Origin of the sequence: Candidatus Nitrosocosmicus oleophilus, assembly GCF_000802205.1 — an archaeon.
Lineage (GTDB): Archaea > Thermoproteota > Nitrososphaeria > Nitrososphaerales > Nitrososphaeraceae > Nitrosocosmicus > Nitrosocosmicus oleophilus.
Genome location: NZ_CP012850.1, coordinates 2,422,203 through 2,537,545 on the forward strand (window position 1 = coordinate 2,422,203; position 115,343 = coordinate 2,537,545).

The 115,343-nt window shown below is 33.8% G+C and carries 100 protein-coding genes and 1 tRNA gene (2 of these 101 cut by a window edge); 43 read left to right on the forward strand and 58 right to left on the reverse strand.

Annotation, left to right across the window (positions count from 1 at the left end; all coding sequences use genetic code 11):
* Window positions 1-906, forward strand: partial view of a hypothetical protein gene (locus tag NMY3_RS11720; RefSeq protein WP_196816031.1) — the 3' end only. Its footprint begins 3,690 nt before the window's first position; only the last 906 of its 4,596 coding nucleotides appear in the window; the start codon falls outside the window, past its left edge; its stop codon occupies window positions 904-906.
* Between the two features lie 137 nt (window positions 907-1,043).
* Here the strand turns inward: NMY3_RS11720 and NMY3_RS11725 are convergent, their stop codons facing one another.
* Both NMY3_RS11725 and NMY3_RS11730 read right to left on the reverse strand, forming a co-directional pair.
* Window positions 1,044-1,808 carry a hypothetical protein gene (locus NMY3_RS11725; RefSeq protein ID WP_196816032.1) on the reverse strand — a complete coding sequence of 255 codons (765 nt, stop codon included), beginning with the start codon at window positions 1,806-1,808 and terminating at the stop codon, window positions 1,044-1,046.
* Entirely contained in the window at window positions 1,801-2,535 is a 735-nt protein-coding gene (locus NMY3_RS11730) for a methyltransferase domain-containing protein (RefSeq protein WP_196816033.1), read from the reverse strand. The genes NMY3_RS11725 and NMY3_RS11730 overlap by 8 nt, the downstream gene beginning before the upstream one ends.
* Window positions 2,536-2,757: 222 nt before the next feature.
* Between NMY3_RS11730 and NMY3_RS11735 the strand changes: the two genes are divergently transcribed.
* The 3 genes from NMY3_RS11735 to NMY3_RS11745 are packed head-to-tail and all read left to right on the forward strand — an operon-like array spanning window position 2,758 to window position 5,018.
* The gene (locus NMY3_RS11735; protein WP_231100042.1) at window positions 2,758-3,390 is read left to right on the forward strand and encodes an HD domain-containing protein; all 633 of its coding nucleotides are present in this window, start codon (window positions 2,758-2,760) and stop codon (window positions 3,388-3,390) included.
* A gap of 3 nt (window positions 3,391-3,393) precedes the next feature.
* The gene (locus tag NMY3_RS11740) at window positions 3,394-3,726 is read left to right on the forward strand and encodes a hypothetical protein (protein ID WP_196816035.1); all 333 of its coding nucleotides are present in this window, start codon (window positions 3,394-3,396) and stop codon (window positions 3,724-3,726) included.
* Between the two features lie 53 nt (window positions 3,727-3,779).
* On the forward strand, window positions 3,780-5,018 hold the full coding sequence (locus tag NMY3_RS11745; protein WP_196816036.1) for a TIGR00300 family protein: 1,239 nt from the start codon (window positions 3,780-3,782) through the stop codon (window positions 5,016-5,018).
* A gap of 987 nt (window positions 5,019-6,005) precedes the next feature.
* On the opposite strand, the gene gatB is transcribed toward NMY3_RS11745, so the two are convergent.
* From gatB to aspS, 4 genes are read right to left on the reverse strand one after another with little or no spacing between them, the layout of a single operon-like run.
* On the reverse strand, window positions 6,006-7,544 hold the full coding sequence (gene gatB / locus NMY3_RS11750) for an Asp-tRNA(Asn)/Glu-tRNA(Gln) amidotransferase subunit GatB (protein WP_231100043.1): 1,539 nt from the start codon (window positions 7,542-7,544) through the stop codon (window positions 6,006-6,008).
* A complete protein-coding gene (gatA, locus tag NMY3_RS11755) occupies window positions 7,526-8,989 on the reverse strand; it encodes an Asp-tRNA(Asn)/Glu-tRNA(Gln) amidotransferase subunit GatA (protein ID WP_196816037.1) in 1,464 nt (487 codons plus the stop codon). The genes gatB and gatA overlap by 19 nt, the downstream gene beginning before the upstream one ends.
* Before the next feature lie 2 nt (window positions 8,990-8,991).
* Complete coding sequence (locus tag NMY3_RS11760) at window positions 8,992-9,291, reverse strand: Asp-tRNA(Asn)/Glu-tRNA(Gln) amidotransferase subunit GatC (protein WP_196816038.1); 300 nt, start codon at window positions 9,289-9,291, stop codon at window positions 8,992-8,994.
* A 38-nt stretch (window positions 9,292-9,329) separates the two neighbouring features.
* Window positions 9,330-10,661, reverse strand: a complete 1,332-nt coding sequence (aspS, locus tag NMY3_RS11765) for an aspartate--tRNA(Asn) ligase (RefSeq protein ID WP_231100044.1) — start codon at window positions 10,659-10,661, stop codon at window positions 9,330-9,332.
* Between the two features lie 674 nt (window positions 10,662-11,335).
* On the opposite strand from aspS, the gene trxA reads away from it, so the two are divergent.
* On the forward strand, window positions 11,336-11,671 hold the full coding sequence (trxA, locus tag NMY3_RS11770) for a thioredoxin (RefSeq protein WP_196816039.1): 336 nt from the start codon (window positions 11,336-11,338) through the stop codon (window positions 11,669-11,671).
* A gap of 73 nt (window positions 11,672-11,744) precedes the next feature.
* Window positions 11,745-14,546 (forward strand): alanine--tRNA ligase, encoded by a 2,802-nt coding sequence (gene alaS / locus NMY3_RS11775; RefSeq protein ID WP_196816040.1) that lies wholly within the window; start codon window positions 11,745-11,747, stop codon window positions 14,544-14,546.
* 179 nt (window positions 14,547-14,725) lie between these two features.
* Here the strand turns inward: alaS and NMY3_RS11780 are convergent, their stop codons facing one another.
* Both NMY3_RS11780 and NMY3_RS11785 read right to left on the reverse strand, forming a co-directional pair.
* Window positions 14,726-15,820 carry a formate--phosphoribosylaminoimidazolecarboxamide ligase family protein gene (locus NMY3_RS11780; RefSeq protein WP_196816041.1) on the reverse strand — a complete coding sequence of 365 codons (1,095 nt, stop codon included), beginning with the start codon at window positions 15,818-15,820 and terminating at the stop codon, window positions 14,726-14,728.
* A 65-nt stretch (window positions 15,821-15,885) separates the two neighbouring features.
* Entirely contained in the window at window positions 15,886-16,200 is a 315-nt protein-coding gene (locus NMY3_RS11785) for a Sec-independent protein translocase subunit TatA/TatB (protein ID WP_196816042.1), read from the reverse strand.
* Between the two features lie 108 nt (window positions 16,201-16,308).
* Between NMY3_RS11785 and NMY3_RS11790 the strand changes: the two genes are divergently transcribed.
* Window positions 16,309-16,656 (forward strand): hypothetical protein, encoded by a 348-nt coding sequence (locus NMY3_RS11790; RefSeq protein ID WP_196816043.1) that lies wholly within the window; start codon window positions 16,309-16,311, stop codon window positions 16,654-16,656.
* Here the strand turns inward: NMY3_RS11790 and pyrH are convergent.
* Genes pyrH through tmk form a run of 3 tightly spaced genes read right to left on the reverse strand, consistent with a single transcriptional unit; the run spans window position 16,649 to window position 19,304 of the window.
* Complete coding sequence (gene pyrH / locus NMY3_RS11795; protein WP_196816044.1) at window positions 16,649-17,332, reverse strand: UMP kinase; 684 nt, start codon at window positions 17,330-17,332, stop codon at window positions 16,649-16,651. The two genes, NMY3_RS11790 and pyrH, sit on opposite strands and share 8 nt — an antisense overlap.
* Window positions 17,333-17,365: 33 nt before the next feature.
* Complete coding sequence (locus NMY3_RS11800; protein WP_196816045.1) at window positions 17,366-18,667, reverse strand: HD domain-containing protein; 1,302 nt, start codon at window positions 18,665-18,667, stop codon at window positions 17,366-17,368.
* Between the two features lie 37 nt (window positions 18,668-18,704).
* Window positions 18,705-19,304 carry a dTMP kinase gene (gene tmk, locus NMY3_RS11805; RefSeq protein ID WP_196816046.1) on the reverse strand — a complete coding sequence of 200 codons (600 nt, stop codon included), beginning with the start codon at window positions 19,302-19,304 and terminating at the stop codon, window positions 18,705-18,707.
* A gap of 83 nt (window positions 19,305-19,387) precedes the next feature.
* Here tmk and NMY3_RS11810 point away from each other — a divergent pair, with 83 nt between their 5' ends.
* Entirely contained in the window at window positions 19,388-19,717 is a 330-nt protein-coding gene (locus tag NMY3_RS11810) for a hypothetical protein (protein ID WP_196816047.1), read from the forward strand.
* 20 nt (window positions 19,718-19,737) lie between these two features.
* Here NMY3_RS11810 and NMY3_RS11815 read toward each other — a convergent pair whose 3' ends face one another.
* Window positions 19,738-20,427 carry a hypothetical protein gene (locus NMY3_RS11815; RefSeq protein ID WP_196816048.1) on the reverse strand — a complete coding sequence of 230 codons (690 nt, stop codon included), beginning with the start codon at window positions 20,425-20,427 and terminating at the stop codon, window positions 19,738-19,740.
* An 88-nt stretch (window positions 20,428-20,515) separates the two neighbouring features.
* On the opposite strand from NMY3_RS11815, the gene NMY3_RS11820 reads away from it, so the two are divergent.
* Window positions 20,516-21,790: an aminotransferase class V-fold PLP-dependent enzyme gene (locus NMY3_RS11820; protein WP_196816049.1), complete on the forward strand. Its 1,275-nt coding sequence runs from the start codon at window positions 20,516-20,518 to the stop codon at window positions 21,788-21,790.
* 693 nt (window positions 21,791-22,483) lie between these two features.
* Here NMY3_RS11820 and NMY3_RS11825 read toward each other — a convergent pair.
* Complete coding sequence (locus NMY3_RS11825) at window positions 22,484-22,726, reverse strand: Lrp/AsnC family transcriptional regulator (RefSeq protein ID WP_196816050.1); 243 nt, start codon at window positions 22,724-22,726, stop codon at window positions 22,484-22,486.
* 155 nt (window positions 22,727-22,881) lie between these two features.
* Between NMY3_RS11825 and NMY3_RS11830 the strand changes: the two genes are divergently transcribed.
* Window positions 22,882-22,965 (forward strand) — tRNA-Ser (locus NMY3_RS11830).
* Window positions 22,941-24,461 (forward strand): site-specific integrase, encoded by a 1,521-nt coding sequence (locus tag NMY3_RS11835; RefSeq protein WP_196816051.1) that lies wholly within the window; start codon window positions 22,941-22,943, stop codon window positions 24,459-24,461. The genes NMY3_RS11830 and NMY3_RS11835 overlap by 25 nt, the downstream gene beginning before the upstream one ends.
* Window positions 24,462-24,490: 29 nt before the next feature.
* Here the strand turns inward: NMY3_RS11835 and NMY3_RS11840 are convergent, their stop codons facing one another.
* Entirely contained in the window at window positions 24,491-25,432 is a 942-nt protein-coding gene (locus NMY3_RS11840; protein ID WP_196816052.1) for a hypothetical protein, read from the reverse strand.
* Window positions 25,433-25,503: 71 nt separating this feature from the next.
* Between NMY3_RS11840 and NMY3_RS11845 the strand changes: the two genes are divergently transcribed.
* From NMY3_RS11845 to NMY3_RS11860, 4 genes are all read left to right on the forward strand, one after another.
* Window positions 25,504-25,659, forward strand: a complete 156-nt coding sequence (locus NMY3_RS11845; protein ID WP_196816053.1) for a DUF7557 family protein — start codon at window positions 25,504-25,506, stop codon at window positions 25,657-25,659.
* A gap of 3 nt (window positions 25,660-25,662) precedes the next feature.
* On the forward strand, window positions 25,663-25,866 hold the full coding sequence (locus NMY3_RS11850; protein WP_196816054.1) for a hypothetical protein: 204 nt from the start codon (window positions 25,663-25,665) through the stop codon (window positions 25,864-25,866).
* Entirely contained in the window at window positions 25,867-28,110 is a 2,244-nt protein-coding gene (locus NMY3_RS11855; RefSeq protein ID WP_196816055.1) for a phage/plasmid primase, P4 family, read from the forward strand.
* Window positions 28,111-28,619: 509 nt separating this feature from the next.
* A complete protein-coding gene (locus NMY3_RS11860) occupies window positions 28,620-31,541 on the forward strand; it encodes an ATP-dependent nuclease (RefSeq protein WP_196816056.1) in 2,922 nt (973 codons plus the stop codon).
* A gap of 177 nt (window positions 31,542-31,718) precedes the next feature.
* Here the strand turns inward: NMY3_RS11860 and NMY3_RS11865 are convergent, their stop codons facing one another.
* Window positions 31,719-32,036, reverse strand: coding sequence for a hypothetical protein (locus NMY3_RS11865; RefSeq protein ID WP_196816057.1), 318 nt, complete (start codon window positions 32,034-32,036; stop codon window positions 31,719-31,721).
* Window positions 32,037-32,084: 48 nt separating this feature from the next.
* Window positions 32,085-32,228, reverse strand: a complete 144-nt coding sequence (locus tag NMY3_RS11870; RefSeq protein WP_196816058.1) for a helix-turn-helix domain-containing protein — start codon at window positions 32,226-32,228, stop codon at window positions 32,085-32,087.
* A gap of 1,165 nt (window positions 32,229-33,393) precedes the next feature.
* Here NMY3_RS11870 and NMY3_RS11875 point away from each other — a divergent pair.
* Window positions 33,394-33,954, forward strand: a complete 561-nt coding sequence (locus NMY3_RS11875) for a hypothetical protein (RefSeq protein ID WP_196816059.1) — start codon at window positions 33,394-33,396, stop codon at window positions 33,952-33,954.
* Between the two features lie 844 nt (window positions 33,955-34,798).
* Here NMY3_RS11875 and NMY3_RS11880 read toward each other — a convergent pair.
* Both NMY3_RS11880 and NMY3_RS11885 read right to left on the reverse strand, forming a co-directional pair.
* A complete protein-coding gene (locus NMY3_RS11880) occupies window positions 34,799-35,968 on the reverse strand; it encodes an FxsB family cyclophane-forming radical SAM/SPASM peptide maturase (RefSeq protein ID WP_196816060.1) in 1,170 nt (389 codons plus the stop codon).
* Window positions 35,969-35,974: 6 nt separating this feature from the next.
* Entirely contained in the window at window positions 35,975-36,154 is a 180-nt protein-coding gene (locus NMY3_RS11885) for a hypothetical protein (RefSeq protein ID WP_196816061.1), read from the reverse strand.
* Between the two features lie 175 nt (window positions 36,155-36,329).
* Here NMY3_RS11885 and NMY3_RS11890 point away from each other — a divergent pair, with 175 nt between their 5' ends.
* Window positions 36,330-38,135, forward strand: coding sequence for a RiPP maturation radical SAM C-methyltransferase (locus NMY3_RS11890; RefSeq protein ID WP_196816062.1), 1,806 nt, complete (start codon window positions 36,330-36,332; stop codon window positions 38,133-38,135).
* Between the two features lie 22 nt (window positions 38,136-38,157).
* Here the strand turns inward: NMY3_RS11890 and NMY3_RS11895 are convergent, their stop codons facing one another.
* On the reverse strand, window positions 38,158-38,910 hold the full coding sequence (locus NMY3_RS11895; RefSeq protein WP_196816063.1) for a trypsin-like serine peptidase: 753 nt from the start codon (window positions 38,908-38,910) through the stop codon (window positions 38,158-38,160).
* 541 nt (window positions 38,911-39,451) lie between these two features.
* Window positions 39,452-39,835 carry a hypothetical protein gene (locus NMY3_RS11900; protein WP_196816064.1) on the reverse strand — a complete coding sequence of 128 codons (384 nt, stop codon included), beginning with the start codon at window positions 39,833-39,835 and terminating at the stop codon, window positions 39,452-39,454.
* Window positions 39,836-40,293: 458 nt separating this feature from the next.
* Here NMY3_RS11900 and NMY3_RS11905 point away from each other — a divergent pair, with 458 nt between their 5' ends.
* The gene (locus tag NMY3_RS11905) at window positions 40,294-40,869 is read left to right on the forward strand and encodes a CHRD domain-containing protein (protein ID WP_196816065.1); all 576 of its coding nucleotides are present in this window, start codon (window positions 40,294-40,296) and stop codon (window positions 40,867-40,869) included.
* Window positions 40,870-40,909: 40 nt separating this feature from the next.
* Here the strand turns inward: NMY3_RS11905 and NMY3_RS11910 are convergent, their stop codons facing one another.
* A complete protein-coding gene (locus NMY3_RS11910) occupies window positions 40,910-42,490 on the reverse strand; it encodes a hypothetical protein (RefSeq protein WP_196816066.1) in 1,581 nt (526 codons plus the stop codon).
* Between the two features lie 252 nt (window positions 42,491-42,742).
* Here NMY3_RS11910 and NMY3_RS11915 point away from each other — a divergent pair, with 252 nt between their 5' ends.
* The 5 genes from NMY3_RS11915 to NMY3_RS11935 all read left to right on the forward strand — a co-directional run bounded on the left by NMY3_RS11915 (window position 42,743) and on the right by NMY3_RS11935 (window position 49,450).
* Window positions 42,743-42,976, forward strand: a complete 234-nt coding sequence (locus NMY3_RS11915; protein ID WP_196816067.1) for a hypothetical protein — start codon at window positions 42,743-42,745, stop codon at window positions 42,974-42,976.
* Window positions 42,977-43,194: 218 nt separating this feature from the next.
* Window positions 43,195-43,746, forward strand: coding sequence for a hypothetical protein (locus NMY3_RS11920; RefSeq protein ID WP_196816068.1), 552 nt, complete (start codon window positions 43,195-43,197; stop codon window positions 43,744-43,746).
* A gap of 358 nt (window positions 43,747-44,104) precedes the next feature.
* A complete protein-coding gene (locus NMY3_RS11925) occupies window positions 44,105-44,263 on the forward strand; it encodes a hypothetical protein (protein ID WP_196816069.1) in 159 nt (52 codons plus the stop codon).
* A 405-nt stretch (window positions 44,264-44,668) separates the two neighbouring features.
* On the forward strand, window positions 44,669-45,247 hold the full coding sequence (locus tag NMY3_RS11930; protein ID WP_196816070.1) for a hypothetical protein: 579 nt from the start codon (window positions 44,669-44,671) through the stop codon (window positions 45,245-45,247).
* A 2,379-nt stretch (window positions 45,248-47,626) separates the two neighbouring features.
* Window positions 47,627-49,450, forward strand: a complete 1,824-nt coding sequence (locus tag NMY3_RS11935) for a YncE family protein (protein WP_231100045.1) — start codon at window positions 47,627-47,629, stop codon at window positions 49,448-49,450.
* Window positions 49,451-49,979: 529 nt separating this feature from the next.
* On the opposite strand, the gene NMY3_RS11940 is transcribed toward NMY3_RS11935, so the two are convergent.
* Entirely contained in the window at window positions 49,980-52,451 is a 2,472-nt protein-coding gene (locus NMY3_RS11940) for a sialidase family protein (protein ID WP_196816072.1), read from the reverse strand.
* A 911-nt stretch (window positions 52,452-53,362) separates the two neighbouring features.
* Between NMY3_RS11940 and NMY3_RS11945 the strand changes: the two genes are divergently transcribed.
* Window positions 53,363-53,986, forward strand: a complete 624-nt coding sequence (locus NMY3_RS11945; RefSeq protein ID WP_196816073.1) for a hypothetical protein — start codon at window positions 53,363-53,365, stop codon at window positions 53,984-53,986.
* A gap of 762 nt (window positions 53,987-54,748) precedes the next feature.
* Window positions 54,749-55,807 carry a class I SAM-dependent methyltransferase gene (locus NMY3_RS11950; RefSeq protein WP_196816074.1) on the forward strand — a complete coding sequence of 353 codons (1,059 nt, stop codon included), beginning with the start codon at window positions 54,749-54,751 and terminating at the stop codon, window positions 55,805-55,807.
* Between the two features lie 385 nt (window positions 55,808-56,192).
* Here NMY3_RS11950 and NMY3_RS11955 read toward each other — a convergent pair whose 3' ends face one another.
* The 5 genes from NMY3_RS11955 to NMY3_RS11975 form a co-directional block, all read right to left on the reverse strand.
* A complete protein-coding gene (locus NMY3_RS11955) occupies window positions 56,193-56,861 on the reverse strand; it encodes a hypothetical protein (RefSeq protein ID WP_231100046.1) in 669 nt (222 codons plus the stop codon).
* A gap of 271 nt (window positions 56,862-57,132) precedes the next feature.
* Window positions 57,133-57,819, reverse strand: coding sequence for a serine hydrolase domain-containing protein (locus NMY3_RS16805; RefSeq protein ID WP_196816076.1), 687 nt, complete (start codon window positions 57,817-57,819; stop codon window positions 57,133-57,135).
* Window positions 57,800-58,315, reverse strand: coding sequence for a serine hydrolase domain-containing protein (locus tag NMY3_RS16810; RefSeq protein ID WP_196816077.1), 516 nt, complete (start codon window positions 58,313-58,315; stop codon window positions 57,800-57,802). Before NMY3_RS16810 ends, NMY3_RS16805 begins: the two co-directional genes overlap by 20 nt.
* 1,167 nt (window positions 58,316-59,482) lie before the next feature.
* Window positions 59,483-59,866, reverse strand: a complete 384-nt coding sequence (locus NMY3_RS11970) for a hypothetical protein (RefSeq protein WP_196816078.1) — start codon at window positions 59,864-59,866, stop codon at window positions 59,483-59,485.
* Window positions 59,867-60,634: 768 nt separating this feature from the next.
* Window positions 60,635-61,306, reverse strand: a complete 672-nt coding sequence (locus NMY3_RS11975; protein ID WP_196816079.1) for a hypothetical protein — start codon at window positions 61,304-61,306, stop codon at window positions 60,635-60,637.
* Between the two features lie 604 nt (window positions 61,307-61,910).
* Between NMY3_RS11975 and NMY3_RS11980 the strand changes: the two genes are divergently transcribed.
* Together NMY3_RS11980 and NMY3_RS11985 are read left to right on the forward strand one after the other, a co-directional pair.
* Entirely contained in the window at window positions 61,911-62,144 is a 234-nt protein-coding gene (locus NMY3_RS11980) for a hypothetical protein (protein ID WP_196816080.1), read from the forward strand.
* Between the two features lie 44 nt (window positions 62,145-62,188).
* Entirely contained in the window at window positions 62,189-62,743 is a 555-nt protein-coding gene (locus NMY3_RS11985; protein ID WP_425319409.1) for a DUF4256 domain-containing protein, read from the forward strand.
* A 582-nt stretch (window positions 62,744-63,325) separates the two neighbouring features.
* Here NMY3_RS11985 and NMY3_RS11990 read toward each other — a convergent pair.
* Window positions 63,326-63,685, reverse strand: coding sequence for a hypothetical protein (locus tag NMY3_RS11990; protein ID WP_196816082.1), 360 nt, complete (start codon window positions 63,683-63,685; stop codon window positions 63,326-63,328).
* A 474-nt stretch (window positions 63,686-64,159) separates the two neighbouring features.
* Here NMY3_RS11990 and NMY3_RS11995 point away from each other — a divergent pair, with 474 nt between their 5' ends.
* On the forward strand, window positions 64,160-64,639 hold the full coding sequence (locus NMY3_RS11995) for an MEDS domain-containing protein (protein WP_196816083.1): 480 nt from the start codon (window positions 64,160-64,162) through the stop codon (window positions 64,637-64,639).
* A 224-nt stretch (window positions 64,640-64,863) separates the two neighbouring features.
* On the forward strand, window positions 64,864-65,187 hold the full coding sequence (locus tag NMY3_RS12000; protein WP_196816084.1) for a hypothetical protein: 324 nt from the start codon (window positions 64,864-64,866) through the stop codon (window positions 65,185-65,187).
* 28 nt (window positions 65,188-65,215) lie between these two features.
* Here NMY3_RS12000 and NMY3_RS12005 read toward each other — a convergent pair whose 3' ends face one another.
* From NMY3_RS12005 to NMY3_RS12030, 6 genes are all read right to left on the reverse strand, one after another.
* Entirely contained in the window at window positions 65,216-66,040 is an 825-nt protein-coding gene (locus NMY3_RS12005) for a hypothetical protein (RefSeq protein ID WP_196816085.1), read from the reverse strand.
* 1,196 nt (window positions 66,041-67,236) lie between these two features.
* Window positions 67,237-67,554 carry a putative quinol monooxygenase gene (locus NMY3_RS12010; protein WP_231100047.1) on the reverse strand — a complete coding sequence of 106 codons (318 nt, stop codon included), beginning with the start codon at window positions 67,552-67,554 and terminating at the stop codon, window positions 67,237-67,239.
* A 1,869-nt stretch (window positions 67,555-69,423) separates the two neighbouring features.
* Entirely contained in the window at window positions 69,424-69,948 is a 525-nt protein-coding gene (locus tag NMY3_RS12015) for a hypothetical protein (protein WP_196816087.1), read from the reverse strand.
* A 1,069-nt stretch (window positions 69,949-71,017) separates the two neighbouring features.
* Complete coding sequence (locus NMY3_RS12020) at window positions 71,018-71,383, reverse strand: YybH family protein (RefSeq protein WP_196816088.1); 366 nt, start codon at window positions 71,381-71,383, stop codon at window positions 71,018-71,020.
* 216 nt (window positions 71,384-71,599) lie between these two features.
* On the reverse strand, window positions 71,600-72,883 hold the full coding sequence (locus tag NMY3_RS12025) for a PQQ-dependent sugar dehydrogenase (RefSeq protein ID WP_196816089.1): 1,284 nt from the start codon (window positions 72,881-72,883) through the stop codon (window positions 71,600-71,602).
* A gap of 1,191 nt (window positions 72,884-74,074) precedes the next feature.
* On the reverse strand, window positions 74,075-74,596 hold the full coding sequence (locus NMY3_RS12030) for a hypothetical protein (protein ID WP_196816090.1): 522 nt from the start codon (window positions 74,594-74,596) through the stop codon (window positions 74,075-74,077).
* A 195-nt stretch (window positions 74,597-74,791) separates the two neighbouring features.
* On the opposite strand from NMY3_RS12030, the gene NMY3_RS12035 reads away from it, so the two are divergent.
* Complete coding sequence (locus tag NMY3_RS12035) at window positions 74,792-76,033, forward strand: PQQ-dependent sugar dehydrogenase (protein ID WP_196816091.1); 1,242 nt, start codon at window positions 74,792-74,794, stop codon at window positions 76,031-76,033.
* A gap of 1,182 nt (window positions 76,034-77,215) precedes the next feature.
* Complete coding sequence (locus tag NMY3_RS12040) at window positions 77,216-77,569, forward strand: hypothetical protein (protein ID WP_196816092.1); 354 nt, start codon at window positions 77,216-77,218, stop codon at window positions 77,567-77,569.
* A gap of 845 nt (window positions 77,570-78,414) precedes the next feature.
* Here the strand turns inward: NMY3_RS12040 and NMY3_RS12045 are convergent.
* The 3 genes from NMY3_RS12045 to NMY3_RS12055 all read right to left on the reverse strand — a co-directional run bounded on the left by NMY3_RS12045 (window position 78,415) and on the right by NMY3_RS12055 (window position 81,495).
* Window positions 78,415-78,894 (reverse strand): DUF2299 family protein, encoded by a 480-nt coding sequence (locus tag NMY3_RS12045; protein WP_231100048.1) that lies wholly within the window; start codon window positions 78,892-78,894, stop codon window positions 78,415-78,417.
* An 843-nt stretch (window positions 78,895-79,737) separates the two neighbouring features.
* Window positions 79,738-80,226 carry a hypothetical protein gene (locus NMY3_RS12050; protein ID WP_196816094.1) on the reverse strand — a complete coding sequence of 163 codons (489 nt, stop codon included), beginning with the start codon at window positions 80,224-80,226 and terminating at the stop codon, window positions 79,738-79,740.
* 1,023 nt (window positions 80,227-81,249) lie between these two features.
* Window positions 81,250-81,495 (reverse strand): Lrp/AsnC family transcriptional regulator, encoded by a 246-nt coding sequence (locus NMY3_RS12055; RefSeq protein ID WP_196816095.1) that lies wholly within the window; start codon window positions 81,493-81,495, stop codon window positions 81,250-81,252.
* Window positions 81,496-82,474: 979 nt separating this feature from the next.
* On the opposite strand from NMY3_RS12055, the gene NMY3_RS12060 reads away from it, so the two are divergent.
* From NMY3_RS12060 to NMY3_RS12070, 3 genes are all read left to right on the forward strand, one after another.
* Window positions 82,475-83,062, forward strand: coding sequence for a DUF7482 domain-containing protein (locus NMY3_RS12060; protein WP_196816096.1), 588 nt, complete (start codon window positions 82,475-82,477; stop codon window positions 83,060-83,062).
* A gap of 333 nt (window positions 83,063-83,395) precedes the next feature.
* Window positions 83,396-85,540: an ABC transporter substrate-binding protein gene (locus NMY3_RS12065; protein ID WP_231100049.1), complete on the forward strand. Its 2,145-nt coding sequence runs from the start codon at window positions 83,396-83,398 to the stop codon at window positions 85,538-85,540.
* A 129-nt stretch (window positions 85,541-85,669) separates the two neighbouring features.
* Window positions 85,670-85,828: a hypothetical protein gene (locus NMY3_RS12070; RefSeq protein WP_196816098.1), complete on the forward strand. Its 159-nt coding sequence runs from the start codon at window positions 85,670-85,672 to the stop codon at window positions 85,826-85,828.
* A 592-nt stretch (window positions 85,829-86,420) separates the two neighbouring features.
* Here NMY3_RS12070 and NMY3_RS12080 read toward each other — a convergent pair.
* From NMY3_RS12080 to mce, 3 genes are all read right to left on the reverse strand, one after another.
* Entirely contained in the window at window positions 86,421-86,561 is a 141-nt protein-coding gene (locus tag NMY3_RS12080; RefSeq protein ID WP_196816100.1) for a hypothetical protein, read from the reverse strand.
* 104 nt (window positions 86,562-86,665) lie between these two features.
* Window positions 86,666-86,992 carry a hypothetical protein gene (locus tag NMY3_RS12085; RefSeq protein WP_196816101.1) on the reverse strand — a complete coding sequence of 109 codons (327 nt, stop codon included), beginning with the start codon at window positions 86,990-86,992 and terminating at the stop codon, window positions 86,666-86,668.
* A 99-nt stretch (window positions 86,993-87,091) separates the two neighbouring features.
* On the reverse strand, window positions 87,092-87,490 hold the full coding sequence (gene mce, locus NMY3_RS12090; protein WP_196816102.1) for a methylmalonyl-CoA epimerase: 399 nt from the start codon (window positions 87,488-87,490) through the stop codon (window positions 87,092-87,094).
* A 587-nt stretch (window positions 87,491-88,077) separates the two neighbouring features.
* Between mce and NMY3_RS12095 the strand changes: the two genes are divergently transcribed.
* A complete protein-coding gene (locus NMY3_RS12095) occupies window positions 88,078-88,803 on the forward strand; it encodes a hypothetical protein (protein WP_196816103.1) in 726 nt (241 codons plus the stop codon).
* Window positions 88,804-88,814: 11 nt separating this feature from the next.
* Here the strand turns inward: NMY3_RS12095 and NMY3_RS12100 are convergent, their stop codons facing one another.
* Window positions 88,815-89,228: a pyridoxamine 5'-phosphate oxidase family protein gene (locus tag NMY3_RS12100; RefSeq protein WP_257719981.1), complete on the reverse strand. Its 414-nt coding sequence runs from the start codon at window positions 89,226-89,228 to the stop codon at window positions 88,815-88,817.
* Window positions 89,229-89,400: 172 nt separating this feature from the next.
* Between NMY3_RS12100 and NMY3_RS12105 the strand changes: the two genes are divergently transcribed.
* Window positions 89,401-89,613, forward strand: a complete 213-nt coding sequence (locus NMY3_RS12105; RefSeq protein WP_196816105.1) for a hypothetical protein — start codon at window positions 89,401-89,403, stop codon at window positions 89,611-89,613.
* A gap of 97 nt (window positions 89,614-89,710) precedes the next feature.
* Here NMY3_RS12105 and NMY3_RS16915 read toward each other — a convergent pair whose 3' ends face one another.
* From NMY3_RS16915 to NMY3_RS12150, 10 genes are all read right to left on the reverse strand, one after another.
* On the reverse strand, window positions 89,711-89,845 hold the full coding sequence (locus NMY3_RS16915; protein ID WP_257719982.1) for a hypothetical protein: 135 nt from the start codon (window positions 89,843-89,845) through the stop codon (window positions 89,711-89,713).
* Between the two features lie 85 nt (window positions 89,846-89,930).
* Entirely contained in the window at window positions 89,931-91,952 is a 2,022-nt protein-coding gene (locus tag NMY3_RS12110) for a V-type ATP synthase subunit I (protein WP_196816106.1), read from the reverse strand.
* A 15-nt stretch (window positions 91,953-91,967) separates the two neighbouring features.
* Window positions 91,968-92,303, reverse strand: coding sequence for a hypothetical protein (locus tag NMY3_RS12115; RefSeq protein WP_196816107.1), 336 nt, complete (start codon window positions 92,301-92,303; stop codon window positions 91,968-91,970).
* Window positions 92,304-92,454: 151 nt separating this feature from the next.
* Window positions 92,455-93,120 carry a V-type ATP synthase subunit D gene (locus NMY3_RS12120; RefSeq protein WP_196816108.1) on the reverse strand — a complete coding sequence of 222 codons (666 nt, stop codon included), beginning with the start codon at window positions 93,118-93,120 and terminating at the stop codon, window positions 92,455-92,457.
* A 6-nt stretch (window positions 93,121-93,126) separates the two neighbouring features.
* The gene (locus NMY3_RS12125; protein ID WP_196816109.1) at window positions 93,127-94,536 is read right to left on the reverse strand and encodes a V-type ATP synthase subunit B; all 1,410 of its coding nucleotides are present in this window, start codon (window positions 94,534-94,536) and stop codon (window positions 93,127-93,129) included.
* A 1-nt stretch (window position 94,537) separates the two neighbouring features.
* Window positions 94,538-96,304 carry a V-type ATP synthase subunit A gene (locus NMY3_RS12130; protein ID WP_196816110.1) on the reverse strand — a complete coding sequence of 589 codons (1,767 nt, stop codon included), beginning with the start codon at window positions 96,302-96,304 and terminating at the stop codon, window positions 94,538-94,540.
* A gap of 18 nt (window positions 96,305-96,322) precedes the next feature.
* Entirely contained in the window at window positions 96,323-96,667 is a 345-nt protein-coding gene (locus tag NMY3_RS12135) for a V-type ATP synthase subunit F (RefSeq protein WP_196816111.1), read from the reverse strand.
* Window positions 96,668-96,675: 8 nt separating this feature from the next.
* A complete protein-coding gene (locus tag NMY3_RS12140; protein ID WP_196816112.1) occupies window positions 96,676-97,743 on the reverse strand; it encodes a V-type ATPase subunit in 1,068 nt (355 codons plus the stop codon).
* A gap of 4 nt (window positions 97,744-97,747) precedes the next feature.
* Window positions 97,748-98,308 (reverse strand): V-type ATP synthase subunit E, encoded by a 561-nt coding sequence (locus tag NMY3_RS12145; RefSeq protein ID WP_196816113.1) that lies wholly within the window; start codon window positions 98,306-98,308, stop codon window positions 97,748-97,750.
* Between the two features lie 15 nt (window positions 98,309-98,323).
* On the reverse strand, window positions 98,324-98,665 hold the full coding sequence (locus tag NMY3_RS12150) for a hypothetical protein (protein WP_196816114.1): 342 nt from the start codon (window positions 98,663-98,665) through the stop codon (window positions 98,324-98,326).
* 622 nt (window positions 98,666-99,287) lie between these two features.
* Here NMY3_RS12150 and NMY3_RS12155 point away from each other — a divergent pair.
* Complete coding sequence (locus tag NMY3_RS12155) at window positions 99,288-100,112, forward strand: class I SAM-dependent methyltransferase (RefSeq protein WP_196816115.1); 825 nt, start codon at window positions 99,288-99,290, stop codon at window positions 100,110-100,112.
* A gap of 296 nt (window positions 100,113-100,408) precedes the next feature.
* Window positions 100,409-101,353, forward strand: a complete 945-nt coding sequence (locus tag NMY3_RS12160) for an ABC transporter ATP-binding protein (RefSeq protein WP_196816116.1) — start codon at window positions 100,409-100,411, stop codon at window positions 101,351-101,353.
* Between the two features lie 15 nt (window positions 101,354-101,368).
* Here NMY3_RS12160 and NMY3_RS12165 read toward each other — a convergent pair whose 3' ends face one another.
* Complete coding sequence (locus NMY3_RS12165; RefSeq protein WP_231100050.1) at window positions 101,369-102,139, reverse strand: ABC transporter permease; 771 nt, start codon at window positions 102,137-102,139, stop codon at window positions 101,369-101,371.
* A 341-nt stretch (window positions 102,140-102,480) separates the two neighbouring features.
* Between NMY3_RS12165 and NMY3_RS12170 the strand changes: the two genes are divergently transcribed.
* Both NMY3_RS12170 and NMY3_RS12175 read left to right on the forward strand, forming a co-directional pair.
* Window positions 102,481-103,137, forward strand: coding sequence for a hypothetical protein (locus NMY3_RS12170; RefSeq protein ID WP_196816117.1), 657 nt, complete (start codon window positions 102,481-102,483; stop codon window positions 103,135-103,137).
* Window positions 103,138-103,424: 287 nt separating this feature from the next.
* Window positions 103,425-103,829, forward strand: a complete 405-nt coding sequence (locus tag NMY3_RS12175; RefSeq protein WP_196816118.1) for a DnaJ domain-containing protein — start codon at window positions 103,425-103,427, stop codon at window positions 103,827-103,829.
* Window positions 103,830-104,239: 410 nt separating this feature from the next.
* Here the strand turns inward: NMY3_RS12175 and asnB are convergent, their stop codons facing one another.
* Together asnB and NMY3_RS12185 are read right to left on the reverse strand one after the other, a co-directional pair.
* A complete protein-coding gene (gene asnB / locus NMY3_RS12180) occupies window positions 104,240-105,943 on the reverse strand; it encodes an asparagine synthase (glutamine-hydrolyzing) (RefSeq protein WP_196816119.1) in 1,704 nt (567 codons plus the stop codon).
* Between the two features lie 86 nt (window positions 105,944-106,029).
* The gene (locus NMY3_RS12185; RefSeq protein WP_196816120.1) at window positions 106,030-106,683 is read right to left on the reverse strand and encodes an HAD-IB family phosphatase; all 654 of its coding nucleotides are present in this window, start codon (window positions 106,681-106,683) and stop codon (window positions 106,030-106,032) included.
* A gap of 97 nt (window positions 106,684-106,780) precedes the next feature.
* On the opposite strand from NMY3_RS12185, the gene mpgS reads away from it, so the two are divergent.
* Window positions 106,781-107,983, forward strand: coding sequence for a mannosyl-3-phosphoglycerate synthase (mpgS, locus tag NMY3_RS12190; protein ID WP_196816121.1), 1,203 nt, complete (start codon window positions 106,781-106,783; stop codon window positions 107,981-107,983).
* 549 nt (window positions 107,984-108,532) lie between these two features.
* Window positions 108,533-109,180 carry a hypothetical protein gene (locus NMY3_RS12195; RefSeq protein WP_196816122.1) on the forward strand — a complete coding sequence of 216 codons (648 nt, stop codon included), beginning with the start codon at window positions 108,533-108,535 and terminating at the stop codon, window positions 109,178-109,180.
* Between the two features lie 276 nt (window positions 109,181-109,456).
* Here the strand turns inward: NMY3_RS12195 and NMY3_RS12200 are convergent, their stop codons facing one another.
* Entirely contained in the window at window positions 109,457-110,377 is a 921-nt protein-coding gene (locus NMY3_RS12200; RefSeq protein WP_196816123.1) for a cache domain-containing protein, read from the reverse strand.
* A 367-nt stretch (window positions 110,378-110,744) separates the two neighbouring features.
* Window positions 110,745-111,830, reverse strand: coding sequence for a hypothetical protein (locus NMY3_RS12205; protein WP_196816124.1), 1,086 nt, complete (start codon window positions 111,828-111,830; stop codon window positions 110,745-110,747).
* 401 nt (window positions 111,831-112,231) lie between these two features.
* Here NMY3_RS12205 and NMY3_RS12210 point away from each other — a divergent pair, with 401 nt between their 5' ends.
* Window positions 112,232-113,452 carry a patatin-like phospholipase family protein gene (locus NMY3_RS12210; protein WP_196816125.1) on the forward strand — a complete coding sequence of 407 codons (1,221 nt, stop codon included), beginning with the start codon at window positions 112,232-112,234 and terminating at the stop codon, window positions 113,450-113,452.
* Window positions 113,453-113,854: 402 nt separating this feature from the next.
* Here NMY3_RS12210 and NMY3_RS17095 read toward each other — a convergent pair whose 3' ends face one another.
* Together NMY3_RS17095 and NMY3_RS12220 are read right to left on the reverse strand one after the other, a co-directional pair.
* On the reverse strand, window positions 113,855-114,136 hold the full coding sequence (locus NMY3_RS17095) for a tetratricopeptide repeat protein (RefSeq protein ID WP_196816126.1): 282 nt from the start codon (window positions 114,134-114,136) through the stop codon (window positions 113,855-113,857).
* A gap of 435 nt (window positions 114,137-114,571) precedes the next feature.
* Window positions 114,572-115,343 carry the 3' portion of a hypothetical protein gene (locus tag NMY3_RS12220; RefSeq protein ID WP_196816127.1) on the reverse strand. The gene runs 758 nt beyond the window's last position, so only the last 772 of its 1,530 coding nucleotides appear in the window; its start codon lies off the right edge, out of view; the stop codon is at window positions 114,572-114,574.

Here is a 115,343-nt window from a genome sequence, read left to right on the forward strand (position 1 = left end):
AGATTCAATATTACTAATAATAACAACAATCCGATTCAAAATGCTGTGGTAACCCTCTCTGCTAATAATGGCGCTTTAGAAATACTTGGAAATTCAAAATGGAATCTAGATATGATAAACCCTAAAACTACTCTACAATTTCCAACCAAAGTATTTGCTTCTAAAACCTTGATCAATAGTCCGATATCTTTTGAGGTAAATGTAGAGTACGTCAGTAATGGTCAGCTGAAATCAGATTCATTTTTTATAGGTGCAAATGTGGTCGGAGAGATAGAAGTAAGCATAAACGACCTTTCAATAGATAATATAGGCGGAACTTTGAATGTAGTAGGTAACCTCTTAAATAAGGGTAATACAGGTGGTTTGTTTACGACTATCGAGTTAGTCACTGACAAGGAAATGATTGAAAGAGAAATCGAAAATTTGTCTGCAACCGGACAGAATGTTAGTAACCTAAGAATAGCTACCCCAGCTTCTACAACTCCAGAATACTTGGGCGATCTAGAGGAAGATTCTCCACTACCATTCAATATCCCTATTTCTAATAGTAACGAGTCGGCTTCTGGGAACTACTTGGTACCCCTCAAAGTTGAATACTATGATGACTTGAGAAATCAATACATCATTTATGAAAATGATATCGTTACCGTCGATTTACCCCAACAACCTAATAGTGAAAACCAAGGAGTTGGGTCGCTATTTTCAACGTCAAATCCGCTTGGATTGATCATCTTAATTGTAATCATCATAGTAATCATAATTATTTTGAGATATCTGCGAACAAGATCAAAAAAGAAAAAAATAGCCAAATCCAATCCAAATAAGAATAATTCAAATTTTATAGATTTACTGGATAATGTAAAAAAAGATGATGAGTTGCAAAAGAAAAAAGATGAGCAAAAGTAAACTTAATTCTTTGACTTAAAAGCATTACGAATTAGATCTCCTTTCCTTCTGTAAAAATTATCAAAGCCTCGGCTATTTAGCCGTGCATCCTTTTTGACCAAAAACAGCACCTAATCTATTAGTCTTTTTTTACTTGTCTAATTCTTGAAAAATCCCAATCCTAAAGGAAGCAAGAATAAATCATTGAAAGTGGCTTTTTGCGCGAGAATTGAAGAAACAAGTAGGAAAATAAATGTCAAAGATATCGTACCTATACTTAATAATTTGAGGAGCAACTCATATTGGTAAGTGGTCATAGTCTTGCTGTTATTTCTCTTATTATTTTTATAGAGTCTAGAAATTCTAATCTCCATGTAGCTAAGCATAAATGGTATTAGTGATAGAAACAGAGAAATGGATGTTATGGTATTTGTTTGCAATACAAATCCTGCAAGAAATGGCAACATCCCCCATGATAATGCGAACCAATAATTCTTATGAAACTTTCCCTTAAAAAGCTCAAAGTTGTATGCGAATAGAAAAAAACCTTCTATGATTCCAATAAATGCTAAAAGTGGAGCATATAAAAGTGCATAGTACAATCCCAGTCCGTATGAAAAACCCAAACAAGCCAGGATAATAATCCATGACTGCCTCTTACTGAATAAATCCCCCCACGGCTTTATTTTTTTGGAGCCTATATTATCTGCAACATGGGCCCCTATTCCTAAGGCAACGAAATAAATCAAAGCTAAAATGGCGATTCTCTCTAAAAAAATTGTATCGGCTATCAAACTACCCCAGACGACAAATGAAATACACATGCCTGTATATGGAAGAAAAAGCATTCCACAAAACATTCGAAATCTTTGAGGACCGAACTTGGGTACGAACCACTCATTCAGTCTAGAGTCGTCATTCATCTTTGAACGCTGATATTATGGCAGATGTTTCAAAGGTTTGATATTGCCTGTGTATGTTGACAAAGCCGTGTGACTCAAGGATCGAATTTATCTTTAGGTCCCAATGGTTGTTAATAATAAGCTTATCTAGTCCGTTGAACACATTGGCCCATCTCACATCTAACCTCCAAAGGGTCTTGATAATTCTAAAATAAATCTTCCAAACCAATTGATAAACAAGTCTCTTTGGGTAGGTGAAATCATGAAGTATCAAAAGACCCTTTTTCTTCAAAACTCGTTGACATTCACTAACTAGGATCTTTAGATCAACATATTTGGGCAGATAAGATGCCACAATACAATCAAAATATCCATTTTGAAATGGCAAGAATTCAGCTGAACCGTTTATGGAATCGATATCAATCTTTTTCTCACCCAGTTCATAAAGATATTCAAACGTCAGGTCAATGCCATATACCTTGTTATAATTTTGTTTTAATAAGGAGGTTAAGATTCCAGTACCACAAGCCATCTCTAGGACCAGTGATCTCTTGGGTACACGTTCAACCAATTTCTTTTTCCAAATCAAGTCCTGTCCCAATGTTGCGAGTTTTACCAATCTATCATAGCTTCTAGAGTTATTCTTATTGAAAAAGCTCTGCGCTAATTTAACTCCCATAGTCATATCCATGTCATGAATATCGTCCAAAACTAATATTATTGGTGGTTGATTATCATTTAAATACAATAATTCAAAGGATTAAATTATTTTGGCATTATTAGTTATAACATGACTCAAATTACCAATGTATTGTATATTGTAATGATTACCATTGCTATGTGTGTAAGTGCCACTTTGCTAACAATTTTGGTGGACCATACTTTTGATGTGCCAGAATTAGTGGATCAGATTCCTCATCTCATGATTTATCAAATTCTTCAAATGCATTGACTAGCTAGAAATCTCATGATGAAAGTGAACAAATCAGAGCAAGGAAGCATAACAGATATTACAGAGTACTTTTACAAATTGAAAGAAACACCCAGAACTGGATGGAAACAGAAGCTGGAAATTAGAAATACAGAGTCTGTTGCATCCCATACATTATTAATGATAGTTTTGGTTTTTCTTTATTCGGAGAAATATGGATTTTCTTGTAAGAAAAAAGTTAAGCTTATTGAAATGGCATTAATTCATGATCTAGCTGAATCGATTACAGGCGACATTACTCCAGAAACTATGAATAATAAGAGGAAAAATAAACTAGAAAACGAAGCATTTGGTAAGATAACAGATAAGATATACACAAAAGGTTTGAAAAAAAGATATTTAGAATTGTGGCATGAGTATCAAACGAAAAAGTCCTTTGAATCAAAGTGTGTTCACCTTCTTGACAAGCTTGAGATGGTGCTACAAGCAAACTATTATTTAAGGAACAGAGAGGAGCTCACAAGAGAAAACGTTGAACCATTTTTCCAATCAGGTCGGTCTTATTCCTCTCACAGGCCAAACTCTCGATTACCCAAAACCTCCAAAAAAAATATTCAAGACACAGAGGATTTAGAGGATATAAAAGAGATATTAGAGTACTTTAGTAATTAAGTTATGCAATATTTCGTTGCCTTAAAAATTGGAGAAAAGAGGGTGAAAAACGCACAGGAATTATTATCAACCTTTTTATCCGATGGCACTCCTGCATTACCTGCACTTGCGCTCAAAGATAATAACAGTAACAATTGGGAACCCGTCGGAGAGGAGAACTATTTTGCCGTAGTTCAGGAGGAACAAGGATATTTGATCGCAATATGTGATAAGAATGGCATTGCAAAGGCGATAGCTAACTGGTTTTCACCTCAAACTAAAGACATTATAAAAAATAAATTAATAGAAGTAGGAAACATTGAAGAATATTTTGGTAAAGTTTCGTTACCAGTTTAATATATATCCTTCTTGAGGAAAGGAATTTTAAAAAGCATAAATAATGAGTACAGATGGGTATATTCGAAAAGGAAATTGAAGTAAAGGGTCATTTGGTTGACTCATCAATACTTACCCGGATTTTTGACAGGATTATGGATTTAAAAGGCGATTTCACAGTATTGGAATTTCAAATAGGAAAAAGGAAGGAAGATTACAGCTATGCACGCTTGGTGATTAGGGGTGAGAGCGAAAGTCATTTGACAAAAATATTAGAATACTTGTTCCGAGAAGGTGCTACTAGTGTTTCAGTAGACGAGGTAAAATGTATTCCTTCACCCAGAGATATGGTTCTACCTGATGACTTTTATAGTACCACGAATAACCCGACCCAACTGTTTTACCATACAGAATGGATAAATGTTGGAAACATGATGATGGATAAATGTATCGTCTTAAATCCCGACACCAATAAAGCAGAATGCAAAACCAATCGTGATGTAAGAAAGGGTGACTTGGTGGTTACCGGTGAAAGGGGAATTAGAATTATACCACAAGAGAGACCTAGGGAAGGAGTCGATATATTTCAGTTTATGAGTAGTTCAAGTTCCAGCGAGCGACCTACTCAACAAATTGCAAAAAAGGTGGCTGTTGATCTTTATCGCACTAAGAAAAACCATGGGAAGATAATTGTCGTGGCGGGTCCTGTAGTAGTCCATTCCGGGGCATCAGACTTATTAGCAAGACTCATAAGATTAGGTTTTGTAGATGGAATTTTAGCTGGTAACGCCTTGGCAGTACACGATATTGAGAACGCACTTCTTGGAACATCATTAGGAATGCATGTAGATGATGGGACACTTGCTGTGCGTGGGCATCGCAATCATATGTCCATCGTAAATGAAGTATTCAAAGCAGGATCTATAAAATCAATGGTACAAAACAAAATCTTAAAAAGCGGAATTATGTATGAATGTATTAGTAACAAAGTTCCGTTTGTTTTGTGCGGATCAATACGGGATGATGGCCCCATTCCGGATGTCATTACTGACGTAGTTGAAGCTCAAAAAGAGTATAAATTATTGTTGAAAAAAGCTAATTTGGTTATCATGCTCTCGACGATGCTCCATTCAATCGCGGTTGGGAACATGTTGCCTGCCTCTGTAAAAGTTATAGCAGTAGATATTAACCAATCTGTGGTAACAAAATTACTAGATAGAGGAACGACTCAAGCTATAGGCGTAGTTACTGATATAGGCTCTTTTTTGCCTATTGTAATGAGGAATTTAGAGGAGCTAGGAACCATCAAATAATCCACATATATGAATGAATATGATCCGACTACATTTAAGTGCATTCTAGGGATCGTGCTTATTCAGGCTAGACAATATGATCTTTTAGAAATTATTGTAAGGGTCATATGCTTATTCAAAATTATGTCCGCCAAATCAAATCCAAGTTTGTTATGCGTCACTTCAATAGAATTGCGATACCATTAGGAATATACGCTATTGAATCAAAGCTTCACCTCTAGTACAATTAAATAGAGGATAAGACATTCTAGATTGGCCAGGAATTCCCAAAATGGAAAGTTCATTCATAATCCCCAGCAAATCTGCTCTTGCCAAATAGTTTTAACTAATGGATAGTGTATGCCCTACACCTTTATCTCCTTTACAAACTTAAAGAAAGTCAATACTAGGTTTAGCGTTTCAATCCACAATTTACTCAGAATTGTCTAGTCCAATTATACTAGTAATCGTCATTTTTCATGACTTCGTTATCTATGAATTTTATTAATTTCTTATCAAATATTTTTGTAGTCTGGTTACAAATTACGCATCTAAAGTAGACCTGAGATCTTCTTACGCGAGGTCTTGTTTTAGATTCCAAATGTTTCACTATCCAATCCTTTGGGGACCTAGTCTTGCAACCAGGACAAACAATAAATGTAGACACCTCATCTAAATCGTTTGAAATGGACATGTATTACCTATCCTAATGTAATCCCAGGTATTTATTTATGGTCTAGTCTACAAAGAAAAAACTTTGAATTAGATACATAAGCAACTTTGATTGGGTCAACAGGAATGACAGTTTGATCTATTATTTACACCATTATCAAAGCCTCTGGTGCAATAACATCCAAGCAGTTCGCATCAATCTCAGTACTTGAATATGCTAATCAGATTATACCTAACCTCCATATGACGTTAAAGAAAGTTTGGCTTGAATTTAGTCTATTTTAACCTCATTCATAACCTAATATTCTATTACAAGATTATAACACTGAATTAGAATCATATATCCTCTAGAGATTCCTTTATCAATCTCAATGCAATCTGAGGATTAACTCTACCTTTTGTCTCTTTCATAATCAGCCCCAAAATGTAATTAATGGTGTTTGGGTTATTTTTTGACTGCTCAATTAGTTGTGGCTGAGAAGATAATATTTCCTGAATTACCTTTACAATGGATTTCTCATCAGAAATATTTTCAATTTCTAATGTCTCTATTAATTTCAACGGACTAGTACCTGTTTCGATGCTTTTATCAAATATCTCTCTAGCTGTAGTCCTGTTTAACGATTTTATCTCAACTAATTTTGCCATTTCAGCTACCTGTTTGGGGGATATAGTCAGAATATCAAGACCCTTTGTGTTATGGTCGGTTAAACCTTGTCTATCCTTCTCATTAATTTTTGTAAGCAGCTCATTCACTATCCAATTTGATATTTCAATCGGAGATTTGTGGTATACTAATGATTCTTCAAAAAAATCACTTATTCTTTTATCATTAACCAAAATCTTGGCGGTATGTTCGGTTATCTTGTAAACTTCAATATATCTTTTCAACCTCTCAATAGGTAATTCAGGCATACTGGTTCTTACTCTGGAAACGAACTTGCTGCCCAAAATAATTCTAGGGATATCAGGCTCTGGAAAATATCGGTATTCCTCCTCCTCCTCTTTTGATCTTGCAGCTACAGTTACCTTTCTTTTCTCATCCCAATGTCTAGTTTCCGGTTTGACATCAATGCTATGCATAATCAAAGTTTTCTGTCTAGTGATTTCATAATAGATGGATTTCTCAACCTCTTTAAATGAACTTATATTTTTGATTTCAACTTTCTTTCCGCCTCCGACAGAAACATTAACATCACATCTGACTGAGCCTTCCAAACTCGGATCGGTAACTCCAAGATATTCAAACAAGTTAACTATTTCATTTAAGAAGATCCTAACAGCAATTGGGCTAGAAAAGTCTGGTTCGGTTACTATTTCAACCAAAGAAACACCAGCCCGATTATAGTCGATAAGTGAGTAATTATTTGCAGCGGATTTGTCTTCTTCGTAAGTTATTTTTCCTGGATCTTCCTCTAATTGAACTCTGGTAATCCTTATTTTAGTTCTCTCTTCGCTATTCTTTAAATCATCAGTCTTAGATTTTGAGTCTCCCACAAATTCAATGGAACCCTCATAACCAATACTACTTAATTCATATGAGTTGTATTGTGTTGTCTGATAATTTTTTGGCAAGTCAGGATAGAAATAATTTTTTCTATAAAACGAAATTTTTTCTGGAATGCTACAATTAAATGCCAAACAAATCATTGACGCAAATTCGACAGCCCTCTTGTTGAGCAAAGGCAGCGTACCCGGTAATCCCAAACAAATAGGACAAGTATTATCATTCGGAGCGGAGTTTCGGTAATTTGAGAGACATCCGCAAAAAAGCTTTGTATGAAGAAAAGTTAGCTGACAGTGTATCTCTAACCCAATTTTCAACTCTGGCCCAGCTTTATTCCTGTCGTTTAAAATCATATCTTCGGAATCCACGTCTTAAAACCTACGACATTTTCAAGCAAAACAGCCACATCTATCAATTTTTGCTCGTTAAAACCATTTGCTAAAAGTTGTACCCCAATCGGAAATCCCTTTTCAGATAGGCCACCTGGTATTGATATTGCTGGTATACCTGCAAGGTTAGCCAAGATTGTATAAACGTCTAAATTATAGTGCTCAATCGGTTGTGAACTCTTTTCCCCGATTTTAAATGGCAAGACAGGCATCGTCGGTAAGAGCAAAATATCGCATTTATTAAATAAATTATCGAACTCCTTCCTTATCTTTGATCTTAATTTTTGTGCCTTTGCATAATATTTTCCAAAATAGCCTGCTGACAAAACATATGAGCCTAGAAGAATTCGAAGCTTTACCTCATCACCAAACCTAGATCTGGATTCAGCAAAATAACTATTCCACTCGTAGCCTTCCGGACTACCTTCATAACCATATCGTAAGTTATCATATCTTGATAAATTACTGCTTGCTTCAGCTGTAGCAATAACATAATAAGAGGCCAAGGCGTAATGGGATAGAGATATCCGGGCATCCTCTATTTCACAACCATAATTTTCTAACTCTTTAACCTTCTTTCTAGTATTTTTTGCTACCTCGGATTCGGATTCATCAATTAATTCATTAAGTACCCCAATTTTATATCTTTTTTTCAGAATATTATCAACATTATTTGTTTGATACTCACTTTTTCTATTGATTGTTGTATTGTCTTTTGGATCAAATCCAGAAATAGAGTTTAGAAGAGGAACTAGATCATAAATAGTTCTTGCAATTGGACCAATTTGTTCCAATGAATTAGAATAAGAGATCAATCCATTTCTACTTACACTTCCATATGTAGGTTTGATGCCAACAACGGAACAAAAACTAGATGGGCATCTGATAGATCCACCAGTATCTGAACCAAGGGATAATGGTATTTGCAATGAGGCAACAGCGGCTGCGCTTCCTCCTGAGGAGCCCCCAGCTACGTATTCAAGATTCCAAGGATTTCGAACGGGACCAAAAGCAGAGTACTCCGATGTAGTTCCCATGCCGAACTCATCCATATTCAATTTACCGATAACGATGCCATCTTGTTCTTCAATTCTACTGACAACCGTAGCGTTATACGGAGAGACGTATTCCGCCAGCATGCGAGAAGCGCATGTATTCTTTAGGCCCTGTACACTAATATTGTCCTTAATTCCGACTGGTATGCCGGCTAACAAACCGGTATTAGTGCCCTCTTTAATTTTTTTGTCAATCGCCCTTGATTTTGTGATGGCATTTTCAAAATTGTGGCTAATAAAGGAGTTTATTCTAAGATCTATGTGTTTTATCCTTTCAATAATAATAGATATATATTCTTCAGCAGTTACCTCTTGTTCCTTAATCTTTCGAGAAACTACGAAAGCAGGCAGTTCATAAAGTCGCTTCAAGATCAAATCCTTGGCCCAAGAATAAAGCCATCTTTGGTGTTCTTTAATTTGAATATAGTTTGAGGCCCATCTGATGAACTTAAATCGAGCTTCGACTTATCATCTCGCAAGTTTTCAAAAGCTATTTCCAATTTTAGATCATCGATACTCGAAGCTTCAGAATCCCCAGTAGTGAAATCATCTAACTTGTCAAACATTAGGAGTACTTCTTCCACCTTTCTAGAGATTTCTGTCATATTTTGCTCAGGTATCTCTAATTTAGCTAGTTCACATAATTTTTTAATATCAATACCCTTTGCCATGGTCAGCTATGGGGATCTAACCGTACATTATATTTATCTTATGGGGTCAACCTATCGATGTCTCTTGGATAAAAGGTTGCGTCTCTAATGTTATCTAGTTTTAATATGGCCATCAATAGTCTTTCTAACCCTAGTCCAAAACCAGCGTGTGGAGGAACCCCATAGTCAAAAACCCTAAGATGATAATCAAATGCCTTATGACTTAGGCCTTTTTTTTTCATATTATCCATTAAATCGCCCTTATTATTGATACGCGTACTACCCGATGACAGCTCAAGGCTTCCATACATTAAATCAAAGGATTCGCTTAGCATACGAGGATCATCTCCATTATTTGGCTCAGCAATTGGATCCATTTTCTTTGATTTCACGTAAAATGGCTTTGTAGAAGAAGGCCAGTCAGTAATAAAGTAAAATTCATCTCCAAATAGATCTTTTAGCAGTTTTGGTGAAATATCATCTCCCCACCGAATATACTTGTGACTTTTTTGTAAATTTTCTACCAAAGTAGAATAGGTAATACGACTGAATGGCTTACTCACATTAGGAAGTTCAGTTCCCAAACTATCGAGTTCAATTTGATTCTTATCATTAACACTTTGAATAATATATCGGATTAAATTATCAAGATAATCCATCATATCTGTATAGTCTACATACGCTTTTTCTACATCAACTGACATTGCTTCAGATAAATGTCTGTTTGTCCTAGAAGGTTCCGCTCTAAATATAGGAGCTATTTCAAACACGTTTTCAAAAGCCATGGTCAACTGCTCTTTATATAACTGTGGGCTTTGCGCCAAGAACGCTTCCCTATCATAATAAAAGATTGGAAATAATGCAGCACCCCCTTCTGTGGCGGTAGCTATCATTTTAGGTGTATTAACTTCAACAAAATAGTTGTCATTTAAATATTCCCTAATAGAATTTAGGATAGTATTCCTTATTTTGAAAACATTTTGTAAATGATTTCTTCTTAAATCTATAGCTCTAAGGTCCAATCTAGTATCAATTCCGATTGAAGAAATGGACTGGGTAAGGAATGGAGCGGGTTTGTTAGAAACAGACAGTATCCTAATGTCTTCAGGAATTACTTCGAATTCATTACTCGAATTTTTTTGTTCAACAACTTTTCCCTTAATGGCGATTGAAGAATGCTCTTTGAGACTTTTTAGTGAATCAAATATATTTTCACTCAATTCCTTCCTCTTCACAAGAATTTGAATATCTCCAAATCTATCTCTTAGTTGGACGAAAAGTACATTCCCATGGTCTCGTTTTGAAGATATCCATCCAATAACTGTAACAACATTATTAATTACGGAATCTGAAATTTGAAAAGAGTAATGAGTCCTTCGCCAGTCCCCCAATTCATTTTCAACAATGATTTTGTCTTCCAATATGGTACAATATTTGCAAATTTTTATAAGAATATATCTTTTTCATCTGAAAAGGAGTGTAACTGTTTAATAGTGCTTCGTTTAAACATTTGGATTAAACAATCTTAAAAATGTCTGGCCTGCTGAGAAGGGAGAATGCTCAAGGAGCAAATTTGGTCAGACAAGATTCTGGCAATTCGTGGAAAATAGGGGAAGTCCGTTGGACTTCAACAAACACCCTATATTTCTTGTATGATAGAGGGATTTCAAAATATATGATCTGCCCAATTCTAAATTGAAGTGGTTAATATTTAATGCGGAATAAGGCCTAATGCTAAATCGGATTTCAATATGAACAGATTTTTATTGAAAGGATTTTATGATTAGATTTATTCATTAAGTATCCATTTTGGACGATACTCAATAGGACTGATTTTGATGTTTTATTGATCATTTAAACAAAATTTTGTCATTTCTGCTGCATTTTTTATACTTTTTAGCAGTTTATTATGAAAAATGAGTTATTATTATGTAAAGTATTAAATTTCTAATCATTTCAAATTCATTACTGATAGATTTTTTATGTCAATAATATATCAATTTCATCATTTCCTCTAATTATTTTTAAACAAATATTCAAATACGGTCAGAGCTCATAAGTATTAATGGGAAACGACAATGTCACTCATGTAACAACCGGAAATTGGGATTCAGAGGTCTTAAAAGCTGATAAACCAGTTTTTGTAGATTTTTGGGCAGAATGGTGTGGTCCGTGCCGTATGGTTGGCCCAGTTGTTGAACAAATTGCACAATCCTATTCGGACAAAATAAAAGTGGTAAAACTCAACGTGGATGAAAACCAAGAAATCGCGATGAAATACGGTATCCAGTCTATTCCATCATTGTTGATTTTCAAAAACGGAAAAGAGATAAAAAGAACAATAGGTGCCGCCCCAAAAGATACATATGTTAAATTCATTAACGAGGCAATTTCTTCATAAGGGAAATCTTTACTTAACTAGTTCGGATTGATTTAAAAGCATTAATATTCTCAAGACTTAAATTATTTTTAATTTGGATAAATCCGAGCTTCTTTCACTTTTCTCTTCAGATTATGAAAAATATTATAAAGTATCACTTTTTGAAAAATTAGGCTTTATTCGACAGAGCTGTTCTATTTGTAGTAGGTTCTTTTGGGCCATTCCTCAAAGATCGATATGTCCGGATCATGAAAACTATACTTTTATTGGAAATCCACCTACATCTAAAAGATTAAGTTATACTCAATCGTGGGAGAAGATCAGGGATTACTTTAAGGAAAATGGTCATACTATAGTTAACAGGTATCCGGTTGTATGCAGATGGAGAGATGACCTTTACTACACTATTGCGTCAATCGTAGACTTTCAAAGAGTAGCTGATAATAAAGTAATGTTTGAATTGCCCGGAAATCCATTGGTAGTCCCTCAGATGTGTTTGAGGTTTAACGACATCGAGAATGTAGGGGTAACTGGTAGGCACTATACCTCTTTTTGCATGGTGGGGCAAACGTGCGACGCAGATTCTGAGGGAGGTTATTGGAAGGACAGGTGCATAGAGCTGGATTTTGGATTGTTGGTAGACATTTTTGGGATTTCTCCAGCTGAAATAACCTTCGTAGAGGATGTATGGATAGGAGCTGGAGCATTTGGCAGCTCACTTGAATACTTTGTGAGAGGGTTGGAATTAGGAAATGCAGTTTTCACGGAATTTGAAGGTAATGAAAAGAATCATAGAGTTCTTAAAAACAAAATAATTGATATGGGTGCAGGACTAGAGAGACTTTCGTGGATAACAAACGGAACCCCAACGAGCTACGATTGTACTTTTGAGCCGATACTAAAGAGGATTTACGATACCTCCGGAATAGACAATCCTTTTTCCTCGAATGGAAACTATAATCTTCAGTCCAAAATCCTTTCAGATTACTTTAGCAGAATTTCAGCAAAGTTGGAATCTACCTCAGACATTTTGCAAGTAAAGAAACAGCTAGCTCAAGAATTAAGTATAGATTTTGAAAAATTGCAGAAGATTGTAGTTCCATACGAATCGTTGTATACTATTATCGATCACACAAGAACCCTGGTTTTTGCTATAAGCGACGGGTCGCTGCCCTCAAACGTTGGCGGCGGATACAACCTAAGGGTCATTTTGAGAAGGACACTCTCGCTTTTGAAACAACTCGGCTTAGGTCTAAAAGTTGGAGATATTGTTGATATGCATTTGGACCAACTCCAACCTCTATACTCGGAATTAATGGACTATAGAAATGATATTCACGAAGTCTTGGAAATTGAGAGCAAGAGATTTCTTGAAACACAAGAAAGGATTGTTGCAATTTCAACTAAAATAAGAAAAGGCAAAACCATATTGAGTTTGGATGATTTGATCCGGTTATATGAATCTGATGGGGTCACACCTGATTATCTGGTTGAAAATGCACTTCTTGAATCGGTCCCGGCAAACTTTTACACTAGACTCTCAGAGTTACATTCAACTAGCCGGTCGGAAAAAAGGGATAAAAATGAATTCAAATTGGATGATAATGTTGATCTTGATAAGATCACAGGAACTAAGTTATTGTATTACGACGACCCGAGTATCCTTTCTTTTGATGCAAAGATATTAAGAATAATTAATAAAAATCTAATCATTTTAGATAGGACAGCCTTTTATCCAAGGGGTGGAGGGCAGGAGCCTGATTTTGGTTATATTGGTGCTCACAAAGTAGATAACGTGGTTAAAATTAAAGACAAGGTTCTCCACCATGTGATCGGGACATTTGAACAAAAGGAAGGAGATATCATTAATTGTGTGGTTGAGAAGGATAGGAGGCTATCCATAACCAAAAACCATACCGCTACTCACATAATCAACCATGCATCGAAAAGTGTATTAGGTTCATGGGTATGGCAAAACTCGGCATACAAGGACGAAACTTATGCAAGATTGGACATCACACATCATTCCGCTTTATCCAGGGACGAAATGCAAGAAATAGAAAGGAAAGCAAATGATATAATTAGAAGGAATTTGCCAGTTCTGATCAATTTTTACGCCAGAGGGGTAGCAGAACAAAATTACAGCTTTAGAATATATCAAGGAGGGGTTGTGCCATCAAACGATGTAAGGATCGTTAACATTGGGGGACTAGATATTGAAGCGTGTGGAGGAACTCATGTTTTCAACACAGGCGAATTAGGTCTTATAAAAATAATAAAGACAGAGAGAATACAGGATGGGGTTGTTAGAATAGAATTTGTTGCCGGCGCGAATGCACTAAATCGTGTTCAAGCCCAAGACGATCAGATACAATATATTGCTAATAAACTTGGAACAAACCGCGAAAAAGTTTTAGATACATTTTCAAAGAATATGGATGATTTAGATAAATCTAAGAAGAAAATTAAAAGCCTTATAAGAAGCATTTCAAATTCAACTGTAGAGCAAACCATAAAGGACTCCGTTGTTCTCAAATCAGAATCAGATGCAAACAGATTTCTGAATTATTATTTTAAGATAGACGAAGAATTAGATGACCAATTCCATCTTTTGGTTGGTCAAAATTCAGTAGAGAGAAATCCAGATCTTGTATACGTATCAATAGTAATCGTGGAAAGCAAATCCGCAAAGGTTATTGTCTTTTGTGGAAAAAACGCGCTAAAAATTATGAAGGCTAATGTGCTAGCAAATCACATATCAAAGATGCTTGGTGGTTCAGGTGGAGGAACACCAAATTTTGGACAAGGCGGAGGAACCATCCTTGAAAATCGGCAAGATCTCGAGAATATGTTAAAAAAAAGTCTATTAGAGAAACTTAATGACTTAAATGAATAAGAATCATCTTTCACAGATGAATTCATTTGTCCCAGCTCCGATGTGGTTCTTGTTGACATTTTTTTTTTGAACGTAGATCAATCATGTTTAATCAATTTATAGTGAATACACTTGTGCAAATTCTTTATCAGCCTAATACTATATAACCTTGGAATAAAAATTGTTACTGTAAAAATAAACTAGGTAATTAATTTCTTTAGATCGGCTGGGTTACCAAGTCCATGTCTGATTTCTTTTGCTATTCTCCTGCCGACACCGAAAGTTTCTCCATATTTATATTTAGTATATGGTGAGGTAGTTGCAAGTATCGGATTTCCTGGGACTCTAAGGGATACATCATAAACGATAATGTCTAACTCTACAGTAACAACACTCTGTAGGGAGAAGGGGCCAACTATACCAGGTGGATACTCCCTCAATGCACATTGCACAAATTTTTCCCCCATTTTGAATACTTTATCCAAAAGAGATTCTCTAATACTTGCAGGTGTATGGCCCACTTCTATATTCTGCAAGTCAATTGACATTTCAAGTTGATTTACAGCAGGTATGGAGGTAGTAAAGTCATGTATATTAGTCTGTAATCTCCGTTCAATACCTAAAAACTCAACGTCTTTATCAAGTGGTGAATAAAAGTAATTAAAATTGAAATAAGTCCCTATAAGGTATTGTTCTATTGTAGAGTTATTCTTCAAGTCTGACTCACTTATTAAGCCTGCTTTGATTCTTTTTGCAGACTTTATTTTATAGTCATCGTAAGACGTTACAATAAAAAAGGCTCTCTCAAGTTTTCTTTTAGCTTCTTGAATCTTCACAATAGAGGGGCCTTCAATTTCTTCTGGAATTGAATATATTTTTGGCATAGAAATATGGGCTTTTTTTAGCAGATCATACTGATTATTCGGCAAATGTCTTTCCTCAGCTTTAAGAATATACCGGTTTCCAAAAACAGGTATTTTGAGTGATTTTTCGATATTATCAATTCCTAAATATACTACGAAGGATCTGTGTGGAATTAAAATAGTGTTCAATTCAAGTAATTTTTTTTGATTTTCTGTATACATAATATCTGAAAAATTATCTAAAATTAATATTTCATCAGCTAGACGACTAAACTTTTGATATGGCAATTCCCTACCTTTTTGACATATACATATAGTCTTAAACCCCTCATCTTTGGCACCATCCATTATCTCCAAAGCAGAGTGGCTCCCAATGACCCCTATAGTAATATTGTCTAAATCATATGTATCAATCAGATTCTCTACACCCATTTTCTATATTCTCATTCCGGATGAAATTGTGAACTTTTTTCATATTTTAGTTATATGTTCTTAATTTATTTTGGCGTACCCTGTTTTTTTAACTCTTCATCAATGGCGTTTTTCAAGTCTTGATCATTTTTATTTGAGTAATCGACACCCAATGTCTCTGCTATTGATTCCAGTTTTTCTCTGTCGATAGTTTGTTGGGCTTTTTCTTGATTGGATGATTCGTTTGCAAGGGACTTTTTTGCCTCTATTCTAGCCTTCTGAAACTCACTGGTTGCTCTCCCCATTGATCTAGCTAATTCTGGGATTTTTTTGGCACCAAAAAATATGACAACGATAACTAAAATTATTATTATCCATTCCATTCCGTTTATGAATGCCATAAAAATTAATTTGCAATCCCCACTAATAAACACATATTTAAAAAGTTGCCTAGGACATTTTGCATTCAGAATTCACAGGCATAAATACTTCCCAAAATGTAAATATTGTTGGGGATTAGTAAAACAAATTATACTATGAGGTACAATGAAGCGGCATTTATTGGACAGCAACGTTCACGAGCGGCCCAAATGAAATTATTTGATTACGCGGGATTTGCAATGTTAACTTATACAATAAAAAAAAGCCCTAAAGATGACGGTTTTCTACCTGTTGGGGAAGGTCTATTTGTTAGCAAGGCAATATATGAAAACAACATAATCATATATCTTACAGACGAAGAAGGATATGCCAAGGCACAAACCAAACCCATGAGTATCATTGAAGGTGAAAAAATTTTTGAAAAGATTTTGTCAGACGACATGAAAGTATTTGATGGAGAATTAAAGACTATATAGTAATTTCTGTTCCCATTTTGACATTATCAAGTACCAATTTTTCAATGTTGTCTACGGTTGACTTGAATACTACAGTCGGTAGGTTTGATCTTTCTATAACTTTCAAGCTTATCAAATCCATCAAGTCGTATGTGCCAGCCATGGACTTTTCTGATTTTAAGATACTTACACAGTCCTGGACGTTTATCTTGTCGTACTTATTGGCGGCTGGGTTTGCCCTAGGATCAGAATCATATATTCCATCTACGTCTGTAGCGTTGTAAAACTTTGTTGCGCCGATACGTTCGGCTATCAGAGCAGAAGTTGCGTTGGTGCTCTGACCAGGATAAATCCCCCCTGTTATTATCACCAAACCCGATAAGAGAGCTACCGAGATTTCTTCTAAATTTCTGGGTGGAAGAGGATAACAATTTTCTCTTAGACCTGAAATTAAAAGTCTTGCATTCAAATGCGAAACCTGAATTCCAATCAGATCCAGTCCGGATTCATCCATTCCCAAGCTTCGCGATAGATTGATATAAAATCTGGCTATTTTTCCTCCACCAGTAATTATTACTGGTTGATAAACATTGCTTATTTTTTTTATCAACTGGATATAGTCATTTAGTTGAACAGAGTTAGTGTCAAAATTAAACAAACTCCCGCTCAATTTTATCACTATCCTTGGTTTAATCATAGAATTCCATTTGGCATGTGATTATAAAAATCGTTAGAAATTTTGGTTTTCAGCATCTTTTAGCATAGATTCAAAGAATTTCCTTTTTTCTGTTGTGGTATATACTCTCATCATATCAAGGTATCCAGTAATGACATTAATCAATGGTAACTGATCAAAAGACTTTTCGTATTCTGCTTGCTCGCTAATTATCATAATGGATGTAACCTCTTCTTTTTTTGGGGCCAAGGGTATCGATGGAGCACGTGAAATATCTAAAAAAACTGGTTCCCCAAACTCTTGGTTGCGGCCAATAATGTTTTTCATTATGGCTATTTGTTTTTCAAAATCAACAGTCCTACTATTAAGGCGTCTGGATTGTTTATTTTCGCGATCGTTTTCATATCTCTGGTTAGACAATGAAAAGTATTCATAAATGCACTTGAGTAAATTTCGGTTTTTATAATCTCTTGCAAGTTTCACGGCAAAAGAATCCATAGGTCTTGACTTTGACGATCGAAAATTGCACAACAATTCAAGGACCTTTTCGTCATGCAAATTAAAGAAATCCTCAAGGGAATCAAAATCAGTCAGGTGAAGTGACTGATTGAGATGTTTCATCGAATGCAATATCATAACTTCGCCTGACCTAACTGTTTTGTGAAAATATACTGACTTAAACATCTGATATCGTGAGATTAGCATCGACTCGTACGAATATAATGCGGATTTATTTATCCCCAATACTTTTGAAGAAGAAACTTCCAGAGAATTAATAATTCTAAAATAATCTACTTTTCCATATTCAGTTCCTGAAAAATAACTGTCACGCGGCAGGTAATCCATCAAATCTACAGATAATCCGCCAGAAATTACTTCATTTAAGAAACCCAACTTATGTTTCCCAAAACTCAAAGAAGATATAGTAACAGGATTGTATCCATTTTGTTTAACAATATCAGAAATTTTGGTTTCTAAGATTATTCTCTCGCCGAGGTTTTCGTGAGAACTATTTTTAGAATCTTTTAAAATTTCCTCAAATAGATGAGAATATGGACCGTGTCCAACATCATGTAAAAGGGCTGCTAACCTAAGCTGCTGGATTAAATCGATATCTGTAAAGTAACCCTTATCAAATAATGTTTGGCCTGCCATCCCGGCCAAGAACATTGAGCCCAAAGAATGCTCAAATCTGGAATGAAGTGCCCCTGGATAAACAAGATGTGCACCAGCCAACTGACGAATTCTCCGGAGTCTTTGAAAAATGTCGGTATCAATGATCTCCTTCTCAACATGTGTAAATTTTATGTTTTTATGTATTGGATCAGTAATTTCTCCAACGTATTTCAAAACCATTATTCTTCACCACTTTCTTGATCCATGTTCTAAATAGTTAGTGTTCTCCTATAATTTCAAGGATTGAATTAAAAACAATCTCTTTAGAATTATCCGAATGTAAAACATGCCAATTAAATTTTTTAGCCAGTTCAAGATAATTATTTCTTACTTTATCCAAGAACTCTAGATTTTTCTCAAAATCATCAAGGACAAAATTATTTGCAATACCTCGTAAATACGAAACACGAGGATTTACATCGAGTATTATAGTAACGTCTTCTTTTGGCATGCCCTTATCCAGGACAGACAACCAATCAATGTTTAATCCATTGGCAAGGCCATAAACTAGATTGGATTGACAATATCTATTTAAGATAATTGTTTTTCCAGACTTCAAGGCCTCTAAAATACGTTCTTTTTTCTCCCATCTATTTGCTGAAAGAAGCATGTGTTTTGTTTGGGCGTTGTATTGGACCTTGCCATCTAAAAAGGACCGTATTAATGCTCCTATTTTGGTAGTGTAATCTGGAAAGCTAAATAATTCTATTTGACCGGTATGTTTATCATTGAGGTACTCCTGCAACAAATGAGCTTGGGTTGTTTTGCCTGATTTGTCAAGGCCTTCTAGTACAATGATTTTACCCTTGTGTTCCATGATTACACTTTATCCCTTGACCTAAACATAAGTAATATGTGAAAAAGTTTTAATTTATAAATCCTTTAGATTAAACTACAGCATTGAAACTTGGATTTATCAAACCTGTGATCATTTTAGCTAGTATTTATGTCTTGATATACTTTGCATTTTCTGCTGGAGTAATAAATGCAATTATAGAAGGCCATGATTATAATCAGGCTGTTTTTTTACCATCTCGAGCAGTGCAAAACAATTATGAGACAATGATAGGGATTGTTTTGTTGGTATTTGGGTTTGTTGGTGCCCTTATTGCTGTCAAGGCATTTAATGTAGAAAAACTGCATGAAAAATATGCCTTGTTGGGTTCCGGCTTTTTGATAATGATGGTATCTTTAATCTTTATGTACAAAATAATGGAACTAAAGGCCTAAAGAATCAACTTATGAATCTGTTATAGGTTCTTTTTTATTTTCCGCGTATGCGGAAATTTAGGAAAACCAGTTAAAGTTTTGTAAGCAAGACCATGAGTTTTTTTTAAGATTGTTATGAACAAATCATCTTTATCGTGAAAATATTCCAGTAAAGAAACCAAGTTCGATATCCTCCTAAAATGATTATTTTCTTGGTAAGGAAACGCATCAGTAGTAATCGTTTCAAACATCAATCGATCGATGCTGCTTTGTGACTGATATGATGTGATTACTACGGGTATATCCTTTTTAGAGTGACATTCAAATATTATTTTTATTAGATTAAGACTTTTGTATCCAGAGTGTTTTGTCGTATTACGATTCAACCTGGCCATACTTTTGGTGCTGTCCGCATTTTTTTTGTCATTGTTGGAAACTACATTCTCATTAAAATTAAAGTAATCTAACAATCCATTTAACGAATCTATTACAATGAGTGAATTGCATTTATCGTATTCAATAAGCTTGGTGATCATTGCATCATGGGTTATTTGGTATGGAAGAAATATCTCAAGACTAGGATGAGGATCACAATTTGGACATAATAGCTGATTATTTTCTAGGCAAGATAATTGGGTGTCGAAATCCATAAGCAATATATTCCAACTTCTAAATTCGGTGACTAATTTCTCTATTAAGGTTATTTTAGCATTTATATCATAATAATACATTAAATTTATCCCACTTGAGATTATAGGATATAGGAATGAGGATAGTATTTTAGCTCACCTTAAATAATAATGGCTAATCTGATATATATTGAGTAACCAAGAGAATATGACTTTTTTTGATAAAGAAATGTTAGAAAGCATCAGTACAGATTTTTATATAACCAAGAAGAAAATCTATTTGAATAATGGTTCGATTACCCCTCTTCCCATTTCCACTATCAAATCAATAACAGATTTTAACATACGATATTCTGAAGTTGGACCAGATTCTAAAGAGTTTACAGGTTATTTGGACGAACTTAAATTGGAGACACGAAAACGGGTAGCGGATCTCTTAAATGGGCACGAAGATGAGATTATTTTTACCCAAAGTACTACAGAAGGAATCAACATGATTTCTAATGGGCTGCCTTGGAAGGGGAATGATAAGTTATTGATTAGGAATTCCTTAAACGAACACTTTTCAAATTATTTGCCATGGATAAAACTCTCGGCAGAAAAAAACCTGCAAGTCAGAACATTTCCAGAAGAAAAGGTCGGGATTTATGGAGAATCATTAATAGAGAATTTTACAAGTATATATGAGAAAAACACTTTTAAATTAGTCTCTACGAGTCATGTAATTTATAATGATGGATCTATAACTCCAATTGAGAAAATGGGAAACATTATTAAAAAAAGTAACAAAGATACACTGTTTTCCATTGATGGAGCTCAAAGTGTAGGTTCCTTGATTACCGACGTAAGGAAGATGAAATGCGACTTTTTGACTTTTCCTAGCTTTAAGTGGCTCTGCGGGCCCTTAGGGGTTGGAATACTCTATGTTAAAAAACAGGTAATGGAAGATTTGAGTCCCATGTTCATTGGATCAGGAACAGCAGAACTAGTATCATTGAAAAATAAAAACGCAAAGGTAGACAAAATCAAGAAATCAAGGGAATCTACCAAATATCACAAGTATCCAGAAAAGTATCAAGCTACTTTTAGGAACTTCCCCGGTTTGGCAGGACTTGAAGCATCATTGCGATATTTGCTAAGAATAGGAATAGACAATATTTTTCAACGAAATAAATTCCTTGCTTCAATATTGAGACAGGAATTAATGAAGATGAATGAACTGGTATTGCATGAGGCAGCCTCAGAAGACTTTAGATCATCGCTTGTCTCATTTTCCTTCAGAAAACAAAATAATGCTAGAATTCAAAAATTAAATGCAAGACTACAAAAAGAAGGTGTGATTTTGGCAGGGAGAGAGATAGGTACAAAAAAAATCTTGAGAGCATCCCCACATTTTTACAATTCAGAAGATGAAATGGTAAGGACAGGTAACACAATAAAATCATTGATAAAAGTTCTAGATTAGGGTAAGGATTAGAGTTAGATTAGTATTGATATAGCAAAAGCATCAGGTCAGATCTCTTTTTTTCTTAAATCCAAACAAATTAATTATTTGGAATGCCCTGTTAAAGGAACAGAAACCGTTTAGTATAGGATGTTGTTAAGCCAAATTAGTAAGAAATGTGCTGTAGAAAGACTTGGAATGTCTTCGGAATGACTGTGGGAGATTTTTTATTAATTCATGAAATTAATTTGAAATAATATTGAAATCACCATATTGAAGGGATCGTAATATCTTTATTGCCATGATATCCATGGCGATCGATGTGCACAGATTAAATTTGTCTTTTAAATGGTTGAATTAGTCAGGGGTATAGAAATTAGAAATTAAGTTATACTGCTGAGTTTCCTCCAGGAAGTTCAGTTCTATTGTATGATTATAGAATGGTAACAATAATATTTTGGAATTTCGTCCCTCTTAATCCTTTTTAGATCAGACATGTTCTATTTTTAGATAAGTAATATGGATATTTTCTCTTACTGGATTAATAAATCAGATTTACTAAATTATAAGATATACGAAAAAAACCAAAGGTAAAAAAATAAATAATTGCTATTTTAATATTGATACGAATTTTGTGTGTTCGGCACTACCTTGATATGACTTTCGTATCAAATTATTTATACGAACAAGAATTCATAAAAAAAGATTAGTTATTCAACGTGATTGTCCTTCAATAACTATCATCGTCAAGGTGGATCGAACTTTATCTATTTTCCGAATTTGCCAGGTAATAATTTCTCTTAATTTGTCCATGTTGTCAGATGATATTCGAACTATAATATCATAAACTCCAAACACTCCATTCACTTCAATTACTTCTGGAACCTGTTTAATTTTCTTAATAATCTCGCTCTCAGATCCTAGATCACAATTTAACAATACATAAGCAGTTGGCATACTTATCAGAAGGTGTATAAAGTATTAAATCTTTATTAGCAAATCATAATGGAGCCTAGGAGATATTTATGAAACATTCCTCGGGCTACTTTGTGTCGAAAGAAAAATTTTGATTGCAAATAATTAATATAACCATGCCAAAAAATAATGGTAAAGCGGGGGTCGCCTAGCCTGGTAGGGCGTGGGATTGCTAATCCCATGTTCGCAAGAACTCGTGGGTTCGAATCCCACTCCCCGCGCTTATCTTGGGTATTTGTACGACAATTTTAAAAGTAATGACAATACAAATGACTTTAGAACGACACATTTGGCGCACGAAACTATTCTCGGTTTTGAGGAAGAGGATAAAAATAGAACAATATCTGAAAAAATATACTCCATAACAAAGTCCTGTTCAAAACCGTACTTTAACAAGATTTTGATTGAATTATATAATCATAACACCGAGAATGCAAATACTGTTTGTGATTATCTAATTTCAGAAGAAACGGAAATCAATATAAAAAATTCTACAAAGGAAGGAAGAATCAAAATCCTTGTCTGGCTTTCGGTATTCCATGAGAACAAGAAATTGTTTTCTAAAATGAGTAAACAAGATATTCTCTCATTTCTAAATAATTTGAGAAGACCTGTTTCTGAGGATCCAACTCAAAGATGGGTAGGGTCATACAATGGTAGACAAATTATTCTAAATAAATTTTTTAGGTGGCTGTATAATCCTCAAGAACCAAACCAATCTCAAAGGATCACGCCAGAATGCATGATAGGTATTAAACAGTTGCCGCGAAAGGAAAAAACTCCCTACTCCCCTTCAGACTTATGGGAACCTCTAGAACATACTATTTTTTTAAGATATTGTCCAAATGTTAGGGATCGGTGCTATCACGCACTAGCTAATGATATGTCGGCCAGACCTCATGAAATCTTGAACCTAAAAATTAAGGATATAATTTTCAAAAAGACCAAGGACAATAAACAGTATGCTGAAGTCCTAATCAAGGGAGGAAAAACCAAGTCACGGACTGTACCTCTCATTGATTCAATTCCCTATGTAAAGGAATTGATCAACTTGCATCCTACAGGGTCAAATCCTGATTCCTGGTTGTTCGTATCAAAACCCAATACAGCATTTGGATCTAAACTTACTCTCGATGGGCTGACTTATCAGTACAAATATTTCTATAAAATAAGGTTTTTTCCCAGACTCTTGGAAGATCAAACAGTTCCTGAAGCTGATAAGGCGTTAATCCGGAACCTGATTACTAAAAAATGGAACCTATATGTCTTGCGACATTCCGCGCTCACTCAAAAATCGCAAATCCTAAAGGAGCACGTCTTAAGAGACCACGCGGGATGGTCGATGTCAAGTAAAATGCCACAAACATATATTCATTATTTTGGTAATGAATCTGCAAAATCTCTTCTACAATATAAAGGGATACTTGATCCCCAAGACAAGGAAAATGACAACACTACCCTACGACCTAGACAGTGCCCTAATTGTAACGAACCTAATAAACTGCATTCAAAATTTTGTGTAAAATGCAGAATGGTTTTGACTTATGATTCCTATTCAGAAGTAAGAAATGAAGATAGACAAAAGATCGACAAACTTGAAAAAGATATGGGATTAATGAAAGAAGGAATGAACAAGATCCTTTTGCTTATTCAACAAAACAATGACTTAGCAAATGTAAAACCAGAAGTCTTACAGACAGTAATAGAAAAGGAGTAAGCTTATTTTACATCTATTGGCAATGAAAATTAATTCTTGAACATCCTATCTTCTGCCGTACTTGTATCCATGAACAATATCCAATAATCAATTAAATCATGTATTTTCTTTACCATTTTATTATCTATGTTATTATTTTTGTTACCGATTTTATAGTCAATGAATTCCTCATTTACTTCGGTCTTATAATCAATCTCATACAACAAATTAGTGGCATCGATATTTCTTGTCCAAAGAAGATCTAACACTTTGTACAGCTCGTTATCAATACCAACAGCCGTACAAACTCTTGAAAGATTGCATACTTTGTCAATTATGAATTCTTTTTTGCCACTCAGAAATGTATTGTAAATATCTGTTTTCTTAATTTGCTCAGGAGCATAACTTCTAGTTGAAAATTGGTCTTCCTCAATTACAATCGAATACATTTTTCTTTGACTTTCAAAATAGCAATCATATAGTTTGTTTCTACTAATACGATTTATAGGTTTGAAAGGTAGTAAAACAATCAAATTAAAAGTGTAAATATCATTAATTACATCTATTAGCCTAAATGGGGCCAAAGTTAAGTGGTCCATGATCCGGCGATAATATTGGTGGTCGACGGTATTTGGATGTTTTGAAATCTGAAAACCATTGTTTTTCTTTTCTTGAAGTATATCATAGAATATTCTGAAGCGCAAAAATATTTCATCCAAATCTCTTGGGACGGTCATAAGTAGGTTATCAGGACTCAGCGTCAACTTATACGACCTTGCATTCTCCTTATCCTTCCTTTGGATAATGACTCCTTCTCCGACTAGCTTATCGATCATTTTTCTCACCGTCACCCTAGACCCTTTTGATTCATTTTCACAGTATCTAATTGATTCTTCTTTTGAACAATCAGGATGGTTTTCAATGTAGTTTATTATAGCCTTTCTTAAGGATTTGTTAGTAAGGCTTGTTACCGTGATATCGTCTTTATCCATTCGTATAGTTTTTAGTATACTAGTATATCTATATATACATATCAATAAGTTGTTGTATATAATTATTGACAATGGCTACTATAGTTATTGAGAAGGATACTCGAAGTAGATTACGCAAGACGGGCACCAAAGATCAGACGTATGATGACATAATAAACAGGCTCTTGGATATATCGATAAAAAGTCCAACTGATTTTACAGAATCAGCTGAACAGGAACGTAGATAGAAATTGACTAAGGAATCATTTTCTACAAATAATACATACCCTGGACATAAATTTAAAGATATATGCAATGGCTTTGGTTGTATCAATAAACAAACTGAAAAAATTGAAGTAAGAGCAGGTACGTTTGGAACTATTTTACTTTATCTCTGCGATGAATGCATAACCAAGTTCCAACCATTCCAAAAGAATAGTGGGTTTGATACCTAATTGAGAAATAATAATAGTCCAAATGATTGGGCAGATTACTGGTATCACGAAATAGGAGTTAATGTTATACCTGCAAATACAATGAAGAAGGAGACCTTCTTCAGGTGGTCACAGTTTCAAGAAACATCGATACCGACTGACCTATTTGACGGGCTAAAGGAAAATTATAATTTTAAAGATGGTATGGCCATTATAGCCGGGGAAATATGGCGAGGAAAATACAAAGATAAATATCTCGCATGTATTGACTTTGACAATAAAAAAGGTATTGAGGAATTCTTGGAAAGTTTTCCAGAAGCTCATTCATTGGATGATCTAGCAAAGATGACCATCGTGGAACAGCATCCTGACAATCCTGAGAAAGCACATGTTTATTTTATTGTAGAGAAGCCGTTGTCCAAGAGGAGCGGATTACATACTTCGACCAAAAACACAGAAGCGGGTGAAATTCCCGCTATTGAAGTAAAGTCCATAGGCCAACATGGGATAATGTATTGTACTCCATCACAGCACAAAAATGGATCATATTATCAAATTGTTGGTACAAATGTACCGAATGTACTTACCAGTGTGGAGTCTGAAAAACTAGAGCTTTTACTCAATCAAATTTATATTAAGTATGGACACCCAGGAGGAGATAAAAAGTCAAGTGAAAATCATGTTTCTATTACAGAATTATTCAAAAAAGATTTTAAGATTTATGAGGGTAGCAATAGACATGAAGCCCTTCTCCGTATGATGGAATCCCTAATCCAGAGGAATTCAGGGATTGTATCAGATGAAATCATCAAAGGTTGGATTAACGGACTAAACATTCAACATTGTGATCCTCCATTAGAAGAAAAGGAAGTCCAAAAACTTTGGAATAGCGCCAAGAAATTTATTGATAGAAAAAAAAAGGAAGGAGCTCAGGAATTATTATTTGGAAGCAATGAACCGGATGACCCAGTGGTATCAGAGGCTTCAGAATATGTAATGAGTGAATGTAACTTTGTTACATTACAAGAGTCAGACGAAATTCTGTATTATAATAACGGGGTATATGTAAATGGAGGCGAGTTTCTAATCAAGAAATTAGTAGAACAAAGGTTTGATTATTTGCTTAACAACAGAAAAGTAGAAGACATACTTGGACATATAAGACGCAGAACTTACAAATCGAAGAGTTGCTTTGACAAGGATATGAATATTGTTAATCTGAGAAACGGTTTGTACGATATAGAAAATAATAGATTATTGTCTCATAGTCCATCCTATTATTCGATTGATCAAAAGCCTATTACGTATGACCCAAAAGCAAGGCCAAAGTTATTTGGTAAATATTTAAGTCAGGTCCTTTATTTGAGTGAAATAAGAACTGCGATTGAAGCGATGGCCTATACTTTCTATCGTGACTGCCCGTTTGAATATTTCTTTAAGTTGTATGGGTATGGATCTAACGGAAAGAGTGTGTTTACTGGTCTGTTAACAAGACTTCATGGTGAAGAGAATGTTAGTAACGTCTCTTTGTTAAGTCTAATAGATAACAGATTTGCTTTATCCGATCTTGAAAACAAGTCTATAAACATCGATACAGAGCTTTCCAATAATTTTATCAAAGACATTTCAATATTGAAAAAATTAACTGGTGGAAGAAAGCAGCCGATAAGGATAGAGGAGAAGTACAGAAAGGCATATGATACATATTTGTACGCCAAGTTGTTTTTCAATGCGAATACTATAGCTGAATCCATTGAAAAGACTGTGGCAATTTACAGAAGAGAAATAATCATTAGTTTTCCAAACAGCTTTGAAGGGAAAAAAGACGACATAAACCTTTTGGCTAAATTAAGTACTGAGGAGGAGATGAGTGGCATTTTTAATGTATTAATGATTTCTTTGAGACTTTTACTAAAGAACAGGGGTATCCATCTAAATGAAAAAACTGCAGAAGCGCGAAGAATAAAACATGAACGTGCCGTAAATCCTGTCAAGGCTTTTCTTGCGGAAGCCGTTGCCGATGAATCATTGACTACAGATTATGTTGTTAAGGAACATTTGTTTGAAGCCTATAGAAAATATTGTAACATTTACAAGCTTCCTCACAAACCTATGGTGGCATTAGGGAAAGAAATTGCAAAATTGAGATATGAAAGTGGAAGGGAAGGATCTGGTTTAAGAAGAACCATATGGTTCGGAATAAGATTAAAACCAGAGTATGTACCTGACAGGGAGAAGCAGCATCAGGTTATACTACCAATTTAAGTGAATTTTCCAGTTTGTGCTGCACTTGTATTACCTTTCCATTACATCCAACCCGTCATAGACGTCACACTCGTCAGAGTCACTGCATTTTTACTTCTGGTTTTTAATATATATACCACGTCAAAAAAAGCAATAACAATACAAAACCCATCACATCTATGACCGCCTTGACGTCTCACTTAGGCTCCTTTCAACTAATTGATTATGCCAATTGCGTTAAATAACTACTTATCATCGCAAATAATAATTTAACAGCGTTTAATGATTGATGATTAGTGCACCTTAAATGTTTACTACTACAGGCATCAACTTATTGAGTAAAGCACTTTTGACAAAATCCCTAAGAGCCTTTACTCTACGGCTTTTGCATTTTTGTTTATACTCATTTTCTTAGAGCAGTTTATTCTATCAAATACACGAACGGTGATTAACATCTATCAATTAGATGTTAAATACTAATGATGAGGTATGCTTAATAGTAAATTATTAATTCTAAATATTTAGCTTAGATGAAACCCGTATCTTTATATCTCAGTAACTTTAAGAGTTTTCTCGATATTAAGCTAAATTTTAGAGATGACCTACAACTTATTTGCGGCAAGAACAACACAGGTAAATCCACAATCCTGGAGGCGATTAGCTTACTTTTACAGAAACCACTAGACGATGCTCAGTTAAGAGATAAAATAAACGTCTTCCAAAAAAAGAATACATTTGAGATAGTCTTAAAAGTAAAAATCGAAGAAAATGATATCTATCCGATCATAAAGAACGCAAAAGTTAGCAACATCCGTCTCTCACGCTCTAGTAAGGATGAAATTTATAATATGCAAAATAAAGAAATTACTATTTCTCTGTCTTATGACAGGATTATGGATAATTATACGAAGAACATTAGCTATTTTTCAAAAAACACTCAAGAAGAAATTATTGAAGTCAAGTGTTCAGTTGAAGATTATTTAGCCAAAAAGTTTTTATATATCAATTCAGACAGAACGGTTTTACCATCTGAATACTTTACCCCCAAGAATAATTTCGACAAGAATTTCATTAGTCAGAATCACAATGTTAGACATTATATTTTGTACCTCAAAACATACAGACCAGATCAGTTTGTTAAATTTCAAAGTGCTATCAGCCAAATTTTCGAAAATATGTTGGTCAAGCCAAGAATCAACTATGAGGAAGGATTCGTAACCGTAGAAGTTAACCTTAACGGACCTAGCACAGAAATTGGTCTAATAGGTGCCGGACAAAAGGAATTGTTATTGATACTATCAAAAATATTTTACTATTCCCCAGATTTGGTTATGATAGATGAACCAGAACTGAATTTACATTATGATTTGATAATTAAATTTTTGAACTTTATGAAAAATCATAATTCACTTTTCGTTTTATCTTCCCACAGTGATCTCTTGATCAATAATGTCAATCTGGATCAATTGATATACACGAAGCCACAAAATAATTTTATCTCTTCTATTAGTAAAATTGATAGAGAAGGTCTGAGTGAATTATACGAGGACCTTGGCTATATTCAATCAAACTATGAAAAATTAAGAAATCTTGACTATGATATGATGATTCTTTATGAGGGTAAAGATTCAAAGGAAAAAGAAAAAAAAGTCATAAACAAATTTCTTTCAGAATCAAAAAACTCGAATACATTATCAAAGGTTAGAAAGAAATACATTCCTTTGGGAGGAAGAAAGGATAAGATCTTACACAATATTCTCGATGGTGTTTATGATATTAAATTTCCATTTATTTTGATATTGGACCGCGATGAAGTAAATGAAAAAGATGTAGAAAAATATAATCAAACATACGAGACTCGGATTCACATTTGGGGTAAGAGGGAAATCGAGAATTATTTAATTAATATCAGAGCTATTGTTAAAGTTCTAAGACTAAAAGGAATAGAGACAGACCCGCAAACTATCCATAAAGTAGTGGAGGACTTGTCACTTAAACTATTGAATAAAGTGGCAATTTTAAGGGTTATCGAAAGATACAAGAGAAAAACACTTATCGAAGACCATCAACGCATTTCTAAGTTTATCAGCGAAAATCAGGGTAAAAATACTCTTGATATTGCCTCAAATCTAGGAGATTTTGTTCTTCAAGGACTTCAAGATCTGAATAAGAATAATATTGAAAATGAATTCAACAATCAGATTCTAGAATTGAAAAATAGATGGAAAAAGGATTTTCTTACTATATGTCCAGGAAAGGAACTACTTGCACTTCTAAAAAATTATATCAATAAGACTTATCATGTGACTGTTCATGATTTTGAAATACTAGATGAAATTGAAATACTAGATGATGACATCGAAACTTTGAGTAGCAAAATTGTTAAACAAATTGATTCTATGGAAACGCATCAGAACGAGTCGGAATCAAACAAATTCATCAAAATAGGAACATGGAATTGGCCAGTTTTATTTGAATTAACTGCGAGTGAAGAGATAGTCGTTATCATGCCAAATTTGGAATATGATTGGAATAATACAAACTATGAAATTAAGGTGTTTAAAGAAGGAAATGTTAGATCTACTTCTATTTTGACAACCAACCTGATCCCATATGATCTAGCCATTATTGAGAGGAAAGTGTATATCCTTTGTAGTAAAGTACTTGTTGAGGATGATCGCGAATTCGAATATGACACCCTGTTAATATATGATATTGAATCCCAAAACCTTGATAAAGAGGTCCATTTTTACTATGAAGAAGAAGAAGGTAAGGAAGGTGATCCCTCATGCATTGCGATAAACAAGATTACCAAGAAGGTTTATGCTTCGATATTCTATTACGAGGGAGGCAACCCGGGATTGTTTTCGCTCGAGCCACCTTATATTAATAGCAAGCAGATTTCAGATGGCGAAGTAGGTTATTTTGATCTATTAGTAGATGAAAAAAATAATCGACTATTTGGAATATTTTATGAGAACCCGAAATATTTTCTGCATGTTTATGACACTGAAAATGATGTAATAATTTATGATTATGAAATTGAAGCTTCAACCAGTTCGGAGTTAGTATTAAAGAATGACAATGAAATTCTAATTCAAAATCAAAACAGCTTGCTTCGTTTGGAAGTAGCGAGTGGCCTAACTGAGATACTTCTGGAATGTAATACCTTTGAAGCGGTAAGATTTGATCCCTTGAATGAAATTGTCTATGTAATATCTCACGATAGTAATTCTGAGGTGTTTTCGCTAAATCTTTGGGATCCGCAGTCGATGATACCCATTCTGTGTAGCAAATTCAGAATTTCAGATTTGCGAATCAGCGCACAACAAATTTGTTACTTACTTAGCGTACCAGATGGAGAAAAACAGAATAAGTTCGTATATACAATCAAGCAAAGTAGTGTTCAATCTATTTTGCGAGAAAAGACAGAAGGTGCGTTGTTTTCATAGTATGAGATAATGTTGAAATATAATTCGGTTTCAAAATGTAAAAAATTGTAATAATTCGTCATTAACTTTTTTCACTCAAAATGGGTCACCTAAGTACCTCAACTGTCTTCTCCTGTCTGGAAGTCATGTGTTCGGTATGGTGTTATTCCACTCTCGAAACCCTTCAATCCCTTAATCCTATCTCAGGTCCATCTTTATAATATTCAGTCTACCAATCTCGTCATAAAGAACATAAATGTTTCTGATTAAATCTCTCAATTGTACTTGAGCTCTTGCTATATTGACGATATCTTTTGTAGTTAGCAATCCTTCACTTTTCATCCTTTCATATAACTCTATGGATAATTTTAGGTCTTTGTCCAAATCATAATAAAGATTAATAAGCTTATCTAAATTGGATAGTTTAAGATAGTCATGATAAAGTGAAATGACTTTAGCAGTTGATAGATTTAAAGCAATGGCTATATCCACGTTACCGTTGCCTTCTTTAAACATTCTGAAAGACTGTGACTATATCGTCAGATTCCTTAGTTTGTCAGGTTCTTAGTCAGGGTCTCCTGTATGCTTTCTTATTATTTTACCAATTACTTGCAAGGAGACATGGGCGATTTTGGCTATATCTCTGGTTGTTTTCCCGTCCTCTGCTAGTCTGATGACTTGTTGTTCTTTTTCTCTTCTATTTAGCACTAATTATCTACATCTATTTATGAAAAAATTTTTAGATACAGGCCTGATTCACTTGATTCTCTTGTTTACGACATGTTAACCGACATATACAGAAAGAGTTAAAATATCTAAGGAAAAAAATTCAAAAAAATAAAATTCATTTAAATAATCGTTTTCTCTTTTTTTGACCTATAGTTTTTGATGTCTAAACGGTCAGATGTTTAACATAATACTACATCAATTACAGGCTCAAAATAATTAAACTTGAACTATTCCTGCTTATGTGCCAGGTAAATTGCATAGCTATTTATTTAACTTCTAATTTAGAGAGAGGCTTAATTAAACTAGAATAATGCTATAATATTTGCCTCGATTTTGCTACTTTCGGGGTTGTTATAGTTTTGGGATAAATCGCCGTACATTGATGTGTATACTAGACCTTAGTGATCTATTTAACCCATGGAAAAGGGAGTGCTGCCCATGGTTACTCTTCTCTGCAAACTCAACATTCAACATGTCAAATGACATTTTTCGTCAAAAGGTTTGCAAAATCCTTAAAAAAATTTTTTAACAGAGAAGACACATAGTCTTGTCCCTCTTTAATTGACTGATTTTACTCCTGCACCTAGTATGTAAACAAGGTCATTCATAGTTGAAGCACCCCCTAATTTCCTATCTATTTTGCCAATTAATTAAACTCCCTAATTAAGTATTAGCGATAAAAGATATCGATTTAAAAATATCTGAGGGTCAAGAATAAATGGTAGAAATAATGAGAACGAGCCCATGATTAATTAATGAACTTCGATATTTCTAACTTTTTTGTCTTTTTAGATAAGTCCATCAATTTGAGTCTGAGGATCTTTAACAAATTTCACTATTTGTTTACAACTATAGCAGGTCTGAGAAAATTTGTTTTATTATTCTAGTGTTTATCTACCAATCTAATGCATTGCACATCAAATACCTGGTCCTTCCCTTGTTTTACTAATTCTTAAATAATAAGATCCTCACGATAGCCTATAGCATTTGAAATACAACCCAGCATATGACATTGGTATTATATTGTTCCCCGAATATTCTAACCGATTTCAAATTGCAACTCAATTTAGTTCAACAATATTTATGACAAGTATGGTAAAAGTCAATGTCAAATGTTTTTAAATAACTTTGATCTGAAATTGTTATGCAGAACATAGTAACACAAACAAGTCAAGCTGAATCTATATTGAAGCCAATTAACCGCGTTTATGAATCAATTGATCTTCCGTTTTTGGAAATATTCGGAATCGAAAAAGGAACAAACCTCTATAGTCATACAGTAACATTTCCTACTATAGACATTTGCCCTGTAGATTCGGACACAATACTTTTCAAGTTAGATAAAAATTCTTTGACATTGTGTAGATTGGAAAACCGGAGCACTATGGAAAACAGATTTTGTTATATTATTAAAACTGAGCTCACTTCATTTGGTTACGAGAGTAAAGAAAGCTTAAATTGGGAGGTCCTTTTCTATGGCCATCACGGGGGTTTGCATGGATTGCATCACAACACGGTTAATTCATACATAATTAACAACGATGACACCAGGAAAGGATTTTACGTTAAGTGCGAACACAAGAATAAAATTTTAACAGCACTGATAAATCTAGACAATTGTGACTGGTATGATGAATGGCTCTGGAATACAAAAACTGTTTGGGAATTTAAAAGCGGAAACTTAGTTATCTGCAAAGCTTCATAGAGTCAACCAACCTCATAATTGTTGTCAGACAGCGAGTTAAAAAAGCATTTTGTAATATATTTATCCTCCATTAGGAGTTATTGCTTGGACACTGATTGATAGTATTTCTACCGAAAATCCGAATATTCTTTAATTACCATCCCAATGTTCGAAAATGAAATTTAGATAGAGTTCCATAGTTTCTTCAATTTTATCCATATAAGAAATCTGTTAGATATCTAAACGATTCATTAGGCCCAAACGGAGTCTTCCTTCAAATTCGAATTAATATCCAAATCATGTTAACTATACATAATTAAGGTTAGTCCGAACCTCGGCATTGCAACAAAAAAATACTAAGAGGACAAAAATATCCTATTAATACTAGCATATATGCTTCTAACTTACAGTGGATGAATCTTTACACGGGTTCTTATTTAATATTTCAAATTACCACCTCATGATTTGCTTCTTTAGAACCAAATGTTATAGGGTTAATTGAAAAATATGACCCCAACTGTGAAGTTTAAATCTAAGGTATATCATATCTATTGATGAAACGGTTCATACTAGGAGAAGGTTAATTAATCCCAATATCAGGATAGTTAATATCAAGGAGGCAAAAGAAATTAACTCCTTGAATCATCTCAAACAAAATAGAGGCAGTTCTATTTCACGAATTTCGCATTTTTTTTCTACTACAAGAACTGTTTAAATTTTCGGAGTAAATATTGAACTATTTTATGATAAACTAACAGAGACTCATTATTTCAGTAAATATAGATCATTATGTAGGTCTGTTCACATAAAAAGGACCATCACATCTTTGGATTAGTATCTAATCTTTTAAACTGCTATACCATTGTTATTTGTGATTAAATAGTTTTTCATTGAGATTTGATCCCTTAATTTCACTAAATACCTTATTTTTTATATGCACAATTAATTTCATGAGATCATTACAATAAACACTTGGATTATCAAATTCGCTTTTTGTCGAATAACGATGAGGCAAATATCCACCTCCACAGATATCAACTATTGAGCATTCTCTACACTCTGCACAAAGTGATTCAAAACCCCTTTGCATTAGTTTAATGATAGCATGTGAAGAAACTTGATCTAAAGTATTTTCAAATACGTTGTATCCTAGACGAGCCGCTCCACTATAAGTGGTTTTCAGAACATCCAGGCCTTCAATATCTCCGTTGGTTTCAATAACAACAAATTCCATAGGCGTTAATCCGAATGAATCCATAGTAGACCTTTGACCTAACACACTACGTATTAATACATCAAACATTCTTACATTTGTTTTTGTTTTATGACTAAACCAATAGTCAAAGATTTCAATTAACCAATCTGCATATATGGTATTATTATTTTTCATACCTAATGGTAAATAGTCATGATTATTATCTGGGAGAAGAAAATCAATGGAAGCTGGTTCATAAGATAATAAATACTCTAATACTAAAATCGGGTTCGATTCGATATTAATTACGCATAGAAATCCTCCAAAAATTTTTCTATATTTAGATGATGTTAAAATATGTAATTTACTTTCCAAAAGATTCGTACTTGGGTTTCCAAAATGATCGATCCGGTTCTTATCATTTATTACAGGAGGTCCATCAAGGCTAATCGATAGCGTTACATTTTTTCTTAACAGTAGATCACCGATTTCAGGTGAAAATAAAAGTCCATTGGATTGGATACTTATATAAAACTTTACAGCATATTTATGGAATACGTTTTCTAAGGTCGATATTATCTTCGCTAAATAATCTGCACCCCCAAGAAGAGGTTCGCCTCCATGAAAAACTATCCCAATTTTTTTTATTGAATTGGAATTGCAATACCTAGCAATATTTAATGCTGCTTGGGATGCTACTTCCGCGGTCATAAAAGGGGGCTGATTTTTCCAGTTATTATCTTGTCCATTATATATGTAACAATATGAACAATTTAAGTTACAACGACTTGAGATTTTCCAGACAAAAGTAGTAAATCGTATAGTTGTATTTCTTTTCAATAACTTTCATTTGAGGGTCTTTTCAAACTTTATCGTTATTTTATCTTCAAAAGGCTCGTCTTGTTGCTCTTTAGCCTGTTGGATTAAATTCTTCAATATTTCTTTTAATTTTGCATTTGCTATACAATCTATATCCTTTTCTTCTAATTCTGCAGGATTCATTGATAAATCTAGCGTTTTATCCATATCAATTTAAGGTAACACAAATGTGTATAAATCTTTTTTGTTATTGAATATTTCATTTTATCACTTATCCTAGAGTATTCTGCCTTTTTCTTAATTGTATACCATAAAAGACGTTCTTACTATATGCATGAATATATATTAAATTTAAATATGAAGATTAAATAGTGAATTTGTTTTGGATGTTGCTCTTGTTGTAATGCCTTTTGGGATAATTCAACGCCCTTCACTAGGAGTTAGTCTTCTTAAAGCTTCACTCAGTAAAAACCAAATCTCAAGCAAAATCTATTATTTCAATCTAGACTTAGCAAGAATGATTGGATTTAAGCTTTACAGTAAGATCGCAGGACATTCAAGCTTACTAGGAGAATACTTATTTTCGAGAACTGCATTCGATTCAAAACAATGGAACACAGAAGAGTTAAAACATTTTGTAAAAAAATATACAGACGAGTCTTCATTAGAATTAATCCAACAATTGGCCAGAATCAAAGAAGACATACCATGCTTTATAGAAGAATGCGCAGAGAAAGTTTTGAGTGAAAATCCGAAGATAATTGGTTTCAGCAGCATATTCCACCAGAATTGTGCTTCCATATCTGTTGCTAGAAAAATTAAAGAGAAATCTTCTGCACAAATAATATTTGGTGGTGCTAATTGTGAAAATGAAATGGGCGCAGCACTCCTCAAATGTGTACCCGATATTGATTTTGTTTGTTCAGGAGAAGGCGATAAATCATTCATAGAATTCACTAAATTATTTCTTCAAAATATGAACGCTAAAGTACAGGGTATAATTACAAGTCAATCATCTGAATTAGAAAAATATTTGACCCAACCAATATTAGACATGGATAGTCTTCCTATTCCTGACTTTGATGAATATTATAAGAAAATAAAAGATCTCTCGCTAGAAGAAATCCAACCAAAATGTACCATGGAAACTTCACGTGGTTGTTGGTGGGGAGAAAAACATCAATGTACATTTTGTGGCCTTAATGGCGCTACGATGAATTTTAGATCGAAATCAGTACAGAGATGTTTAACAGAGATAAAATATTTAAAGAGAAAATATGATATTAAAAATATATACGTTGTTGATAATATTTTAGATTTAAGATATATTAATAGTTTATTTCCAGAACTTGAAAAAGAAGAAATCGGTGTTCAATTTTTTTATGAAACTAAATCCAATCTTAGTAAACAACAACTTATACAAATGAAAAATACTGGGGTTAATTATCTTCAACCAGGAATAGAAAGTTTAAGCGACAAAATACTAAAGATTATGGAAAAGGGAGTAACAGGACTGCAAAATATTCAACTCTTAAAATGGTGTAGAGAATTAAATATTAATGCATACTGGAATCTTCTATATGGATTTCCTGAAGAACCGTATGATGAATATGACAAAATGGCAGGAATGGTGCCATTATTAACACATATCAAACCTCCATCAGGAATTTTTCAGATTAGTCTGGATCGATTCAGCCCATATTTCATTAATCCAAAATTTTATGGATTGACGAATGTCCGTCCTAGACAAGATTATTATGATGTTTACCCCTTTGCCGATCAGGATATACGAAGTCTAGCTTATCATTTTGATTTTGATTATGAAGAGGATAGGTACCCGTTTCAATATGTTACTAAACTGAGAAATGAAATTTCTGCTTGGTCAAACAAATGGAAACAAGAAGCACCGGTATTAGTAGCAATCAGTACAGATGACGAAAATTTATATATACATGATACACGAGATTGTAGAAAAAATACTAAGGATTTATTAAGAGATCAGACTGCCCTAATTTATAGAATATGTGACTCTGTTCATTCTTTTAATAGTATTTACATGAAAATCAAATCTACTTTTCCAAATATGGATAAAACTATGTTATTAAGTGAACTTGAAAGTCTCATTAATAGAAAAATAATGATATCTTATGACAATAATTATTTATCTTTGGCCAATACTTTTAAATAGTCATGTTCAATTTGTTATAATATTAACTTAAACCTAATTCCCTCTTAATTGATTCTCCATTGCTAATGTTGTTTAATTTTGTTACCAGATCCTCTATTAATGCATCTATCCGTATACCCTCATTATTGACATAAATATCTAAACCAAAACTATCTTGAGTTGTATCCCCGAAAGCATGGTGAAGAGATATCAAATCCCATTCGTTGTTAAACACTGGAGACCCAGATGATCCCGTTTCAGTGTCTGTGAAGTATCGAATATATTTCGCAAATATCTTTGTCAAACGATTTTCTTGAATTGAGATCTCTTTGTACCTACCATCGGGATGTTGTATAATATTACAAAATGATCCTTTCTTATACTGAGGATTCTTGTTCAACTGAATGTAGCCCCACTTATCTCCGGGATTGTTATTTAATTTAATTAAAGTGTAATCCAAATCGTTTTTGTCGCTTGTTATGAAGACATCTTCTGACGCGGTGTAAGAATCCGTGGACTGAACATCACCATGTATATCTTTCTGATAATTAAATTCAAATGTTGAATTTTGGATTTGACCTTGTGTGCTTATAACATGATTATTCGTCAAAAATAAGGATGATGAAACTAAAAAACCACTAGCAAATTTAGACCCCATCTTAACCCTTGCAACTGCTCGTTGTCTGATTAACCCTTTATCCAAATAAGATACTGGTAGAAATTCATTCGTTTCTATCATTGCTTCAAAGGGTTCAAGTGCTAGGAATCTATTTTGGTCTAAATCATGGATTGACATCTTTATCGGAGTTAGTACCACAGATAGGTGTCATACCAAAACTCTATTAATATTTTTGTTGCCAGAACTTCATTGTCGTGAATTGTGAATTGAGGTTACTAACCTAGTATCATTATTGTAAATCCTTTGATTACTTTTTTTATTGCTCAAACCTGGAGCGTTATTCTGATAATTATCTAATTTCTTTTAAATAAATTCTGCAATGTAGTTCATCGCTTTTAGCATGTTTGTAATGTTGAACCTGATACATAGGACCAATATCCTCGTAATGATCAGGAGTCACTGTAACATTAACATATCAACCCTCTTTTTCCTATTCTACTTGAGGTGGACAATTTATCTGTTGTAGTTTTTTTTACTTATCTAACTTTTATTTGATGAAACAAGTTTACCCTTCTTACAGATTCAGAGTAGGGTACGTTTTGAGTCCTAATATCTAAATAAATTTAACAAATTCTAACAGTGGTTTAAAAAAATCCCTGTCTAGACAATTCAACTATTAAGATTAGTATTGAGACAACTGTATTTTTATCAAAAAAAATTAGCAGTCTCGGCAATATCCTATAAACCAAGTCATGTTATCGCCTACGCTATTTGAATATGTTCTACTCTCGATGCTTTCATTTTTTAAGTTAGCATTATACAATTCATCCAGAGTCTGATTTAAATAATTGGAACTGACCTGAGAGAAATTGTGCTTAATTTGACCTAAGTTTTCTTTTGTAATGTTTTTCAGTACGTCATTCTCAAATTTAAATATACTAAAGACTGTTGGATCTTTATCGGATGCATTCTTGAAATTACCTGAGATATTACTGATAAGACTAGCTGGATTAGTATCTCCGTAAGCAGATACATTGACAATGGAATAGCTCAGTATAGATACCATAATTGCAAAAATAGCTGTTAAGGATACAATACTCATTAAACCCTATAAAATAATTTATTATATAAAACCATCGAAATAATACGATGTATCGGAAGTCGACTTTGCGAGACACAGTCATTATGAATCCTTCTCATTTCGCTTTAGCATAGTGATATTTAACTATATGAAACATTTAAGAAAGAATAGAAAGCCAGAAGAATTATTATCACGTACTCCCAAGATTAACTAATGGATTCGAATCCCAAACTTAGGATTTGTCGTAGATTGGAAAGGCGAATTTGAGTGTCATTATAATTAAAACGTATCTGTTTAAGCCAAATTAATACAAGGCGAATTTGCGGTGTAATTTCTTAAAAAAAAGTAAGTTTAATTGGGGGGTAAATGTGATTTTACAACAATAGCTAGATTCTGATAGATCGCTTATATTATTGGAGATATCATCCAATTCAGTATTCCTTTTATAAAAGTATTTTTCTATAAGGATCAGAACTAATATGCGATCAGAACACTCGGTACTAGATCTGGATAATCCTATTTTTATCGTTCTTTTAGTTTTTTTCGCCATCCTTTCCAATATATGTTATGTATGGGGTCAGACAAATTCAACCTATATTGCTTCATTAAATGGTACTAATGTGTTACCCTCCGCCTATGCAAATTCATCAGGGATTGGTGAAATTGTTATTAGCAGAGATAGTGAAGGGAATGTTTACGAAGTTGTTTACAACATACTTCTCAAAAATATTTCAAACATTCTCACCGTTGATCTCCACAACGCACCAGAGGGAATCAATGGAACGACAACTTATTCTATTTATGATATTTTTAGTATTCCACGGGTTGACCAAAACTCAAGCTCAGTGGTATTGAGAGGATCTTTGGACTTAATTAATTTTGAAAGTACCTTAGGAGGTAAGGCTGATCCCTCTTTACTTTTTTCTGGATCTAACCCTTTTACATATGAGGCACTAGAACGGGAACTACTTTTTAATCGAACTTATATTGACGTTCATACAGCGAAATTCCCAGAAGGGGAACTACGAGGGCAGTTACACCCAATTTACAAGTAAGAAATTTTTCTTCTGTATTGTACGGATTCACCAAATTGATCTAAGCACCGGGTTTCTTATAATTGTGTAATGCATCGTACAAACGGTAATATCCATATGCAAAGAAGACGGCACTGACAAAATAAGATACTGGATATAATAAGGCATTATTTTTATTATTTCCAACAAATACTCCTGAGAATTCTTCCTCCTTTATTAATTCAGATGAATAGATGGATAGATAATAAACTGAAAAGAGGAACAATAAAAGCGGAAACACCAGAGTTAGTAATTTGATAAATAAAAGTGTCCTAGATCCATATGGATCAACCCATAGAGAAGCTAGTAATGAAATTCTATACTTGTGCAAATCTATAGGTAGTAGTGTAGAGAATCGTTCAAGGCCTCTCCTAAGTAAAATGGTATCACTTAGGAGTGATGCAGAAATCAAAAAGCCCAAGCCGATTCCTATCGGAAAAAATGAAACCGTATCAATTATGTTAAGTGGTATTTTTCCAATTGGAAATTCGATCTCCTTAAGCATTTCAGTCGTTTCATTTTTCTTTATTTCTAATTGAGTCATTTTTTTATTGACATTATCTATGGTATTGTTATAGTATACAAGTTGATACCTTAATATATCATCAATTTCACTGAATATGGGATTGTATTCGTTTATCTGCGATGAAATAGTGGATAGGAGCTCGTTAAATTGTGTTGCACTAAGCGTCTGGGAAGAATTCATAAAATTAAAATGATTAAGAGCTGAAGCTGCATTGAATTTTTTTACATAATCATCCCTTAGATTTGGAATATTTTTTTCCAGCTTTTGCAAATTGTGTTTTATCGTAACTATTTTTTCCGACACGCTTGTGTTGAAAAGCTGTGAATTTGAATTAATGTCTTGTTTAACTTTCGCAATGTCATTCATTAATACCTGCACTTGGTTCAAATGCTTAATATTAAGCGAATCCAATCGATTTATGAGATTGTAATTCAACCAAAAAGGACTTCCTGCATAATAAGCAGATTTGTAGTATTCTAAGTTCTCAACCTCGCTTTTATCTAGCATGGGACTTTCATATTCCTCATTGTAACTGTCTGGGACAAAATTACTATACGCATGGTATTTCTTTTCAGATTCATTATTATTATAGAAAGACAATAATGTGGAATTGTTAAGTGCAGGGAAGGAGTTTCCCCGTGAGTCCGCAATCACATAGCATATGTCCAATAACCAAAAGGCTTTATTCTTAACATAACCTTTAACTTCGTCAATGTCTTCTTCGGAAGTTTGAATTAACCGGTGAGCATATTGGTTATTATTACATTTCTGAATATTATTTGCCACTGTTTCTGTAATGCTTTTGTAGTATTGAACAATGGTAGCATTATCATTGTGTAAAGTAGTATTAAAGGCAACTGCATTGGTTTGAAATTGCAATAGACTGTTTTGAACAAGTTCGAGAAACCGAATTTGATCGTTCAGATCCTTATGTTTATCTAGGATTGACAAATAAGGCAAAAAAATAAAAAAAAAGAAAAAAACAATGATACCTATAAAAACGGCAAATGTGCGGTTAAAACTTTTCGACTTGTCCTTAAATTGTTCATATCTGTGATCAAAGTCGTCTACGGCCATGATTATTTATTTTATATAATACACTTAAACTTATTGTTATGGCGTGGCAATCGTTAACAATACCATTTTTATCTTATGTGAAGCACTTTTCTGAATAAATTATTTGAACATGCAACCCTAGCTTAATTTAACATACTAAAACTACTGGCACTGATTTATTAACGTAAAGGGATTTGAAATCATTCCCATTCTAACATTCGAGGTCAATTCCTATATATAACTATTAAAGTACAAAGTTCCAACTATCGTGGATTGAAACAAAAGGGTGCTTTAAGTGAAGAGGAATTTCAATTACTCAGGAATAACATTTTAGAGAGGATATCCCGTGTAGAAGGGAATATTGCTAAGTCACCAAGCCCAGCTGCCGATTTAAATCAGAATTCAAAGTATGATGAAAACAACTCCAAACTATGTTCTAATTCCAACTATAATTCCAGCAACTCATCTGATTCATCGTTTTGCAAGGATTGTGGAACTAGACTATAATCTAAACATAGTATGCATAACGGGTACCTTGCATGAATTAGTATGTAAGAAAGTCAACTTAATAATTGATAAAATCATAGTAAATCAACAATAATTTGTAGATAGAATATACTCATGAATAAGATTAACAGACGACACAACATACATCCCAATTATATCAAGGAATCAAGAAAATCAGGTCTTTATTTGTATTTTCTATTATGTTTTGTATGTAGAATATGATTCTAAATCGTAAACAAAAAGAGGTTTTGGTTATTAAATTAGCAAATGAAGGTAAAACTACAAGGGAAATTGCTCAAGTAGCACATGTTTCGCTAAAGGATATAGGCTCAATTATAAGAAAGTATACAGGAGACGACAATAAAAAACAACATGATGAAATCCCGACAAAGAAACTGTCGTTAGATTCAAAGTGTCTTCAGATGTTTCAGGAAGGCCACTCCAATGTGGACGTTGCAATAACTCTAGACATGCCAGCTGATGAGGTAATGGCTAACTACATGGACTACCAGAGGCTTCAAGAATTAAATGATTTTATTCAGTTGTATAGAGACCTCGGGGATGATCGGCCATTATTCATATTGCTTTACAAGAGGATGAAAGCAGAAGGTTTGTGGAGCAAGAAAGAAATATTACGTATTGTGAGCGTCGAAAGCGATTTAAAAGATTTGGCTTACAAGGTTGAAGAGGAGTGTAAAGAAATAGGCCGCTTAAACCTACTAAAGTTACAATTGGAGGATCGGATAAGGGCCATGGGTGGAATTGTATAACAATAACTATTGGAAGTGAATACCATGATCTAGATCCAACACCTAATTGTTTTTTATATTTATCAACAAGTAAAATGTATTGAAAGTCTTAATTTGATTATAGAATTTTCGATATGTGAAAAGCCCTAGTATTTTGGCTTGGCTTGTTGCTAGTTGTCATATTATGATATTAATCCTATCCATTCCGAACTTGTAAACATTTTGAAGTTAATTCCTGTGTTACCATAATCAAATAACCCTTTATTCAGAAAAGGAGGCCAGAAAATTGACTTGTCTCCTCGAGTATTGCTACATAGTTCAAATACCACTCTCGGTGACTAAAACATTTTTTAAGTAATACACTCCCCAAGATAACCTAATGGATTCGAATCCCACTCCCCGCGCCTTAGTTGCGGATTCATATGAAAATAGTATTACCTCAAAGAAACAAAACAATGTTGATAATTTGAATATCCAGGTAAGCCGCAATATTCTTCTCCTAATTCGAGAGAAGACGCCAAAAGAATCAATTACTTAGAGTTCCGATTATAAAAAACCTTTTTCTAAAAAATCTTAGGATAGACTGTTTGATAAATCAATTGTAGACAATGAGATTATTATAAATGAATCACTGCAGAACAAAATTTAGTAAATCTAAGGGACCCAACCATAAAAGATTACAAGGCTAAAGTTCTTTTAGATCTAACCATTCTTACTACACATCTATAACGAAAATTATGGTATGAATATCTCAGTAATAATTGATGTGGACATTTCCACTAGTATTTTTTAAACTCTGCGGTATTACTTATATCAGAAGTTAACTGCTTGTCATTCTATTTTTGCTTATAAATCCAAGATCTTAAAATAAATATGAATGAAGTAATTAGTAGAAGGAAAAATACAAGTCACTTTTATACATCCTTTTTAATACATTTAGTTGATGAAAAAACAATCAGCAATTATATTTGCAATTATGATGATGGTAACAACTATTTATGCACTTTCATTAGGAAATATAGGCTATTCACAGCAACAAGGTGAAAGCAGTATTCTGGATTCTATAAATGTGAAAAATTCTAATCTGACTCTTGGTAAACCCTTCTACACTGAAAAATTTGAATTTCCGATAAATCAAAATTCCGGAGACTCCAAGAATAATGGTACTTCTGCAAGTTCTGGGTACTCATTTGAGGGGAATGGAACTTTAGACGATTTGCAGATAACTGCTTCTGGAAATGGGAATGAAATTTCAAGAGAGGATGGAACCAATTTTCTAACTGGTAGAGCTCTTTTTACCTCTTCACAAAACGGTACTGCAAGTTATTCCTTTGAGGCCATAACTAATACTACTGGAGAAGGGATTAGAACCAGTCTAGGAGCTGCCTTCTTTGATGCAAATGCAACTGGAAATCTAGAATCACTTAGGAGTATTGTTGGGGTCTATGAATCATATATAGATGAAAGTCACGGAAAAGGGATCTTTGCAATGTGGCATATTAATGACCTATTATCAAAATAATAGTAGATCATTGAACTATTTTTTGTGTCAGGTTAGATATTTAGGATTATATCTATAGTTGATGCAAAACACCTAGGGCCCGAACATTGTGTTAATCAAGGATTTACAAGATTCAGTTTCTGTCTTTGTTACGCCTATCCCTCAAAGTCAAAAACTCAAGATTCTAAACTGTTTGGACAATTATAGAAATTACCTTTTATCCTCAAATATTAAAAACACAAAACACATTGACACATTTTGTGTGATAAATACACAAAGAAATAGATACCTCTTTTTATTACAAGGCTTAGAATCTCACTCCAGGCACTTGGACATTCATCCACCAATAATATTAGTAAGAAAAGAGGGTTTGTCTCGGTCTGAATTTTAACCCATTCTGAAAAGGTTGAAGATTAGAGAGTAGAAAGGAATACTAATAGGATTTACGGTTTTGATATCTCTATGATATTTATATCAAGTAATCTCATTACCACCCAAAGACATTAGCCCAGAGTTTTTCAAAGTTTAGATAACGATCTAGATGGTGATCACAACCCCCAATCGTCAAAAACTCTCCTTCAGTTATGGCAATATATGCAATGAATTAATATAAAATACTATTCACATTTGATGATTTATTACCATTAGTGGATTAATATACTGTCCATGTAACAACCCTTCAGAGTCACCCTTCCAGTTGATTTGATTTTCCATCTCGTCAAAACATCCCCATACTGGTCATTTTATTCAAACATGAGTGATTTGATGTTTAATTGAGCTTCCCAATCAGCAGCCGATATTGTTTCAAAACCGTCTTGCAATAGATTTGGATGTAAATTAACAGTAAAAAAAAATTTGTGTTGGTGACGGGCATATGAGAGGTAATGACCCTTATTGGATAAATTTGAAGGATTGTCGATATATTTTCCAACTGAAATTTTGAAATTTTTTTTTTTTGGAAGTTAACCTTTTTGCTGGAACACCACATTCGATAAACACAAAATCGGGTTACCACCTACTTACAATGAGTACGTCACAATGCAAAAAATTCTATGTAACCTTCGAATAGGTTAACCAACGGATGAAAAACATTATCTAAACATTATCTCCCCGCTGTTGTAATACTTTCGCCGCTGTTGTAATACTTTCGCCGCTGTTGTAATATCCTCAACTTTATCTGTCATTCATTCTATCATCATTCTCCCAGATTCAATAGCCATTTTTTTCTCTTGTACTTTCTGTTATACCGACATCTCACCAATTCCTTCAGCTATAAGGTTTTTCCTGAATTATCATATTGCCAGTCAATTGTATCGTACTTTGGATCATTCAGTGGGTGTTCTTGTTTATGATGTGCTGATAGTTATGAGTATAGTAATGTGTTTTTCAAAACGAAGGAGAATGGGATCTTCCTCTTGCCGTTTTCATAGTCTTCTTTTTCTGGAATGGCCCCAGAGCCCTTCAATTATATTGCGTTGATTATGAACAAAATAATAGTTAACCTATACATTATTTAATACTTGATTCAGAGTATTGATTTTACCGTCCGAAACTACGTATTATTTTGTCAACAAAATATTTTTGGCTTTTCATAGGCTTTTTTTGTTGCAGCTCTACTAGCCTCTTTTTTTCTGTAATGATCCCTTTATCTCCCGTGTAAATTCTTCCTATTGGCCTTTGTTTGTGCTTTTTTCCGAAAGAATATTAATTATTATGGATTCCTAAAAAGAATTGTCAATCGATCTTGCAACTAGGAACGATGTTCCTAAATTTTCTCTTAAAACTGTATAATAATGTTCTATTGGAATTCATAATAAAAATTTTTAGATATTAAAAAAACACTTGTTAGATGATCTTAAGCTATATATTAAGAACATATTAAGTTAACTTGCAAAAATCAATCTATCATCTAAAGGAGTGTAATGATAGATGTATACTCAAACAAGTTGACCATAATAAAGCTACTCACCATGCTATGTAAATATTTAACAAGACTTGTTAGTAATGATATAGGCTTAGATCATACATTCCTGGCTATTGATGCTATATTTTGAATAACTTCTTCCAATTTTTTTAAGATGGTAGTGGTTCTTACCTAGATTTTCCATCCATTTTTCTAAAATAAGGTTTGTTAGTTTTTTCTTCAATTTTCATATTATTTCAGTCATTGAAAATTTCATTTATTCTATCGTCGATTAACGTGACTTCTGATTAAGATTAACAAAACCTATAAATACTGTATTTACTAGAAGGCAAATTGAATGGTTTATGAAATTTTCTGTCATACAGTAATCTGATTAGGGATATGATGGGGGCGGCGTTATGTTGTTTGTTATCTATCTCTTTTTATTAATTATTTTGCCTAACCTGTTTTTCAGTAATAATGCAATTGGACAGACCTTGGAAAGTTTAAATGAAAAGTATCATTTAACCAATCCTCAGATCCAAGTAGGATTAGAGCCAAAAGAGGTAAAAGTCGATAAATTTTTAAACAAAGTATACGTAGCAAATGAACGTTCAAATTCTATATCAATTTTAGACAGTAATTCGGGAACGTTAAAAGAAATTTTTATTAATACAATACCTCACGATGCAGAAGTAAATGACAAAATACATCATGTCTATGTTTCAGGTAAATCTCCTTCTGAAACCATCTCCATAATTGACGGAAGGACCGAAGAGTTACTCCAAAATATCCAATTGGATCAAGAACCACGTGATATCGAAGTTAATGAAAAAGAAAGCAAGTTATATTTAGCAGGTAAAGACGGTATAAGACTTATTGATGATAATGGCTCTATGTCACTCAGCATCGACCCAGTTAAGAAATATGAGGTAGAAGGGAACTATTCCAAAATAGCAGTAGATGAAGAAGCAGAAAAAGTTTACGTAATTAATGAATATCCTCCCCAACTTCTCATTTTTAACAATGATTTGAACCTTTTAGACAACTTATCGATTCCAGATAAAAAAGAACCGCTTGATGTGGAAGTCGATGAAAACGATCATTCTGTCTATCTGATCACAGAGAAAAATTTCTACAAACAATATAATGATACCGGGATGATGGGTGTTGAATTAAAGAATAAACCCAGTACTTTAGAAGTCAATGAGGACTCCGATATAGTATATGTAATTTCAGATCATGATGTTTCAATTATTAATGGAACTACAAATACTAAAATTGACAAGATAATTCCTTTATTAGGACCGCTCTTGGAATTAGAAGTCAATGAGGACTCCGATATTGTATATGTACTAGCTGAACATGGCCTTTATTCATTAAATGAAAAAACTAACAGACTTTCTAATATCAGCATATCTGAACCACTCTCGAATATCGAGGTAAACGAGAATAGTAACATCGTTTATTTGACTTCAAAGAATTCTGATAGCCTGTTTGCAATCCATGGTCCTAAGAACAAAGTTGCGGTTGGAATTACTTTCAATATATCTCCATTAAACTCAGGCAAGATCATATGTGGCGATGAGAAAACCGAATATCCAATAAATCAATACTTGTACGAAGTACCCGGAATAACCTGTACAGCGAAGGCAAATAGCGGCTATGAGTTTATATCCTGGAACGAAAACATTGATTCAAACACTACAAGACCGCTGAAACCGTGCATAGAAGAATCCCATAGTTTTTTTGATCCAATCATAGAACCAATTCAAAAATCTTTGCAAATATACAATGATACTGCTACGACATCCTTTTGTATTACTCAATATGGTACATTTACTGCAAGTTTTAAAGCATTGCCTGCCCCCCTTCCTACCGAGTACTGGATTCCTCTATACGGTTTAGTTGTTTCAACCGTTATTGGTGCATCTATTCCAAGTATTATATTATGGGCTAAAACAAAAGGAGAAGTAAAAAAATCAAATCTTCACCATAATAGGATAAAATCCATATATGACGAAGGTAAGCGGGATGAACATGATTTGGAATCACTGGATAAACTCAAAAATGAAATCACTGATTCATTTTCAAAGGGCAATATAAGCCAAATTCGTTATTCAAATTTAAAGGATGAATTATCCGTACTTTATCAGGAAATTTTCATGAAAAAAGTTGATTCCATGGACGATGATAAAGGTATGGATCCTGCAATAAAGTTAAGACTTGTAAGAGAGATTAGGGATGCGTTTTCAAAAGGCAAATTAACGGAGCTCCACTATAATATACTTATGAATAAAATTACAGAGACGGAAAAATAGAATATACCGATCATTTATATAGGTATTTACCAACTTTAAGACCTAAATTTATCATTGTATTTGTTTAAACCTTTTAAATCCACGATCCAAACTGCACTTAAATTTGCATTCATTAAGTTATCAAGCACAGACTTAAATTAGAAAGTCCATAAAAAACATCACGCTTAATATTGGGAACGCATGTCCAAAAGTATCTTGTTCAAAAAATTTGGATTTACGATCAAGTTCTGTTGGTAATGATCTATTGTCTATATCTATTAAAGTGTCTAAAAATGGTTGGATATTTCTATGTCGATAGGATGATAGTTGAAGAGATGGATTGTATTCGATCTTGAATTATGAACACACTATCCCGAGACTTAGGTTAAATAAATATTTACAAATTATCATGTCTTTTCTTTAAAGAGTGTTTAAAAGACTTAGATTCAAATCCCGACTTAATTCTGAGTGTATTATTTAGCACCCAAAATTTTACAATTAAGGGTCTAGATTACGCCAATCAAATAACTTCCTTATGAAAGGGATTTGTTTAATGAATATATTTAAACAAAATACTATCGAAAAATCTGATAAATCTTTCATTTCCTAATACGTCTTCAGAAAGATAAATCCCAAAATCTATGACCTTACCTTTCTTATAGTTGTGCTCATATGTTGCAATTCTATAGTCAGGGAATTTATCTTGATAAATAGTCGGTATAGTTACATTGTAGTCAAGTAAGATTGTGACATTGGGATTAGTGATAAATTGTTCCTCGTGTTTTAAATAGCCAAAGGGGTTATTTCCAAATATAATCCCAGGGACCTGAGCATAATTGCTACCTACCCACTTTGATGTTTCATTTAGCCATCTCTCAGCAACACTGTTTTTTACGGCTTTTCCATCAAATTCCCAATTATGGCCCTTAACTAGAGTTATAGTGTTATCATCAGGATTATACTTTATCTCTGCGTAGAACATATTACTATATGGAAGGATCAAAATACCTCCATTTGCTACGAACTGTCTTAGGTAATTATACTCTTCCTGTGTTACATATTCTTGATGCTCTAAAATTATTGCATCGTATTTGTTGTTTGTAATTATATTGTCATTAAAAATATATCCTTTGTGTACATCGGTATCGGATATAATAGTAACATTTGCCTTTGGCATTAACCTAGCTATATGGTCATGAAGATAAAGTGTCCTAAAACCGGGCATTGATTCCGTATCAATTTTGCTTGTCAATAGGTTAACATGTTTTGTTGTGTTTTGATGGAACGAATCATTGTTGTAGAGATTGTATAATATATAAAATGAATTATCATAAGCGGTATTTGTATATGTTGGATCAACAAGTGCAATACTGATATTATCGAAATTATTTGAAAAAAAAGAGTTATCCGAGGATCTGTTATTTATATTTTCCATTGGAAAATAATTATCGAGGTTGTAGTCGAGAGTAGTATTTATTTTATTGGTTTCCTTCTCATTATTGTTTATTCCATATTTACCATTATCGGTATATGGATAGTCAATACTTGCTAAAAAAATCTCGTCATCAAAGTCAGAATACCCATTCCAGAGGATAAATGCTTTATTATCTACATCTGAGATTGCCACTTGAGGATTTGAAGCATTTGCATCTATATTAAATAATGTTGTTGTACTTTCCACATAATCATTTATTTGGTTATGAATCTCTTTGATACCGATGGATGATGAAAAATTTGAATTTTCATTTGTCCAAGCAACTAGAGCAGTATTATTTAATATGTCAAGTGAGGGGTCAAAGGAACTGTTACTATCATTGCTTAAGTTTATCTTGAAATTACATTCCTTTGTATCTTTTATGTTTATTACACAAAAATAAATGTCGCTATATCTATTTTGGTTTATTTCTTCCCATACTATGTATAATTTATCGTCGTTAGTTTTTATCGATGGATTAACTGACCACCCTGTATAATTGTTTAGACTTATAGTATCATGAAATGTTTGTCCTGAATTATCACTATATTTAAACATAGTATCTGTAAGTATAGGAAATTCGTCTTTTACAAAAGTCCCATTGGTCCATAAAACAAATACGTTGTTTCCTGACGATGCTATTTGTGCATTAAAAGATATCTTTGCAAAATTTGTTAAATAGATTGCTTTGCCAAATGTAGTTCCTCTGTCCATACTCTTTGCAAATGTAACTTCTCTTGTCTCATTTTCCATACCTTTGTTATTAATGGTTACCCAAATTGCATATACGTTATCTCCTTGCGTAGTAATTTTTGGAAAAAATGATATAGGATAATTTTCACTTAAACTGATGGCTTTTTTAAATGTATTACCTCCATCATCACTCTTTCTTAATACTATGCCTTCAGAAGAGTCATGCCATATCACATGTACATTAATGGAATTACTATCTATATCACTTGAGTTGTCTTTTGAAACCGATAGTTGGGGAGTCCCAGATAATCCGGTATTGTTGCCCAAGTTAATAGCTTTTTCAAATGTCTTTCCCCAATCAGTACTTCTCTTAAAAAAAATTTGACCATTATTATCTGGCGATTGTTCCCATATCACAAATACAAAATTATCTATTACAGCAATTTGATGGTCAAATGCTCCTCCGGGAATATTACCTAAGTTTATAATTTTTTCAAATGTTTTTCCACCATCGCTACTTCTTTTGAAGTAAACATCCCTGTATCCGGACGAATCGTCTAACCATATCATAGAGATATTTTTTCCAACTACCTCGAACTTTGGAAATTCGGAATGCCCTTGATTTGAACTGATATTAATCAGATAATCATTTTGAGACTCATTTATTCCATTTCCCCAATGATTGGAAATGTTGGTCCCTAGATTAGAATTAAAACCAAGGGATGTGTCACCATTGTTATAATTTGTTGTTGGTGGTTCAAATGCAAATAAGGAATAGGCAAATTCGAAGTGAAGATAAATGCAGTTTAATAAAAACAGTAAAACAATGCCAAGGGGAATTAAAGTAATATTCATCTTAATCTAACTGTTTATTTGGAACCATAAAAAAGAATGCTTTTTGTAATTGACTATTTGGTTTAATAATATCCATTTTTTCTGATTCTTGCAAATCATTGATTAAATCATCCAAAGTTACTTAAAAACTTATAAATTGCGAAAGACAACCAGAAAAAAATAGGTCCTGAAAGCAACAAATTCGTGACCCAGATTCACAATATTATGTGCAAAGAAAGATCCATTCAGAAGTCTGATTAGTGAGATTGGAAGTATTCGGACTTTTCCGGTTCAATATTTATGAAATCATCCCAACTAGTACTAGCAATCAAAATCAGATAGTTATTGCTAGGTAGAATTTCTCCAAAAATTCCAAAATAGATCAGTTATTTGATGATTGAAAAATAAGGACTATTGGTGTTCTCCGGGCCTATTCAGTCAATAATAATTTTTAGAGTCTAAAATCGGATCTAAAACAAAATTACCTGTGTAAAATATATCAAGTTATAAACATAAATTCATAAATTGACATAACTGTGAATGCAGAATAGGGATTAGAATTCCATACCTACTTAAAGACTTATGAATTCTAGTCAAAATATTTTTATTGATGTTTTGAAAAAATATTTTTTATCAAAAGGACTAGGGTTCAGATTGATCGAATACAACTAGAGGACTGGTAAGGAAATCATTTTCCATTCGAAAGTGAATTATCCACTATGTTATTGATCACGTATTTCTAATAGCCAGCTACCAAAATAGTATACTAGTTCTCAAATCTTTCGTATAACAGGCGTTCATTCTCCAAAATACATTTTTCCAATATTTGTTGTAGTCTGTGATATTTCTAAGTTCCAATGGAGACTTCAGGTGACTAAGTTACGTGTCAAAGGTAAACAATGGTTATAATAACAACCACATTATTTACTACAATGACAAGCACGAATTCAAACAGAGTAAAAAATAAGGTGATACTATCCGCGATTCTTATAACTGCAGTTGTTGTCACAGGAGTTTTTTTGGCAAGTCCAGTAATATCTTTTGTTACTGCAATTCAGTCGTCAAATACGACCATAAAAGAGAGTGGAATATTTAAAGATCAATCGCCAAAGATAAATGGGTCAATAAATATCTTTGAAAAAGCACATGCAGCCATTGAAAAAAATCTAAAAACAACTTTTGTACAAGCAGCAGACATAGCCTCAAGAGAATTAAACAATGACACGATTTTAGTAGCGGGTCATTTAGGGATAGACCAAGGATATTTAGTATACAAATTCTTCACAATAAATCCAACCACCCAAACAGGAATTTTGACTATCGTTGATCCGGGGAATGGTGCCGTCCTATATAAATCTGAGAGTCTACAGCTGCTGAATTTCCTTCACATTCTAAGCGATCAAGGCATGGGACATGGAATTTATGGATTTTCAGGCGAACATGGAAATAGCCAAGGACAGGGACAGGGACATGAAACACTCGGATTTGGACACTGGAAGAGCCCGTGGGGATTCCATGATCACGATGGTAGATTCGGTGACGGACCATGGCATTAATCACCAAAAAAAATGCAATGGTTACTGTAGTTAAGGGCTTTGACCACCATCCTGATGAAGATTGACCTGAATACACAAAATAGGCAAATACAAAAATTGAGAAATCAAATAGTAAAAGTCAAATTCTAATAATTCAAATACTGAATCGAATCTCTCATTCTTTATTTTAGTATCATTTTTTAGATAATTTAGAAATCAACATCATCAAGGTATCATGGTCTATGTTGACTCAATTAGCTTGAATGAATGATCTGCTTTTCCCTGCATCCTAGTAAGCATAGATCAGTTTTCTATATATTTTCATATTTTCTATTCAGGAAAAGATATACTGTATAGCAATCCTCTCCATTACGTCAGATGGTTTTGATGGCTGAAAATCTTATCCTTAAAGAATTATCCTTTTTATTTTACCTTGCCGTTTTTGGCATCGCTATGCCCATGCACTACAAAACAGGATGAACACGATCCGATCAAACCAGTCATAACCTCAAATATTCTCCCTCTTTTTTTGCAAGAGAATTCCAACCCCATCAACTTCATATCACGCTATTCATGTAGACGTATGTAACAAAATTAAAGGCCATGTCTTAAAAATAAATATTACTTTTCCGTCATTCATTTATCGTACTTACATCTTACCATTATCATGCGAAGAGAAAGCATACTATCAAAAATCATTCAAAGGTGGGATAGAGGACCGAAAACGAAAAGAAAGGAACAATCTTTGATTTTTACCTATGTAAAAGGAGGTTCGGGATAAAAATGGTAGTAGATGAAACAAAGTTACATGAATTTATTGGAAAAGTTGTTAATGAATGGGGCGCTGCAGAAGGCGCATTAATCACTTTTATCGGCGATAGACTTGGGTTATTCAAGGCCATGATTGGAACAGATGGGGTGACATCAGACGAATTAGCAAAAAAGACTGGAACACATCCACGAATAATAAAAGAATGGCTTGCTGCTCAAGCTGCCGGAGGCTATGTTATCTACGATCATATCAAAGACACTTATACCCTTCCTGAAGAACATGCTATGGCCCTCACTGATGAAAATAGTCCAGCATACATAGCAGGTTTTTACCAATCATTAGTTAGCCTTTTCAAAGACGAGGAAAAAATTATTGAGACCTTTAAAACTGGAAAAGGCCTTGGTTGGGGAGATCATCATCATTATTTGTATGAAGGTACAGAGCGGTTCTTCAAACCAAACTATGTAGCAAACCTCACAAGGAATTGGATTCCAGCATTAGATTCCATCGAACATAAGCTTAAGAATGGAGGAGCTAAAGTAGCAGATGTTGGCTGTGGGCATGGTGCCTCAACAATTCTAATGGCAAAAGCATATCCAAATTCACAATTTATAGGATTTGACTCGCACAAACCCTCTATTGAAAGGGCCAGAGAGCAAGCTGAAAAGGAGAATCTACAAAATCTAACGTTTGAAGTAGCACGGTCTACAGATTATCCAGGAGATGATTATGATCTGGTAGCTTTCTTTGATTGCTTCCACGATATGGGTGATCCAAGCGGAGCTGCAAGACATGTTCTACAAACATTAAGGAAAAAAAAAGGGATATGGATGCTCGTAGAACCTTTTGCAAATGATAAACTTGAAGATAATTTGAATCCGCTTGGAAGGGTCTTCTATTCGGTATCATCTATTGTTTGTGTTCCTGCTTCGTTAAGTGAGAATGGACCAGCCTTGGGTGCACAAGCAGGTGAAAAGAGAATATCAGAAATAATAAAATCGGCAGGGTTTTCAAAATTCCGTCGGGCAACCCAAACACCATTTAATTTGGTCTTTGAAGCAAAACCTTGACCGGTCATTTAACTATATCAATGTAGGATCGACAAACCATTTTCTTCTATTTTTTTGTCAATAGATTTTTGTTACCTATTGAGAGTAGAACCTATAGACATAAAAATTAGGAACATTTTACAAATTATCTAACTGAGATGGGTTGGTGCTCATTACAATCTCTTATGAAGACCGCTTGTCGCATTGTTATTGAAATTATTCAAAGAATGACCACAGTTTATAGTCAGTTCCGAAATTCACATTCTCGTAGATCTGTCAGACTCCGCGTTATATTGGTTACTCGGATTATGGAGAAATATTTTCTATCGGACAGTATTTAAAAAAATGTTGCCGTTCTAGGGTCTATTGTTTAAAGATCACCGGATAGGTCCATTATTTGCTAACTTTAATAAGGTCCAAATGTTGTGCCATTGTCACTACTCACTCTAACCACAGGATCATTGCTTGTTTGGTTTCGTTCCCACCACGTAATTATTACATTATTGCCACTTGCGGCTATCTCAGCATTAACAGAATCTGCATTTGTAGTATTGCTTAAATTAATCTTGTCTGAAAATGTTACTCCAGTGTCATTTGAATATCTAAACAATACTTCTGAGCTGTTGTTTAGTATATTCTGATCATTAAACCACACAATATATACATTCTTACCTGAAACAGCAATTGGTGCTTTTTTATCAATTTCAATTTGTGCATCTAATTCTTCATCATTATCATTATTATTAATATTCGAATTATCATCTACTTGGAATACGTCCCTAAATTGCTCATCTTTTTCCTGTATTGCAGCTTCATTGTCATTGTCATTTTCATTTTCTTGTTGCTGAGAGTTAAATTGCGATTGTCGTTCAGGTTGAATGGTAGTAGACCCAGATGCTTCTGGTGACTGCTGAGAGTCTCTTTCGGGTTGAACGGTGGGCTCATTGGATATCTCTTTTGTTTGCTTTTGTAAGCCTTTGGTTGCGTACAAATCGAGTACCATATTCGTTGTTGAGCTACCAATTACTACCAGCAATACAAGTCCGACAAGGATGAAAGCTAAAACCTGACTCATAGTCGGTTCAAATGAATTGCAATATTTAAACATGTATTTCATTAGGAGATGTTAATTCAATTTCGTTAAAGTTAAGTTTGCAGAATGATTCAAATTTCATAATTAAATCTTGTTTTTCAAAATCATTAAGTTACAAAAACAGCAATCATTGTTCAGTGTAATTTTGACTACTGATGAGATAAATTCATCAAATCGTGAATCTCATGGAGTGTATAATCATTTCCGTCACGACTAGGAATTTTCAATATTCTAATAAAGTATACTGGTCAAGTTATTTATGATAAAGAAGGAATGGAATTACAAGATTTATCATTTCTTGTGATGAAAAATCATCATAATTACAACCACAAAGTATCACTAATCCAATCTGCTTGCCAGGATTAAATCCTATAATACTTGTGTAACCGTCTATCGAGCCAGTATGCCAAATAACTACTTTTCCAAAATCCGTTGTTACTGTCCAGCCTAAACCTATGTAGTCCTTTAGTGATTTATTTTCAGAAGATTGGCCAAATGAATTTCTTATCAAATGGGTTTCCTGAATGGAATCATTAACTTTAGTTTGTATTAATCCGAGATTTGCTGACAAATATTTCAGTAAATCATTGGCTGTAGAATACATTGCGCCGGCTGAGTGAATTGTCTCTGGAATAAACTCCAAATTAACCTCTTTTCCGGCTATATGACCTTGTGCAAATCTAGATTTGATATCCTCAGGAATCGATATTTCTGAAGCATTTATGCGCATGCCAGTGCTGTCCATCCCGAGAACGTTCAGGATTCTGTCCTTTACAAGTTGGTCAAACGAAACGCCGGCCCCTTGAGACAATACATGGCCTAATAGACCCATCCCTATGTCCGAGTAGCTTGCTTTGGTTCCTGGCTGTGTTGATAACGTCGAATTTGACACAAAGTCATAGACTTGCTGAGGAGTGTAACTATGGTTTCTGACAGCCAATTGGAAAATCGGGCATGCCCGATGTATGTGTTGCAAGATCCTCCAGTGTTATCTTGTGACCATTAAACGATGGGACTGTCACCCTGTCAGCCGGAAGATATTTTTCAACAGGATCGTCTAGCTTGACCAATCCCTGATTTACCATATCTGCCAAAATGATAGCCACAGATGTTTTTGATATGGATGCTATATCAAATACAGTATTTCCATCAACTGTTGATGGGTTGAAATTTGATATGTTACCATATCCGGAAACTTGTGTTCCATTTGGAGTTACAACACCAACAATAATTGGTACTGAAATATTAGAAGTATCTCCAGATAAGCTGTGATCAAATACTATTTCTTTAAACTGTTCCAAAAGTGCATTTGATACGTCATTTCTTTGAGAATATTGAGAATTATTCGATAGTACGTCTTGCCCATGCTGACTATACGCCAACTGGAAATGATTTTGAAAAACATATGAGAAAATAAGAAATGATATGAAGACCATAGCCATCATGAATGAATATACAAATAGTTTTCTGTAAGGCAAATATATTTACCATTTCCTTGGATACATATAAAAATTCATAATCTCGTAATTTCTTATGAACCTTCTTCATATAGAGAAATTATGGATTTGTCTAAATGCATTGGGACCTCGCTATCGCAAGTACCTATTGCTTTGCGGCAAAGTCATCTAGAAACAAGAATATTTAGACATAAGATATATAGTAAAAATATACCATTTTCGATCATCAATTGACACCTATTCCCTATTTTTCCTTTAGAAGTATTATAGTGGGATCTATCTCACTAAATTTTTCGGCCATGTCGTTAATCAAGACGTATACTGATGAACCGTTATCTGTATCCAACAATGTAGATCTGATTACTCATGGTTTATTGAAAAATAGACTATATCAAAATTGATGAAATAGGACAATAGTAACCTTTGGATCCATATGAGTGAATACTTAAGAAAGATACTAATCCTTTGACAATGGAGCAGGTTCAATATTGTATCAGACCTTCATAGACCAAGGCTATGGATTATTAAAGCATTGACAAGAACATGATCATTTTTAGATTGAAACCCACACCTGAATTGCATAGATTAGAATCCAACTCTTGTTGCCTTCAGAAAAATAATCAATTTCAAGAATAATTTCATCTTTAACAAGACTGTCTTTAACATCATAAGATAATGACTAATAGAAATACTAAAGGCGCTAGTATCAGTTTTTTCTTTCCATCTGGTTAATACAAACACAGGTAGAAAGTTAATTCCCTCATCATTTTTGAATGTCCAGATCATACCTCGAAGGTCTGAATGACTTTCTAACAACAAATAGTTTAAAACCAGTTCGGAAATAAAAGGGATTTCTGAGGATTAATGTAATTGAAGATTTTAATCAGACGGTTAAGTAGGAGACAATATCTTACTTAGTGCGGATCTAATCAAAGCAATTGCACAATGTAACTGATTAGATCCAAACTAGTAACTCAAATTTGGTTATAATCAGATATTAGAGTGAATTTAGTATATAATCTGATTGTTGAAAAGTGGAGTACAATATATGTAAGAAAGTTTCTTTCTCTTTAGTAATAATCCTGTTAAGGGGAACAGATTAATTATCTAAATAAGTTATTCTCCTAACATTATCTATATTTCTTTTTATTTTGGTCTTTCTGAACAATTAAAATTGGGAACAAACTTATCAAAGTTAGGCATGTTAGTATATTCTTCTTTTATTCTAGAGGCATTCGATAGAAAATTATCTCTAATGAGGTCTAACTGATGCATCATTGATTTCTTTGATTCCTCATTCAGAGCTAAAAAATGTGATTCCACTTTTTCAATATTGCTTACTATCTCGCTATTACCAAACATGTTAGAATAGTTTTTCATTATAGATGCATTTGTTTCGATCATTTGTTTCTGCTGAAGGTATGCATTTTCAATTATATTTTTAAATTGAGTATAATTTAGTTCGATCATTTGTTTCTGCTGAAGGTATGCATTTTCAATCATATTTTTAATTTTCTCATTGTCAGTCATTATATTTAGCCTGATTTTGGTTTTGAAAATAATTATATAAATATTGTTATTTCTTAAGGTATTAATCAATTCATTGTCAAAATTCTATAGAAATTTGATATAATTGTTTCATCAATTATAAGAAATGCACCGAAATTATACTACTAATCATAACATATTTTGAAATACACTACTAGGTAAGGACAGAGGATGATTGATAAATGCTAGATTCTAATAACCGAATTACCTCAATGGACGATATCGTGCCACTTGAGACAAATGAGCTCTTAATTGAGTTCATGAAATGCGTGTAAAAAAATGGTAGAAATCAAATTTGAATAAATAGTAACAATAAGAATGAAATCCCCCCCAGTCGTTGAGTTTATTGCAATTAAATTGCTATTTTCTTGCCAATAACGATAGAGTTTTGTGACATGACATGGGTATATGGTAAGACGATAGAAGAAGAGTGTAAAATACAAAATAGTTGTTGATAAGCCAAAAGTAGAGGAAGTACACAGGCCTTTAATCGCATATTAAAATTCAATAAAGTCCGCCTAAAGATTAATAGAAAAGAGATAACAGAGACCATAATACAAATTATTTTAAAAGTATAAAGATATATAGTGAAGTAGCAGGTATACGAATCGGCTAGAAAATGGTGTCCTCTGAATTGCGACCACCCAAAAATCACTTAGATTATAGATTACTATAGGAGGAGAAACAAGAACATCCTTCGAAAATCTGGGTAGAAGATGAAGTACCACTAGAAAGTTACAAACCAATGCATTAATCATCATGGTTGAAACTATTAGAAGTAACCATTAATTTACCTAAAGTAGTAATGTTAATTATTGTTTTACCTCTTTCACCTTTATCTACGTCGACTAAACCTAAATCTGCTAATCCTTTATTTTCTTTTCCACCCTGCACATGATAGCTTAAAAGTGGTTTTCCGTAGCCTGAAATTTGTTCCAACTCTTCCAAGCTACTTACCATCCCGCCTATGCGATCAATACTTTTTAATATGTTTAATTTGGTGTCTGATATGATTTCGCTGTAGCTGAAATTGAGAACTGGCCACATTAGAAGCATGGTGTTACCATGATCCATAGTAAAAGCCTTTATTCCATTAATAAATGCTGATGAGAGTGCTGCACAAATAATTAATTTATCGCCGGAACTTGCATTCATTAGTATATCATGATATTCCGTACTTTTCCTTGATAATATCTCATTAACTTTTTCAATGGTATCCTTTACAACATTTTCCTTCTCAACAAGAATTATTTCTGAGCCAATCCCTATTATTGATTCAATCTTTTTGGAATATTTGATGGCTTTGGATTCATCAATTGAATAACATAATAGTATCAGTCGGTGAATCGGAAAATTTTGAATCCCCAATGCTATCCCATCCTTATCCTCGTCGCCAAAGGTAGCAATCTGTAGGGTCTTCATTCTATGTTTTCTAATAAAACTCACTCTGTTAAAAAATGTTCGTATTCTTTCTAATTGAATTTGAATTTACTAAACTTCTTTTAACTTAAATTAAGCAAATTGTACCAATTTTGGGCGAGGTCAATAGCCTACCCTTAAAGGTTATCATTAATTTTATGGTTTATTTTTCACAAAAAAAAACTTCTTCCTACCTAAATATTGGCTCACTAGTCTACACCTGGCAAAATGCCGGATCAAGCCTACAGATTAATATTTTGATGGACAGGGATACTAACATAAATGCTCTCATCGATATAACATTATGTAGCTATTTTAGATCAATCTCTAAGAAACATGTTTCCATTCTAGGGGCTTTATAAAGTTATTTTCAATTAAGATTGGTTGAATTATCAAGACTTTTGACGTGGACTATTTTTCAATGCCAAATATCTCTTCTGATTTTTATCATTTTAGATTTTTATTGCATAAATTTTGAGAAAAGATTGGTATGGGATTTCGTAAACTCTGATTTTTTTAAAAAATATCACAACAAACTATAAAAATCGTTTTTGAAGTAGGCAGGACTGAATATGTAGCTTCATAAATTATCAAATATCGCTCACATATGAACGACGTATGCATTACTTCTTGTAATAGCGATCATTTTGGGTCAAGTGAAAGTTTACTGAAAGAATGGAAAAACTATATCTTCATAAGTAAATTTTCCAACAAAGCCCTGCGGGACTTATTTTGCTCAGAGGGAGGTAGCCAAAAAGACGATACTGAAGGACAGCTGTTTGCTGATAGCAATAATACAACCTTGATACATGATTTTATACCCTCTGATTGGACAATATGAATATTAACAAGATAGATCAAAAAGGATCTATTTCAGACGTAGATATGAATAAAGGGTTGTCACGAGAGTTTCGTGAACTACTCGACACATTAAAGGCTCGATTTGATAAAAACATGGAACGTCATTTGGGTATGGAGTGGCCAAAAGTACAAGGAAAGTTGGAAGGGAATAATGAAAAACTATCGTCACTCAAGAAAATGGAGAGTACCGGCGGTGAACCGGATGTTGTTGGTTATGACAAGAAGACTATTGAATACATTTTTTATGATTGTTCACCCGAGAGTCCAGTTGGCCGTAGGAATGTTTGTTACGACCGTGGAGGTCAGGAGGCAAGGAAAGCATTCAAGTCAAAAAATAACGCCATTGACATGGCAGCTGCCTTGGGAATTGAACTATTAACTGAAGAACAGTATCGAGAATTACAGAAGCTTGGAAATTTTGATACTAAGACATCAAGTTGGGTAAAAACACCTTCTGATATTAGAAAACTCGGCGGCGCCCTCTTTGCTGATCGTCGCTACGACAAAGTCTTTGTGTATCACAACAGTGCACCTTCCTACTATAGCGTAAGGGGTTTCCGGGGCTCGATAAGGGTCTAAGTTTGAATTTTGATTATTATTTTTGCTCTCCACTATATGAGGAGGATCGCATGAATAATGGTTTGGTTTATGAAAAGTTACAAGTATGATTGATTTTTCTTCGCAAAAGCAAATCCTTTGCTACATTAGATTATCATTATGCAGAACAATGAATGATTTTTTGGATTTCATTCCTAATAAAAAACGGTTATCTATATCGTAATATTACCTAGTTGTTGGTTCGTGCAGGATCTCATAGCAATAAATCAAGTACTCAAATCAAGAGTTTCATGAATATATGATTTGGCACTTTCAAATAATGAGATCAGCAGAGGGTACTTAATATATCGATCTCTTTCTCAACTATAAGCAATTCAATTTTATCCGTTGTATATTTTAGTAAATTCCTGCATGCTTGAATTTGTGATAATAGCAACTGTTTCCTATCAATACACAAGCTATGGACTGGTTCAGAAAAGACATATACCACCCTTTTATTATCAATACAACCACAAATTTTTGCCTCGCATATTAATTGATAATCAGTAATAGAAATATTCATATTCATCACTCCACCTATCGATGCACCTGATTGGGTTAGTTCTATGTACCACCGTGGTAATAGTATGGTAGATTAGAATCATTACTATTCAAAAGTTTCAATTTTTGCTCAAGTAATTTTTGTATTAGTACTTCAGCATAATTCTCTATAAGCAATGGCTTACTAATATTAATTGCATCTTTTTGCACTGACTTATCCTGTTTCGCATCCTCAGAACTCAATTCATCTGATTCCGTTGATCTTTTACGTTCGTTACTACTATCTAACGTATTTAATCTATCATGATTTAGATCATTTTGTAACGATAAGAGGTCCTCGTTCGAATTTTTAGTCAATTCATAATTATATGCTTTATTTTGTCGAGTTTTTAGTTTTGGAATTCTTGTTATTATTTTGTCCATGGATAAAATTTATAGCAAAGATATAAAAAAGGTAAAGGAATGTAGTTGAGAGACCATGTAACATTATTACTGCTTCTAATAACTAAACTCATGAAATCTCTAATCGTACTCGTAACTGTTGTAATCGAGGACAAAGATATTAACTATCACTTTGACTTTATTACCAAAACTCACAAAGTAAGCAGTAAAGACTTTTTTTGTACCAACCAATATTATGAAAGTGCAGAGATTTATTTTTTCATATGTTATTCAAACCATTAATTAGCTACAGGTTGAGATTATGAATGGGATATGAAGAATAGTTACCTCGACAGGAGATATCGATAACTGAGTTAATTGATATTAGAACTATATTGCCTTATTACTTTTATACATAACTAACGAAATAATATTTGTAAAAAATAATTGAAATCTTTTGATTCATTAAAACGGGGAAGTCACGTGTTTGTAATATGTTACTCTAGGGAAATTGAATTGTGTGATTTTCAATCCTTCATTAAGAAAGGTATAGACCATAATGAATTGGTAATTGTTTTTTTGGAAGACTGCTCAAAAGATAAAACCTATGATACGGTGAAACGGTCAGCAAAATTCCTAAATGATGAGATTCTTAAGAAGAAAGGTAGTATAATTTTCAAACCAACGGAAGAATGGTATCATCCAGATAAGTGCCTTAATGCGGAGATATTCCTTAAAAAATGGGAGATTCTGATTGCTAATGCTATAAAGAATGGTAAAGAAGGCATTAGGATCTTCGTAGAAACAAATAAATTTTTGAGGGAAAGACTTGATAACGCCTTAATTAACTATGACAAAATACTAGAGGATCTGTTTGATTTTCCCATAACTTCAATGTATGTTTACAAAAATAAAGACTTAGAAACGATGACCCCCCAACAAATTGCAATTTTGAACTCAAATCGCGGATACCATCTAAATGAGTTAGTGGTCTGACATCAATTCAGTCAGTAGTCATTCGGAGTTATCCAAATAATGACTAATCGTTATTAATTACAAAAGAAATAACATAGCCAACTATGTTTGGCTTTTGAGTCAATTTTGATACTAGTAATTAAGGATTACTAAACTGAGTAATTATATAGGATATGTAAAAACAGTAATATTAATACCAAATCAACTATACTACTTAATCAACAAGGACTTTAATGGGATAGAGAATGGGTATAAAAAGAAAGAAAAGATTATCTCCAGAGTATACTATATTATCCATTCTAGAATACCTTTGTATATCCTCAAGGGATACACCCATATCAAAGTACCACATTATTAATAAATTACCCGGAATTAAGCAGCAGAGATCAGATAGAATTAACGATCTAATGGAAGAGTTAGAAAATAATGGATTCATTCAATCTATTAAAACACCCAATTCAACATTCTACAAGATAACGGAAAAGGGTGTAGAAGCCTATGATAAATGGATAAAATCATTTCTAGATTTTTCCAGGTCAGTAAATAAATTGAATTCGGATCTTGATTAAGTTTAGTTCATGTGCTAACAGAATATCATCATACTGAATTCATGATACCAGGTTTCTCGATTATGATTAGGTAGCCTATCGATTTGTTTGAATAATTTTTAGCATAATCCATTGCTTCACTTGTAATATCATTTCCGACTAATAATGCCAGTCCAACATATTTACTTGTAGCCTTAGAATATTCCAATACTGATCTTACGAATAACTTGATCTCATTAGTATCAATTGTATCGGGGTTGGTAACTATCTTTCCGACAACCGTACCATATTCATTGAGTTTATTAACGACAAAGTCGTTATCGTCACCGCCATCTTTGGACATAATCTTATCACCATCGATTAAAACATCAAACATGATATCTTTAGAAATCCCCTGGTCAAAGAAAGAGTCAATATTATCTTTATTTTTGGAGATATACTTTTTAATGGGTTCTCCAATTTCACCAATATTCTCAATAATGGAAAAGAAGAGAGTTTTTTTATCTAGATTTGAGAGACCGATACTAATTAATGATCCAATAGAGTTTTTTTCAAAAACATAGGCCCAATTATCTAATTTCTTTCGAGTATTTAGAATTATTCTTAACAGGAATACGATAATTCCTATGGCTATAAACGCTATTAAAGAGAGAACAATATCATATTCATCTTCAGGTAAAAACTTGATATATCCTTTAACAGCTGCGGTATCTATAAAAACTAATAATGCAAAGGCCACTAACACTGACAATAGTACATAAAGAATACGTTCTATGGAGTGAATTGAATATACAGCTTTTTGTGAATATGTTGTTATGAGTGTAGGAGAAAAAGTATTCAGATCTGAATTGTCCTGGTTGTCGAAAATTTTCATTAACTAGGACATTAGTTGTTTAAAGAAAGTATATAAATTAAATAGTAACTAAATTACGGTAGTGAGATTATTATCAAAACTTCAGTAATCTTGGGCTTGGTACTTCAAAATTAGTTTTAGCATTTGAACATAGTATTCTTGCTCGTAATATGTCAATTAAGTCTTTGATTATTCATGAATATTGCCTTCAAATAGATATTAATTTAATTCAAACTGAGGAAGGTTAGTAGTAACCATACAAGATACATTCTATGAGAATACCACCTATTATTTATAATTTATTGTCAGTGCTTATTATACTGACTTTGACAGTGTTAGAATATTGAAAAAACAGGCAAGAAGATTGACACCTAAATACTTCAATCAAGATATTTCGGATTCTCAAATGAGTAAACCAAATCTACGGATAAGATTTTTCTGAGAATATAGATCCTTTTTAATTATTGACGAAAACAGAATCGGTTGATACCGCGATAGATTTGATGGACTAAATTAGAATACATAAACTTAATGACAGATTTTATGAACATCCAAGAAAATCACGTCCTTAATTTGTCTTAATTATGAAAGACAATCTTCTATAAAGAGAAAATCAAGGCAAATAATTCCTATATAGTAATTAATTTAATGTTGGTTCACATATAATAATATACTTTTATAAAAGCGTGTAGGCTTTGGCGCAAGCCAATAAAGGTCTTCAGATAGCATAACAGATCTCAATACCAAGACCCAATACCTACAAATGCAAATTGTGTTTGCAGTTGTATTTTAATAATAGCGATTTTATTAATTTTCAGAGTACTTGTGATTTTTTCATGAAGGAAAAAAATACACAAAGTTGATCTTGAACCATATTTGCACTCATGTATAATGCATCCAATATCAAATCATGATCCCTATAGGAATCTATTTTTATGCCAGATAGCACTTATTGTGTATATTAATGCTTATGTGAGTGAAATGGCTTTTGAATTGTGAAGTGTGAATTTTGTTCCGATTCCGTTTGATTATGCATTTAGACAAATTGATGGATCAAAGAACCATGTTGTGTGTCTAGCAGAATTCATTCGAGAGATCTTCAGAATGACTATTGATATTATATGATTTCAAAAAAAATGAAAATGGAGTAGTTGATTTATTCGTTAGGATAAGCAATCTCCATAGGTTTTAAAAAGGGGTAGGTGTTCACATCCAATCTAGGGACCAGTAATTCCTTTGTATAATTTAAATTCTATTGGTCTAGACACCAAATCTTGTATCTTAGCTCTCAAAGCTATTGATTCCTGACTGTTGTAATGTTTATCATAAGATTCTTTGCTATCCCAAACTTCATCAAACAACAATTCATTTGGATTTTCCATTGATGAATTAAATGTATAGACTACATTGCCTTCTCTTTTTCTTGGTGGATCAACAAGGGGAATAAAAAGGTCTAATAACTCTTGCTTCTTCCCTTCCTTTGCATTAATCAATACTATTACTCTTATTTGAGAACTCTCGGTGTTTGAGTGCATTTGCATAAAATATTTCATATCATGTATTAAACTTTTCCATAACATCCGGATATAATATAAAAAAATGTTCGTCCATTTCCGTGATTCACAAAAATAAAGACTAAAAGATAAATCAATTCGCTTAGGAGAGGATGTTATACCTGCTCATCTAAAATTAGAATAAACCCGCTAGTGCATATCCTTTATTTCAAATCTTGTTGTGAAAAATGGTCATCTGTGATAATAATATAGGACGTAGAGAATAACAAATTTGATTAGCATCCATTTAGAATGCTTTGAATCAGATAAACCCTGCTAAAAGATTTTTTAGTTATCTGAAGATACCTAATATTTTTTAAAAATTTTTATCTTAATACATGATCAATAGATACTTCGTAATATCCGCATATTCTTATTATTAATATGTTACTAAATATAAATACATGTCCAGAATGTTGCAAATTACCTTATTTGGTATTTAAAAACTTATTAGAGTAGGGGTCAAATTGTAAAGTATCACGACCCTTACCATCGTTAAGACCAACTATTTCATGGTCTACGAAAAAGAACAGGTCGATTTACCGATTTGCTGATATATGCCCGAGAGCTGAAGTTTGATTTTACTCCGTTTGGCCTTGTGCCGTAGAGGTACGGTACTATCCCTTAGCTTTACATGCAGTAACCTTGTTGATCATACAATCCCTATTAGGTTGATCAAATAGATAACATTTGTTTTGCGCAAACATATCAATAATAGTAATTGTTCTAATCGCTCCCGTGACAGTAACAACAACCGCGCTTATAATAATCATAATATTCTATTTATCATTTAACTGATCGAAAATATCATTATTTTGTGCATGGGTTATTTTATTGAAACTTATCAGTTTAATTGGACAGCTATAACCAGTTAAAAGAAGGATAATAAATTATTATCCAGAGAATTAACTAACATCCCAAAACAAATGACTACCACACACCGAAAACAAGAAGATCGCAGAAATAAATTTTAAAGCACTGGCAAGTATTATTGAAGTATAGTTCCATTTAATACATGGGATCAATCTTTGGTGTGGCTTTTTTATCATTTCAGACTTAATGAATTGATTAGGAGAATAGAATGTAGTAAGATTAGTATGTTGTTAACAGGAACTAAAAGCCAGAAGAAATCCACAAAATACTATTAATCGAGTATTCTGGATGTCAGGTATTGACCTATATGACCATCCATTCTTCTATATCCTCAATGTAAGGTCGGGTAAATAATTCAGATATTCAAGATGATTAAACCTGAAATAGAATATCAAAATGTTTTTTAACATGTTCAAAGTATATTTGATTACCATAGCCGAAACACTTCCATTAGGGTCTTACACTTTCTCGGGTGTAAGACCTTAGTAGAATTTCATTTTTCAAATAATTGTCCTTGGCAAGAGGTTTGAAGCCGATTTCTCACAGCATTGGGTTTTAAGAAATTTTTTGAATAGCATGACCAATATGTTTGAAATTTGTCTTGGGTAAGAAATATTGCTTGATAATGATATTATAGTGAGATATAATTATTGTATTAGGTCTCTCTTTGTTCTAGTCCTCCTTTAAATTTCTCCTTGAAATAATATTTACTCGAAAACATTTTCATGGTTACTGGAATTCTATTCAAAGCATTTATCAACATCTACCATATTGACTAGACTTATTCGAAGGTTATTTCTTATTTTGATAATCTGATGATCAATTGATGACTTTTGACATGACTCAATTAAGTAGTTTCTTAGATGAAATAGATTAAGTGGTATTATTGACTCTTGTTGCCTAAATGCTAAACCGGGGAATCTCAAAATGTGGATAGTGGAGGTAAAGATATAGTTATTGTTATAGTTATTACTAATCTTATGAAATCATTAACTTTTTCTTGCGCCGACGATTAACTATTATTTCGTTGCTATTTTCATTTTGGTTTTCCTGATTTTGTTCTTCACCTACTATTGTGATACCTTCATTATTTTTTTGTCTCTTTTTTATCATAGGATTGGTAGCAATATCAATTGATTTTTCTGAATGTTGTTGTTCAGAAACTTCCTTTAAAGTATCATTTGAATAAACTGATGAAGGAGAATTGATCACATAGTGTCTATGTCTTTTTTCTACATCTTTATTGTCCCCTTTAAGGACCTTTTCTATTTCTTTTGCCAAAATCTTTTTGACTAATTCTTTGAGTTTATCTGTATCAGGACCAGGTGGATATGTGGCCAGTAAATATTCAAATATTTTCATGTACTCGGCTACTTTGTTGCGATACTCCTCCTCAGATGGTTTGTGATTTCTTGTTATCTTAAACCATGTAGTTGCACATTGAGCAGGATAAGCTTTTGCAAGTTCTTCTATTACGCGCTCCATTTCAAAGAAGTCTAGCATAAAGATAATCTCCTATAGAAAAGAAAAATTGGAATATCTTCCTTTCTTCTCAATTTACATATTATGTGTTATTGTACTATTTATCCTCTCATGTTGGGCTTGGTATAGAAACAATACAATCCAATTGAAGTTGAAGCCAAAAGTAATCTCATCACATAGAGCTGTAAACCAAATGTTTTATGTGTAAAAAGTAATATGCGTTATTTGGATCCAGATCTTGATGCAAGATAGAATATATGAAAAGAAAAAACAGACAATTCTGAGATTTATCAAAAAACATAGAAAAGTGGACCATTCATTTATTCTAAATGAAGTCAATATCGATTATGACACTTTAATGAAGATAATTTCTGAGTTACATAGTGAAGGACTATTGGACCCTAAATTAAGTTAGGTTTAGGATGTAACCCTTAGGTGTACCTTAGAAAGTAGGTCACTAAGAAGATTTTACCAGCTTTGAAGGACTGATAGTGAGATAAACCTCTATCCAAATTACCAAACCATCAGATCCAAACTTTACAGGATTCCACTATTTCTAATGGTTGCTTTTTGTATACTATTTGTCTAATCTCTCATTAACCGTATTTTTCTCAGCCTTTACCAATAGAATCTCCATGATAGAATTGATATAGATGAGGAAACCCTTTGATCATCTCTCTCGTTTTGTAGCTCCTAAAAAAATGGGTAAAAATAGGATGATTTGTAGACCTGTATTCACAAAATACCTGCGAAATCCCTTACCACCTTATGTTTGATAATTGCATTTCGAATCGTAACTTCTGTATTTCCGACATTGGATTAAATTCCACTCTCACGTAATTTCGCAGAGAATCTGATGTTATGGTTTGATATTTGTATGAATATTTCTTATATCTAGGATTGTCAGTCATCATCGACCAAATTACATGGGTTATGTCCTTCTAGTTCTCAAAAAATAAAATTGGTTATAGAGAATATACTGATATTATAAGCAGAGGTTTCCAGGTTGAACAGTAAAAAATCAATACTAATTACATCACCATAAAAGGATAGACATCTGAATTAGCCATTCTCAAGTGTATTCGCCTAGTTAGTCTGTTCCCCAAGGATTATCTATGACAAACTTCCAGGATCCATCGGATTGTTGACGTAACACATCTGTGGATTTGGAATACATATCGACAGGGTTCCCATCAGGTCCAGTTCCACTACAAGACCATTCGGTAGTAACCAATGCAAGATCGCTTGCTTGAAGTACCCTCTTTACTTTTAAATCCAGCTTACCCTTTAGGTCGATAAAATTACGCAGGCATTGACGTATGGATTCAGAATTATTTACGAGTTGGCCAGGCTGTGGCGCAAAACATGCATCAGCCTCATAGAGTGTCATGAGGGAATCCAAGTCTCCCGAGGTTATGCCTTCAACCACCGAATTTAATACATCTCTGGGTGTCATTTTTTTAGACATCAAGTTTTTTTTGTAATAGTTGGTTTTAAGTTTATCAGAAAAGAATAACCAGGAGTCAACTAAAAGACAATTGCAGATGAGAGTCATATTCTTTTGTTTTTTCCACTAGGTACGGAAAGCAATTCTTCATTATTGTCCATGTAACATCTTATAATTTCACATAAAAACAATTTAAGATTCAACCATTTCATATCAGTATTCCTATCATGCACCTGAAGCAATATTCTCTGATACGCTATATAGAGCTCCTTGGCCTCCATCTGCCCTACTATAAGTTAGTATATACAAATTGCCATCGGGCCCTGTTTCGATATCTGTTATTCCTTTGAATCCACTGCCCAAAGTTATGGAAGAAATCTCATCTTCATCTGATGCAATTAAGTCATTTGCGATATTTGGATTATCAAAGTGTAAGCCAGTTCTATTCTCATTTACTTTAAAGAAAAACAAACTGCCTTCAGTTATATCACCCACGAATATGTTGTTTTCATATTTTTTGCCCAAATTATCTGACTTAAAAAATTCTATGTCGGTAACTCCTCTTGATTGTTCCCAACTCAAAAGGGGATCATTATAATGTGATCCCTGATAGTTAACCAGATCATTTTCTGTTACCCCTGCTGAATTTGAGATTGGTCCCATTAATTGTTTCCAACCGCTGTTAAATCCTGCTACGACCAAGTTTAATTCATCATAGAGATCTTGACCATTTTCTGCATCCCACAACTTTGCAGTGATTGGATCAAAATCAAACCCAAAACTGTTTCTTATTCCATATGCATAATACTTTGCCAAAGGATTACTACCGCTGTCATTTAGACCTATGAAAGGATTATTAACTGAGGGTGAGCCATCATTCGGATTTATTCGGAAGATAACTCCGCTATCATCAGGTTCAGGTCCCCCTTTAATATTCTGTAATTGTCCCTCTCTCTGAAGTTCACCGATAATTGCATAAAGTTGGTTATCAGGACCCATCTTAATTTTTCCTCCTTGGTGGTTTGTTCCCGGTCCTGCTGGCAAGTCCAAAATAATACTTGGATTTGAAAGAGATTGCCCATCAAATGTATACTTATAAACTCTATTTCTTAACTCATTAGTGTCCACTGACTCTTGAATATTTTGGTCTATTTGGGTACCAGATTCAGTAACATAAAGGAATACACTATTCCCTGCAGTACCATTATTTCCTCTCCTAGAGTCATCAAGAATATGGTTGTCAATCGTCAAACCCAAAAGCCCCCTTTCATTCTTGCTGTTAACATTGCTTAGTTCCAATAAGGGTTCTAAAGTGGTTGGGTTATTGAGATTCAATTTTGATACAATCCCCTCCTTTTGTGCTATTATTATTGTATCGTCTGTTAGAAATACCATGCTTGTTGGAGATTGTAATCCATCAATCACAAGATCCACCTTTAATGATTGATCACTGATCGATGGTAAACCTTGCGAAAAAGCATAAAAATCATCCCTACTAACATAAACCATTATCATAAATATTAAGACAAGAACAAAATATCTTGATGATAAACAATCTTCTAGAGGTTTATAAGAGCATTTACACATAAGATTCATCAACATTCATTTAATATAACATTGTAAACATCTTATATTCCTTTTAACAACAAGTAAAATTAAAATCAATGGTAATTGATTGATTTCTGTAAATTAGTATCCCTCTTATGAAGATAATGGTACAAAAATATTCTTAAAACCTGTATATATTGTTTAAAAAGGATAATATCTTGGTTGGTTAACAGAATTTTCCTAGGAAAGATTGGTTAGTGGTTGTTTATAGATTCCTAAGGTGGCCCAGGGATGTATACAACATTTTCATAACCCTGGGATAAGCGGATTTAGGCACAATACCTAGATTAGGTATTATTAAGAAATATTATGTTCATGAAGTTTCAAATGATATGATATCCTGATTACAGATATATCTTTTAATCGATAACATACTAGTCCGAGCACTGGTAACTGGTGAATTCATTTTAGATTTTCAAGAAGTGGTAAAAATGCTGACTAGACAATGGTAAAATATTAACCGTGTAGAATGACAGGTTGAATAACTGTACGTGCTGGTTTGGGATTGGTTCATAAAACGGGTCCTAAGGCTACTGATGCGCTAGTCGATTGTAAACAACCATGCTAATCACAGTTTGCTGATGACGTATAATATGATCCAGTTTTCCACTATGAATTCAGTTAATCAAACATCATGAAATTTAATGATGAAATAGGAAATCCACTGTTTACTAATATTTAATAACAGCTATGATACTATCAAATCGAAAGATATACGCTATGGTTTAAAAACAATGTTAGGAAAGAAGGTGATTCTAGCCAGTTATTCTTTATTGGTTGTTTTATGTATTGAGCAAATAATATTTCATGAATAAAAGTTTGATGAACAAACCATTTTACTATTCTTAAAATGCTAGTTGATGTTAACCTACCTGGGTCGTTTATTGCTGGTACAGAACTTATCACAAGAGGACTTCCAATACAGTTCCTGTCTGGGTTCAGGTAAGTATGATATAGATAGACGTAGTTAGATAAACAAATGATCAGCGAGTTCCAAACCTTTTTTTGATTGCGATCGTATCCTCCACCTCAGTATAAAAGGTAAAAAATATAGGCTAAACCTCCTTCCATATCTATTCTTTCTATAAACAGTTAATTAGTGAATGAATTTACATTTTCTATAGGCACTTCCAAAAAGATCTCTTCGGGTACTTTTGAAGGGCTATTGGTACCTAATACGCACTTGAAATCAAAATTGTTTGAAGTTTCAACACATGCATTGAAGTTTTCGTTTACATCAATAATGCCAGAATCAAACTCAAATGTCAATTCATTTTCTTGTCCGACCGATTCAACCGGATCTGAATTAATCTTTGCTATGGCACATTCTCCATTCGATGTGATAATGAAAATTGTAAGTGGACCAACGTTATCTGTATTTTGATTAGACAAATGGACGTTGATCTTTAGACCCTTAGGGCCATCTCCCCCATTAGAATTATCATTCTCATTGTTTGAATTACCGGTTACAGAGACGTTAGGAAAACTCAAGCATTGTGTTTGAAGTGGAGATTGGGACGTAGATGCAATTGAGTTCGGAGCTGAAGTTGACAGAAATAAGAGCGTAAAGCAACTAATGATCAGAAAAATAGAGTAGTTGTTATTCAAAACCATGTTATTTTATATATCATAAATTATATATTCTTTCATATCTTTTCCTGTAGCTGGTGGGTTAAGATTTCCTACAACGACATTTTGACCACGGCTGAAACATTACAATAGCTGATGTGAATACCTTAAAAAGTAAAATAAATATCTCCATAGACGTTTGTGATGGTTATATTGAGGAAAAAACCAAATTGTCATAAAATGCTAAATAGTTTCGGGTTGATCATTTTATTTTGCGGTTTATCAACTTTTATTACACAGTTCATAAACGCGGCACCTACAGTTGAGGACCCATTAATAAAAGTACAACAGGTAGTAGAAGGTTTATCATCTCCAACCAGTATGGCTTTTGTTGATGCTCAAAACATACTAGTATTGGAAAAAAATAGTGGGCTAGTCAGATTGGTCTCAAATGGTGAGTTAAAGGATGAGCCAATTTTGAAACTAGATGTGGATTCCACCACTCTTACCTGTTGTAGAGGGCTACTTGGAATTGATGTTGATTATCTTAATGCTACTAGAAGTAAAGATGTATTTCTTTATTTTACTGCAGCAGGTGAGGCCAACACCCTGGTAGTAAATAAGATAGTCAAGTATACCTGGGATGGAAGAACCCTCGTAAACCCTCAAAGTATTTTGGAATTGCCTGCCACACCTGGACCAAATCACCCGGGTGGTAAATTGACCCTTGATAATAAAGGTAATTTATATTCAGTAATTGGAGACCTCAATAATGAGGGCATCCTTCAAAATATTGAAGATAATAAAGAGTTAACAGACAGCTCTGTTATTCTGAAAGTCAAAAAGATTGATGGGTCGGCACCATTTGATAATCCTTTTTCTAGTATTAAAAAAGAATTTTCCACAGGTCAGGTGGAAAAATACTATGGTTATGGAATAAGAAATAGTTTTGGATTGGCAATAGATCCTGTAACTGGAACTTTATGGGATACAGAAAATGGAGATAAAGATTTTGACGAAATAAATTTGATATATCCTGGTTTTAACAGCGGTTGGAAACAATTAATGGGACCCATTTCTAATAATGGTGTTACAGAAAACGACTTGGTGAAATTACCAGGCTCATATTATGGTGATCCAATTTTTAGCTGGGAACCATCCTTGGGAGTTACCGACATAGAATTTTTTAATTCCAAAAATCTAGGAGACGACTATGAAAACAATGTTTTTGTAGGTGATATTAATAATGGGAATTTATATTATTTCAAAGTAAACGACAGTAGGACGGGCTTTGAATTTGAAAGTCCTGAAATTGAAGTGGATCGGATAGCAAATGAAGACGAAAAGGATTTACTGGTATGGGGTACGGGGTTTGACGGAATCACTGATTTAGAAACAGGTCCTGATGGAGACCTTTATGTTTTGTCATTCGATGAATCGAGTAATGGCGATGGTAAGATATATAGAATCTCGAGCAAATGACAAGACTTATTCTTTTTGAAAAAATTCTTAACTTCTACCCTTCCCTCCCTACCACCATCCCTCCAGTAACACTACTCTCTCAGAATTGTTATGTACCTTAGGTTTCAGAATGATATTACGATCTGCACTAATATACAAAGCATTTGAATAACTGTAATAGATTGTAAACGCTCCCCATTACAATATATGAAACATGTGATTAAATAAGATGGAAATTTCCAAATTCAAAGTCATGTTTTAAACCATTCTCTAAAAAATTTTTCTTGTTATGAAAGTAGCTTATCTTGTTTAGGTGTCCGATCAATATTACGTGCAGTCAAATATACCCCACAACAATCCAACGACAATCAGATGCCTCCCCTTGCTATTCAAGCAAATACACACATCGATTTGATAAAAAGACTGATGATAAGATGCTTTTTAATCGCTCTGATCAAGAATGAGAATCGAATGGTTCCTATAGTAATCCTAATTTCAAAATACAGGATTAACCTGATTACGGGTTTACTATATTTCTGGTCAGGCGTTCTAATATCTTTTGATCGATTGTTTTCTTTTGGATCTTCTCATACCAAAGCCTTCAGGCGATCCTTTTCCTTATCTATAGTTACAATCAAAACAATAAAATGCTACCCCTTCTATGAAAATTTCACTATAATCAGATCATTTCAATACTTATTTATCTCTACATGGTAAAGTATGATTTCTTTTTGGCTTTAATCATTAATATATCTATTTGCAACTCATGGTTTAAAAATATAGTTCCCTTAATTAAGGAAACAAATTTTTCCCTAACTAAGAGAAATAATATACGAGAAACTGAGGGGACTGGATGTAATGTCAATAACGACTATTATTTATATATAGTAACTGTCTAAACACCCGCGCTCACAAGAAGAACTGCTATTAGACTTTTAAGCAGGAACCTTTTGGAAGACACCAAAAATTTGATAATTATTAAAGGCAATTGACTCTAATTGCAAGCAAGTTCAAAAAATGGAGTATAAGATTTTTGCAATAATGTTTTCACAAAGCTGATAAATTCCTTGAAATAATTATACCCTCCAAGGTTCTTCTAAATCATGCTCGATTCTTATTATAGAATTAGATTATAGATTCTTATTATAGAATAATAGATTAAAAACCTCATATAAATAATCAGGCAATATAGTTCTGATCAAAATGATAGTAAATTTTTCAAGGTTTCAAATACTGAGAATGGTCGTGATCGCAGGTTTGATCCCTGTTAGCGCAATTCAAGGGACCAGTTTGATAAGTAGCGTGTTTGCAGACAATCTTTGTTTAGGACCGCTAGCATGCAGCGCTGTAGGCGGGAGTGGTGGTCACGGTGGGAATACTGGCGATGCCATAGGCGGAGATATAGGTCCTGGTGGGTCTTGTTTTGCAAAGAATCATGTAACTATAGGAGATGAGTGTGGTGGAAGCACCGGCAGTAGTGAACCCAGAAGTGGAAGCGGCGATCATAGTATGAACGGAGGCAGAGGTGGAGAGGCACACAATACAGTTCGTAGTTGAACCATCTTGGTAACCAAATATCAAGATATGCAAGAGGACTTTTCTTGTGAATAATAATCATAAATTTTTTTTGATTGTTACTCATGATACTCGGACTTTAGTTTCTCAGGGAAATGATTTTTAGTATTTCTATAGTTAAAATAGCATGTATTGCAAATTAACGTAAAGAAATTCTTAATGCTCCAATCAAAAGGACAAAGTTGGTGTAGCTAAACCAATGAAATATTACGTTACTACAAGGATTCGAGAACGGTGTTATCAAAAACACAGGGCTTGAGAGGTTATAACATATACAGATCCCATCTCATATTCCCTCTTCTCAAGTTTTCAAATCGGAACAAGCTATGAAAAGTGAGTTTTTAAACAATATAAGGTCTAGTAACATATGTCGACACTCATCTAATCTTGAAAATTCATGTTTGATCTATCGGTATGTCCATCTACTCATACAGAAACCAATAACAAGGTATCAATAGCCTCAAATTCATGAGAATTAGCTGATGGACCCTTCTACCCAAACCCCGTGTAAATAAACCAAGGGTATATTGTGACCTGGTTAAGTAGGTACTTTGGAATTCATGCCTTAGTAGAGAACCAGGAATTATATAGCTCAAAAGATTGGAGACCAGACAATTCATTTGAATTTACAATTTATTTAAGAGGTACATATGAATATCATTGCAAATTACATCCACTTATGACTGGAAAAGTAAATTTAAGATGATTCAATTGGGTTGTCCAAATTCACATTCTAAAGTTATTTGACCATATTCTCTTGCAATTTTGTTTAAGATGGCCATCATCTATCGCTGCTGGTTAAAGTAGTATGTATGGTATTAATAAGATCAGCTTAATGCTCCATCGTTGGAAATTAATGATAATCTATTAAAATATTGTTGAAGTGTATCTATGCCTAACAACATTGTGAACAATGAATCAAAAAATTTATCTTTAGTTAATCCATCAAAATAAATAAGTTTCTCCATGATAAATTTTTCTATTTTGTCCTTTGATGAATTGCTGTGACGAGCCAACAAGCCTAATTGGTATAATGCCATTAGTAAGTCGGGTATAAATCGATTCTTTTCCTTTGATGGTAAAAGAGATAAAGAATTTTTCTGTTGTTTTGAGAAATTCATTGACGTAATTAATGTTACCTTATCATGTAGATCATCTACAATAATATTGACATTCCTATTATTAGATTTAGCCACTAGATTCATAACAACCGAAGGGTCTTCGATTTCATCAAATCTCCAAATATCACTTTCTTCTACAAGCCATCGCTTTATTCTCAGCGATATTTCGTGTTGAGACAATGACATCTTAATTAATTTAAAATTGCCTCTATATAATCATATAATGGTAAAAATATATGAGAATAAAGACATCACTCCCAAAAGCACCATGAAAATTAAGATGTTATTTTATAATAAACAGGTCAACTACTAGACCTAACTCGCCTATACATGTGTTGGTGATGAAAGTTTGTCGTTAGGTATTAACCCAAAAATTAGATTGACATGTGGATATATTTTAACCTGGGGTTTGATGAAGTATTCAATAGAACTGGGCACTGGATCCAACTTCAATCAACCAATGTAAGGGCTCTTCTGTTGCTAGTACTCGTCTCAAGGGCCCAGATGTATTTTTTGTTCATGGTATCGGGCATCACTGGATACCAAAGGAAGGGGTCTCTTTTTAAGATGAAAATACCAATACAGAATATCTAAATGTCCAAATTTACCCGAAATCAAAATTCAAAGTTAAGAGAATCAAACTTGATGGCTTTACAAATACTCTGACTCTACGTAGAGATATTCTTGAAATCAAATTGTCATAGACTGATACACCCTTCATATCCATGGATAAAGTTCTTTCCAAGGGCCGCTATGGATGAACATTCACAAATCCAACCTGTACATAATCAAATCACCGTTAGTCTATGAATCGGGTTAGTATGGTGAGATAATAAATCTGTAGTGAGATTTAATAAGACATGAAATTCTCTAGCTGGTCTCGAATTAAACCGTACGTATGACAACATTTGAGCATTCAACCTTTTCCAAATGATATAACCATAAATGAATCACTCGAGTAAGAAAAAAATGGATCTAAAAAATGATGATAAACAGTCTAGTTGATTGTTAGATAATTATTGCTATTTCCTATTTTTTGACAAAACAAAATTTCAACAGATCTAAAATTTTTTCCTTAACAAGTTCTGTAGTAATTTCATCTAAAGTGAATGTTCCTTCACGACCTGCTGTACCCTCTTCTTGCATCATCTTTTGCATGTAGAGAGTTACCTTATTTGGCTCTTCAATAAAGAATGTTAAAGAAGGATGTCTGTCTTGAGCTGACGAAATATCCTTATAAGGATATATATCTAGTTTCATTTCGGTCACGAATCTTCCTTGTATTTTGTCTATTATGTCACACCTGATATCGTGCAAAATGAGCTTATTCTTAATTTCCTTAAAGACGGGAAAGATAACTGTATGAACTTTTTTGGAAAATCCTTCAGTAAATTCATCAAGATTTTCTCTAGATGGGTCATCTGAATCTTGGTTTTCTCTAGTTGAAGCGACATAACTATCAATAACCTTGTCAATTTCATCGTCAATGTTCATTTTTATTGGATATTCTCTTTGCATATGAGTAACACCATATATAAATTTGAAACAAAATTATGGCAAATGCATAAAGAAACGTTAACCCAATGATGCTTCAAATATATATTAAGCTCAACTATGGGCACAAAATAGCCTAATATCCATACCCACAATATGCATTGGCCCAGTTGGCTAGGATCATGCTAATATTCATTAGGCTACTTCATTATTGGCCTGAATGAAGAAGGAATAACCCCGGGATTTATTGTCGATGTAGACAATAATACAGTAAAAGGACAGGTGATTTTAAAGTATGTTTAGGAGGCTCTCATGGTTAATTATTTAACAATCCGCGTTATTCCATTCAGAGAGTTTAAGAGCATAATAGTCATTTATCATTTTTGCTCTAAGGGCAGTTAGCTACTGATTTAACTTTGAAACTAACTTAAATAATTCAAAGCTTTCGATAACTATTGAGTCAAAGTAAAAAAAATTTCAATTCACTTCCAAACGCAGTCATCGTTTAGGATTGAAACTAAAATTAGACTTGTTAGTCGACAATCAAATATCTTTCAATAGTTTCTAATGATATTCAGATTGTATGGGTCTGAAACAGGCCATAAAAAGAGAAAGTTGTATGTGATTTTAACTTCTCGAATCAACGAGAAGTAACTGTTGAAAATAGCAATCAGGCAATTTGATTTCTAAGGCCTTACTAGAAACTTTATTTTAACTTTTGCTGTTATTACATCATGTTTTTGTCAAAATTTGGATTTTAACTATTTGCTCATTTCCAAATATTTCTGTACTTGAAATTTATTTCTAGATTTAGTATCTAATATGACAAGATAGTAACTATTTCCATTGTTTCTTTAATCTACCGGCTCATCCGAGTTTCTGATAAAATGACGAAATTGCTAGTTAGGCCATACAGTCAATATCATGGACTATTAACGTAATGGGTTGTCTACACTTTTAGATATTGATAAGTAATCCTTGTCTGAAGCATTTCTTTTAATTTGCCACAGCAGATTTAAGGTTTTCGAAAGAATCTTGCCGTTAAATTCATTCGTTTTCTACGTTTTCTGTCACGATCATAGACAAAACAGAGCGAATTTTATCCAAATTTTTGATTTTCCAAGCAATAATTTCCTTTATAGTTTCCTTATCGTTGGTAGAAAATTTTACGATAATATCATAAACTCCAAATACTCTATATACTTCAACAACTTCTGGAATTTTCCTAATTTTCTCGATCACTTCATTCTCCGATCCTAGCTCGCAGTTTATCAGTACATAGGCTAATGGCACACTATAATAAAACCATACAAAAATAAAAAAATGTTTCTGCCTAGTTAACTATTAAATTCATTCTGAAATTTGAACAGAAAAATGAACCAAGTAAGCAATTTTAGAATTTTAAGATTCGATTCATGATAGTCATAATTCAGTGTAAGAAAGGGTGGACAATTTAAGAAACAGAGGATGACATATGATAACGAGTAAAATATTAAAAATTGTGGAAGGTAATTGCAATCATAGTCTAGCAATGTCACGGTAATTATAGATCGAGCTATGATATTTCTCCAGCTAAACTTTTGGCGAATAATTATCATACAATTCATTTTAGTGTTTAACTAACACAAACTGTGTACGGTCAAGTTTAATCAATTCAGAAGAATTGAGCCAAGATTTGATCTTTTGTATTTCCAAGTTAGTTCCCACTAGATAAATTGCATGTTAGATAATTACATGGGGTCTACAATCTAATACTAGAAATATACCGCCCCCAAGATAAACAAGTAAGGCAATCGCAAAAGTCATTGAACACTCCCCCTCCTATGTCAAGATTTTCGTTTATCCATTGCTACGTTTGACTCCTTGTCTGAATTATTTCACCAATACCTATCAAGACTCATGTTTAACCTTAGTTTGGAAAGATAGGAACGATTCAGAAGACTGGAGCCAAGCCATCAAGCTGAAAAATGATTGTATAATTGATACTATTAAGGGGTAATACATCTAGATGATAGGCTTCGGTGAGTCCTCTGCAAATTTCAGATTGTTTCACTAGTATCACTATCTGCTTCATTCGATCATAATTCAGAAATATCAAAAAGGACATGCAATATCTCAAATCCGATTAATTTTTTAATGGTTCATGGATGGTAGCAGCAGATCCAAAATATATGATATAGGTGGGAAATTAAATCTGATTGTTGTTTTTACCAAAAATAACTTAATTCATCTCCAAGAAATTCTTTTATAGGACAATAAACACTAATTGACGATGAAACAAACTTTCACCTATAATAAGTCGATTTTTGCTATAGTAGTTGCACTGAGCGCTATTGTTACTCTGTTGTCGTCCGGAGTAGCTCAGGGTCAAGATAGTAATTTATCTCAGAATGAACCATTAAAATCAACCGATAATTCTACAAACGGAGGGAACGATATCACTTTCATTAGTATTCCTGTTGAAAAAGGCTATGTCAATGGAAATTTATCATATTTCATAAGTACGGATGCATCTGAGGAAAGGATTGTATCCTCAGTTACCAATACGACCAAATTTGACGTTAACTATGCTCCGACTCTCAGTAATACATCGGAAATTGCTCGTCAACAGGGTTTTGTATTTACAAATGGAATATTAGGGAACGGTACATTTGACCATCAACTTCCAGTCGCATCAGCAACTTCCGGAGATGAAGGGTATAGTCCTTTATTCGAAATTAATTATGTGAAATGGAATAATGAATCTCAAGCAAGAATCTTAAAATCTGCAGCTGACATAATGGATGCACAAGCAAAGGGTGAACTATCTATAGAAAAATCAAATGTAATAATAAATAGTCCGGCTGTGAAGATAAAATAATTCCATTATTTTTTATTTGGGGAAACAGCCTGGAATTTTAACTTTTGTAACAAAAAGGCATGTTCTCATCTATACAATTTCCGGTTAAATAATTTTTCCGAATATTAATACTTGTTTAATAGTCCACTAGGAATATGAAGGTTTGAAGGTTTTAAAAAACTATAGTCGATAAATGATCCCAATCTAAATCAAGCATTAGATGGATAAGAATTTAAGATTTGATTGCTAAATTAGGTGATCTCTCTGCGATGAAATGAAAATTCATTTAAAAGTTTAATAGGCCTTTTAACCATCCAAAGAAAAAGAGAATCATTGCGGCCTTTGTATTTTTTTGTGGCTTTGTTATCTGCAATAGCAATTGCAAACCTTGTAATCATCCTTGCAGATTCAGACAGCAGAATGATTTATTCGAGTTGGATGTTGATTATTAATTCATCTATCGCTGCAGGATTATCCTTGATAGCCCTAGTAAAGGATAGATCCAACATAAAAAGGGACAGGACGGCGATACATCTTACCGTCGGTCTTGTATTCTGGTTTATCGCAAACATAATTTGGGGGTACTATGAAATAGTCCTTGATATAGTATCTCCGGTACCCTCATTAGCTGATTTGTTCTTGTTGTCTGCTTATGGTTTTTTAATATACAGGTTACTGGTAACTTACAAGAAACTCGGAGAAATAACGAACAAAAAAATAATATATATCGTATCAATTGGAACAGGCTTTTTCCTTATTTACATTCTAAATTTGATGCTTAGCCTTACGGAAATTTCTAACTTCAGAGGGCTGATGTTGTTTTTAGTTACGATAGCTTACCCAATTTTGAACTCTATCCTTACAGTTCTAGCACTAACTATTCTTCTCAATATCAAAAATGAAAAACACCATTTTATTCCATGGATATGCGAGCTAATTGGCCTATTGGCTATTGTTATTGGAGATAGCTGGTTTGCCATTATAGTATTAACGGCTTTTGTGGAACAAATTTGGATTTCAGCGATATTGCTCTCGGCCCACTATTTACTGATTGCAGGAGGCTTGGTATGGTATCTACGCCACTATAGTAATTGGGAACTTAGGATATCAGACAACTCAATAACAAAAAACGTTAGAAAAATATTTTCTACTAAAGTAGTATTTTTATTCATCATTCCAACAGCTTTTGTTGTTATTATTATTTTGTATCTGCCAATAAATTTTGCAACGTTAGCAAATCAAGTAGGAGTACCATGGATTTATCCAGCATATCATGAACCACTTCAATCAAATAGTATCTATCAAGAGTACATAGTTGGTGCAATCGTCCCGCAATCTGGTTCGTTGTCCTCAATAGGAAAACCTGTTCTTGCTTCACTAGAAAAGGCCGAAAACGACGTTAATGGATATTTTGAATCACATAATATATCATCTAGAGTCAAATTATTAGTATCAGACTCAAAAACTAGTCCAGAGGAATCACTTGCGGCAATTAAGAAGTTATATTCGTCTGGAGCTAGGGTGGTTGTGGGTCCTGCTACGAGCACGGCTGTTTCTGCTGTCCTTGATTTCGCAAATGAAAATAATATTACCTTATTAAGCTATGCTAGCACTTCCCCAAAGCTGTCTATAGCTGGTGATAATCTTTTCAGATTGGTACCAGACGATAAAAGCCAAGGTAAAGTTATTGCTAAAAAGATGATGGAAGATGGAATTAAAGTTGTAGTTCCTTTTTGGAGATCCGATATCTATGGCAACGAGTTGGCCAACGCTACCAAACATTATTTTGAAAAACTGGGAGGCAGGGTAGAGGAAGGAGTAAGTTACAAGCCACATACTGGAAAATTTGCTACCAGTCTTCACAGGATTAATTTTATCATGTGGAATCAAGAACTCAAAAAGATGAACACTATGGTATCTGATGCCATAACAAAGTACGGTAAGGAATCAGTAGGTGTTTACGTGATCTCTTACGATGAGATCACACCGATATTGATCCAAGCCCAATTGTTTGATAATCTTGGCAAGGTAAGGTGGTATGGTAGTGATAGTGTAGCTGAGAACCACCATCTCACCAAAAATATCGATTCAGCGGACTTTGCTATCCAGACTGGATTCATAAACCCATTATTTTCTGTTGAAAACGATAACCAAACAGCACATGAGATAGAGAATGATTCAGGCGGCGATGGTGTCGGAGCACATGATAGTTCCATGACCTATGCAGCTACTGCATACGACTCATTCTGGATTGCTTCAAAAAGTTTGGAAAAAAATTTTACCATGGAGATAAATAATAAAGAAATGAACAGGAACGACTTTAATGATATTTTAGCAGAAACTGCCGAATCATATGATGGGACTACTGGTAAAATAGATTTAAACTTGGCTGGGGATCGAATAAGCGAAAACTATGACTTTTGGTACGTTGTCAAAGACAATTCTACTGGTGGGTTCAAGTGGGAGACAGCATCCAAAACCCTTGAACCTCATCACTAAACAGACCACTAGAATTCAATTTGGCTTAAGTCACGTAATTATAGAAGTAGGTTTCCCCGAACAGGGTCGATGCCCCAGTGTTCTTATATATCTGAATCTTGTATATATCCAGTTATGATGTCAAATATTATGAAATGTAAATGCGGTACAAGAGACATTATAAAAGCAAAAAACAATGAATCGGTGGAACATTTCATGCTAAGCAAGAGATGTCCAAGATGTGGGACTGTAGGTGCCTGGAAACAACTGTCTCAAGATGAATATATGTGGGAAAAAGCCAAGAGTTAAACAGATTTATCTACAGCTGCAACCGTTATTACAACGTTATAGAATTTATTAATTATATGATTAGTATATAGCCAGATATATTTTGGCATTAAACTTTTAAAAAAAGAGAATACCAAATGGGTATATTTATTTTTTATAAGAGTGATTTTTTCGTATGTGATCCTTAAGTTTATCCATATCGGAAAATTTGTCTCCGCAGTTAGAACAGTCATAAGATTGATTGTTAGAATGAAACAAAAGTTGGTGATGCATTGCATCTTCGACTTTTCGAAATCTCCTTCCACAGATATCACACCTGTGCTTTTTAAACAAAGCCGAAAAATCCATGTTATCTAGTATCCAACTAGCTAATTATGTAATAATTATTTTACCTTTGCTTTTAAGATATATATTTCTGAGTATTATCTGCATTTTTCAGTGGGAAGACAAAAAATAATGAATATGTTTTTTGTTTGTGCGAGAACAAACAGGTTCAGTTAGGTCTCTAATTCTAATGAGTTCAATGACTACAAATCTTTCTGCATACTAATAGAAATATTGTATTATAAAAAATTGGATTTATTGGTTATAGCTGATAATTCCAAATGTTAATTCAGTTCTTATTCAATGATAAGATAATATGCTCAACGGCCTGACTTGAGTTTAACATTCCATTTTTCTTGGCGTAATCTTCAAGTAATTTTATTTGTCCAGGTGTAAAGCATATTGGCATCGAACGCCTTTCGTTATCCATTTATTTTATTGTTAATCACCCTGATATTAAAATTTTGTTGCAAAATCAAATCATTCCGTATCTGCAACCTTTCATGTTTTCATATCAATCCAGATGACAATATCCTACCTTTTGAGTATATTAATTATTAATGACTCACCCACTTGAGGCCTTCCATATGTCTCGTAATTTCGTTTGGGCATCGTAATTATGATGCTGGTTTGAGGGTAAGATTGTATCAAGGTCTGTGGTTGTGCTCTCAACATGGCTTCCATTATTGGTTGCAGTTGATCTTTCATCTCTTTATCTGGGATTGCTCTATTTATGGCTTCTAGCATCATCTGTTGCTGTGAAACCGGCTCAAGTTCGATATCCTCCACTAGTGTGAGAGTAACAGAAACTCCATTATCACTCAAATTCTTAATTTTATAAACATTCTCACGAATTTCCATTTAAGATCAATAATTCACCTTTTTATTTAATCTTAATTATAAGGGAATTTCAAAGTTGATACCTAGATAGAACAAGGATGATATAGAATCTGTCTTTACCTAACGAGGAGGGGCTTGACAAAATTCTACAAGGACGCCATTAAGAGATTTCGGATGGATGAAAGTAATTTTGCGTCCATACGATCCAGTTCTCAATTCGCCCAAGAATCGCATACCATTCTCTTTGGCATGATTAACATCATTCTCTATCTCATCAGCAGTAATCGCTATATGATGAATACCCTCACCTCTTTCCTTTAGGAATTTACTGATCGGGCTGGAATCTTCTAAAGGTTCAATCAATTCGAGCCGAGTGTCTTCTAAATTCAACATTACTACTTTTACCTTCTCATTTGGAACTTCTTCTACATCAATATTATCAATTTTCAAGATTTTTTTGTAATTCTCAAGAGCTTTATTTGCATCATTAACAGCTATAGCAATGTGATCCACACGCATATGAAGACATAATAAAAAAAGTAGTATATATTATAACCAGTATATTTTATTAATTGATCATCCAGAATGGTTAATTGCTTGAAAATGCGGTTTAGAAATAACAAATAGTGGCTTTTATTCGATTAGGCCACTTTGCCTTACTTTGAAGAAATTTAGTTTGAAGATTCCAATTTAAAGACTATTCTGGATTAATCGCATTTTACTTTTGAAACTGTGGATTAAGAAAAAGTAATCAATATTATTAAATAAAAAATCCAAATGGGCAGAGCAAAGACAGCGTGTTTTGTAATTATAAAAATGGAATAATTGCAATTTTTTGAATTAATTCATAGTAAAACCTAATGAATTTGATAATAAAAATTCCATTTAAGTATTCTTTGGGCTTCTAGCGTTTCAGATTATCGGACAAAAGATAGTCTGGAAGTTACAAGCATGGTGTAAATTCAATTTACATTTTGGATAACAAAAAAAATCTAGATTAGACATGGGAAAAGAGAGAACTGTTGCTTTAAACAACCAACTAGCTATCCACAACATCCGTTTTGGGAAAAAACAAATTTATCTAATAATGAAGAGTAGCTAGTGATATGAACAGCGGAGCGATGCATTTCCTTGTATTTACGTTTTTTGCTTCAATTTTAATGACCTTGTCTGTAGCTCAGACTAGTCACTCCTTAGGTAACATCTCTAAACCTTTTCTGGCAAATTCAACGATTCTTCCAGGATACATCAACTGTCTGATAGAATATACAACGAAACAGTGTAGTGATTGTCCACCTAACTGTATTACATATAAGACTAGTAATTTTATCATTGATAACAAAGATTTGGCTTCCAATGTGGACAATATTTTTGAAAAATCATTAAGACAAATATCAATTATTAAGTCAGCAGACATTAATACCAATCACACAAAAACCGCTATCATTTACTTGCAAAGTCTTTTACTAAAAAACAATATCAAACCCTCCGAATTAACTCTAATTACTGACATATTCAATAGTATTAATCAGACAAATTCGACTACAACACTAGGAAAAACTCTTCATGATAAAATTAAAGAATTGGCAGCAATAAAAGATTCTAGTCCGATCGCTATTTCCATCGTAAATCTAACTTCAAAAAGTGTCGATTTGTTAGTAAATTCAGATAGTATCGTACACAGAATTCAAGGATATCCTGACCTTCCGTATGACATTAATGAGCAAAAAGAATGGATTAATGGTATTCTCTCCGGTACTATCGTAGGATGTGAGATCTCTGGTGTGTTAGGTTGCCTAATGGCGTCTATATTAACTTCAGGAATAGTTTAGTTAGGATCAATTCATACGTATGTAGACAAAGGTATTGAAAAGTAAATGATTTTTTTTGGTCTAATCTTTAATATTACTCTTGTTTCGTCTGGTTTACTTATCGGATACTTATCTAGATTCAAATATTTTTTTGATAATTTATTGAAATGATGGTCCGCCCCTTCGGTCGTCTTATCGATCACGTTCCCCATAATTGAAGCACTTTCGTAAGGGTTTGCCATGCTAAATACCGACAAACTTACCTTATCGTTAATAACTGTATTCTTATCCTTTGTCCTTCCCAAGGCTGTGTTTACCAATAAATCATGATTATCATCATAATCTATCCAAATTGGAGTGACTTGAGGATAACCATTAGGCATTATAGTGGCAAAAGATGCAAAGTTTTTTCCATTCAAGAGGTTTAACACTTGATGACTAATCATAGTTTCTATCTAACAGATAAAAATATAACTTTTGCAATTAAGAGTTCGGACCAAATATACTATTTATAGTAATGAGAAGGAAATTAAATAACAATGAGATTAAACCGGGCACGAGAAATGTATAAATTTACATAAAAACTTTATAATTCTGAATTACATAATTAAGATATAATTGGGGATTATTTTAACTCTAATCCTGATAGCAATAATAGGGCTTGTAATTTTGGGTATAGGATGGACAAATTTTTTTTCTGCATTGTTGAAAGGCACAGATAAAGTAACAGAAATTCCAGTGGTTAAAAACATAACTGATACTGCCCATGTTGAGTTGAAAAAGATTCTGAATAACGTTTCAAGCAACGTACTAAACAATATTGGAAATTAGAATTTCCTTATAGGTTTTCACTTTGAAATAGAAAATGTTTGACTATTAGACCTTTAAACTAATGTATTTTTATTAGTAATATATCTAAAAAAATTATTTAATGGCTATGACCACATCCACAGCCTGCATGGCCACCACCGCTGGTATTCTGTTGTTGTTGCTCTACACAAGTAGGGCATTTAGATTGTTGAGTTTCTGACATAAACGTAGTTCCACATGAAGAACATTTCATTTTTTGAATTCCTTCCATAACAGAATTCGGTTCTCAAACTAATTAATAGTTATCTATGAACAATTAGGTCTGGTTATAAAAAAAATTATTTCTGTATTTGGGTGGAATATTGATTATGGGTATATCTACGTCTAAATCCAAAAGGCTTAAACGGCTTTCCATTTCCGTGATAGAATTTTGAGAAAAATTCCACATACAGCAACCTAGCTCCCTGAATGCCCGGTTCAAATACACCTAAAATAATATTGAACAGATGTCCTACCATCAGGATTACGATTCCTATTATCAACCACATTATTCCATTATCAGAGACCCTGATGAATACATGATCTATTACGTCAGCCAAGATGATTGAAGCCATCATTATGCCTATAAGCCTAGTAAAAGACAGTATATGACTTATTATTGATGGTAATTCCATCATAGCTCTGCTTCCTTCGCCATAAAACATTAGCCCAATACCACCAAATATCAGTGCAAAATACACTGCTCCTTGTACACTGGCAGTAGGATTGATATTTTCATGGCCTATTAACGCTAAACCAATTAACGCAACACCCCATCCAAACATGAGCCAACCGACTTTCCCAATTGCATGTCTCTTATTTCCGTGATTAATGTTATTTATGATACCAAGAATGAATCCAAAAGAGACCATACCCAGTCCTATGTATCCACTTAAAAGCAATAATTTGCGTAGTCCCCATGTTGATATAGGATCAAATATAGTGCCATCTTCTGGCAGGTGAAAACCGCCAATACTATTAAGGAAATCAAATAAATATTGATTCAAATGGAAACCAAAATAAAGGTTAAAGCAGAAGCCTAGCACAATTGCTACTATACACCCGGGAGTAATAGCCTTGGCAATCTTGACCATTTGAACAGGTTTCAGTATTGTCAAACCGAATTTCCTAATAGGTTTAGGCATAATAGTAAAGCCTCTATGTCCTCCCTCAATTCGCCAGATTACCCATCTTGAAACGAATAGAATCACAATTGCGTAACCTACATCAGCAAACATCATCCCGTAAAATACTGGAAAGACAAGAGCAAACACAAGTGTAGGATCAAATTCATTGCCCGATGGCAGGGAGTAAAATCTTATGAATGATTCGTACACCCTTGTGCGCTTTGGGTTTTTCTGCAGAGTAGGCGGAACTTCATTTGTTTTTAATACAAACATAACGGTTCCTTTGCTGTGCTTCTCAATCGTAGCCTTCGTCTCGTCAATCAGGGATTGGGGAATCCAACCTTCTAAAGTAAAAGTGTCATGGGTGACCCCAATATTATCGATTACTTCTAGTTTTTTATGTTCAATATCCAGTTGTTCCTCTAATCCTTTTAACAAAGAGTAATTTGTCTGCGAAATTGCCAATAATTGATTGTCTATTTCTCCTAATTTCTTTTCAAGTGCCTCAAGATCATGCTTTAGCTTTTCTATTACTTCATTGGGTTTACCCTTTAATGGTGGAACAGCCTCCATGTGAACGTTATAAAGATTAATAATTGATGCCAATGCATTTGATGGGTAATGGGGTAAAACAACCAAAACAAATTCAGTAATTTTTTCACCCCCTTTTGAATAGAGTATTATATCTTGATTATTAGATTCAAGTTTTTTCTTAAATTCAGAATATTTTTCACTAGCAATACGTCCAAAAAACGAACGGGCAGATTTGAGATGCAAGACATCTAAATCGGCTGGAAAAAATGAAAATTCTCCTACTAGCTTTATATTGTTTTGTGCATTTCTTATCTCAGTTAGTATATTTTCTTTATCTCTTTCAAGCGTAGCTACACTATTATCAATATCAAGACGTAGTAACGTATTTTCCATTTCATCTATAGATAAAAATCTGATTTTTTCTCCCAAGGAAGTGGGAGGAAGAGTACTAAGCAATCCTCTTATTCTAATTAATTGATCAGCAATATGTCTATGAGATTCACTCTCTTTCTCAGGTCTCAAGTACGCCGATATTTCTTTAGAAATTTGTTCAATTTGAATAACGCTCATTTCTTGCAAAATTGATACAACTTGCTGTCTATATTTTTTCAAACCTAAGACAGCTATCTTTGACATAGCTTCTGGTCTTAATAAAGTCAAGGCAAGGGCTCCATATTACTTAATTCCTGAAAGTAAAATTTCCATTATTTCTTTCATCATTGTTTGATAGTAATGAAAAGAAATGTTCTTTGCCTTAGTTTCGGCCTCAGAAATAGTTTTTTGTGCTTCTTCGTTTGCTTTCATTCTGGCCTTTTCGATGCTAGATTCAACCAGTAATACTCCTTCATTTTCAGCATTTGCAATAGTATCTTCTAGATCTGCTTCAATGGCCTTGATTTGATTTTGCACTTCTTCTTTACGCTCATTGATTTCCTTTTGGACGGCTTCTTCAATTTGCTTGATTTGTTCTAATGACTTAATATATTGTTCCTGATCTTGAATATCAGACACTTTCTAGTTCACTCCAATTAAATATTGTATAATAAATATCAACAAAATAACTGTTGCAATAATATTTCCAATTTTTATTGCCCTAGTAATTCGATAAAATTTTCTTTGCTTGTCATTTGAAAAGCCTCTAAAATCATTCCCATTCATATCTTTATACATTTAACTCTGGTTCGACCTCTCTTAATTCTTGCATCTCTCTTTCACCCATCTTTCTTTTTACTGTTTTTAACATTATAAATGTGTCACGCTCTATTTCTTCTAATCTAAATGTAATAAATCTAACAGCATCCACCAATCTTGGAATAAAAACGTTCTCTATAGCATTTGATTTACGTTTTGTCCTCTCAATTTCATGCAGGAGTTTCCTTAATGCAGTTTCTTTTTCTGCAACATCCAATACAATCTTATGAATTCTATTGAAAGAACTAATAGCTTCGTTGATGGAAGCGGGCAACTCCAACAGATATTCCTCATATACCTTATTTTGGCCACCTTCAAGTTTAGGAATATGCACACCCATTATGCTTTTGGATTTCACATTAAGCTTGCCCATCATAGGTAACTTCATTGATTCATTTTCTAATCTCATTGACCCAGCTAATATTTCTGCCATCCTGATTGACTCGTATCCCTTTATAAGCTCGGTTTGTAAATTCTCCCTCAAAGCCGCAGCAGTTTTGCTTGTATTAAAAAATTCCAATATAAGCGCCTGACGTTTTAGTTTTAACAATTTCAATCCTTTTCTTGCTATTAAAATCCTCTTTTTTGTGCGTATGTACTCTAATCTTGTGGGCCTAATATCGGAAATAGAGGGCATTTCTTTCTATTGCTCCTCTATTTCTTTATCTTCTAGGGTTATGGATTTTTTCCTATATTTTGCGATAAATTCTGGCTTAATACGTTTCATTTCTGATTCTGGAAGTTCCGACAAAAGTTCCCAACCGATAGAAAGGGTTTGTTCAATAGATCTATTTTCATCGATACCCTGATTAACGAACTTTCTCTCAAAATTATTTGCAATTGCCAGGAACTTTCTATCTATCTCGCTTAACGCCTCCTCTCCAACGATTGCAGTGAGGGCACGAGCATCTTTACCTTGTGCATAAGCTGCATACAATTGGTCGGCCAGGTTCCTATGATCTTCTCGAGTTCTCCCGCTTCCAATCCCTTGATTCATTAACCTGGATAAGCTGGTAAGAACATCCACTGGAGGCTGTATATTTAATCTATGCAATTCCCTGCTCATGACTATTTGGCCCTCCGTGATGTATCCGGTCAGGTCAGGGATCGGATGAGTAATATCATCAGCAGGCATAGCCAAAATTGGAATTTGGGTTACTGAACCTTTTCTCCCCTTAATTTTTCCAGCCCTTTCATAGATTGAAGCAAGATCTGTATACATGTACCCTGGGTATCCTCTTCTACCGGGAACTTCTTCCCTGGCTGCAGATATTTCTCTTAATGCTTCGCAATAGTTAGTCATATCAGTCAAAATTACAAGTACATGCATTTCCCTTTCGTATGCGAGAAATTCAGCGGTAGTCAATGCTAATCGAGGTGTGAGAATACGCTCCATAGATGGATCAGAAGACAAATTAAGGAATAATACACTCCTTCCCAAAGCACCACTTTCCTCAAATTGCTTTATAAAGAAATTAGATTCTTCACTTGTGATTCCTATTGCAGCAAATACAACAGAGAAGGATTCTGAAGAACCAAGGACTTTGGCTTGTCTAGCTATTTGAGAGGCCAGTAAATTATGAGGCAAGCCAGCACCTGAGAAAATTGGAAGTTTTTGACCTCGTACTAGAGTATTCATACCATCAATATTAGACATGCCGGTTTGGATGAATTCAGATGGTTCTTCTCTGGAATAAGGATTGATTCCTGATCCCACAAGATCATATCTTTCTTTAGAAATAATTTTTGGACCACTATCTCTAGGATTACCTAACCCATCAAACGTCCTTCCTAGCATCTCATCAGAAACAGAAATCATAGCAGTTTCGCCTGTAAATCTAGTCGACGTATTATCAGTTCCTAGTCCATAAGTTTGGCCAAATACTTGGACTACGGCAAGTCCTTCCCTCGTATCCAACACTTGTCCCAAACGTCTCTCTCCATTGGCTAATTTTATATCAACCATTTCACCATAAGCAGCATCTTTGACCCCCTCAATGAAGATTAAAGGACCAGCTATTTTTGAAAGATTCTTATAGGCTATTTTAGACATTTTAATGAGAGACCTCCATCACCAATTCTTTAAACTGGTTCTTCATATTTATCTTGATTTCCTCAACCTGTTGTTCAACTCCGTCTTCTTTTGTCCATTTTATCATAGACAGGTCTTTTCGTGTCCCGATTGAACTTATTTTCGTGGACGTTACACCTTTCTTTATAGCATCTGCCTCCAATCGGCCAAACTCCAATATGGTTGATAACATCAAGAACTGTTTCTTTATCGATGTATATGTGTCGACCTCGTCGTATGCACTTTGTTGCAAATAATCTTCTCTAATAGAACGGGCTGTATCTAAAATACCTTTTTCAGGTTCGGGCAGTGCATCATATCCTATTAATTGAACGATTTCCTGTAACTCGGATTCTCGCTGCAAAATACCTAGCGCCTCTTTCCTCAACGTAGTCCATAGCGGTGAAATATTATGTTTGTACCATTCATCCATATCGTCGGCGTATAAAGAGTAACTTGTTAACCAATTTATGGACGGAAAGTGTCTTCTTGAAGCCAAATTAGCGTCTAATCCCCAAAACACACGTGTAACTCTTAGAGTATTTTGGGAAACAGGTTCAGAAAAATCTCCACCAGGTGGGGAAACTGCACCAACTAAGGTCAAAGATCCCACTCTTTTTTCTGGGGAAATAACAACGGCCTTTCCACCTCTCTCATAAAATTCAGCCAGACGCCTACCGAGATAAGCTGGATATCCCTCCTCGCCGGGCATTTCCTCAAGTCTACCTGAAATCTCTCTCAATGCTTCAGCCCATCTTGATGTACTGTCGGCCATTAGAGCAACATCGTACCCCATATCTCGGTAATATTCCCCCATGGTTATACCCGTGTAGATACTAGCCTCTCGTGCAGCCACTGGCATGTTCGAAGTATTAGCAACCAAAATCGTCCTCTCCATTAAAGGCCTTTTTGATTTTGGATCTTCGAGTTCAGGGAAAGTAGTAAGAATTTCCGTCATTTCATTTCCTCTTTCTCCGCAACCAATGTAAACAATAACGCTGCTATCAGCCCATTTGGCTAGTTGCTGCTGGGTGACTGTTTTTCCACTACCGAATGGACCTGGTATTGCAGCAGTTCCACCCTTAGCAACAGGGAAGAATGTATCTAATACTCTTTGTCCTGTAAGTAACGGTGATTCGGGGGGCAACTTTCTAAAAACCGGTCTTGGAGTTCTAACCATCCACCAGCTAGATAAGCCCACAACTGATTTCCCGTTCGTTGTTTTTATTTCAGCTACATTCTCATTTACAGTATATTTACCCTCACTTATTTCAGATATTTTACCATTAACTCCAAACGGCACCATTATTTTATGATTAATTAATGGTGTTTCCTGGACCTCACCTATTATTTCTCCCTCTTGGACTTCATCATTTTTGTTTTTCTTTGGAATAAATTCCCATTTAATATGTTGATCTAATGCTGGGATTGTGACACCCCTCCCTATGAAATCTCCACTCTTTTCCCTCAAAATATCTAGAGGACGTTGAATCCCATCATAAATAGATTTTAGCAATCCTGGTCCTAACTGCATAGACAAAGCTCTTTTAGTATTGATTACTTTTTCACCTGGCCTAATTCCTGTAGTATCTTCATAAACCTGGATAGTAGCCTTATTTCCTTCCAGACGAATAATCTCCCCTAATAATCCTAACTCTCCAATGCGTACAACATGATACATCTCTGCATCCTCTACATCAGTAGCCACAACTACTGACCCTGAAATACGTGACACAATTGAATTTGACATGTTTCCCTACTTTCCCTTTTATTTTCCCGTTTTAATACTTATCCCAAGTACTCGTTTTGCCAGAGCCGCAATAGATTCCTCATGAATAGTACCCTGCAAAGCAGGCATAAAAATAACCAGTGGATCTATCGATGATTCAATTTTTGATCTAGTCAATTGGGAAAGTGATTCCTGTACGAATTGGCTTGCTATTATTAGATTGTATTTGTGAGAGGCAAAAAGATTTTCCATTTTTTTTGCGGCCTCATTTTTGTCATTAACTGTAATTGTATCTTCAACACCCAACAACCTATACCCCATAACGATTTCTCTTTCGCCTATTACTGCAATAGATTTAATATTTTCTTTTTTCTTGCTTGACATCTTTTGTTTTACTCCAAAACCAATAAAGTATTGATGCGCTCGGGTGTCAAATTATACCGCTTACCATATGCTATCCTTTTAATATTGTCCCATTCAAATTCAGCAGTTATGATAAAGTAAAAAATTGTGCCAATCGACAATGCAATATTCTTTAATTTTCTTACATAATGTTTGTTTATGTATTTATCCATTGCAACTTCAAAATCAATAAGGTTATGTGATTTCAAATAATTATCCAAAAGTTCATCAAATTTTATATGTTCATTAATCCTGTTTGCAAAATCTTCAATGCTATTCGATGAAAAAATTTCCAATAATTTTTCAATCGGAACTTTTCCCGCTTCGATAAGGTGTTTTTTAACAATATCTCTATCTAAATTCGAATCTTTCCCCTTTAGGAGGGTCAATATATTTTTCTTATCTATTTGAGTACGAAACAGATCTCTTGTTAATCCCTCATCACCTTGGAAAAATTTGATACTTTCCAGCAGGTTTATGTAATAAAATGACAAAAGTTCAGTCATCATAGGGCTTATATCAGATGTCTTTTGGTATGTATCCAGATTTTGAATCAATATAGTCCCATACTTGTACTTTACCAGTTGATTAACAACGCCTTCTACCGTTGGCTGTGATAATATGATTTTCATCTCGTCATGTGGGATATTACCTGCAGTGATTCCGGCTGGAAAATTACGACTGGATACTAAGAATGGTTCTGTTTCTGTGATTGTGCGCCCAATGACTTTGGATGACAAAATGAGTTCAATGTTATGTATATCCCACTTTGAGAAATAGGCCCGAATAGCTTGCTTCCCACTAAAAGGAGTAGATTCAAGCGCGATTTTATTTACTTCCACTAAATGTCGATTAATTGCGACTTCTAACAATTCTGGTGGGGAGTAAAGAGCAGCAGCCCTATCAATTTCAGGTCCATACCATGTTGATTCTAGCATCCTTGCAACCTCTGCAACATCCTCTGCCTTTACTAGACTCTGAATAAAATCGGATGACAGGAAATTGGTTGAAATTGCCTGCAACCTTCCAAAAGAAGAAGAGTACGGTGATGTAGTCATTTTATCAAATCATTTTTTCATAAAGAAAGTTCTTAATTTCGTCTTCATGATTTTCCAGTAGCTCTTCAAAAGTAAGATCTATTTCCCTACTCTGTGATTTGTCTACCGCTATAAACCCTCCCATAGTAGATATGCTAGATCCTATAGTAACCTTCTTCTCCTTCAAATAAGGAACGTCAGATTCCTTACAACTTACAATAATGTCATCACCAAGGTATTTTTTTGCATAGAGTACCATGTCCTCCAATGTTTTTTTGTAATCGGCCTTTTTGGTATTATTCTTTAACTCCACTTTGATGGAGTCCAATGCAGTACTCATTGTCGAATTAATCGCATCAAATAGAATTTTTTTCGCATCCAATCGTGCACTTTCTGTGATTCTCGCAAATTCTCTCTTAGCTTTGTTATCAGATTCACTATCATATTTTTCTTTTATTTCTGTTAGTCTTTCGTTTTTTATTTGGGCTACTCTATCTTTTTTTTCATCCAATAAAGAATTAAGGATAGCTAATTCTTTCCTTTTTCTATCCTGTATTTCTTCTTCAAATGTATTAAGGGCAGACATTTGATTTTTCTTAACCTATAGTATTCCTAGTAACAGGATAATACCAAGGACGAAACCAATGATCCATAGAGTTTCAGGGATTACGAAGAAGAATAGAACCTGGCCAAATTTTTCAGGTTTTTCTGCAATTATGCCCATACCTGCTGCTCCGATACCTTGTTGGGCATTTCCAGTTCCTATTAATCCTCCTGCTATAGCTATTGCAGCAGCGATGGCCACTAAGGACTTATTTAAACCGGCATCTCCAGTCGTGTTTTCTTGTGCAAAAGCTTGAGGTGTCAAGAGCGTAAAAGCCAACAATGCAGCGCCTGCAATTACAGGTATCATAAACAACTTTGAATAACGAGATTGTTTCATTAATAATTAAAGACCTGCGGTGGCATATTAATAGGTTTTTTTAAAATAATCCAAAATTCTCTGAGTTTTGTTAGATTATGTAATTATACATACAAAATTTCTGAAATTTATGAATTTAATGGTCCTAACATTTGGCAAGGGTTGAGATCAGAATGAAAGGAAAAGCATAATTAGATTAAATTGATCTCAATTGCCAGAAAATACCAATATTCTTATGAAAGTGTTTTAACAGAGTAAATCCTGACATGAATATCAGCTTGTAATTAGAATGGTAATCCCACTAGTATATTTGCGCCGTAGGTCTCAAATCTATTAATTTGAAAAAGTGCATATCGAGATTATCAGGTATTAAAATAAAGGTTACAATAAGTCGTCTCTATTTAAGCCAGACGTAGTCAAAAATAACTAATCTTGGCTTGAAACAAATCATCCCTGGGTTTTAGACTCAGACTAAATATTAATAAATAAATTAAATTATACAAAATAATCTTTTATTAAAGAACTTGAATTTATAGTCCATAGAACGATCTTGTTACGAAGTATCCTAGGGCTAATCATCCTATCAATTCTTAGACGGAATGAACATGACGTTGTAAATGTATATGATACGTTCTCAAATCTGATGAGAATAGCTACTGGAGGGAAGCTACTAAATTTTGGATACTGGACGAAGGATATTATGAACCCCCTCCAGGCACAGATACAACTTACAAAATTATTTGGAACTTACGGATCCTTTGAGAAGGCTCAAACAATATTAGATGTAGGAAGTGGTTTCTCCATTCCAGCGCTACATTGGATTCATAGTTATTCTAATCTCAAAATTTATTGCTTAAACATTAGTTTGAAACAATTAAAAAGTGCAAATTCTGATATAGGAGAAATTCAACATCCAGAAGATGACAAGTTAAATCTATCACCGACTAAAAATATTGACAATAGAATATTTCACATTAATTCAACTTCAACATCGATGCCGATTAGAAATGAGAGTGTAGATAGGATAGCTGCTTTTGAATCAGCGCAGCATTTTAAACCCATCGCCCAATTTATACATGAATCAAAACGCATCCTGAAGAATTCAGGGCAGCTTATAATGGCCATGCCGATCATAACCAATAATTCGGATCTAATACCATTTTCCAAAAGTTATAACCTCGGAATACTTGCAGTAACTTGGGCCTCTGAACATTATAACGTTAGCTTGTTGGAATCTTTGTTGCGTAAGGATGACTTTGAATTATCAGAAGTAGAATATATTGGAGGAAAAATCTATGGACCTTTGGCCGATTATTATATTCAAAATCGTGATAGATTAAAGTCTGAAATAACCAAGGAATACCCCAAATTTCTTGAAATAATTCTTTATAAATCCATGATAAAGATGAAGATAGAGTCTGATAGAAATTTTATTAATTATGTTTTAATAAAGGCCACAAAGAAATAAAGAATTTCAAAATGATACTATTGTAATTAGCATAATTAACATTTGATTAGGGCAAAATTGCATTGAAAATACAAAATTATCTTTCTAGAATTGATCATAAAAGCCAGTAGCTTGCAAATACCCATGAAACACAAGCGCTAGACAAAGGGAAGACTAGCTAGGACAAACCTAAAATATCAAATTGATATCACTTTCCGACCCTAATAGGTAGTAATAATAAAACAGACGTTTATTCTAAATTCTTAAAAAGTATAACTACAAATAAACTTGAAAGTACTATCAAATAGAAGTTAATTTTGACTCATTTACGATCTGATTCATGTATCTCTGTTACACAGTTAAAAAAAAAATACGGTGAAAAGACAGCGCTAGATGAGGTATCTTTTGAGGTTAATTACGGGAAGGTCTTTGGATTCCTGGGCCCTAATGGTGCAGGTAAAAGTACAACCATAAACATCCTCACAACCCTGCTATTACCCTCATCTGGAAATGTAAAGATTTTCGGTCTAGATGTTAACAAAGCTTCCTCAGCAATCAGGAAGAGAATAGGAGTTGTATCCCAACAGCCAAGCTCAGAGGCAAACCTAACCGTGGAGAGGGCAATGGACTTGTATGGATTAATGTGGGGGATAGAAAGGACCAAGAGGAAAGAAAAAATCACTGAAATAATAAATTCATTTGATTTACAAGAAATTAGAAATGTTAAAAATGACGAATTATCTATCGGCCAAAAAAGAAGAGTACAAGTTGCTAGAGAATTCATTCATGAAATGGACCTCTTGTTTCTCGACGAACCTACGGTTGGGCTGGACCCTACGGCTCGTCGAGTGTTACTAGATTACATAAAAAGCCAAGTGAAATCAGGACTTACTGTATTTTTTACAACTCACATTATGGAGGAGGCAGAATATTTGTGCGACGATATTGCTATCATTAATAGAGGCAAAATAATCGCCTTTGATACCCCCCTAGGTTTGAAAAAAAAATATGGGAAAGAAAACATAATCCAAATCCAGATAAAGGAAAAGATTTCTGAATTGATTTTGAAATTGGCGTCAAATGTTTCACCCGATTCTCAAATTATTAAGGATGGGGAAAACAGCTTGAAAATAACTTCAATAGATCCCCAAAACACCTTGACAAAATTAATTGAAAACTTTACACTAAAAGGAATAAAAATAATTAATGTATCAATTAGTTCACCCTCTTTGGAAGATGTGTTTTTGACTATGGTGAAATAAATTAAAAGATTTTGGCTAGACCTTGATTCTCAACATGGAAACTGCAGCAATAGAGAACGCAACTAATGCTAGAATAGTAATTATGATTACTTCAAGGTTAACAAAGTCTGAAACTTGAGCGTAGACTCCGGCACGTGTTATGTCGACTATGTAGGTCAGTGGATTCATGTAAAAAGCTGTTTTCAGAGGTTCGGGAATGCCTTCAGCCGGGTAAAAGGTAGTACTCGCGAAAGCGAAAAATAAGAAAATTCCGTTGCTAATTACATTGAATCCTTCACTACTCTTCAACCTTGTTGAAATTATGACAGTAAATGATCCAAAGAAAATTGACCCAATGATAATGGCATACAGAGTGTAAGGGATGCTCCATAGAGTGGGTTGGGCACTCCCTAGTATTGTAGGAAGTCCAATTATCAAGATTAACAAGGCACTTGTCAACCCCATCAGCATGATCGTTACCAAATTACTAAATATGTATTGTTCCTTGGTAAAGGGCATTACCAATATTTGTTGAAACATGCCATTCCGCTTATCGGTCCAAATAATACTACCGGCCACTGTACTGCTATTCATGACATTGAATCCAATCATCCCGACGGCTAAAAATGATGGATAGCTTACTAATATTTCTCCCAATCGTATTCCCTGATTTCCCAATAACGCAGAATAAGCATATCCCGATATGAAAATATAAAAAATTGGAAAAATAATTTGCCAGATTAGGAAGACTTTATCGATAGATGCGATCAAGTTCCTATAGGTCAAGACAAGTATTTCAGTAATCATTATCCATAAACCTGGGTGATTCATTTATAATCTTAAGTCATGATTAAAAAACCGGGTAGATTTCCGAAATGTTTTCGACAATTCACAGTTTTATTCTCTTTGGCAAGCCTTGATGTTTGAAGATTTTTATGTTTTCTAGCACCAAAAGCCACAAATAACCTCAAAGTTCTAGACAAGATAGCTGTAATTATCTTTATAAGAAAAATAAACAGATTCTTTTAGAGGGTGGATAAATGGTTTGTAAAATAAATTATGTGTAACATATTCCCTAATATATGGATTGAATTTCATAATTGAGAGCAAAATCATTATTTAAATAATGTCTAATTTTAATTTAGAATATGTCTACATCAACACCGAATGAGTCATCGAAAGATTTCGTAACTTCTGAAAACGCAAATGAGCAAATACAACTAACGAATTTAAAACAATCTAAATTTACAGAATTAACAAGTTGGCTTCAAAGTTGGGGGTATAAAGTGGTAGACAAATCTAATGATGTTAACATCACAGGCATAGAATTACAAGCAGAGATAACACCACAGGTCCCATATTCCTCAGGATTAAGCACGCCTTTTTACTTGGAATTTCAAGATGATTTAAGCGATGGATTCGTATTAAGAACAACATTTGAATTAGACAAAAATATAGAAATACATTTGAACACCCAATCAAGGGCAAGAGAAATTGAACTAACCTATATCCAAATAAATCAAATGATACTACCGTTAAGAATTTCTATCATAAGGGACCACCCATTTATTAAACTATACAAAGTGGTTTTTACCAATGGGCTAAACAAACAATATTTTTTGGATTGTATAACTGATTTGATGAATTCAATGTCGTTAATAATTGGTAAGTGGGATGAAAAGTATTACAGTGTTCCCCCTAAGGAAACCCCTAAGGAAACCCCTAAGGAAACCCCTAAGGAAACTAAAGGGAAACAGGGGAAAAAAATTGATGACTTAGAATTAGAGGAAATACTTAATGGTTAAGAAGTTAACAAGTTCAATCACCACTTCATTCAGATAAATCCAAATTTAGAGGTCATATTTTGCCAAGTAGTTTTCCTATGTGGTTCTCTCCAAGAAATAATTAGACAGAATCGATAGTTCACTATCCCTGAAAATCCGGGCATCGCGTAGATATCTATTTCTCTATATAACCCATCTATTAGCATTAGGAGAATTAGTTAGAATTTATTTACAAACTATCATGAAATTAAATAACAAGTTTAATAAATAATGATACAGAAATAATTCTAATAAGCTGATTTGAAGAGATGGATCATTATGAAATATTAGGGATTGCTAGTAACGCTTCGTCGAGAGAAATAACATTTGCTTATAGAAAGTTAGCATTGCAATACCATCCAGATCGGAATAAAACTCCACTCGCAAATGATATGATGTTAAGGATTAACACTTCATATAACATACTTTCCGACCCAAATAAAAGAAGGGAATACGATGCATCTAGAAATAAAACCGAAATTCAATACTCAAAGTACGATACTAAAGATAAAAAGGATATTTTCAACGAAACAGCTGCTAAGAAGGGAAAAAGGGAGCAGAGTAGCTCGGTTGGAAGGAATTACGTCAAATATGTGCTTATCGTCCTGTTAACCCTAAAATTTGTAATACTAGAAATTAGAAAATTGATACGACGACTATTCTATAGTTTATGACATTATATCAGAAGTTGAAGCTTGGGCCTATGATAAGATAGTTGAGAATTGGTATATTTGAGCATGATTACATAATTAGATTTTAAAATAATTATGGTTCTGACTTGTTAATAATATAGTTTGCAATCTTCCTATGTATTAATGTGAATCCATGCTAGTTGTCGAACCCATTTACTGACAAGATCTCGACAAGTATGTATCTATGAACACCTGATACATACCAGTTTTGAACACTATCTCATTGGTCGGTATAAAGTATCGCTATTTCAAGGTTAGAATCGTAATGTAAATCAAATTCATTTAATAGAAAATTATATTTAGATTTTAAAAAAATAAAATGCGCGTCTTTATTTATTTTTATTCCTTTTTTCCAATCCCAAGTGTTGTTTGTAAATCAATAAAAAAATGGTCTATTGTTTAGTTATTGTGGGTAAAATATTGGTTGCAATATCCTCCAAGTACATTTGTATATGAGGCTCTATATTCCAGATTTTCTCACTTTCAAATAAATGCCCGTAGCGTTGAGAACTCCCCATGAGCTCCCTTTTACCTAATTTATCTAGATAGCTACTCTTGACACTGGTTTCGCTGAATCCATTCTTTCTAGCTAGAGAATCTAAAAGATTATGGATCCCTGAGCCATGCTGGGCTGCCTCCTTAATCCTATAAGCAATTTCCTTGGGAATACCCAATTTTTCAGCTAATCTACGATGAACTCTTTTTCCTAAATTGTCATATATATCAGTACCCCCATTTTGGATATTTAATCGCGGATCGATTCTCAATACAGTATCAATTAAGTGTGGATCGAGAAATGGTTCTCGCAATTCTACGCTCTGCGACATGGTTATCTTATCTTCCCTTTCAAGTGTTTCCTTGTATAATAACTTTACATCCTTAATCATGTACTCCAGTATCTTGTCGTACCCATATTTCTGTACAATTTTAGAATACCATGAATAGCCACCAAATATTTCATCGGCGCCCTGACCTGTAAGCATGACCCTAATCCCTTGTTCCCGTGCCAGTTTTACTGCCGCATAAATTGGTATTGCAACCTCAACTTGACCCATATTATCATCTTCAATCACATTTATGATCTCTGGTATCATTTTTTCAACTTCATTTTCGGACAACTGATTAATCTCCAAATGAAGATCCAGTTTTTCTGCTATCTCTATAGAATTTGTAATATCGTTTGAATCCTTAATTCCAGATGTATAGCAAATGACATCAGGAACCATCTGTTTGGCTAAGTATGCAACAATGACACTATCAATCCCGCCAGAAAAGACAATACCAATTCGACTGAAATCCCTTACCCGTTTTTCAACAGACTGGATCAAAGCATCGTTGTAGGCATCCAAAGCAGAATCAATATCTTTATAGGTTATGGGATATTTCGTACGAATTGACTTACTTGTATTGACCGTTATAGGATACAACGTTGTATTGTAAGCATGTTCGTTTCCTGTTCTAGAGATAGTCAAAGCATATCCGGGTAATAGCCTCTCGATCTTGTTAAACATTTTGATATTCCATAATGCTTTCTTTTCTGACCCGAACGCAATAAATCGGTCATTTTCACCATAATAAATTTGCCTTACCCCAATACCATCTCTCACGAGTATGATATTGCCAGTTGATTGTTCTCGGATAGCCAAAACATAGATTCCGTCAAGTTGAAAAACTGTCCTTTTTACAGCCTCTAACAAATTACCCTTTGTTTTTTCATAATGATCTTCTATCAAGTGTATGATAACTTCACTATCAGTAGATGTCGTAAATTTATGACGGGCTTCTAAACTTTTCCTCAATTCTCTATGATTATAAATCTCTCCGTTGTGCTCCAAAACCAGTTTGTTGTCACAGCTAATAAAAGGCTGTGAACCACATGATCCACCGACTATGGCTAATCGAGAGTGCCCTAGTACGTTGTATGCATTAGCCTGTGCAAAAAATAATTTATCAAATGTTTTTGAGTATACTATTTCATCTTCTGTAGCCAATCCAACTCCGTCAGGTCCTCTGTTTTTCATGCATGTTAACATTTTTTCAATTAACGGTGCTACGTTCTCTCCTTTCTTACTTAATATTCCTACAATTCCACACATTTTAAAAAATTCCTAAACAATTACTATTGTATAACAAGATATAATAATAACCTCATTACTCAAATTTAAGTATTACACTTTATATACTACATATAATTTAGCACTTCAATAAGATCTGGATTGTGAATTATGTTTTTGCTTTGTCTAATGATGTCTTGATCTTTTGGCATAAATGCAATACCCAGACCCGCTTGCTTTATCATGCAAATATCTCCTCTCGTATCCCCTATGGCAATTGTGTCTTTAATATGAACACCATACTTTTTCGCATAATGAGTCAAGTGAAATCTTTTACAAATGGAAATGTTACAGAGACATCCAATTTTCTCCCATCCTAGCGGCATTTCGATTTCACCAGTGACCGATCCGTCTTTAATAATTAGCTCATTGGCTGAACAAAAGTCTAAATCAAGTTTTTTTGCAACCACTTGAGCTGCTATGCTGTAGCTATCGGTTATAATACCAGTTTTGTACCCATTTTTCCTAAACCATGACACAATTTTATCTGCATTATGCATTATTGGGATAGAATCAATAGAATCGACTATCTCCTTCTCTTTGATACCCTTAAGAACGGAAGCTATTAATCGGGTTTTCTGATATCCAAGAAGAGATGGGTCAGATTGAATCAAACTTACTTTATCGGTTAAGTTGAACTTTCTAGAAATCACTTCTATTAATCTTCCCTGGATCAAAGTGCCATCCATGTCGAATGCTACAAGTTTTGTTTTCACAGTCATAGTCGATATTAAATAATATATCGGGATGGGTATTATTATGTGCTCACCCATAAGTTTTGTGGAATAGGTATTATTATGAGCTAAATTATAATGAGGTATGAAACTTGATTTCCCCCCTAGATTTTCGGAGAGGATAGGAGCCATTAGTCTCCATGCCGTCCAGAAGATTTATGAATTGGATTCAGGAAAGTCTCCCGAGTTTCACGGTGGACATAGGACGATCCGAGCGTTTGATCATGATGAGCTTTCAAGCATCTTTAGGGATCTCGCAATTGTCATACCTATAAAAAATGAAAGATTAAGGTTAATAGAAGGGGTTTTAAGTGGAATTCCTAACGAGTGTATGGTTGTTATTGTTTCCAATAGCCAGATTTCCCCTGTAAATCGATTCTCAATGGAAGTTGAAATGATCAAGCAATACTCCCAATTTGCAGATAAGAAAATTATAATCATTCATCAAGGCGACCCGGATCTTGCAAAGATATTTGAAGAAGTAAAATATACATCGATTTTAGACTCAAAAAAACAGATCCGCGATGGAAAAGCTGAAGGCATGATAATAGGCATTCTAATGGCTAAAATGCATAATAAAAAGTATATTGGGTTCATAGATAGTGATAATTATTTCCCAGGAGCAGTAAACGAATACTGTAAGATATATGCAGTCGGATTTGGCATGGCATCTACACCTTACAGCAATATCAGGATTTCCTGGCTTTATAAACCAAAAATAAGGAATAACATCTTGAAATTCCCTAAATGGGGGCGAACATCAGAGGTAACTAACAAGTATTTGAACGCATTGCTTTCATACATTACCGGATTTGAAACAGATATTATAAAGACCGGGAATTCTGGGGAGCATGCCCTTTCGATGTCACTAGCAGAAAATTTGAATTACTCAAGTGGGTACTCTATCGAACCATATGAATTTATTAATATTTTAGAAAAGTTCGGTGGATTGCTCCCTACAGATTCACCAGATATCGTTGAAAAAGGAGTAGAGATATTTCAGATCGAAACTAGGAATCCTCATTTTCATGAAGAGAAAGGAAAGGATCACCTGACAGAAATGCTTCAAGCATCGCTACTAGCAATTAGCAATAGTAAAGTTTGCAACATGGAACTCGCAAAAGAAATAAAAGAACACTTACTCAGATTAGAAACTTTATATAAAAAAGATAAGAGCGGAAAAATAGAATCGAAAAAGTATTTCATCATGGATCCAATAAAAACAATTCCTATTGATAAATTTGGTGAATTGGTAAAAAAGAATGTAAAAACGTTCCACAAGATTTAGGAGTGAATTTTAGATCACATATTGCTGCCTCGTTCATATCAAGAAAGCCAAATGATTCGATGGTAAAATTTCTTAATTTAATATTTTTGTTAAAAAAGACTAAAAGCTAGTTAGTGTGACTATCGAATCTAGTGTAACATATGCTAACCATTGCGTAATTTAATGGGTACATTGATCATGTATTTACATTGAGAAAAGACTAGTAGACTCTTCATTTTAAAAAAAATTGTTCCCTCAAGGATTGCTTTCTGCATGTACTGGCATCGCCTCCTGGAATATGAGCAAAATTAAGATAAAATATCTGTATGAGTTATTGATAACTCATGAGTTATAGTTTGATTTTTTGACTAGTTAGAAATTCTGATTGGTTCATTTTTATTAAGAATAATGGGGTTACACAACGTTACACTTAGGTTCAAAATGATTTTAGTTAAAGCTATATATCTCTAACTCTGACCAATGACTTTTTCTTTACTTCATTTACTTTGAAATTAATTATCTCCATAACGATACATGGAGATCTGGATACGAGGTTAAGGTAAGATTATTTTGGTATTCTGGTTATCACCTTTAGGAGTAGGGAAGAGTCTGAGAAATTTACAATTTATCATTGTGCCTGGAATAGTAATAGGCATAATTGGTGGTATTCTGCTTTTTTTTGCAGCATATAATTATTACCCTCAAAAGAATGTGAATATCAATTTAAACGGCAAATGCTATGAGTTTTTAGATGAAGCCTACCAAAAATACCAATATTTAGTATCCCTAAGAGAAAAGGAATTATTAAAGTTGCAGATAGACTCCCTAGGGGAGTCAAATACATTTGTCCCTATTACATTTAGTGGGTCTAGTGATGAAGTAGATAACATAATAGAAAAATTTGACGTCAACGTCACAGAAATACAGACAATAGGCGACCAGAAAACACAAGTCGATAAGAAGATAGTAAGAGGTGTTGCCAGCAGTACAATTCTTGAACAAATATTGAATAACATTTCTGATAGTGGTGCTGATAACACTACGAATCCGATTCCTAAGATTGGCATCTTACCTAATAGTGGCATTTCAGCGTCAGAGAGTGCAAAAATTAGTGATAATATTGATCAATTCATGATCAGCGGGCTAAAGAAAATCATAGGTGAAAAAAACGGAGTAAAGGCAACAGAATGCAGGAGCACAATCATATATAATGATTGATGAACTCCAAAATGTAAATGGTTACGTTTATTACTTTAGTCATAAGAAAAGTCAAACTCAGTCCAATTCGGTAGGGCAGATGTGAATACTGGATCTGTCACCTTCATGGAAATCCAGATGCTGAACTCTTAATTTTTTTATCTAATGTGAAAATGTTGTCTGCTTAAAAGCCCAATAGTCAGATTCTACAAGAGATCTATTTGACCACTTTATTTATTCATAAAAAATTTGATGCAACAAATCTTGAATTCATTCAAAGATGGAGAAAAAGAGGTTTTATGAATCATTTCTAGTTACTAAAACTACATACCAGTTAGAATCTTTGACATTAATAGACTTCCAAAACATCCACACCTGATCTTTTACATTAAATTTGTCATAAGTAGTTCCAGTTTCATTTCCTGTGTCTTTTACTAGATCAAAATAATCAAAAGTCTCAAGCATTTTTTGCTTGGTCAAATTACCAGATGAGCTCAAAGATGAATCATTTTCATGACTACTAGAATAAGCTGGTCCAATTTTTAATTTCTTGTTATCTAAAAACTCTGTACCGTTATGATCGATCAAAATAAATTGATCTTGATTAATTAGAGATAGACTCTTGAACAAGTCTTCTAAGGATTTTAAATTTATTATTCCCACCCAGTACCCACTTAGAGAGCTTGAACCAACTTGACTTTCCAAATCACCAGTAGGAGAGTAGACTGGGACAGCTATAGCTATTGCAGGGGCATTTATAGAAGCAGACATGAAAATCGAACTAATATAGGTTTGATTATTTTTAACAACTCCTTTATACCATTCTCTATCTGCAAAATTAATTCTTGGAAGTTGTTCTTGATCCATATATGGTTCTCCCAAATAGATATCTCCATTTGGTAATACAAAGAAAATACTTGCAATATCAGTATTTCGTTGGAGGATATCTTTTGCTAGATTTCTTTTGTCCAAATCTAAGGTAGAATGGATGCCGTTATAATTACTGCTAACATTCTTTAGAAATTGTACCTCCTTAAGGGTTTCGTCTCTGCTTGATATTTCAAGGTCATCTACTGCTCTAGATATTTTGCTGTCTAACAAGTTTGCAAAGAGGTTAAGTATGGTAAACTTATCAGTACTGTTTAATGGTAGTTTATTAAGATAATCTGATGTTTGGCTTCTGTTATCAAAATCCAGGGCGGTACTATCTTTGGTCATTATGGGGTAAAGGCACAAGGCAACTGCAGACATCGTAATGATAAGAATTAGTTTTCGAATAGTTAGAGTTTGAAGAAGAATTTGTTTGGTCATATCATGTAATCACTGAGGACACTTGCAAAGTTGATAATATTTGTCTTGTGTTTAAACTTAAGTAACTTATATCTATGTGACTAAGTTCTTATGATCTTTCATCAAAGTGTGACTGAGACCTTTTCGGATGATTCCTGGGTTTGTCAAATAATTCTAACTAAACACTGACATAATAAAACTAAATCTGTAGTTTTTTCTTTTTTCTTCAGGGTTAGTTACAAATGAAACGAGAATTTTAGTAAAGATGGAAACGGATTTTAACCAAGAAAAAAAATTATTGTGGATTTGACTCTAAATAGGTAGTTGACTCGTCTAACACCTTGTTGATATCAGCGATATTTTGCTTGATCTCATCTATAGATGCATTTCCATCGATCTGTTCACGGAGTTTTTCCCTCAGTAGAGCCTCACCTTTATCAGATAGGGCTTTACCAATTGGAGCTTCAATGTACTCAAAGTTGTCCAAGTAAGCAGCTGTGGCTAATTCTTTGGCTTTAATTTTATCGTTTGATTCGTATGCAGAGACAACATCATTTAGTAATCCTCTAATTTTGGCAATATAGTCTTGGGATGTTGGATTGGTACTGGCATCTGAGGCAGTGGAGGAACCATTTGTGCTCAAACCATTGGTTATCTTCTGAATTATTTGTTCAACAACAGCCTGGTCTCTTAGATTCTGGAAGGAGTCTGTCAGATTTGCAAAATTCGACAACAATGTCGTAATTACACTGGTATCATTTGAAATGTTTTTGGTATTATTGAACATTGTATTTGCTCTATCTAAGAATGCAGAGCCATCCTGATACTCCAAGTCCAATGTAATATTACCCCCTGCAACTCCCTCTTTGTACTCAGAAGCGGCAGTTTTTAGTAGATCTTTTATGACACTAATATTGTGTTCAGCAGTATTTAGGACAGCTGATGGTATGACTGTTGTTATTACATTATTGGACAAATCTATCGAGGACTTTCCTTTGTCTTCAAATTCTTCTAATGTAGTATTATTATTAGCGGCTAAGCCGGCCAATTGATTCAAATCATTGAAATAGGTATCATTTAGATTACTATCGGCTGTAGATAATGGGATAGTGACGAGTGAAAGTACTTCGTCGATTGGATGAAGTGTGTGACCTAAGGTTAATTCAGTATTATTGTGGAATTTATTGTACTCAGCCTTTTCAATGTGGCCTATGATCTGTTCAATATTTGAATGAAACCCGGTATAATCTGTCTGGTTTTGTTGTTCAGTACCATTGTTCTGACCCATTACCTGATTTGGTAAGGCAAAACCAAATATCGCGAGTGTAACTACTGCAGTCATTAATCCAGTGATCAAATTATTGCTTTTATGTATATGCACAATGAGAACCTTCCTTATAATATATTTATATTATTATTCAATTCTCCGGACTGAGAATGAAGAGGTGGGTTTGTTTCTTCTTTGATTATTGTATAGATATCACCCCATAAACAATGCTTAGTATTTAGATTAATTTTTCGGTTACCTACGGAATTGGAGAATATTTTCACCCCGAATTAGCTTGAATCAGACCTGAACGGCAAACCCGCCAGGTTAACTAACCTGCATCTTTAACGACCAAACTCTTTCTCTGTTTTTCTTGACTTTATTGTGTCAAGCCATTTTGTCGCAAAGCACGTCCGATATAGATAAAAGTTCAAATTACACACAAACAACAATTTAAAATTTCTTATAAGCAAATATCAAACCTTTTTAGAATTATAATTCTATTGTACTTAGATTTGTCCGGAGAAAAAATAGCAAATATTGAGAACGTGCTGGTACTTCAAGGTGGTGGGTCACTTGGTGCTTTTGGGTGTGGAGTGTACAAGGCATTGGTAAAACATCATCTGGATTTGGATTTAATTGCTGGGACTTCAATTGGTGGGATTAATGCTGCCATTATCGTAGGCAGCCGAAATAAAGATAGGCCTGATGAATTATTAGAGGAGTTCTGGCTCGAGCTTTCTGAAAATTTTGTTAATAATGATAAATTTTTCGATTTTTCTAGACCAAACCTAATGAAACAATTCTATGAAAATTTTGTCTATCCACTTCATAATAATGATATGATCGCAAATTATGTAGAAATGAAGAAGGGTCAACAGATCAAAATCAAACAGCTAGAATCATTCTTCAGCTCTGCCGCATTTGGAAATGAAAAGTTTTTCAAACCTAGGTGGTTTTCTGAATATGCGGCTTCTGATCCCGAATACTTTACACCAATGAAATGGACTTACCTTTATGACCATAAACCTTTGATTAAGACATTGGATAGATACATTGATTATGACAAGTTAAGACCGGGTGTAAATAGTAACCCACGTCTTATTTTGACCGCGGTGAATGTGCTGGATTCTAAAGCTTTAATATTTGATAGTTTCAAGCAGCAAATAGAGTCAAAGCACATATTAGCTACCTCTGCTTACCCACTTTACAATTTTCCATGGATAGAAGTTGAAAAAGGTGTTTTTGCCTGGGATGGTGGCCTTTTAAGTAACACTCCACTTAGAGAAGTGTTAGACGCATCGCCAGTCATTGATAAGAATATATTTCTAGTAGAAAATTATCCGAAGGCGGTTGACGCGTTGCCCGGTAATATAGCTGAAGTGCATCATAGGGCCAGAGACATTATTTTTTCAGACAAAACTGAGCACAATATCAAAATGTCCAGGGTAATTACACGTTATTTAGACTTTATTGAAGAACTTTATCAAATTTTTGAGAATAATGCTGACAAATTACAATTAGACAAGAATACCTTAAGTAAAATTCGTCGAAAATATAAGAAATATCATGAGGATCATGGAGCAGAGATAAAAGAAATATACTATATTTCACGCGATGAAATGTACCCTCATATCTTTGAAAATGCAGATTTCTCTCCGGATACTATCAAGGAATTAATAAAATCGGGAGAGGACAAAGCCAATAAGGTCATACAGGCTCATAAGCATGAGTAATTGCTTTGAGTTCAACATGGTTTGAAGAGGTTAATGTTTCACTCAAAAAAAGCAGTATGATGATTATATGACCACATTCGTCTGGCGATATGTAACATGTCATCCCAAGACAATATCTTTGTATTTGAACTTCCACCTGGTCGCTCTAAATAGAATCCAATCACCAAACTTTGAGAACAAATAAGTTGTTCTAGTTGGTATCTAGAACCAATTACTAACCCGAAATATTAGTATAAGATTTAAGTTGTTATTAGACATACCAAGGCGAATCCAATTCACCATTGGGGTTGTCCATAAATTCTCTGTATTTTTTCGATCTATCTAGTCTATAGTGGAAATAGCATTCTTACAAATAGCTTCGCTATTTTACTAAGATCTAATACATGTGTCAACAATATATAATTATGAGATTGATTTATCAAAGCATTTGACCGCTTCCTTGAATTCGTTCAGCTGATATAAGGAATTTCCTTTCATATACCAAGTATTGAAGCCCTTCGATGAAGATAGTTCCAGAGACCTATCAAAGCATTTGACCGCTTCCTCATACAGCTTCCTCCTATACAATAATAATCCTTCTAAATACCAATGATCTACTAAACCTAAACTTCCCGACATAACCAATAATATATTTAAGATAGTTTCTAATAAAGCTTTTGTTGTTATTTGATTAATATTTGCCATTCTTGCATGGAGATGGCAAAAACTTGTTATTTTTACTTATAATACCTTTAGGATGAATTAATAATTGTCAATGTTTGATAAAACTAATATCAAGAGAATGACAACATGATAGGATTAATACAATTGCTGCGCTAAATGAGTTTCAAAATTTGTTTGTAATGCTATATAATATAATAAGTGATGGTATTCTTTTAGATTTTTGTCACTCATGACAATAGCACCCAATTAGCTTGCATTGAACCATACAAACAAAATATATATACTAAAGTTACTGAGACGGTAACTCACTAATACGCTGTGTATTTTTTGTCTATCGATTTTTCAAAAAAATTCATTTTGGTACAGTCACTAATTCTTTAGAAACTCCAGAATACTGTAACAAAGTCAATGGTCTTGAAATTTATGAATGAATTAAGAAGAGTCATTGTCTTTTTATTAGCAAACAATGTCATAAGCATCAGTAACTATCCTTTGATAGATTGAATTGTTCAGATCAATCCTGTAATAATCTAATTTATCAGGATCGTACTTTTGTACGATTTCAATGATTTCGCTTTTCTTTTTTCTCTGAGATATCACATCCCGATGAGCATAACCGGTGACATAACTATAATCATTTTTAATAGCTTCGCCCAAAAATTTTATCCTTAAGTAGTGACCACCGGTGCCTCCCCAATAACCCTCCAGGATGCTGACACCTTCCAAATACACAGTGTTCATCGATCCCTTGTTCACATCTACCGTACCCGGGCGCAATTCATAATTTTCTAAAGGACCACCTTTTGCATAACCTATAATATCACCGGTTCTGTTGTTCATCCTAAGTGTTACCAAGATAGAAGATTTATCTGCGATTGTTTTTCTGAAGTAATCTTCACTTTGCCGCATCAATGTGGAAACTCGACTATTAATATCTAGAAGGATCTTTACCGTATTCTCATCAACTTTCCCATTTTGGCCTTCTGTAACAAAAATTAATCTGGTACCTCTTTTGGAATCTTTTAATCCTAATTCTTTATTCCATGATTCCTTGAAGTACGCTACGTTATCATAAAAATTTTTCCTAAATTCAGTAGGTACATTTGACATAATATAATCAAACATCTCCTTTTCTTCTACCATAAGGTTATCAAAAAATTTCACAGAATTTTTATTAATCACGGAAGGATGCCATCCCAACGCATGGGCGTTACGTCTAGCGATATCT

What these genes read in the sequence shown, in the direction of transcription:
- NMY3_RS11725 (WP_196816032.1), bottom strand. Translation starts at nt 1,808, where the DNA reads ATGAATGACGACTCTAGACTGAATGAGTGGTTCGTACCCAAGTTCGGT.
- NMY3_RS11735 (WP_231100042.1), top strand. Translation starts at nt 2,758, where the DNA reads ATGAAAGTGAACAAATCAGAGCAAGGAAGCATAACAGATATTACAGAG.
- NMY3_RS11740 (WP_196816035.1), top strand. Translation starts at nt 3,394, where the DNA reads ATGCAATATTTCGTTGCCTTAAAAATTGGAGAAAAGAGGGTGAAAAAC.
- NMY3_RS11745 (WP_196816036.1), top strand. Translation starts at nt 3,780, where the DNA reads ATGGGTATATTCGAAAAGGAAATTGAAGTAAAGGGTCATTTGGTTGAC.
- NMY3_RS11760 (WP_196816038.1), bottom strand. Translation starts at nt 9,291, where the DNA reads ATGGCAAAGGGTATTGATATTAAAAAATTATGTGAACTAGCTAAATTA.
- trxA (WP_196816039.1), top strand. Translation starts at nt 11,336, where the DNA reads ATGGGAAACGACAATGTCACTCATGTAACAACCGGAAATTGGGATTCA.
- NMY3_RS11780 (WP_196816041.1), bottom strand. Translation starts at nt 15,820, where the DNA reads ATGGGTGTAGAGAATCTGATTGATACATATGATTTAGACAATATTACT.
- NMY3_RS11785 (WP_196816042.1), bottom strand. Translation starts at nt 16,200, where the DNA reads ATGGCATTCATAAACGGAATGGAATGGATAATAATAATTTTAGTTATC.
- pyrH (WP_196816044.1), bottom strand. Translation starts at nt 17,332, where the DNA reads ATGATTAAACCAAGGATAGTGATAAAATTGAGCGGGAGTTTGTTTAAT.
- NMY3_RS11800 (WP_196816045.1), bottom strand. Translation starts at nt 18,667, where the DNA reads ATGGTTTTGAAATACGTTGGAGAAATTACTGATCCAATACATAAAAAC.
- tmk (WP_196816046.1), bottom strand. Translation starts at nt 19,304, where the DNA reads ATGGAACACAAGGGTAAAATCATTGTACTAGAAGGCCTTGACAAATCA.
- NMY3_RS11815 (WP_196816048.1), bottom strand. Translation starts at nt 20,427, where the DNA reads ATGTATTATTATGATATAAATGCTAAAATAACCTTAATAGAGAAATTA.
- NMY3_RS11825 (WP_196816050.1), bottom strand. Translation starts at nt 22,726, where the DNA reads ATGCCAACTGCTTATGTATTGTTAAATTGTGATCTAGGATCTGAGAGC.
- NMY3_RS11840 (WP_196816052.1), bottom strand. Translation starts at nt 25,432, where the DNA reads ATGGATAAAGACGATATCACGGTAACAAGCCTTACTAACAAATCCTTA.
- NMY3_RS11845 (WP_196816053.1), top strand. Translation starts at nt 25,504, where the DNA reads ATGGCTACTATAGTTATTGAGAAGGATACTCGAAGTAGATTACGCAAG.
- NMY3_RS11860 (WP_196816056.1), top strand. Translation starts at nt 28,620, where the DNA reads ATGAAACCCGTATCTTTATATCTCAGTAACTTTAAGAGTTTTCTCGAT.
- NMY3_RS11865 (WP_196816057.1), bottom strand. Translation starts at nt 32,036, where the DNA reads ATGTTTAAAGAAGGCAACGGTAACGTGGATATAGCCATTGCTTTAAAT.
- NMY3_RS11875 (WP_196816059.1), top strand. Translation starts at nt 33,394, where the DNA reads ATGCAGAACATAGTAACACAAACAAGTCAAGCTGAATCTATATTGAAG.
- NMY3_RS11885 (WP_196816061.1), bottom strand. Translation starts at nt 36,154, where the DNA reads ATGGATAAAACGCTAGATTTATCAATGAATCCTGCAGAATTAGAAGAA.
- NMY3_RS11895 (WP_196816063.1), bottom strand. Translation starts at nt 38,910, where the DNA reads ATGTCAATCCATGATTTAGACCAAAATAGATTCCTAGCACTTGAACCC.
- NMY3_RS11900 (WP_196816064.1), bottom strand. Translation starts at nt 39,835, where the DNA reads ATGAGTATTGTATCCTTAACAGCTATTTTTGCAATTATGGTATCTATA.
- NMY3_RS11905 (WP_196816065.1), top strand. Translation starts at nt 40,294, where the DNA reads ATGCGATCAGAACACTCGGTACTAGATCTGGATAATCCTATTTTTATC.
- NMY3_RS11910 (WP_196816066.1), bottom strand. Translation starts at nt 42,490, where the DNA reads ATGGCCGTAGACGACTTTGATCACAGATATGAACAATTTAAGGACAAG.
- NMY3_RS11920 (WP_196816068.1), top strand. Translation starts at nt 43,195, where the DNA reads ATGATTCTAAATCGTAAACAAAAAGAGGTTTTGGTTATTAAATTAGCA.
- NMY3_RS11925 (WP_196816069.1), top strand. Translation starts at nt 44,105, where the DNA reads ATGGATTCGAATCCCACTCCCCGCGCCTTAGTTGCGGATTCATATGAA.
- NMY3_RS11930 (WP_196816070.1), top strand. Translation starts at nt 44,669, where the DNA reads ATGAAAAAACAATCAGCAATTATATTTGCAATTATGATGATGGTAACA.
- NMY3_RS11940 (WP_196816072.1), bottom strand. Translation starts at nt 52,451, where the DNA reads ATGAATATTACTTTAATTCCCCTTGGCATTGTTTTACTGTTTTTATTA.
- NMY3_RS11945 (WP_196816073.1), top strand. Translation starts at nt 53,363, where the DNA reads ATGACAAGCACGAATTCAAACAGAGTAAAAAATAAGGTGATACTATCC.
- NMY3_RS11950 (WP_196816074.1), top strand. Translation starts at nt 54,749, where the DNA reads ATGGTAGTAGATGAAACAAAGTTACATGAATTTATTGGAAAAGTTGTT.
- NMY3_RS11955 (WP_231100046.1), bottom strand. Translation starts at nt 56,861, where the DNA reads ATGAGTCAGGTTTTAGCTTTCATCCTTGTCGGACTTGTATTGCTGGTA.
- NMY3_RS16810 (WP_196816077.1), bottom strand. Translation starts at nt 58,315, where the DNA reads ATGGTCTTCATATCATTTCTTATTTTCTCATATGTTTTTCAAAATCAT.
- NMY3_RS11970 (WP_196816078.1), bottom strand. Translation starts at nt 59,866, where the DNA reads ATGACTGACAATGAGAAAATTAAAAATATGATTGAAAATGCATACCTT.
- NMY3_RS11975 (WP_196816079.1), bottom strand. Translation starts at nt 61,306, where the DNA reads ATGAAGACCCTACAGATTGCTACCTTTGGCGACGAGGATAAGGATGGG.
- NMY3_RS11980 (WP_196816080.1), top strand. Translation starts at nt 61,911, where the DNA reads ATGAACGACGTATGCATTACTTCTTGTAATAGCGATCATTTTGGGTCA.
- NMY3_RS11985 (WP_425319409.1), top strand. Translation starts at nt 62,189, where the DNA reads ATGAATAAAGGGTTGTCACGAGAGTTTCGTGAACTACTCGACACATTA.
- NMY3_RS11990 (WP_196816082.1), bottom strand. Translation starts at nt 63,685, where the DNA reads ATGGACAAAATAATAACAAGAATTCCAAAACTAAAAACTCGACAAAAT.
- NMY3_RS12000 (WP_196816084.1), top strand. Translation starts at nt 64,864, where the DNA reads ATGGGTATAAAAAGAAAGAAAAGATTATCTCCAGAGTATACTATATTA.
- NMY3_RS12005 (WP_196816085.1), bottom strand. Translation starts at nt 66,040, where the DNA reads ATGAAAATTTTCGACAACCAGGACAATTCAGATCTGAATACTTTTTCT.
- NMY3_RS12010 (WP_231100047.1), bottom strand. Translation starts at nt 67,554, where the DNA reads ATGCACTCAAACACCGAGAGTTCTCAAATAAGAGTAATAGTATTGATT.
- NMY3_RS12015 (WP_196816087.1), bottom strand. Translation starts at nt 69,948, where the DNA reads ATGCTAGACTTCTTTGAAATGGAGCGCGTAATAGAAGAACTTGCAAAA.
- NMY3_RS12020 (WP_196816088.1), bottom strand. Translation starts at nt 71,383, where the DNA reads ATGACACCCAGAGATGTATTAAATTCGGTGGTTGAAGGCATAACCTCG.
- NMY3_RS12025 (WP_196816089.1), bottom strand. Translation starts at nt 72,883, where the DNA reads ATGGTTTATGTTAGTAGGGATGATTTTTATGCTTTTTCGCAAGGTTTA.
- NMY3_RS12030 (WP_196816090.1), bottom strand. Translation starts at nt 74,596, where the DNA reads ATGGTTTTGAATAACAACTACTCTATTTTTCTGATCATTAGTTGCTTT.
- NMY3_RS12035 (WP_196816091.1), top strand. Translation starts at nt 74,792, where the DNA reads ATGCTAAATAGTTTCGGGTTGATCATTTTATTTTGCGGTTTATCAACT.
- NMY3_RS12040 (WP_196816092.1), top strand. Translation starts at nt 77,216, where the DNA reads ATGATAGTAAATTTTTCAAGGTTTCAAATACTGAGAATGGTCGTGATC.
- NMY3_RS12045 (WP_231100048.1), bottom strand. Translation starts at nt 78,894, where the DNA reads ATGTCATTGTCTCAACACGAAATATCGCTGAGAATAAAGCGATGGCTT.
- NMY3_RS12050 (WP_196816094.1), bottom strand. Translation starts at nt 80,226, where the DNA reads ATGCAAAGAGAATATCCAATAAAAATGAACATTGACGATGAAATTGAC.
- NMY3_RS12060 (WP_196816096.1), top strand. Translation starts at nt 82,475, where the DNA reads ATGAAACAAACTTTCACCTATAATAAGTCGATTTTTGCTATAGTAGTT.
- NMY3_RS12070 (WP_196816098.1), top strand. Translation starts at nt 85,670, where the DNA reads ATGAAATGTAAATGCGGTACAAGAGACATTATAAAAGCAAAAAACAAT.
- NMY3_RS12080 (WP_196816100.1), bottom strand. Translation starts at nt 86,561, where the DNA reads ATGGATAACGAAAGGCGTTCGATGCCAATATGCTTTACACCTGGACAA.
- NMY3_RS12085 (WP_196816101.1), bottom strand. Translation starts at nt 86,992, where the DNA reads ATGGAAATTCGTGAGAATGTTTATAAAATTAAGAATTTGAGTGATAAT.
- mce (WP_196816102.1), bottom strand. Translation starts at nt 87,490, where the DNA reads ATGCGTGTGGATCACATTGCTATAGCTGTTAATGATGCAAATAAAGCT.
- NMY3_RS12095 (WP_196816103.1), top strand. Translation starts at nt 88,078, where the DNA reads ATGAACAGCGGAGCGATGCATTTCCTTGTATTTACGTTTTTTGCTTCA.
- NMY3_RS12100 (WP_257719981.1), bottom strand. Translation starts at nt 89,228, where the DNA reads ATGATTAGTCATCAAGTGTTAAACCTCTTGAATGGAAAAAACTTTGCA.
- NMY3_RS16915 (WP_257719982.1), bottom strand. Translation starts at nt 89,845, where the DNA reads ATGAAATGTTCTTCATGTGGAACTACGTTTATGTCAGAAACTCAACAA.
- NMY3_RS12120 (WP_196816108.1), bottom strand. Translation starts at nt 93,120, where the DNA reads ATGCCCTCTATTTCCGATATTAGGCCCACAAGATTAGAGTACATACGC.
- NMY3_RS12125 (WP_196816109.1), bottom strand. Translation starts at nt 94,536, where the DNA reads ATGTCTAAAATAGCCTATAAGAATCTTTCAAAAATAGCTGGTCCTTTA.
- NMY3_RS12130 (WP_196816110.1), bottom strand. Translation starts at nt 96,304, where the DNA reads ATGTCAAATTCAATTGTGTCACGTATTTCAGGGTCAGTAGTTGTGGCT.
- NMY3_RS12135 (WP_196816111.1), bottom strand. Translation starts at nt 96,667, where the DNA reads ATGTCAAGCAAGAAAAAAGAAAATATTAAATCTATTGCAGTAATAGGC.
- NMY3_RS12140 (WP_196816112.1), bottom strand. Translation starts at nt 97,743, where the DNA reads ATGACTACATCACCGTACTCTTCTTCTTTTGGAAGGTTGCAGGCAATT.
- NMY3_RS12145 (WP_196816113.1), bottom strand. Translation starts at nt 98,308, where the DNA reads ATGTCTGCCCTTAATACATTTGAAGAAGAAATACAGGATAGAAAAAGG.
- NMY3_RS12150 (WP_196816114.1), bottom strand. Translation starts at nt 98,665, where the DNA reads ATGAAACAATCTCGTTATTCAAAGTTGTTTATGATACCTGTAATTGCA.
- NMY3_RS12155 (WP_196816115.1), top strand. Translation starts at nt 99,288, where the DNA reads ATGAGAATAGCTACTGGAGGGAAGCTACTAAATTTTGGATACTGGACG.
- NMY3_RS12165 (WP_231100050.1), bottom strand. Translation starts at nt 102,139, where the DNA reads ATGATTACTGAAATACTTGTCTTGACCTATAGGAACTTGATCGCATCT.
- NMY3_RS12170 (WP_196816117.1), top strand. Translation starts at nt 102,481, where the DNA reads ATGTCTACATCAACACCGAATGAGTCATCGAAAGATTTCGTAACTTCT.
- NMY3_RS12175 (WP_196816118.1), top strand. Translation starts at nt 103,425, where the DNA reads ATGGATCATTATGAAATATTAGGGATTGCTAGTAACGCTTCGTCGAGA.
- asnB (WP_196816119.1), bottom strand. Translation starts at nt 105,943, where the DNA reads ATGTGTGGAATTGTAGGAATATTAAGTAAGAAAGGAGAGAACGTAGCA.
- NMY3_RS12185 (WP_196816120.1), bottom strand. Translation starts at nt 106,683, where the DNA reads ATGACTGTGAAAACAAAACTTGTAGCATTCGACATGGATGGCACTTTG.
- mpgS (WP_196816121.1), top strand. Translation starts at nt 106,781, where the DNA reads ATGAAACTTGATTTCCCCCCTAGATTTTCGGAGAGGATAGGAGCCATT.
- NMY3_RS12200 (WP_196816123.1), bottom strand. Translation starts at nt 110,377, where the DNA reads ATGACCAAAGATAGTACCGCCCTGGATTTTGATAACAGAAGCCAAACA.
- NMY3_RS17095 (WP_196816126.1), bottom strand. Translation starts at nt 114,136, where the DNA reads ATGGCAAATATTAATCAAATAACAACAAAAGCTTTATTAGAAACTATC.